Source organism: Rhizobium sp. FKL33, from assembly GCF_005222915.1.
Lineage (GTDB): Bacteria > Pseudomonadota > Alphaproteobacteria > Rhizobiales > Rhizobiaceae > Rhizobium_E.
This window is the reverse complement of record NZ_STFX01000018.1, coordinates 113,651-206,852: the sequence shown is the minus strand read 5'-3', so window position 1 is coordinate 206,852 and position 93,202 is coordinate 113,651. Positions and strand designations below refer to the sequence as shown.

Here is a 93,202-nt window from a genome sequence, read left to right as displayed (position 1 = left end):
AAACACCTCCAATCAGAAGGGAATCATGAAAACCGGAAATCTCAAAATCCCAACGATTCACGTTTTCGGTACGATGCTTTAGTTCAAGGCGTCATGACCGAATAACGGCTGTAGTTTCACCAGAATGCTGAGCCCCAGCAGTGATGGGCCGGTGCGCCTTTGAGCGCGCAAAATTGATTGGGCGATCGGCATCGCGGATCCCAACGTGGCCAGCGGTCGATGACCGCGCTAACAGGCCGGATATATGACTTCACTGTACAGCGGAGAGTTGCGCGACTAAGGCCTTGCCAGCCGGGCCGTTCCACATAGGCGTCAGGGCCCTTATTTAACGTCGAAACACACGGCGCTCTTGCAATTGCTGATTTTATTCCCATCTCCAGGACAATGGCGGCTTTTGCACGGGCGCTGTCATTTTGCGGGCGGCACTCACCCGAGCCCCAAAAAAGGAGGACGGAATGTCTTCCGACCTCAAGCAGTATTTTTCCGAGATTTTTGACGCGGGCTTCATAAAGCAGGCGCTTGTTCAGGCGCTCATGCCCCACCAGGATCGCTTGTTCGCACCCGCGCGCCCGGCGCTGGCCCTGGCCGTGGTTCGACCCGCGCGGTGGCGCAGAGGCCCCGATGGATATCGGGGGGCGACATCATGGTGATCCGTTTTACGAAAGCCCCGCCTTCAGAAGAGCCGCAGGCCTCGCTTCCTCTGGAGCAGGGCGAGGGGCGGCCCTCTGCCGCCGGCCGGTCCTCAAGAGATCGAGATGGCAAGGGTAAGCCGCGCATTGACGACAAGGCCGAAAAGGCGCCCGCGCTGGACCTGGCCGGATCCAAGCGGCATGCCGCCGCCGGGCAACCCGCGGCTCTCTCCCGATGGGAAGACGAAGGCGGCGGCCTGAAGGACCAGAGCGCTCCGGAAACAACCAAGGCGGACGCCGATGATCGCGACAACGGGTAATGTGGTGATCCTTGCGCAATTCCGTGCCGCCCAGGCGGAGAGCTGCGCCGACAAACAGGACGACGCCGGCGGGCCACTCCCGGTCGACGCCGATCACAAATGCCGGGTGCTTTTGTCTGCCGTCAGGCGAGCGCTATCTTCTCCGGCGACCCGGGCCTGAGGGCAGCAGGCGCTTGTCCCGCACAGGCCTCGACAATATTGCCCTAAGGATCGTCGCTCTTTCCGGCGATCCTCCGGTCGCCTGGTCAGAAAATCAGTCTGGAAGTGGAGAAACGCGCCATGCCGACCCATCGTTACGCCATCGGGCAAACTGTTCGTCTGCTGAAGACGCGGGGATTGTTTCCGGCTGCTGCCGCCACCTACACGGTGGCTGCTTCATTGCCGGCCTATCACAACAATCAGCAATACCGGCTGTGGAACGAGGAGCTCAACCAGAACCGCGTCGCCATGGAACGCGATCTCGAGTCGGTCTGACCAATCCGGATCCGACGCCGAGCCGCCTGCGTCCTGCGGCGATGCCGTCGAGGATGACCGGAGAAGGCGGGCCGCCCGGACACCGGTCGGCTGTCAGGTCAAGTCGGGGATGACCGAGACAGCGGCGGCGGGGCGTGCTCATCTGGCGACAAGGCCTGTTTCTCGAGTAGGGCTAGCAGCGCCTCCCGCTCCGGGCTGAACGGACTGATGTCGAGAAAAAACGTCGACGGGCGTGCGTGTTTCGTGTCCGCCGGAGGAAGGGTTCGCCTGGTGAAGCACATGGGCTTTTTCTGCCGTGGAGCCCTGGATGAGAAACCACCGGTCGCCATTCGAACTGGCTGAGAATTCCCGCATATCGTCGCGCCTCAAATGTGCTGGTTTGCTTCCTCCGTTCTCCGCGCCATTGTGCCGGGGAATGCCCCAGAGGCGGGCTTCTTGGACGGTGAAGCCAGCGGAGAACGGGAGGCGGTAGGCCATCATGGATAAAATGACCCACGATGTACAATGAAAAATTGAATCCATTGGTTCCAAGCATCCTGAAATAGAATTTGCTTGCCAAGCATCCCCAGCCGGCGCATGCTGGCGCCAACGGCGAACTCAGCCGGAGCGACATCATGGGAATGCGGTTCCTCTTGACGGAGCCGCCTTCCTCGACGGAGCCTCTCGACTCCGTGTTTGGACTCATAGGGCGGTTCGTTGCGCAGGGACAAGTCGCGTCGGTGTCTCCGACAATCGATGCCGCCGATAAACGCCGGTGACGCTCTTCTCGATCGGGACGCCCGGACGGCGGCGATGTTTTCGTCCGGAAACAGAGTCCTCTTATCATAGCCGGGCCGGGCCTGGCTTCCCACGCAGACCTGAAGAACCGACATGCAGAGCAGGAAAACCGAATCGGTGGTCACCTTTCGCCACTTGTTTTCGATCGGCGCCAGCGTCTCGGATCAGCCGGCCGGCTCCTACCAGGTGACAAAGGAAGAGGAACTCATCGAGGGCCTGTCCTTCGCCGCCTATCACGTCGCGTCTCTGGTGATCGAGGTGCCGGCGATCGAGGCCCGCAGCGTCAACAAGCAGCGCCTGTCCATCACGGTCGATGACCTCGCGGCTGCGCTGGAACGCGACGCCGCATTTGGCGAAGAAGATCGCCTCGTCGCCCGGAGCGCCGCCGAAGCGGGCAAAACAAAGCACCCGAACCGAGCCGATGATTGAGTCTGAGCGTCCGGCCAACCCTATGATCACGCTTCTCCCTATGGCTGCAGTCGCCTGACAGGCGGACGAAAAGGATCTTCTATGACCAGTCACGTTACCGACCAGCTGTGGGATGCGCAGTTTTTGCGGCGGGCGATCGATGCTGCGGAGGTGGCTCTTTGGTCTTGGAACGTCGAGACTGATCTGTTCAACATGGATCGCCTTGCTTTCGCGATATGGGGAATCCCCAACAATTCCACCGTCACTTTCGAGGATCTCTCCGCAAAAATACATCCATCCGACCGCAACAGGGTGCGCGCCGCTTTCGCGGCCACCCGCGCCCATATTGGCGCCTATGAAATCGACTTCCGTATTCTGATGGGCGATGCAGTTCGCTGGGTGTCCGCGCGCGGCCAGGGAAACGACATCGGCAGGATCAATGACACCGTCATGGGCATCTTTCTGGACGTGACTGGACGCAAGCAGGCTGAAGAAGGCAACGAATTGCTTGCCGGCGAGATGAGCCATCGGGTGAAGAACCTGCTTGCCATCGCCAACAGCCTCACCCTGATCACATCGCGCACGACCGCGACCACGATCGACATGGCGCGCGAACTCACGCAAAGGCTTACCGCTCTCGGTCGCGCTCACGATTTGGTCCGGCCTCTTCCTGGACATGAAGGCAAAGCCGCCCTGCTTGGCGATCTGCTCACCATCCTCCTTGCGCCCTATGACGACAACGGTACTTTCGAAGGACGCATCAGGGTGGCGGTGCCGCGAACAAGCGTGGGCGAAAGCACGGCCACGATATTGGCGCTCATCGTTCACGAGTTGGCGACGAATTCCTTGAAACACGGCGCCCTGTCGACCTTGACGGGCACGTTGGATATTTCAGGCAGCGACGCGGAGACACATCTTTCGGTCGCCTGGCTGGAACGCGGCGGCCCGCCGGTGACGCCGCCGAAGGAGACGGAGGGTTTCGGGAACACCATGGTGAGACGCGCCATTCAGAGCCAGCTGGGTGGCTCGATCGAATATGACTGGTCGACGGAAGGCGTCGCCGTGCGGCTTGTTCTCGAGAAATCGCATCTCGCCCAGTTAAGGGGGCTGATCATCAGCCTTGCTTATCAGCCGCGACGTATCTGCGGGACATCCGCTACCGTCGCCGTGTTGGAACCGGCGATCACAGTCGCCGGCGTCAGGCTCAATCGCGTCGTGATGCTTCCTTGACGTTCGATCGACCAAGAAATCGAACGGCGACAGTCGTCAGCGCATCAGGCCTGCCGCCCGCAAGGCGTCGGTAATGACCTTGTTGACGCTCTGCCTGCCGGCGGCTTTTGCGCCCTCCAGCGGGCTCTGGCTCATATTGGCCATCATGCCGGCGACGCGCCCCTTGAGCGTTTCCGTGGCGGATGGTTGCGCGCCATGCTTTGCTGCCGAGCCTTCGGCATCGGCGACATCCTGATCATCGGCGAGACCCCAGCTGCGTGCGATGCGCGCCGTCGACGAGATTCCGGTGTCGAGCATATAGGGGCCGCTGCTTCCGAGAGGCGTCTTGGCGCTCGCCGAAATCGGCACGCCATGCCCCATCCCTGCGACCATGTAGAGTTCGACGACTTCGGCCCCGTCGTCGCTGCGCCAGACCTTGCGCGTAAATCCCTGGCCGGTTTCGACAGTGTCCGCGATCTCGCCGAGGCCATGGGCGCCGCTCCATTGATCGACGATCTGCATGGCGTTGACCGGCCGGACGATCTGGTCATGCGTTCCATGCCAGACGGAAATCTTCGGCCGGGCCGCCGCCCCGGGAGATGCGTTGACAAGGGCGGACCGCAAGTGATGTGGATCGGGCGCATTGCGGCCCTGCATTCGCTGGAACGCCTGATCGACGCTGCCGGCGACGCCATAGGGCAGGCTCCCGATCATCGCGCCGCCATTGAAGAGTTCCGGATATGTCGCCAACATGACAAGCGCCATGGCGCCGCCGGCGGAGAGGCCGGTGATGTAAGCACGCTCCTCGTCGAGGCCATGTGAGGTGACGACATGGCCGACCATTTCGCGGATCGACAGGGCTTCGCCGGAATCGCGCCTTGCGTCGCCGGGTTGGAACCAGTTGAAGCACAGATTGCCGTTGTTGGAACGCTGCTGTTCGGGGAAGAGCACCGCAAAGCCGTTCTTTTCAGCGAGCTGTGTCCAGCCCGAACCGTGATCATAACCGGCCGCGTCCTGGGTGCATCCATGTAGAACCACGACCAGCGCCGTCTTGGGCGCCAGGATCGACGGGAGGTAAAGCCAGGATTTGAGGTTGCCGGGGTTCACGCCGAAGCCGGTCAGTTCGATCAATGGGCGGGAGTTCTGGTGGTCGGTCACATTCGTTCTCCACTGCCCGTGATGGGCATGAACACTTCATATGGGGACGAATGCTGCAGTGCACAAATTTTTTCGGACGGAAACCGTCTCCGACGCGCCTTCAAATCCTGCTGCCGGCGTCTATGCCGGAGGACTGTCAGAAGAATCAAAAACTAAAGGTTGACAAATCGACTATGTCTGTCTATTTATAGTTTTATCGATATTTGCTTGCTGAGCTTTGTTTTCCGCGCGATTGACGCCGCGTCTTGATCGAACCTTCCTTTCAAAAATCGCTATCACCATCCGCAGCGTCTCGGCGCTGTGGTCGTTCAATATGCTATGAAAGGGTTCATCATGACCACTGGCACAGTAAAATGGTTCAATTCCACCAAGGGCTTCGGCTTCATTCAGCCTGACAATGGCGGCCCGGACGCCTTCGTTCACATCTCGGCCGTCGAACGCGCCGGAATGCGTGATATCGTCGAAGGCCAGAAAATTGGCTACGACATGGAGCGGGACATGAAGTCCGGCAAGATGTCGGCCTGCAACCTGCAGGCAGCCTGACCGTATCTCTGTTGCGCTTTGACCACGGATGTACTGGCACGGCGCGACGACATACAGATCAAGGCCAGGCAATTTGCCTGGCCTTTTTTCCTTCATGCGCAACGCTGTCGGGCTGGCGCGCCGGACCGGATCGATGTTAGGTCCCCAAAATCGACACGAGTCTCCCGCGCGCTGAGTGGCGCGAGAGCAAAGACAGGTATTTCGATGACGTTACAAGTGCCGCCGCCTGAGCCCGATCAAGCCGCCGAGGCGATGGTCTGGATGAAAATCCTCGCGGCCTACCGCCAACCTCGGATGAGCCGCAGCGTCATGGAGCTTTTCGTCACCGTCGCGCCCTTCATCGCATTCACGGCCATCGCCTATGTCAGCATGGCTTATGGCGTCTGGATCGGTCTGCTCGCGATCCTGCCGGCCAGCGCATTTCTCCTGCGTCTGTTCATGATCCAGCATGATTGCGGCCATGGCTCGTTTTTCGCCAACCGACGCCTGGATGACTGGACGGGGCGCTTGATCGGCATTGTCACCATGACGCCCTATGACTACTGGCGAAACGCGCATGCCAAACATCATGCCACCGCCGGCAATCTCGACCAGCGCGGCATCGGCGACATCACCACCCTGACCATCGACGAATACCGCGCTCTTTCACCGACGAAACGTCTTGGCTATCGTCTGTACCGGAATCCGCTGGTGATGTTCGGCATCGGACCGGCCTGGCTTTTCATCTTCAAGCAGCGCCTGCCCTTCGGCATGATGCGGGCAGGGGCCATGCCCTGGCTTTCGACCATGCTCACGAATCTGGCCATCTTGACCCTTCTCGGTCTGCTGCTGTGGACCTTCGGCGTCGGGACCATGTTGCTGATTCAAACGCCGATGATCATTCTTGCAGGCGCCGCCGGCGTCTGGCTTTTCTATGTCCAGCACCAGTTCGAGGACACGCACTGGGCGGAGGGCGACGATTGGAGATTTCCGGAAGCGGCGCTGCATGGAGCGTCTCACTATGATCTGCCGCCGATGCTGCAATGGCTGACCGGCAATATCGGCATTCATCATGTCCATCATCTGTCGAGCCGGATTCCCTATTATCGGCTGCCTGAGGTCTTGCGGGACCATCCGCGACTGGCCGGCATAGGCCGCATAACCTTGATGCAAAGCCTGAGTTGCGTGCGGCTCGTGCTTTGGGATGACGCGCGCCGGAAACTCGTCTCCTTCCGCGAGGCTGCAGTCTGACAGCTTTAGCCTGCAACGGCTGTTCCGCATCGGATGACGGTTTCGTGTCGCATTCCTCGAATTCGCCATGACATCCGTCTTCTCGGGAGCGTCCTGAGCGCTCCCCAGCCGGTTGATGTCCCGGTCTGCGGAGACACGGCCGACTTGCGCCTGCTCCGGCGGTCAAAAACTGATTCCGTCGATGATGATGTCCGCCCACGGCTGCGGTCTGCCGCCAGCAATATGCTCTCAGACCTCAAATCTTGGTGATTGCTACTTTTAAAAGAATCGTGGCGTCTCCATGTGTGTAATAGTTGCAGCTCGTCTTTAGGGCGCTGCATTCGAGGATTGAGAGTCCTCGCCCCAACAAAGGAGGACGCTATGTCTTCCAGTCTCCACACAGGCGAATTTAGTCCTTCCGATGTAAAGCCAGGCAGCGGGACTTCTGGTATTGGGATCTTCAGTCATTCCGAGCGGTCAAATATTGCCCCCGACGCTTCCGCTGTCGCCGGATTCAAATTTCTCCATCTTGCAACGCCGAAGATGCGGTCGCGCATCCTGCTTCGAAAACAGGGATCCGGCGGCTCGAAACCCGCAGCCGTGAACATCCGAAGGATTGAAGCGGCGAGACTTTGGGCGGACGAGGGGGACCGTTGATGTCTCTTTCATTTCCCAATTCCGCCCGAAGCTATGATGAAGCCCATTCGCGCGTCCGGTTTCTCGGTCATGACGGGATGTTCGAGGTGCGGTTCTACGTGCTCGCGGAAGTGCTCGTGGGCGAGCATCCGGCGCGGACGCTGGGCGAAAGCGATTATCTCGCCTTTTTCGATGCGCTGCGCTCGAAGATACTCGATGCCGCCCGGCGCGCTTACGGATCCAAGCCCGACAGAAACATCACCCTCGCCAGGGGTCACTTCGCCTGACGGCGCAACATGGGTTGCGCCGCGATGGCGCAGCGCGAATTCATCCTGACAACAAGGAGAATTGCAGTGACCACAGTTACCACGACCAAAGAAACCATCTTCCAGCGTTTCGACAACTATCAACCCTCAAAATCGATCCTCCTATGGGCCTGCGGCATGACGGCGGTCGCGACAATGGTCATCGGGTTTGGCTGGGGAGGCTGGGTGACGGGAGGCAGCGCGCTCAAGACAGCGACGGCTGCCGGCGAACTGGCGAATATCGAACTCGCATCGGCCATCTGTGTCGACCGTTTCAGGACCGCGCCGGATTCTGCGGCGAAACTGGTGGAATTGAAGGCTCTGTCCGACAGTTACAAGAAGCGGCAATTCATCGAAGCCGGCGGATGGGCGTTGATGCCGGGGCAGAGCTCGGTCAACGGCCGCATCGCCGAAAGCTGCAACGCTGCGCTGTCGGCATGAACCGACAGGCTCAGACCCCGACCACAGGAGCTCAAATCGTGATCCACTCCAAGAAGCAGGCCGTCGTCGACGCCACACGCGCCAGGGCCGGAAGCAACCCCTTCGATCAGGTTCGCGACGCGGCGGCAAAACAGCGAAACATGCCCTCGATGAAGGCATTGTGTCCGCAGGCGACGAAGGCGGACGACGTTCCCCATTCGTAGCAATCAGGCGCTGCGCATCGCTTTGGGGCGGTAAATTTCGCCACGGCGCCCGCTACAGCGGGAGCCGTAGCGGATCGCGACCATGCATTTTAAAGCGCGTTCATTCGCGCTGAAGTCGCTCGCGTCGGTGCGGACACGTCCGCCCCGACGCGATGATGAAGAAAGTCCATCGCTCCAGGTGATGGCCAAAGATCCAACGGATGGAAGAACAACAATGAACATCCATCTGAATCGCGCCGCAGCCTCCCCCGACATCAAAAAAGTAGTGTCTGGGGACGCGCAGGCGCCGATACGCAGCGATTTTCAGACGCCTTCGGAGCTGGCCGCGCTCGGCCACAGGCTCGCCGCCGAAAAATCCGCCCAGCTCCACGGTTTTGGAGGGCTGCTGTATGCGCGGCGCACGATCCGTCCGCTGCGGCGCAGGCTCGAGGAACGCCTGGCGAGCTTCGATGTAACGCTGCAATCGCGTCTGCACGAGCCGCAGCTTGCGTCGGTGCGCTCGATCAGCCTGTCGATCGTGGCCAGCGACGTGCAAGCCTGCGCCGGGGATCTCGATCATGAAATCGCCGGCGAATCCTCGGGCCTGTTGGTCGAATGGGCGGATCGGCTGCATGCCAATTGCGAAGCGCATTTCGCCGATGCGTTGGTTGACCGGTCCCGATATCGCGATCTGCAGGCGCGGCTCACCTCGCTCGGCGAACGCGCCCGCAGCCTTGCCTTCGAGATGGACTTCGGCTTCCTGTTCAACCGCGAACGACGGCTGCTGTCGATCGGTTATAATGGCGCGGACAACATTCTCGACGAATCCTGCTACGATCTGCTAGCGTCGGAAGCCCGGCTCACCAGCCTGTTCGCCATCGCCAAAGGCGACATTCCCAGCGAGCATTGGTTCCGGCTCGGCCGGCCGGTGTCGATCGTGCGGGGCCAGGCCTGCTTGGTGTCATGGTCCGGCTCGATGTTTGAATATCTCATGCCGCCGCTCGTGGTGCATGAACGCCAGGGCGGCATTCTCAACCAGTCCGACAATCTGTCGATCGATCGCCAGATCGCCTATGGCAAATCACTGGGTCTGCCCTGGGGCGTATCGGAATCCGCCTTCAACGCCCGCGACCGCGAACTGAATTACCAATACCACAACTTCGGCGTCCCGGGTCTTGGGCTCAAGCGCGAGCTTGGCAGCAATGTCGTCATTTCCCCCTATGCCAGCGTGCTGGCTAGCCAGTTCAAGCCGCGCGACGCGGTCGTCAATCTGGGACGGCTCGCCTCGATCGGGGCTCTTGGGGTCTATGGCTATTATGATGCCGTGGATTTCACCGAAGCCCGCTTGCCGGAGGGCCAGAGCTCGGTGGTCGTGCGCAATTACATGGCGCATCATCAGGGCATGTCCATCGCCGCCATCGGCAATGTGGTGCTGAACGGGCGGTTGCGCGACCGTTTCCACAGCGATCCCGTCATCGAAACCGCCGAACTCTTGCTGCAGGAGCGGGCGCCGCGCGAAATCGTGCCGGTGCGCACGCCGGATGAAAGCGAACCCGTGGTGGCCGCCGCCGCCGAGCAGGCGGGGGTCAAATACCGTCTGATCGACAATCCCCTCGGCGCCAAGCGCTCCGTGGCGGTGATCTCGAACGGCCATTATTCCCTGATGGTGACGGCGACCGGGTCGGGTTATTCACGCTGGAACGGGCTCGACGTCACCCGCTGGCGGGCCGATCCGACCGTCGACGACTGGGGCTCGTACATCTTTCTTCGGGATGTCGGCAGCGGCGACTGGTGGTCGGCGACACCAGCTCCCCGCGCCTTTCCGGGCGAGACCGCAAACGCGGTCTTCTCGGACGAAAAGGCCGAGTTCCACAAGACGGCGGGCATGATCGAATCCAAGCTCGAATGCCTGGTGGCGACGGAGATCGACGCGGAGGGCCGCCGTCTGACCATCGTGAACCACGGCGCCTATGAGCGGCTGATCGAAGTCACCTCCTATGGCGAACTGGTTCTGTCTTCGGCCGACAGCGATGCGGCGCATCCGGTCTTCTCCAAAATGTTCGTCAAGACGGAGATCGGTGACAGCGGCGACGTCATCTACGCCTCGCGCAACAAGCGTAATCTCGACGAGCCCGACATCCATGTCGCTCATCTCGTCGGAGGTTCGAGCGCGCGCGGGCCGGTCGAGGCGGAAACGGACCGGCGCGCATTCATTGGTCGCGGCCGCGATCTCGCCACCGCCCGGGCCTTCGACAAGAACGCCAAGCTCGAAGGCCATGACGGCTTCACGCTCGATCCCATCTTCTCGCTGCGCCGCACCGTCCGGCTGAAGCCGGGGAAGAAAGCGAGCGTGGTGTTCTGGACCTTTGTCGCCCCGAGCCGCGCGGAGCTTGAGACCCGGGTCGCACGCTACCGGCATGCGGAGAATTTCGACAATGAGGCGGCGCTATCCTGGACCCGCAGCCAGGTGCAGTTCCGACATCTCGATTCATCCAACAGCGAGGCGCTGCTCTTCCAGCGCATCGCCTCCTTCCTCATCTATCCCGACACGCGCCTTCGCCAGGTGCAAACGCCCGGAAACGTGGTGAAGGCGACACAGGCGGCGTTGTGGCCCCTGGCCATTTCGGGAGATTTTCCGATCTTTGCGCTGCGCATCGACAATGAGGCGGACCTGCCGATCGTGCAGAAATCCTTCCGCATGCAGGAATATCTCCGCTCGCGCGGCGTGATCGCCGATCTGGTGATCATCAACGAGCGCACGGCCTCCTATGCCCAGGATATGCAGCACGCCATCGACTTCATGTGTGAGAACGCCCGCCGGCGCGGCCTTTCGTCCGGCCCGGCCCAGCATATCTTCTTGGTGCGCAAGGACCTGATGGATCAACGCGCCTATGACGCGCTGATCAGCGCCGGCCGCATCGTCCTGCACACCCGAAACGGCGCGATTTCCGAGCAGATCGAGCGGCTCGAGCGCTTGTCTGACAGCGAGACGGAAACGTCATCGCCGGCTCCCTGGCGGAGACGGGGCCGGATTGCGCCCGCGGGTCCAGTCGCGGACAAGACCGTGTCCGGCGACGATCTGTCCATGTGGAACGGCTATGGCGGCTTTGATCGCGAGGGCCGTGATTATGTCATCCGGCTCAATGGCGGCGCGACGACGCCGCAGCCCTGGATCAACGTGATCTCCAATGGCGCCTTCGGCTTTCACATCGCCGCGGAAGGCGCGGGCTTTACCTGGAGCGCCAATTCGCGCGACTACCAGCTGACCCCCTGGAGCAACGACGCCGTCGTCAACCGGCCATCCGAAGCCTTCTACATCCGGGATCTCAGTTCCGACCGGATGTTCTCCCCCTTTGCCGCCATCGGGCGCAATCCGGATGATATCCACGAGGTCCGCCATGGACCGGGCCGGTCGAGCTTCAGGGTGGAGACCGACGGGCTCGATATCGTCATGACGCAGATCGTGGCGGAGAGCGATCCCGCCAAACTGATGCGGCTCAGCATCGCCAATCATGGCGGGCATGCCCGAACGCTCCGCGTCTACGCCTATGCGGAATGGGTGCTGGGCAACAATCGCGCCCGCACCGCGCCCTATATCAGGACCTGGCATGAAGAGAGCCTCAACGCGTTGATGGCGCAGAAACCGTTTTCGGTGGAAAGTTCGGCGCGGACATCGTTTTTCGTCGCCAGCCGCCCGCTTCAGTCTTTCACCAGCGCCCGGGCCGAATTTCTGGGCGATGACACAAACGCCCTTGCGCCATCGGCTGTGAGCCGGCGCCTGACGCTCTCCAACACGCTCGAGACGGCGGGAGATCCCTGCGCGGCGCTGGCGGTCGATCTGGTCGTCCAACCCGGAGAGACGGTCGATACCTTGTTTCTTCTCGGCGATGTCGAGAGTGAATCGATGGCTGGGTCGCTCATCGAAAGACTGATCCATGCAGGATTTGCCGCGGAGCAGGACAAGACCGATCGTCAGTGGGACGGGTTTCTCGGCGCGCTCCAGGTCTCGACGCCGGACGAGGCGTTCGACCGGATGGTCAACACCTGGCTGCCCTACCAGAATCTCGCTTGCCGGATCCGCGCCCGCAGCGCCTTCTATCAGGCCTCTGGGGCATTCGGCTTCCGCGACCAGTTGCAGGACACGCTGGCGCTGATGTTGCAGGACCCGAGCCTTGCCCGCGCGCAGATCCTCAACGCCGCCAGCCGACAGTTCCCCCAGGGCGACGTGCAGCATTGGTGGTTGCCGAGAACCGGGGCGGGCGTGCGCACACTGATCTCCGACGATGTGGTCAGGCTTGCCTATGCGACGGCCCATTATGTGGCGGTGACCGGAGACGCAGGCGTGCTGGATGAGGAGCTCGCTTTTCTCGATGGCCCTGATCTCGGCGAGAGGCACGAAAGCTTCTTCCAGCCCGATATCTCGGAAGAACGCTCCAGCCTTTATGATCACTGCGCACGCGCGCTCGATCTGGCCATCACGAGAACCGGAGCCCATGGCCTGCCGCTGATCCTCGGCGGCGACTGGAATGACGGCATGAACCGCGTCGGCATAGCAGGCAAGGGCGAGAGCGTCTGGCTCGGCTGGTTCCTGATCAAGGCGCTGGACGCGATGAGCGCCTTCGCCGAGACGCGGGGCGACCAGCCGCATGCGGACGCATGGCGGGCGCATCGCAGCGCGCTCAAGGCGGCCATTGAGGACGATGGCTGGGATGGCGACTGGTACAGGCGCAGCTATTTCGATGACGGCTCGCCGCTGGGTTCGGCGACCAGCGACGAATACCGGATCGATTCGATCGCCCAGTCCTGGGGCGTCCTGTCCGGCGGCGCTGATCCAGTCCGGTCGGCGCGCGCCATGGACAGTGTCGTCAACAGGCTGATCGATCCCCAAGCGGGCCTTATCCGGCTGTTTACGCCTCCCTTCGAGCATTCCGACGAGGATCCCGGCTACATCAAGTCCTATCCGCCGGGCGTCCGCGAAAATGGCGGCCAATACACCCACGCCGCCATCTGGGTGGCCTATGCTCTCGCGGAGATGGGGCGATCCGATGACGCCTATCGGGTGTTTTCCATGCTCAACCCCATCAATCACGCCCTCACCCGCGAACAGGTGGAGATCTACCGCGTCGAGCCCTATGTGGTGGCGGCCGATGTATATGGCGAAGGCGACAAGACCGGACGGGGCGGCTGGACATGGTATACGGGCTCGGCCGGCTGGCTATACCGAACCGCCGTCGAAGCCATTCTCGGCATCCGGCGCGAAGGCGATCGGCTGCGGATCATCCCTTCGCTGCCCGCCGCCTGGCCTGGCTATTCCGCGCGATTGGTGCAGGACGGTAGGGTTTTTTGAAATATCGGTTTTCCGCGACGAAGTTGGTGCGATCAGGGTTGAAGTGAATGGGAAGGAGGCGGATAAATGGACATGGATGATTTAGGCCGCTGTTTTTACCGCGCTTCAGTTGAATATGGGAGTACCCGCTGGACAGGCGACAACGACCGCCCCAATATGGCCAACGGCGGCGCAAAGCCGACATAGAAACTGACAATAGCGGCATGAATTCCACAGGTCGACCCGGTCAAATACGCGCGGTCTGTCCAAGGACTGAGTTTACGATTGGGAGATCGTGACATGCAGGACAAATTTGTCGATATCGACGGGATAGGGATCCGCTATCGCGACGCCGGGGGCGACGGCAGGCCCGTGTTGTTCATTCACGGCATCGCGGGCTCCCTCGAAATGTGGCGCCGGCAACTCGGCCAGTTCGATCCGTCGATCCGCACGATCGCTCTCGATCTGCCGGGGCATGGTCTCTCAGATATTGCGCCGGAACCGCAGGACGCGGATGTTTTTGCACGCTTCGTGTGGCGTTTCGTCAATGCGCTGGAAATCGACACGATCACGATTGTTGGCAATTCGCTTGGAGGAGCGATCGGATTGCGCATGGCCGGCATGTTCCCCGCGAGAGTGACGGGACTGATGCTGGCGAATGCCGCGACGCTTGGGCGGGATGTGTTTTTTGCTTTCAGGCTGATGACCCTGCCGCTTCTTGGAGAACTGCTGAACCGTCCCGGCCAGGTTGCGGTCGAACAGCAGTTGAGGGCGCTCTTTCACGATCCAGGCGTGGTGACGCCTGAGATCCGCGAGGTTGTCACGCGCAATGTGCAAAAGCCGGGCGCAGGTGCTGCCTTTTTGACCACTCTGCGCCGCATGACCGGCTTGCGGGGACAGAAAGCCTCGTTTGTCGAGACGTCCCATAGATTGCTGCGTGACTTGCGACTGCCCTGCATCATCCTGCATGGGCGCCAGGACACCGTGTTGCCAGTGCAGCAGGCGCTTGACGCAGCCAAGCTTGTCCCTGCGGCATCCCTCGTCATTTTGGAGGAGTGTGGACACACGCCGCAGATCGAAAAGCCGGACGCCTTCAATCAAATGGTGCTCCAGTTGCTGGAGATGCAAGCGGGGACCGGCATGCCGGCCTGACGACGTAGTCGACAGACGCCGTGTGAGCAGCAGGAATGAGATGTATCGAGAGCTCGGTCAGGCATTCATGCCGGCGCGCCGCTTTCCCTGTGCCTGGCGGCGCGGTTGGTCGGCAGCAAGCCTCGGGATCCTCAAGGTTCGATCGTCGACGCGTGGCATTAGGCAGCGCCTCTCAGCTTGCGGGCGCGGAGGGCGCGGAAGCTGAACAGGAACAGAGCGAAGATGGTCACCAGGAACGGGATAGAGACGACCGCCTCCGCCGGTATCCAGTCGAAGATGCCGGGCATGACGATGGACAGGGCTTCGAACACACCGAACAGCAGCGCCGCGAGCATGGCCCCGACCGGGTGCCGTGCGCCGAGAAGCACCGCTCCGAGCGCGATGAAGCCGCGCCCGGCCGTCATGTCGCGCGTGAAGCCGATGTAATTGAACATCGCTAGTTGGGCGCCGCCAAGGCCTGCGAATGCGCCGGAGGCGACCAGCGCCCAGACCCGCACCTTGTCGACGGCGATCCCCGCAGCCTGCGGCGAAGCCGGATATTCACCAACCGCGCGCAACCACAGGCCTTGCGGCATGTGATAGAGAAAGAACCACAATCCCCCCACGGACAGGATCGCGAGCCAGCTCAACAGTGAATGTCCCGACAAAAGCCCGCTCAGGAACGAGCCGATGACGGGGATGGCCGATAAAAACGTGAGGTCGAGGGTCGGTATGGCCTTGGAAGCGAGATTGATCGATGTTCCCTTGTCGCCGCCGGTGGCCAGCGACAGAGCGAAGACTGTGCCGCCGGCCGCCAGGATGTTGATCGCGAAACCGGCAAGGATGATGTCGGCTTTCATTTTCAGGTGGAAGAAGGCAATGACGCCCCCGAAAAGCGAGCCGATCAACACGGCTGCCCCGACCGCCACATACCAGGGCGCATAGACCGAGACGACCACCGCTGTCAGTGCGGCGATCAGCATCATGCCTTCGAGTGCGACGTTCAGCGCGCCGGAGAGATCCGAAATCAGCCCCCCAAGGGTCGCAAACAACAGCGGCGTCGACGCCCGGATGATCGTCACGAAGAAGGCATAGGAAAAGACGGCGGTGAGAAGGTCTGTCATGCCTTGGCTCCTCCGGCCTTTGCCGTCGCCCTGCTTTTGAGGCGCGCCAGCCATGTCTTGCCGCCGAGCGAGAAAGAGGATGCGACGAGAAGGATGATGATCGCCTGGACCACGGAGATCACTTCAGTCGGCACATCGGTGCGGATGCCCATGATCAACGCGCCCTGACGCAAATAGCCGTAAAAAATCGCCACGATCGGCACCGCCAGCGGCCGGGATTTGGCGACGATGGCGATAAGGATGCCTTCAAAGGCGAGATTGCCTTCGAAAAGCACAGTCAGTTTCCCATAGGACTGGCCCTGCACGAACATGGCGCCGAGGAGGCCGCCCAACGCGCCCGACGCCGTCATGGCGGACACCATGATGAAGGTCGCCTTGATGCCGGCATAATCGGCGAAACGGGCATTGTGGCCCACCAGGCGCAGTTTCAGGCCCCAAGTCGTGCGATAAAGCGCAAACCAGGTGGCGGCTGTGGCGACGAGCGCCAGGATGAGGCCGAGATCGACACGGGTCCTGGCGATCAGCGCCGGAAAGACCGAGCCGTCAGGGAAATCGGCCGTCGAAAGAAGCCCGGGTCCTGCCACCAGAGGCCCGCGCGCCAGATAAGTCACGAGATTGATGGCGATATAGTTCAACATGAGCGACGAAACGATTTCGTTGGCGCCGAGCTTGGCCTTGGCGTAGCCGGGAATGAAACCGTACATCGCCCCGCCGATCATGGCGGCGACGACGGCGAGCGGCATGCCCGCCCAAGTCGATCCGACGGGAGACAGGGCGACGAGCGCCGCAAACAGGCCGCCGATATAGACCTGGCCTTGAACGCCCATGGCGAATTGCCGCGCCTGGAAGACCAGACTGAAGGCGAGACCCGTCACCGTCAGTTTGGCGATGTCGTCGACCCAGAGGCCGATGGTGCGTTTCGACGTCAAGGGTCCACTGAGCAGGGTTCCGAACGTCTCGACGGGCGTGGTCGATGTGGCCGCGACGATCAAGAAGGCGATGACAAGCGCGATGCCGAGCGCGGTCAGCGCCCTCAGCGTTTCGCGGACGAGAGTTTTCGATATGGTCGCGTTTCGTCCGGTCATAGCGAGCCCGCCTTGATGTCGGCCGCACTCTGGCGCTCGAGCCCCAGCATGAAACTTCCGAGCATGGTGGATGTCACATCTTCATTGTTGTCGAGCGCTGCAACGATCTCGCCGTGATAGAACACCAGGAAGCGGTCCGACAGCGCCATCAATTCGGACAGATCGGCTGAACTGAGCAGCACGCCGGCGCCATGATCGCGCGCCTCGGTGATGGTTTTCCAGATGAATTGGGTGGCGCCGAGATCGACCCCTCGTGTCGGTTGAGACACCAGAAGCGCCTTGGGCTGATCCAGCAATTCGCGCGCCACCACGACCTTCTGCATATTGCCGCCCGACAATGTGCCGGCGGCGGCGTCGGGGCCTGCGGCCCGGATCGCGAATTTCTCGATCAAAGCGCGGGCGTTTTTGTCGATCGCCTTGAGATTGAGCACACCATGGCGAGAATAGTTGGGATCGTCGAGACGGGTTGCGACCATGTTTTCGCCGAGCGAGGCGCCGACCGCCAGACCCTCTGCGATACGATCCTGAGGGATGTGGGCAAGGCCCGCGGCCCGCCGCGCCTTGATCGACAGGTCGAGGATGTTCTCTTCTTCGATCAGCACCGAGCCGGTCTCGGCAGGGCGGAGGCCTGCGATGGCCTCCATCAATTCCTGTTGGCCGTTGCCCTCGATGCCGACCAGGCCAACGATTTCTCCCGCACGCAGCCGGAAATCGATATTCTTGCAGGCCGGCTTGCCATTCTCCTTGGTCACGGTCACGCCGGCGACTTCCAGAACCGTCTTCTGTTTGGTGGTCACCGCGCGATCGACCTTGAGCGCGACGTCGCGCCCGACGAGCAGGGTGGCCAGTTCCTTTTCGGTCACGTCCTTCGTTTTCACCTGCGCCACTGTTCGGCCCGCCCGCATCACCGTGATGCGGTCTGAAATTTCGAGCACTTCCGGCAGTTTGTGGGCGATGAAGATGACTGTGCGCCCCTGCGCCACCAGCGAGCGGACTGCGGCGAAAAGCTCTTCCACTTCCTGCGGAGCGAGAACGGCCGTCGGCTCGTCCAGGATCAGAATGCGGGCGTCGCGATAAAGCGCCTTCAGAATTTCGACGCGCTGCTGCTGTCCGACGGGGATCGAGCCGACGGGGGGAAGGGGATCGACGGCAAGACGGAATTTCTCAGACAGCGCTCGGACATCCGCAATGGCCCGCTTTCGATCGAAACGAAGGCCGCGCTTGGGTTCGGAGCCCATGACGACATTCTCATAGACCGAAAAGGAGGGCACCAGCGAGAAATGCTGAAACACCATGCCGACGCCCGCAGCGATCGCCGCGTTCGGATTGGGAAACACGACCGGCCTGCCTTCGATCATCAGGCTGCCCCGGTCCGGCTGTTCGATACCGAAGAGGATCTTCATGAGGGTCGATTTGCCGGCGCCGTTTTCGCCGACCACCGCATGCACCTCGCCCGGCAGGATGGTCAGGTCGACATCCTGATTGGCGACGGTTCCGCCCGGATAGGTCTTGTAGATCCCGCGCGCTTCGAGCAAGGCTGTCATGAGTGTGAATTTCCTCGGATGACGAAGACGGCCGGCGCCCGGACTGGGGCGCCGGGTGACCTTCCGGTCACTTCATCGTGGTCTCGACCTTGATTTCGCCGGAGACGATCTTCTTTTCGAGTGCGTCGACTTCACTGCGGACATCGGCGGGCACCAGTTTTTCATAATAGGCGTTCTTGGATATTCCGACCGCGCCGTCCTGGAGGCCGAGAAGCTCCATCGTGCCGTATTTGGCCTTTCCAGCGATGGTTTGTTCCAGCGCCATGTAGAGCGATTGGCCCACCTTCTTCTCGACCGAGGTGAAGATCACATCGGCCTGGGCCGGGTCGGTTGCGGCAAAGATCTCCGCCTGGTCGCTGTCCACGCCGACGCCCAGCTTCTTGGCGTCGCGAACGGCCTGCAGCGCGCCGATGCCTGTGGAGCCGGCGATCGGGAAGATCACGTCCGCTCCCTGACCCAGCTGCGCGAGCGCAAGTTCCTTGCCCTTGGCGGGATCGGAGAAGGTGTTGGCGACGGCGCGCAGGATCTTGACGTCGGGCTTTGCGGCCTTTGCGCCCTGTTCGAAGCCGACAGCGAAATCAGTTACCGTCTTGAAATCCATACCGAGGATTTCACCGAGCGTTCCGGTCGTCGAGACCTTGGCCGCTGCATAGCCCGCGAGATAGCCGGCGGTGGAGGTCAGATACTGGATGCCCAGCACGTTCGAGCAGCAGCCGGTCGAGAAATCTGGAGAATCGTCGAAAACGATGAACTTCTTTTCCGGATAATCCTTGGCCATTTCGGCCACGAAACCGGTCATTTCGAAGGTGCCGGCGATCAGCACGTCATAATCGGAATCCGCAGCATCGGCGAGAGCCGGCTGCCAACGGTCCTTCTGATAGCCCGCTTCGATGATCTTCACCGTCACCGGCAGCTTCTCCTCGGCGAGCTTCATTCCCGCGGCGGCGGAATCGAAGAAGCTCTTGTCGCCGAGCGCGCCGTGCAGGACCAGAGCAACCTTGAGCGGATGGTCCTTGGTGTATTCCTCTGCCTGGGCTGACGCGGCGAGCGAGCCGGAGAAAGCTGCGAAGACGATCGCAGCCGCTGAGGTTTTCAGGAATGTCATGCGTTTCATGTCGTTCTCCTTCTGGGGCTTTATGCCTTTAAACTGGGCGCGATGGATTGCCGATAAAGCGTCGTCAACCGCTCCTTGTCGACGCACTCCACAATCCTCACGCCGGCGGCGCGATCACGGGCGGCGGGATCGATGATGGTCATGCCGCGCGCGGGGCCTCTGGCGAGTTCGACTTCGACCGCCGCCATGAAACTCGATGTGACGGCGTCGGCGTCGATGGCGACGGCGGCGGCAAGCGGGTCGACGAAAAACATCCGGTCGCCGCGGCCTCGCCGCATGGCGTTCGCGCGCAGATGTGTCGCCAGCGCAACGGAAAGTTTTGCGGCGCCGTCGTCTGCCGACGCCGTATGCAGTTCGTCCACCTCATCGCCGGCGAGGAAATGAGCGAGGCAGCTTTCCCAGGGAACAAGCGTGATCGCGAGACCGGACGAGAACACGATCTCCGCCGCCTCCGGATCGGCGTAGATGTTGAATTCCGCAGCGGGCGTCACGTTGCCGCGACCCTCGCGCGTGGCTCCCATGATCGTCACCTGACCGAGGCCGCCGACGATCGCGGGGTCAAGGCGCAAGGCGAGCGCGAGGTTGGTAAGCGGCCCAAGCATCAGAAGGTCGATCCTGTCTCCGGACGCCCCGGCGTCGACAAGATGGCGGCGCAGAAAATCCACGGCGTTTTCGGGAGCCGGCCGGGATTGTCTCGGCGGTCTCGGCGCGCCGCCCAGTCCATCGTCCCCGTGAACGTCCTGAGCATTGACCGGTTGGCCGATCAGGGGGCCGACCGCGCCTTTATGGACCGGAGCGTCGCATCCGACTGTGGCGAGCACTGCGAGGACATTGTCGGTGGCGACATCCAGCGGCACATTGCCGAACACGGTCGTGACCGCGAAGGGCAACCGACCGGCGCCGGCGAGCATCATCAGCGCTTGCGCGTCGTCAACGCCGCCATCGGTATCGACGATGAGACGGGGGGCGCTCATGCTGCGGTCCTCTGCGCGGCGACGCGGCTCCAGAAGGCGTCGTAGGCGGAGCCGTAGGCCGCGCGGATCTCCTTGTAGGATCGTCGCGTCAATCGCCGTTCGGCCACGAGCCTCTCGCCGCCGACCCAGACATCGCACACATCACGACCGCTGCCCGAGTAGACAAGCAATGCCGCGACATCGGGGCAGTCGGAATAACCGGGTGAATCGATATCGATCGAGATGAGATCGGCCGCTTTTCCAACTTCCAGAGAGCCGATCTCATGGTCGAGGCCAAGAGCGCGCGCGCCGTCGATCGTCGCCATGCGGATCAATTCCCGGCTGGAGATCACCTGGGCTACGCCTTCGCGATGACCGGCGAGCAAGCCGGCCGTCCGCATTTCCGCGATCATGTCGTAGGAATTATTGGCGGCGACATTGTCCGTGCCCAGGGTTACGACGACACCGGCTTCTCTCAGAGATTTGACGGGGCATATGCCCTTGCGGCCCGAGCGAAGTGAAGCGCTCGCGCAATGGGCGACGGATGCCTGCGGCGCCCGTGCAAAAACGGCGATGTCATCGTCAGATAGGTCGAGGCAGTGCGCGGCGTGGACGCGTGCGGCGAAAAATCCGTCCCGCTCAAGCGCCGCCGTCGCAGTCAGGCCATAACGCGCCAGCGTCTCCGCATTGTCCTCCGGACCGGCCGCCATATGCAGATGCAGTCCGACGCCATGCCGGAGAGCGACATCGACTTCCACCTTCAGGAGGTCTTCCGAATTGTCGACGAAGGGCGCATGCGGGCCGAGCCACGGAATGATCCGCCCGTCCGCCGAACGCTGGTATTCCAGAAACGCGATCGCTTTTGCGAGTTCGTCGCGTCCCTTCTCGACATCGCCCAATTGGACGATGCCATAGGCGACGACCGCACGCATGCCGGAATTCGCCGCGGCTGCGGCGATCTCATCGGCAAAAAAATACTGGTCGCAGAATGTCGTTGTGCCTGACATCAACATTTCAGCGCAGGAAAGATCGACCGCGGGGGCGACGTCTTCCGGCTTCATCGCCAGTTCTGGCTCGCGAATGGCGTTATACCAGCCGTCCATCGTCAGCAGACTCTGTCCTTCCGCCCGGCCGCGAAACAGGATCATGGCGGCATGCGTGTGCGCATTGACGAGACCCGGCATGACGAGCCGTCCCTGGCAGTCGATCACCTCGTCGAAGAGTCCCGCGTCTGGGCAGGCGCTATGGGGACCAACCCCTGATATCCGGCCATCTCTGATGCTGATCCACCCGCGATCCAGAATTGTGTCTTGAGGATCGACAGTGAGGATGGTCGCGCCGAAAAGCAGGGTGGACGCCATGATGAGATGCCGGTAAACCGATTTACAACACAATTACATCCGTACTAGACTATATGTGAAGCGCCGGAGTCAATCTGCCAAATGGCTTTGTTGCACACAATATTTGCGATCAATTTGAGAGGTTAAAATTTGTGCATGTGCGAATTCATCTGCTTGTCGGGCGGCGGGCGTCCCTTGTCGGCGAAACGCCGCGCCGCCTATGCGGCTGAGCGTCTGCGGAGGGCAGTCGGATGATCGGATCGGACGGCGGTTTTCCAGAAGATCTTTTCATCAACGGCGCCGATGAGGTCCGCATTCGGCGGCGACTGACGCTCACTGCCCTCGGGAAACACCCTGCCGACTGCGTCCTGCGCGTCGGGCGCTTACTGGATGTTCATGGCCGCGAATGGCTGGAAGACCATGAAATCGTGATGAGCGGCCGGCGCATCGCCTATGTTGGCCCCTCCGGTACATGGCGCGGGGAGACTGCCTGCCGCATCGATGAACGCGGCCTGTCGGCGGTTCCTGGCTTTGGCGAAGTCCACAAGCACATAGAAAGCTCCCACCTCACTCCCGAATATGAAGCGGCCATGGTCCTGCCTCACGGCAATACCTGGACCTGCGAAGCGAGCCACGAGTTTTCCAATGTCGACGGCGCCAACAATCTCGAATTCTGGATGACGGCCCGTCGCCACGGCTCTCCGCTGAAGATCTTCCCCCTTCCAGGCTCGGCGACGCCGCCGACGGCCTACGAATGGGGCGGGGGCTATTACGGACATGGCGAACAGTCTGGCTTCATGGCGTCGTCGCTGATGGTGGCGGGACTGGACGAGGTCATGGATTGGCCGTCGGTCTGGAACCCGGACAACCCGTCGCACGATCGGATCTGGGGCATGATACAGGCGACGTTCGAACAGCGCGGCGTCATCGAAGGACATGCGGCCGGCATGCGCGATCCGGTGGAGATCAGCGCTTTCGCCGCCGCGGGCATGGCGTCCGACCACGAGGCCTGGACATCGCAGGAAGTCCTCGACAAATTGCGCCGGGGTCTGTTCATCGAACTCCGACCGCATTCGCTTCCCGAGGTCATCCGGGATCTCATCGGGCGCGGTCAGGCCGATTGGTCGCAATTCGCCTTCTGCACCGATGATCGATCCTGTTCGGATACGCTCCGGCTGGGAGCGACCGACTACAATGTCCGCCTGGCGATCGAGAATGGCCTTGCGCCTGAAATCGCGATCCAGTGCGTGACCATCAATCCGGCGCGTCATATGCGGCTGACGCCCTGGGTGGGATCGATCGCCCCCGGCCGCTGCGCCGACATCGTGCTGCTCGACGATGTTCCCAGCCTTTCAATCCGCAAAGTCTGGGCCGATGGACGCCTTGTTGCCGATGAAGGGGGCTATGTCGGCGAGACGCCCGAAATCGCCTGGCCGACCTGGGCGACGCGCACGGTCCGCATCGAAAGGCGGATGAAGGCCGATGATTTTGCTATCCGCGCAGCGCCGGGCCGAGAAACGATGAACGCTGCGCTCTTGCGGCCTTTTCACTGGCATGACGATTTCATCACCATGGAACTGCCGGTGGAAAACGGGATGGTGCAGCGAGACAGCGCCCGGAACGTCACCAAGTTCGCGATTGTCGATCGCTTCTCCGGCGAAGGCCGAACCGCCAGTATGTTCTGGCTAGGGACGGGGCCTTCCACGCCCGACTGCGCGCTCGCGTGCTCGATGGGGCACGACAAACACAACATCTGGGTTGTCGGCTCTTCGGACGCCGCAATGGCGCAAGCAGTCAACGCCCTGATCGATAATCAGGGCGGCTGGGCGCTGGTGGACCGGGGACGGCTCGCCGCGACGGTGCGTTACGAGGTCGGAGGCCTGATGACGCAGCGTCCGCCTGAAGAGTTGCATACCGAGATGGAAGCGCTCTATCAGGCCGCCAGGGCGATCGACTGGATGTATGAACCGACCTATTCGCCGCGGTGGGGACCCGGCTTTCCCGAAAGGCTCGCCTTCGCCACGCTCACCTGCGCGCCCTGGCGCTGGGTGCTCGTGGCGCCCGGCCCCCTGGCGCCCGAAGGGTTTGTCAATGTCCGCACAGGAGAGACGCATCCCATCGTATGGTGATGGGGTAGGGGAGGAGGACCATGGCGAAGCCGCCGTCACTGCAGGATGTCGCGCGAACCGCCGGTCTGTCGCCGGCGACGGTATCCCGTTATCTCAACGGATCGCTGTCTCTGCCGCCCGAAACCGCTGGGCGCATCGATCATGCGATCGAAACGCTGAACTATCAGCCGAACCCGCATGCCCGCAGCCTGAGCCGGGGGCGTTCGGATACGATCGGGCTGCTTGTTCCCGAGATCGACAATCCCTTCTTCGCCCGGCTCGCTGCGGCGGTTGAACGCGAAGCGAGCGCGGCGGGCCTGTCGTTGATGCTTTACTCGAGCCTCAACCGGAAGGAACGCGAGCTGCATTATCTCGAGCGTCTTCGTCGGAATTTCGTTGATGGATTGATCTTCGCGACCAATCACGTCGATGACGGCGAACTCACGGCGGCCATCGGACGATCCAGCAATGTGGTGTTGGTGGATGAGGACATCGATGGCGTCGACGCTCCCAAGGTGTTTTCCGACAATGTCGCCGGCGGACGGCTGGCGGCCCGCAACATGACGAGCGCCGGCCATCGCAATCTCGCCTTCATCGGCGGGCCCGAAGGCATCATGAGTTCGCGTGAGCGCCTTGCCGGATTTCGTGAGGAGGCCGCGATGGCCGGAGCAGAGGTGACGGTCGCTCTTTTTGGCGCCTATTCGATCCATCATGGCCGCGACGCACTTCGGCAATTGCTCGATTGGCATCCCGATGTGACGGGTGTCTTTGTCGCGAGCGACGAGCTTCTGTTCGGCGCGCTCGAAACCTTGCGTGACCGGAAAATTCCGATGGGCGGCGGCCTCTCTTTGGTGACGTTTGACGACGCCGGGCCGCTGGCCTTTCTTGATCCGCCGGTCACCGCGATCCGGCAGGACGTCGCCGGACTGGCGCGAGAGGCCGTATCGGCCTTGCGCGGCCGGATTGCCGGGATCGAGGACCCTCCGGTCGCGCGGGTGCCGGTCGAACTGGTGGAGCGGAGATCGGTCTCCCCGCTCGTCTGATGCTCACCGGCCGGACAGCCAGCCCGCCAGACTGCTCCAGAAGGCGGCATAATGGTCCCATCCGGTAAACTCCGGGGATCCCCAATGCGGCGAGCAATCCGACGCGAAGGCGGCCGTCCGGCCGCGTCCATGCTGGCCGAGCGTCAGGAATGGATCAGCGCCCACGGTCAGAAGAACCTCCGATCCCTCCTTGGCGATCAGACGCTGATAGCCGAGAAAATGTGGCCAATCGCGCGGCAGATCAGCGGTGACGGGATGGGCGGCGGCGATTGACGGGTTGACGCCTTCAGGGCATTCGACCCGGTCGTCATGGCCGAGCATCCGCACCGGCAGGACATCGGCCAGCACCGTGTTGTGATAGCAGGCATTGCCGCCAAACCCCGAAAAGCTCATGAAGCCGCCGATCATCAACAGGCCGCCGCCCGAAGCGACGTAATCCGCTATGGTCTTCAGCGCACTCGGTCGGCGCTGCGACCTGAGCAGTGTGTCGGGATGCAGAAGAAACGTATCGGCGCCGATATCCGAAAGGATCACGACATCATAGTCGGAAAGGCGCTCTTGGGTGATCGGAAAGCGCTCGGGGACGAGATGGTTGGGCATATAGTCGACCTGATGTCCCGACCGCTCCAGAGCCGAGATCAGCGGTTTTCCGCCTTCCTCATAGGCTCCGGTCGTGTAAAGCGAAAAGCCCTTGAGATGAAGGCCGAGCGAGGTCCAGGATTCTCCCGCGAGCAGGATCTTCAACGCCATTGTTTTTTCCTCCCTTTTTTCACCAGACGATGGGATGTGTTTGTCCCGTCTGGACGTTCACGAAGCCCTGCGGGGCCTTGTCATGTGGCGCGACGAGCACCCAGCGCCAGGGCGCGCAGGTCAGGGTCGCAAAGATCAGATGCTCGGGAAATCCCGGCTTCCAGTTCTTGTTGACCGAAGGTTCGTACATCCAGTTCAATTGCTCTGCGGTCTCGATGAACCGCTGCATATCCGCGTCGAGCGCTTCGGCCGGACGGGCGGTCATCAGACCGCCGATTTCGAACACCACCTCGGCGATGATGTCGCCCTTATGCGCGAGAACCCAGCCTCCGCCATTCTCGGACAGGCGGTTGACGGCAAGCGCCATGGCCGCGTCGGATGAGCCGATCGTCCAGACATTGTGGGAGTCATGCGCCACCGAGCAGGCAAGAGCCGTGTCGGGATCTGCGGGCCCGCAGCCTATCCAGAACATCGAAGCCATGTTCGCTTCGCCCGAGTAGCGATCGATGATCGAGAATTTTGTGATCTTGCGCGACGCGTCCCTTTCGACGGCGCCGTCCTTCACCGGCAGTTCGAAAGTGAGGAACTCCTGGTTCCAGTGGAAGGGCCGAAGAACGGCCGCGTTCATGTGGGTCCGGTCCGGTTCGGCGGCGACCTTGAAATCGTCTTCCGTCAGGGCTCGACCGATATGGATCGTGTCCCTGGCCCAGTCCGGCCAGTCGATCGCGGAAATTTCGCCGCAATAGGCGCCGTTGTCGGCGACAAGCCGGCCGTCGGCGAAGACCTTGGCGATGGACACCCGTTCGACATCGTCGAGCAGGACGATATCGGCATACCGTCCCGGCGTGATCGATCCGACCCAGGCGTCGATGCGCATATGGCGCGCCGGATGCAGGGTCACGCATTGATAGGCGATTTCGGGCTGCACGCCGTGTTCGATCGCGTGACGGATATTGTAGTCGCTCGCGCCCAGCCGCAAAGTGTCGGTGGCGCTGCGGTCGTCCGTGGTGAAGGCGATGTTCGACCAGTCGGTCAAGCCTCCTTCAAGCAGGCCCGGCAGGACTTCCGGATAGTTGAAGGGCCTGATTTCGATGAAAACGCCGCGATTGAGCTTGGCCCAGGCTTCTTCGAGGGTCCAGACTTCGTGATCGGACGTCAGACCCGCCGCGGCATAGGCGCTGGCGTCATGCGGCTCGAACAGCCCCGACCCGTGGCCTTCCACCACGCCCCTGTTTTCGATGGTCGCCCTGATCATGCCCCAAAGCCGGTCGTAGGACGGGTTTTCGGGATTCCAGACTGCGGGCCAATCCATCACTTCGTCGAGGCTGACGACGGAGAGATCGTTCTTGAGGAAAAGGCTTTGCTCCTCATAGCCATAGTAACCACCGGATGTTTCCCATCCGCTCGGCGGAACGGCGGAGCCGGGCTGAATGAAGATCTTGTGACGGCATCCCGCGCGTCGGGCGCGCTGCCAGAATTCCGTATTGCGGCCGCCATTGACATTGGCGAATTCATGACTGGCCTCACAGGTCCATGTATTGCCGCGCGGCAGCACCATCGCCGCCTCGTATTCCGGGGTCAGATGCGAGCTTTCGATATGCTTGTGGACCTCGCCGAAGCCAGGAACAGCGGACAAATCCGGAAATTCGAGCCGCTCCCTGACCTCGCCGCGAAAAGTCCCCGCAGGGCCAACAAACGCGATGCGTCGGTTCTTGATGACAATTTCCTGATCGGTGGCCCATAGCCGCGAATGGACATTGAGCAGGCGTCCCACCCGGATAGCCAAATCGGCAGGTCTCTTGCCGAGCGCGGTGAGCGTGAGATCCTGACGAATGGCGATGTCATCGGCGGCGTTCAGGATAAGGTCTTCAGGAAGCCTCATGGTAAAATCCCCTGCTTTTTGCAGGGCAGCATAAGCCGGCAAACGGCTTTGTAAAGCGGTTTATTAGATCCTTTCTTCAGGCCTGTTGAACACAGATGCAGTTTATTTTGCGGGCTGCACAGGGCCATTCTTTCCGTTGACGATGCCGACGGGTGGAACAGGGATTTGCCAGGAGTTTTGGAAAGCTATCTTCGGAGGAGTTACGAATGGAGAGACCTCGCCGCTGTCTGACATCTCGCATTCCGATGGCGCCGTGATGGAATCGAAATCGCCTTCAACCCCACACATTCTTGTGCAAGTCTTTGGCTTCGTCGATCAACATCGGGCCTATCACCTCGACGCGCCGCTGTCCCGCCGCGAACACCACCTGGCAGGGTAGATCCAGTGTCGGATTTTCCGGATGGTTGCCGGTGATGTCTTTCAACTGGCTTTCGCTCAATCCGTAGACGACGCGACCAATTCCGGCCCAATAGGCGGCGCCCGCGCACATGGCGCAGGGTTCGGCCGAGGTGTACATGGTGCAATCGCGCAGAAACGCCGGCGAATAGCTTTGCGAGGCCCGGGTCATCAACACGCGTTCGGCATGCCCCGTCATGTCGCGGGTCGGCTGATAGGCGTTTTCCTGCTCCATTAGCACCGTGCCGTCGGGTCCCACCAGGATCGCGCCGAAGGGGTGATTGCCGCATTCCAGCGCCCGCCGCGCCACCTGAAAGCTCCGCCGGAGAAAATGCTCGTGGTCGAGTGCCGGTGATGCCGTCATTGCGCTGCCCCTTATGATTGCGTCGCAAGGTGCGCGATGAAAAAATGAATGACAAGCGTCGATTTTCGATTCTATCGTTCGAAAAAACGCAACGCTGGCCATGATGAAATGCAACTGATCTCCGCCTCAGCCGTCCTTCTCGACGCCGTCGCGCGCGCCGGCTCTTTCCGTCGCGCGGCCGAAAAACTCAACATGTCGGCCTCCGCCATCAACCGGCAGATCCTCAACCTGGAAGAGGATGTCGGACTGCCCCTGCTCGAGCGATTGCCGCGTGGGGTGAGGCCGACTGCGGCAGGCGAGCGGTTGCTCGCCGATATCCGGCGATGGCGTCGCGAGCAGGAGATTGCGGCCGGCCAGTTGCGCGATCTCAAGGGGCAGCGACGCGGCTCGATCTCGATCGGTGCGATGGAATGTTTCGCCGCGGCCTTCCTGCCCGACGCGATCAAGGCGCTGCAGACGGAAATGCCGCTTGTCGAAACCGACGTGGTCATCGGCGGCGGCGATGATCTCCTGCGCCGCCTCACGGCGAAAGAGATCGACATGGCGCTGATTTTCAACCCGCCGACCCGGCTTCAGGCCGATGTCGTCTATAGTCTCAAGGCGAGGCCCGGGCTGGTGATGGCGGCCAACCATCCGCTGGCGACAAGTCGCGCTCCCCGGCTGGCCGACTGCCTGCGTCACGGCTTCATCCTCCCCGACCGCTCGATCGGCATCCGCAAATTCATTGAAATCGCCTTTCAGGAGGCGCATGTCGATCTGGCGGCAGCGGTGACCACCAATTCGATCACGCTGATGAAATCGATGCTGCGGATTGGCCAGAGCGTCGCGATACTCTCCATTTTCGATGTCCATTCCGAGGTGGCCCGCGGTGAGCTCGCATTTCTGCCAATCGAAGACCGGAAGCTCGAAGAGGAGACTTTGGTGATCGCCGTCCCCTCCAATCGTCGTTCACCGCCGGCCGCGCAGGCGATGATCGACATTATCAAGGCGGCGCTCCAGTCGATCCAACTGGCGCGCCCGCCGATGGACACAATTCGCTAGCGTTGCAAAAATTCGTACGCTTCATGCGGAAAACACTTCTTGTGCAGTCGTGAAGCTGGTGGAAGTCTGACGCCTGTCCATAAGGCGAACCGGCATGACCTCCATCGACTTCCTCTCTCTGCCCAAGGCTGAGATCCACATTCATCTCGAAGGATGCTTCGGGACGGAAACGATCGTGGAATTGGCGCGGGAAAACGGCGTTGAGCTGCCGCGGCCCGAGGACCGCCTGCTCGATTTCACCGGCCTCGCCGATTTCCTGGAATTTCTCGACTTCATCTGCGGGCTTTCCCGGAGCCGCGACCAGCTCGCCAAATCCGCCTATGCCTTTGCCGGGCGAATGGCCGCTGCGGGCGTCGGCTATGCCGATCTGATCGTCAATCCGACCCATTGGTCAGGCTGGAAAGGCAATCTCGCGGGGCTGATCGACGGGCTTGACGCCGGTCTGTCTGCGGCTGAAGAGGATGGTCTGCCGAAGGTGGGCCTCTGCATCTCGCTGCTCCGGCAGCAGACGTCTTCCGAAGCGATCGAGGTGGTCGAGGAGCTGCTGCGGCTCAGGCATCCGCGCGTTGTCGCGCTTTCGGTCGACGGCAATGAAGCGGCGGCCGGACGCACAGGGCCAAAATTTGCCGAGGCGTTCCAGCTTGCCGGTCGCGGCGGGCTCAAGCGCACCGCCCATGCCGGGGAATCGAGCGGCGCCGAGGGCGTGCGGGATGCGATTTTTCTGCTCGGCGCCGATCGCATCGACCATGGCGTCCGCGCGATCGAGGACGAGGAGCTTGTCGGCATCCTCGCCGACCGCCAGATCGCGCTCGGCGTCTGCCCGACCTCGAATCTGACGCTCGGTCTCTACAAGGAACTCGGCGAACATCCGATCGACCGGCTGCGTCGCGCCGGCGTGCCGGTGTCGGTCAACACCGACGACCCTGCGCTGCTGCGGCTCGACCTGCCGAGCGAATATGCCCGCACGGCCGAAACCTTCGGCTGGGACCGGGAGACGGTGCGCAGCGTCGCCGCAACGTCCATCAAGGCCTCGTTTGCGCCGGATGAGCTGAAGTCGAAACTGCTCGGAGACCTCGCTGCATAGTGACCGGTCTCGTTTTCGCGCTCACGATCGCCGTCGCCGCCTCGGCTCCGGGCCAGGAGATCGATATCGCCGCCTGGGCGAAGGATTTGCCGAACCAGTTCGTTGTCCTCGGTTCGAAAGTAGAGCCAACCTATGTCGCCGCTGTTGAAATCCGCCGGGATGGCGACACCCTCTCGATTGTCGGCGGCGCTCCCGCCTGGATGGAGCGGTCGCGGGAGACGATAGAGGTCGATATGTCGGGCGACATGCGGCACCTGGTCTGCCCGCCCGGCATGACCTGCCAAGGCGCTCCGCGCCCGGCCGGGTTCTTGTCGACCGCCGCGCTTCTCTCGGCGTCTCGTCGAGGCGCGCTCTCCGGCTCGACCCGCGTCGAGACCTATGGCGGGCGTAACGTGATCTGCCTGCCCGCCGAAACGCTCGGCGTCGAAAAACCAATCCTCGATCCCTGCTTCGATCTCGCAAGCGGCGCGGCCATCGCGCAGAAGAACCGCTTCAGCGGCAGGTTCGACGGCCCCAGCCTAGACCCCGTCACACTCCGCGTCCTCCCAGACACCATAAAGGAAAACTCGCCATGAACATGCTTCGCCGCCTCGGCCTTGCGGCCGTCCTTCTCGCCTCCGCCGTCACCGGCGCCTATGCCGCGCCGCTCAAGGTCGCGCTTCTGGTGCCCGGTCACGCCAATGACGGCTCGTTCAATCAGGTCGCCCGGGAAGCGGCGGAGAAGCTCGCCAAGGACGGCGAGATCACCTTCGAACTCCGCGAGGAAATGGCCGATCCCTCGAAATCCGAGCCGGTGATCCGTCAATATGCGGCGTCGGGCTATGACTTGATCATCGGCCACGGCATCGAACTGTCGGAGCCGATCCTGAAGATCGCGCCTGACTTTCCGAAGGTGCATTTCGCGGCCTCCGGCGGCCCCGATCTTGCCGGTCGCCTGCTCGCCAATGTCGACGGCTGGACCTATGATTTCGGCCAGCAGGGCTATCTCGGCGGCTTAATCGCCGGCAAGCTCGGCGGCGTCTCCACCTTCGGCGTGGTCGGCGGCCCGGAACTCGCTTTCGTGAAGGCCTCCCATAACGGCTTCAAGACCGGTCTCAAGGAAGGAAAGCCGGACGCCAAGATTATCGAAGCCTATACCGGCTCCTTCGACGACGCGCAGAAAGCGGCCGAAGTCACCCGCGGCATGGTCGCCCAGGGCGCGAAGCTCGTCTGGACCTCCGGCGACGGCATCGGCAACGGAGTGGCGGCAGCCGCAGCCCAGGAAGGCGCGCTGACCATCGGGGTGACAGGCGAAGCCGGCGGGTTTGCCGCCAAGGTGAATATCGCCTCGGTCGTCCTCGACATGCATCCGACCTACAAGGCCTATGTCGACGACATCAAGGCCGGCAGCTTCGGCAAGAAATTCTTCGTATCCGGCATCGGCAACATGGGACTGGTGGTGACCAAGGTCAACGCTCTCGGCGAAAGCCTGCCAGCCGATCTCGACAGCCAGGTCGAGGCGCTGATCGCCGATCTCGCCTCGGGCAAGAAGACCCTGCCGAACTTCTTCGAATAAGGTCGATCACGCGTGCCGCAGGCCCTCATTTCGCTGTCGGGCGTCAACAAGAGCTTCGGAAAACTCCGGGCTCTTGAAGATGCATCCATTGCCCTGCAAGCCGGGGAAGTGACGGCGATCGTCGGCGAAAACGGTGCTGGCAAATCGACGCTCGCCAAGATCATCGCCGGGATACTGCCGATGGATGCAGGCGCTTTCAATCTCGATGGCGTGGCCGTGACCAACTGGTCCCGCCGTCGCGCCATCGAGGCCGGTATCGGCTTCGTGCCGCAGTCGCTCTCCTTCCTCAAAAGCCTGTCCATCACCGAAAACCATCTTCTGGCGAAGGCGGGCCTGCGGCTCGATCGCAAGACGACCAGGGCCGAGCTTGCGGAGGCGGCCCGGTTGATGGATATGTCGCCGGATTTCGACGAGCCGGTCGGACGTCTCAGTCTCGCCGAGCGTCAGATGGGCGAGATCATCGCGGCGCTTGCCGATGGGGCGCGCGTCTTGTTGCTCGATGAACCCACCTCGGCGCTTGGTCCCTTGGAAATCGACAGGCTCGTCGCCGCCATCCGCCGCCTCGCCGCCTCGGGGACCTCGATTGGTCTCGTGACCCATCGCATTACCGAAGTGTTGCGCGGCGCGGATCGGATCACCGTGCTCAGGGCGGGCAAAGTGGTGCTTGATGGTGACGTTGGCGGTTTGGCCGGCGAGGACATCGCCCGCCTGATGGTGGGGGATCGCGACCGTTCTGCAAAAGAAAAGACGACCAGCGGCAGCACGTGGACCCGGCTGCAGGTCTCGGACCTGTGCGTCGGGGAGGGGGACGCGGGCATGCTGGACGATGTGTCCTTTTCCGTGAAACAGGGAGAGATCCTCGCGATTGCCGGCGTGGCGGGGGCGAGCCAACCGGCGCTGGCCGAGGCCCTCTCCGGCCTGCGATCGATGCGCGGTTCGGTTTTGGTCGACGGCGTCGATGTGAGTGGCGATGCGGCGCGCGCCGCAGAGGCGGGTCTCGCCTTCATTCCGGAAAATCGCGCCGATGGCGTCGCGGGCGATCTGACCATCGCCGAAAACGCCAGCCTGTTCGCGATGGCTGGGAAAGCGTTCCAGCGCTTCGGTGCGAGACGAAGGGCTGCGGAGCGCGCGCGCGGCGTGGAGATCATCGAGGCCTTCGACGTCCGTCCGCCCAATCCCGAAGCGCGCGCAAGCGGCCTTTCTGGCGGCAACCAGCAGAAGCTGCTGGTCGGCCGCGAGCTGGCGCAAAAGCCCGGGGTCATCGTTGCGCATGGTCCGACGCAGGGCCTGGATCTCGCCGCGAGCGCGACAATTCGCGGTGCGCTGACGCAGGCGGCCGCGGATGGCGCCGCCGTCGTGGTGCTGTCGGCCGATCTCGATGAACTGCTTGAAATAGGACACCGCCTCGTCGTCCTGACGCATGGGCGGCTGGTTGCTAAATTCGATCTTTCCGGCCCGGTGGACATGACCGCCATCGGCCGGGCCATGGCGGGACTGCCCGCACAGGAGACGCCTGCATGACCGACAAGATCACCTATCCCGCCACAGGCGCCGCTTGGGCGCCCAGCGTTGAAGAACTGATGCGCATGCGTTTCGTCGCTGCCGGCCGACAAAAGCCGGACCGCATCATTCGCGGCGGCAAGGTGCTGGCTCTGCATATCGGCGAGATCCTGGAGCGCGACGTGGTGATCTCGGGGCGCCATATCGCGGCGGTGACGCCGGTCGGTTATTTCGATTGCGACGAGATCATCGACGCGACCGGCTATTTCGTCGCCCCGACCTTCATCGATGTGCATCTGCATATCGAATACACCAAGCTCGTTCCCGGCGAACTCGCCCGTCTCTCGGTGCCGCGCGGCACGACGACGGTGCTCGCCGACGCCAACTGCATCGCCAATGTGCTGGGCGAGGACGGGCTCGATTTCATGGGGACGACCACCACGCCGCTCCGCATCCTGCGCCAGGTGTCGCACAAGGTGCCGCAGGCCCCGGAACTTGAGCTCGGCGGCGCGCATCTGACCACCGAGCAGATCGCCTATCGCGTCCAGCGACCGGACGCCGCCACGCTCGGGGAATCCAATCCCTTCAATCTCGACGAATCCTCGGCGCGCAAGCAGGTCGCGGCGATCGCTGCCGGCAAGCGCATCACCGGTCACACCGCGCTTCTGGAAAACGAGCCGCTCTGGGCCTATCTCGCCGGCGGCATCTCCGACGATCACAATGCGCACAAGACCAAGGATGTGATCGAGAGGCTGCGGCTGGGTGCGATGCTGACGGTGATGGCCGGCAGCATGAACGACAACACGCCCGAAGTCTTCGCCGACATTCCTGCGCTCAAGGATGGTCTGCACCACATTTCCTTCTGCGCCGACGACAAGCTGGTGGAGGATCTCGACCGGCAGGGTCATATCGATCATCAAGTCCGCAAAGCGATCGAATGCGGCGTCGAGCCGTTGAAGGCCTGGCGCATGGCGACGCTGAACGCCGCCTCCTATTACCGGATCGACCACCTCGTCGGCTCCATCACGCCCAACAAGCTCGCCGATCTGCAACTCGTGGCCGACCTCGCCGAGGCGCGGCCAACCGTTGTGATGGTGGACGGCAAAGTGGTGGCGCGCGACGGCAAACCGCTGTTCGAGAACACCGATCCGGTGCCGCCTTTCACTCGCGACACCATCCATCTGCATCCGGATATCAACGCCGGTTTCTTCACGACAGAAGCTGCAGGCTCCAAAGCCTGGGTTCAGGCGATGGAAATGTATGACGGCTATTTCAAACGCGCCTTCCATGCCGAACTCGACGTGGTCGACGGCAGGCTTGTCTGCGACACCGAGCGCGATGTGCTGAAGGTCGCCATCGTCGATCGCCACCACGCCACCGATAATGTCGGCGTCGGCTTCGTCAAGGGTTTCGGCCTCAAACGCGGCGCCATCGCCGCCACGACCAATTGCGAGAACCAGAACCTCGTCATGGTCGGGGTGACCGATGAAGACCTCGCCTTCGCCGCTCATGCCATCAAGGCGATCGGCGGCGGCTATGTCGTGGTCGCCGACGGCAAGATTTTGAGCGCCGTGCCTTTGCCCGTGGCCGGCTGCATGAGCGACCAGCCATGGGAAACTGTGCGCGACCTTTCTCTGCTCTGCGATCAGGCGGCGCAGTCGATCGGCTGCACGATGCATGCGCCTTTCCTGATCATGTCCTTCATCGGTCTCGTCGGCGTGCCGGATCTCGGCCTCACCGAGCGCGGACTGGTGGAGACCAAGACGCAGAGCTTCACCGATCTCGTGCTCGGCCTGAAGGGCGGTCTCGTCTGTTGCCGCTGCCCGAGCCACGCCCATGACGTTCACAAGATGATGGATCCCGGCCGCTTCGAGGCCGTGGCGATTCCAGGAGAATGACCATGACCGCCAAACTTCCGCCCCTTCTCGGCGCCGCCTTTCCTCCCGCCGGGTTGTCATCCGAAGAGACCGAGGCGCTGTTGGCGCTCGTCCATGCCGCGGAGACCGAAATTGCCCCGCACGCCGTGGAAAATGACCGCATCGGCCGCTATCCGACCCTGTCCATCGCCGCACTGAAGCGCAGCGGCTTCCTAAAGAACGTGCTGCCGAAAGAGCTCGGCGGATTGGGACTGTCGCACCGCGCCTCGATGGAGGCGCAGTTGCGGCTCGCTCTCGCGGATTCCTCTGTCGCGCAGCTCTATAAAGTGCATGACGAGATCGTCAGGGAAATCCTGACCTATTGCCCGCCGGACTTGAAGCCGAGGCTTGCCCGCGCTCTCGTCGAGGACCAGGCGATCATCGGCCTCGCTGTGGCGGAGTCGGGCCGCAAGGTCGATGATCCCCTGACCACGACCGCCATACCCCGGGGAGATGGCGGCTTCACCGTTACGGGCAAGAAGATCTACACCACCGCCGCCGCCGAAGCCGATTACATCGCCACCTGGGCCTATAATCCAGAGGCCGCCGGCATTGCGGAGAACCCGCTGGCCGGCATGCAGCTCAATCTGATCCCGCCCACGACGCCGGGCGTCACCATCCATCGCGACTGGGATCCGATCGGCCAGCGGGCCACGGATTCCGGCACGATCACCTTCGACCAGGTGAAGTCCGATCCCGACTGGAACGCCACGATCCCCGGCCAGTTCTCGCCGCCGCACGCCTCGCTGCGCTATCAGGTCGGCTTCTGCGCGATCATGATCGGCTCTGCCATTGCTGCCTTGCGCGAGGCGGCGGGCTTCGTGCCGACGAAGAGCCGGCCCTGGCCTTCCGCCGGCGTCGACAACGCTGCTGACGATCCGCTGACACGGCTGAAAGCCGGCGATCTCGTCGCCGATCTCGTGGCGGCCTACACGTTGATGCAGAGCGCGGCGGATCTATTGGACGCCTATGAACGCGGCGATGTCGACCGCACGGAACTCGCCATTCCCGTCTATGCCGCCAAGGTGACGGCGCACAAGGCGTCGCTCGCCGCTGCCTCCGAGATCTATACGTTGATGGGCACGCGTTCGGTGGCGCGCAGCAATGGTTTCGATCGCCATTGGCGCAATATCCGGGTGTTGTCGTTGCATGATCCGGTTGCCTGGAAACAGGCCGAGATCGGCCGACATGTGCTGACGGGCTCGCAGCCGGAACCGGGGCTCTATCAGTGAAGGCGATCAAGGGCGCGTTCGGCTCGGAGCAGGTGTTGCGGATCTTGGGCGTCGTCGGGGCGCTGATGGCCTTGACGTCAGCCCTGGTGTTCGCGGCCGGCGCAGAACCCGTCACAGCGCTCAAAGCGCTGGTCTATGGAGCTTTCGGCGAAACCTATCTTCTGGCGGAGACGCTGGTGACGGCTATTCCGCTGGCGCTGGTGGGACTGAGCGTCGCGCCTGCGTTGCGCGCCGGGATCTTCACCATTGGCAGCCAGGGACAACTGGTCATGGGCGCAGCGCTGTCGACCGCGCTGCTGCAAGCCGCAGCCGGCGGGTCGCCCATCGTGCTCCTGGCGCTCGGCTGTCTCGGCGGCATAGCGGGCGGGGTGCTCTTCGCCCTGATCCCGGCTTTGCTGCGGCTGCGCTTTTCCGTCAACGAGATCCTGTCGACGCTGCTGCTGAATTACATCGCCGGTTTCGGTCTGCTCTGGATCCTGAAAGGACCGCTGGCCGCCGCAGCCCAGACCGCGACGCCGCGCAGCAATCCGTTGCCGGACGTGGCGCTCATTCCGACTTTGATCGACGGCACAAGGCTGCATTGGGGCCTCGTTCTCGTTCCGATCCTGGCTGTGGCGCTCTGGTGGTGGGGCCGGTCCCGCTCCGGTCTGGTCTATCGCCTTTTCTCCACCCATGCCAAACTGGCTGCGCGGCTGGGACTTTCCTCGTCGCGCGCGACGCTGACGGTCTTTATTGTCGCGGGCGGCGGCGCGGGCCTTGCAGGCTGGGCGCAGGTCGCAGGCGTCACACATACGCTCTATCCGAGCGTGGACGGCGGTCTGGGCTTTTCCGGCATCCTCGTGGCGATTCTCGGCGGGCTCAATCCTCTGGGTATTCTTGCGGCTGCCCTCGGCTTTGCCGCCTTGTCGACAGGCGCGCAGGGCATGCAGATGGGAACCTCGGTTCCCGCCACCATCGCGGTCGTAGTGGAGGGGCTGACTTTGTTGATCGTAGCGCTCGCTTTCCGGCGCAAAACGGGAGGCGTCTGAGATGGATTGGTCCGATCCGGTCTTCTGGGAAATCGTGCTCGGAGGCATGCTCAGGCTGGCGACGCCGTTGTTTATTGCGGCGCTTGGAGAGATGATCACCGAAAAAGCCGGCGCCATCAATCTCGGTATCGACGGCGTCATGACTGCCGGCGCCTTCGCCGCGCTGGTCTTCGCCTATTTCGCCGGATGGGGCGCAGGCCTCGCCGGAGCCTGCCTTGTCGGCGCCATCTATGGTCTTCTGTTGGCGGTGTCGGTGATCCGTTTCAACGCCGACCAGATCGTCATCGGCATCGCGATCTCGCTGATTGGGGCAGGGCTCACATCCTATGTGTTCCAGCTCTGGCAACCCTCGGGGCAAACAGCGATCTTCGTGCCGCTGGTGCCGATGATCACAATTCCCGGACTGGTGGATATCCCATTTATCGGTTCGATCCTGTTTCGGCAGAACGCGCTAACTTACGCGATGATCCTGGTGCTGATCGTCGCCATCTATCTCCTCAACCGAACCCGCCTCGGCCTGATCCTGACGGCGGTCGGAGAAGACCGCGCGGCGGCGGAAATGCGCGGCGTCAATGTCGATCGCGTCCGCTACATCGCCATCACGCTTGGCGGCGCCTTCATGGGGCTTGCGGGCGCGGCGATCACGCTTGCCGTTCTCGGCTCTTATAATGATGGGCTGACCAATGGCCGCGGCTATATCGCCTTGGCGATCGTGATCGTCGGCCGCTGGACGCCGCTCGGGGCGCTGATCGGCGCATTGATCTTCGCCTTTTTCGACAGTCTCGGACTACGGGCGCAAGGCGGTCTCGCGGGACTGCCGACCGAAGCTTTTTCGGCTCTGCCTTATGTCATGACGATCGTCGTGCTGATGCTGGCGAACCGGCCGATCATTCGGCGTGCGTAAGCGCGGGTGCTTGCTGGTCTCTCCGGTTTGTCTACGCTGGGAACCACGGAGAAACCAAGACTTCGAAGCATCGGCTCAAGGTCTCGGCAGCCCGCGAAAAGGGCGGATCGTAGGCTGCGGCGCTTACCGTGATCGAACTGCGTCATCTGTCTATTGTATGATTGCAGCGCTTCCGTTGTCGGGGTTCATTGGAGCATTCAGTAGACTTGTCCTGCTGCCGGACCCATTACGGATTGATTGTGCTCGCGAAAATCGCTCAACAATCTGCCGGTTGCGTTGACGAGCAAGCCGACATCGCTGCCGATCCCCACAAAGCTAGCGCCGAGTTCGACGTATCGCCGCGCCAGCGATTGATCGGCAGTAAGTATCCCGGCCGCCTTGCCGAGCGACTGGATCCGAACCAGAGCCTCGGTCACCGCAGTCTGCACCTCGTCGGCGCCGGGTTTGCCGAGAAATCCCATGTCGGCTGCGAGATCGGCGGGGCCGATGAAGACGCCGTCGACGCCCTCGGTCGCCGTGATCGCGTCGAGATTGACGAGGCCGGCGCGGCTTTCGATCTGCAGAAGGAGACAGATTTCGTCATTGGCGGTCTGCAGATAATCCGGAATGCGGTTGAAAGCCGAGGCGCGAGCGAGTGATGCGCCGACGCCGCGGACGCCGTGGGGCGGATAGCGCACGGCGCGAACCATGGCTTCGGCCTGCTCTTTCGTTTCCACCATCGGCACGAGGATCGTTTGCGCCCCGATGTCGAGGATCTGCTTGATGAGCCAGGTTTCGCCGATGGGCGGCCGCACGATCGCATGGGCTGGATGCGGAGCCATGGCCTGTAGCTGCGCCATTAGCGTCGGAATGTCGTTCGGCGCATGTTCGGCATCGAGTAGCACCCAGTCGAAGCCGGCGCTGGCGCAGATTTCTGCCGTGATCGGGCTCGTCAGCGCTGCCCAGAGACCGATCTGCGTTCGGCCTTGCGCGAGGGCGGCCTTGAAGCTGTTCTTTGGCGCGGGCATTGGCCTATCCTATCTGAAATGGCAGCTGATCGTGCCGTAGGGACCGAAATCTCCGACGATCGTGTCGCCGTGGCGCGCTTCGACAGGACGAATGAACGAGCCGGCGAGCACGATCTGACCCGCTTCGATGCCGTCTCCATACTGGGCCAGGCGATTGGCCAGCCAGGCGACGCCCCGCGCAGGATGATTGAGGACGCCCGCGCCAAGTCCGGTCTCCTCGACCTCGGCATTGCGCGAGACGATCGCGCCCATCCAGCGCATGTCCAGCGCGTCGGGCCGCATCTGCCGACCGCCGATGACGATGCCGGCATTGGCGGCGTTGTCTGAGATCGTGTCGACGATCGTCCGCGTCTTCCTGGTGTCCGGGTCTACCCGCAGGATGCGGGTGTCGAGGATCTCGAGCGCCGGAGTGACATAGTCGGTGGCGTTGAGCACGTCGAACAGGGTGACCCCGGGGCCCTTGAGCGCCGTTTTCATCACAAATGCGATTTCGGCCTCGATACGCGGCTGAATGAAACGGTCTTCCGGAATGCTCGCGCCATCTTCGAAAGCCATGTCGTCGAGAAGAACGCCGGAATCCGGTATGTCGATGTTCAGCGCATATTGCATCGCCTTGGACGTCAACCCGATCTTCCATCCGATGACGCGACGGCCCGCGGCGATCTTCTGGCGAACCCAGGCGCCCTGAACCGCATAGGCGTCGTCCATGGTCATCTCGGGATGTCTGAGCGACAGCAGGCCCGTTTGCCGGCGGGTTCTTTCCGCCTCGTCGAGCGCCCGAGCCGCCGAGAGAATTTCATCTTGCGTCAACATGAGTCAGACCTCGTCGGCGATGGTGTTGCGCAAAAGACCGATGCCATCGGCCTCGACTTCCACGATGTCGCCGGGCTTCAGCCAGATCGGCGGATCGAAACGGGCTCCAGCTCCCGTCGGCGTTCCCGTCACGATCACATCGCCGGGCGCGAGCGTCGTGAAGGTCGAGATATAGGAGATGATCTTTCGGAACGAGAAGATCATTCTGCTGGTGCGATCCTGCTGCCGCACCTCGCCGTTGACGCGCGTCGTGAGCTGGATGTCGGCCAACTGGCTTTCGTCCGTATAGGGAACCAACCAAGGGCCGATCGAACCGCTGCGATCGAAATTCTTGCCCTGCGTGACGTTGAATTTGGCGTGACGCACCCAGTCGCGGATCGTGCCTTCGTTACAGAGCGACAGCGCCGCAATATGGTCGAGCGCATCGGCATCAGCGATACGGCGGCCGCTCTTGCCGACGACAATGACGATTTCGCCCTCATAGTCGAGCTGCGGGCTTTCCGGCGGCCGGATCAGCGGTTGATCATGGCCGGTAAAGGAGCGAGGGAAGCGAATGAAGAGCGAGGGGTTGGGCGGCGCTGCCTGCCCGTCCTTGTACTCTTCATTGCGATCGGGAAAATTGACGCCGACGCAGATCAGTTTTTCGGGGCAGGGAACCGGGATCTCGAAACGAAACTCGCCATGGTCGAGATCTGGCGGCAATGTTGCGCCCTCTTCGGCCAGTCGAGCGAGTGCTCCCGCCTCGATGACCTCGCGCAGGGTCCGCCATTCTGGATGGCGCGACGAAAGCACGACCAGGCCGTCGTTCTTGAGAAGACCATAGCCATGGCCATCGGGGGTGGAGAAGCTGACCAATCTCGCTGTCATGTTCTATCCTCGCGCATTCGCACGGTTGCTGCGCTGTTTCACCATCCGGTTTGGACACGCGCCCGTGGAGACGGGCGCGCGTCTTTGTTTCGACGGACCAACAGCTTATGGCGCGATGATCGGCTGCGCGCTGAGTTGGGACGCCACGGGTTCGGCGCCGGCGAACAGGCTTCCTTCCTCGAACCAGGATCGCGGAGCGGGAGCGCCCCAGAGCGTCTGCCGTTGCGGATCCTTGAGGTCCCATCTGATCGGCTCGAGATCGGGATCGACCGTCTGGTAGTCCGAGCAATAGATCTCGATGCGATGGCCGTCGGGGTCGCGGACATAGAGGAAGAAGGCGTTCGATATGCCATGTCTGCCCGGGCCGCGTTCGATATTGGGGAGCCAGCCCGTCGTCGACATCAGGTCGAGCAGGTCGATGATGTTGAGCGGCGTCGGCACCCAGAAGGCGGTGTGGTGAAGGCGCGGGCCGCGACCATTGGTGAAGGCGATGTCGTGGACGCCGCCCTTGCGATGCGTCCAGGCGGCCCACAGCCGACCGGTTTCCTCATCCGACGTGTATTCCGTCACCCGAAAACCGATCTCGTTGTAGAAGGCGACGCTCTCGTCGACATTGGGGGAGAAGCAATTGAAATGATCGATGCGCAGCGGCTTCACGCCCTTGTAGAGCGCATATTTCTGGTGGATCGGCGGCAGACGGTCCATCTTCGAATAGAATTCGAGCGGCGTGCCATGCGGATCGCGGGTGCGGAAGGTGCGAGCCTGATAGGGCCGCTCGACCCATTCGACGCCGAGGCCCTTGCCGTCGAAGAATTTGGCGGCCTTGTCGAGTTCGTCTTCGTCATAGACCTTGAAGCCGAGGTCACGGGCTTCCGCCTTGTCGGACTTGCGCAGCACGATGCAGTGGTGGCCGCGCTCTTCCATGGCGCGGAGATAGATCGCATCGGATGTCTCGTCGGTTACCTGCAGGCCGAGCGTGTCGACATAGAATGCGCGTGATTTGGCGAGATCGGTGACGCCGAACTCGACATGGCTCAGGCGCACGATGTTGAAAGGCGGATAGAGATTGGGGGTCGGCAATGCCATGGGTTCCTCCTCGAGTAAGATCAGCCGCCAAGCTTCTGGATGGCATGGGCGGTGTTGGCGAAAGCGATGTTCTTGGTTTCCATGTAGAAATCGAACGACCAGTCGCCGCCGTCGCGGCCGATGCCCGAATTCTTGACGCCGCCGAACGGCGTCGGCAGATGGCGGACATTTTCCGAATTCACCCAGATCATCCCGGCTTCGAGCGCATCGGTGAAACGGAAGGCGCGTGTCACGTCGCTGGTCCAGAGATAGCCGGTCAGGCCGTAATCGACATCATTGGCGAGCGCGAGCGCCTCAGCTTCGTCCCTGAAAGGGATGGCGGTCAGCACCGGTCCGAAAATCTCCTCCTGAGCGATCCGCATCCGGTTGTTGGCGTTGGTGAAAAGGGTCGGCGACACATAGCAGCCGCCGCCGGGACCGTCGTATTTCTCGCCGCCGGCGGCGACAGTTGCGCCTTCGCCCTTGCCGATGCCGATATAGTCCAGCACCTTCTTTTCATGAACCGGATGGATCAGCGGTCCGATCACGGTCGCCGGATCGAGCGGGTGGCCCACCTTGATGCGCTTGGCCTTCTCCGCCACCATGGCGGTGAACTTCTCATAGACGCTTTCCTCCACCAGAAGCCGGGAGGAAGATGTGCAGCGTTCGCCGTTGAGCGAATAGATCATGAACACGGCGGCGTCGGCGGCGCGTTCGAGATCGGCGTCTGCGAACACCACGACCGGGTTCTTGCCGCCGAGTTCGAAGTGCACGCGCTTCAGCGTATCTGCGCCCTGTTTCATAATCATCGAGCCTGTGCGGCTTTCGCCGACGAAGCCGATCGCCTTGATGTCCCGATGCTCGGTCAGTGCACGGCCGGCATCTTCGCCGAAACCGTTGACGAGGTTCCAGACGCCCTTGGGCAGGCCTGCCTCTTCAGCAATCTCGACGAGCAGCCTCGCCGTCAGCGGCGAAAATTCGGCCGGCTTGTGAACTATGGTGCACCCCGCCGCCAGCGCCGGCGCGATTTTCCAGGTCGACAGCATGAAAGGCGTGTTCCAGGGCGTGATGATGCCGACCGGACCGATGGGGACGCGGGTCGTCATGTTGATCTGGCCTGGGCCGCGCAGGGCCTTGCCATCGCGCGCTTCCGGCGCACGATCCGCGAAGAAGCGAAAATTCTCTGCGCCGCGAAGGGCTGCTTTCGCCATGAATTTCAGGGACTGGCCGGTGTCCATACATTCGACGAAGGCGATCTCTTCGGCGCGGGCGACAATGGCGTCAGCGATCTTGTGGAGAAGCTTCTTGCGGGCCGAACCATCCATCTGGGCCCAGGCCGGGAAGGCGGCCTTGGCGGCTTTCGCCGCCTTGTCGATATCTGCGGCCTTGCCGCGCGCAACGCGGGCCAGCGGCTTCAGATCGACGGGCGAGATCGTTTCGAAAGTCTCGCCGTCGGCAGCGGCGACATCCTCTCCGTCAATGCGGTTGAGCACGGTCCCGCCGAATTTGGCGATATAGGCTTGCGCCTTGGCAATGTTGTCATCGAGTTCAGACATGTCGTCTCCATCGGTCAGTCGAGCGATCCGCGGCTGGGCCAGGGCTCGCATAAGGTCAGGTTGGGGAGTCAGCTGGCTTGGGCGCGAAGGCGTGGATGAATGGCGTTTTTCTTCCAGCTCAGCGACGGGTCGATTTCGCGGACTTCAAGGGTCAGCGCAAAATGCGGTGTGGCGAATTGGGGGCCTAAAAATTCCGTGACGGCGGCGAAAATCGCATCTCCGGTCCGCTTGCGATCGTCTTCGCTTCGGCCCTTGCCCACGCGAAACGACATGTCGATAAAGCTGTTCGCTTCCAGCAGATCGGCGATCGCATAGGCTTCGCAGCGGATGGCGCGCACCCTGACCGCCCCCAGTTCGAACAGGCCCGTCTCAAGGATTTTCTGGTGGACCAGCCGGCACAAAGCCGCAAAGTCCACCACGCCATCGAGGTTGCTGGAATATTCCATCGAAAAATGGGGCATGGATCCTCCCGATCCCGTCTTGTAATTAACATGTTAACAAAATGGATGGCAGTGTCAAGCGCGTCCTCGCGCATTGGATGGCGTTTCGATTGCAAAATGGCCGGAAATGAAGGTAGAACCCGGCATGACCGAAAGCCCGACCCCAAAGATGCTTCAAGACGCTTTCCTGCCGCGCAACACCCGCCGATCTCTTCCGATTGCTTTGCTGCGCGCCCGGGAAGCGGTTATGAGCCATTTTCGACCGATGCTCAGCACCCATGACATCACCGAGCAGCAATGGCGCGTCATCCGCATCCTGGCCGAACAGGAGACGGTCGACGCCTCGGAGATGGCCGACAAGGCCTTCATTCTCGCGCCGAGCCTGACGCGGATCATCCGCTCGCTCGAAGAACGCGGGATCATCGCCAAGCTGAAGGACGAGAACGATGGACGCCGGGTGCTCTTGAAGATTACGCCTGCAGGGATGGCGATCATCAATGAGGTCGCGCCCGAAAGCCGCATGATCTACGACCGCCTCGAAAAGCATTTCGGACGCGAAAAGCTCGATCTTCTGCTCGATTTGCTCGATGAAGTGTCGACCTTCAACGAGGAGTCGTAATCGCGATCATGATGCATCGGACAGCTTCCGCGCATCCGCGACGTAGCGCGCCAGTCGTTCCTCGGCGTCCGGCAGGTCCGGGCGATCGCCGATCCAGCCTATGTAAGTCAGGCTGCGCAACAGCAGAAACAGCGGCAACTGCCGGAGATCGGCGTCGGTGAGGGCTCTTTCACTGCGATAGCCTTCGATGAGAGACGCCTCGATCAAAGCATAGTCCGGTTCCTGGCGGTTGCGCAGAAGGGTCGTTGCGATGTCGAATAGCCGCCATCCGAAGCCGCAATCGTCGAAGTCGATGAACGCGACGCCGGACGGACCGACAAAAATGTTTTCGCGCACGAGGTCGGCATGAACCAACCCGAAGTCGAGACCGTCACCGATCTCTGCGAGCCGCTTGCGCAGGGCGCCGCGCAAATCGGTGAGGAACTGTCGGTCAGGGTCCGCTAGTCCCGCGGCATCCCAGAAGCGACCCCAGACGGGACATTCGCCCAGCAGGCCGTCGGAATCCCACGACAGACGGGAAAATGTTTCAGGCCACCGCCATCGGTCGGCAATCGCGTGCATCCGCGCCATCTCGGCGCCGACGGCGAAAAAGATCCGCTGGAGTTCATCGCGGTTGTGGGCGAGCGGACGTCCTGTTGCGCCCAACGGCGCGCCATCCATCCAATCGATGAGGTCCGCGAACTGACCGGCCTGATCGAGCGAGATCAGCAGCCGTCCGTCGGCGGCGGCGATAGGCTCCGGCGTCGCGAGGCCATGGCGACGCAGGTCTTCCATCCACTGCAATTCCGACAGAAGCGCGTCTTCGGCGTGGTATCCCGGCCGATGAAGCCGGAGCGCGGCCCTGGCGCCATTGGCGAGACGAACTTCGAACACCGCATTCTCGCGATGTTTCAGAAGCCGCGGCGCCTGTTCCGGCAGGCTCCAGGCGGCCATGGCCTCGACGGCGCGGGCATGGAGGTCTTCCAGCAAAGCACTCACGATCAGAGACCTGCCAGCACGTCGTCGAGCGTCTGCAACATCAGGTCCGCATCGTCACGGCTGAAGGGCATCGGCGGACGGATTTTGGTGGCGTTCTGGTGAATGCCCAGCTTGCCCATCAACACGCCGCGTTGGCGCATTTCGTTGATGACCGTCGTGGCGAGGTTGGTCGCGGGTTCCTTCGTCGATTGGTCCAGCACCAGTTCCGCGCCGAAGAACAGTCCGCTGCCGCGCACATTGCCGATGAGATCATGCTTGGCTGCCAGCCGCGCCAGCCCATCGCGCGCATACTGACCCACGACGCGGGCGTTTTCCATCAGCTTTTCGTCCGCCAGCACGTCGAGAACCGCTGACGCTGCGGCGCAGGAGACCGGGTTGCCTCCGAATGTGTTGAAATAGCGGAACGCCTTGCGGAATGCGTTCAGCGTATCGGCTCCCGCCACCACGCCGCCGATTGGGTGGCCGTTGCCCATCGGTTTGCCGAGCGTGACGACATCCGGAACGACGCCGGCTCTCTGATGACCCCACATATGGGTTCCGGTGCGGCCGAAGCCGGGCTGAACCTCGTCACAGATCAGCAATCCCCCGGCCTTCCGCACGATGTCGGCCACCTTTTTCAGGAAGCCGTCCGGCAATTCCGGGAAGCCCTCATTGGCGAAGAACGGGTCGATGATGAGCGCCGAGAATCCATGCGGAGAGGCCTGCAGGGACGCGATCGCGTCTTCGATCGCCTGCGCCCAGGCATTGGTGAAGGCTTCGCCGGGCGCGCCGCCCAGGGGACGATACCCATCCGGCGCCGGGACATGCCGGACATGGCCGCCATAGCCGCCGACCGGCGGCATGCGGGTTGAAAGCTGCGACACGGCGGCGGTGTTGCCATGATATGTGTGATCGGTGGCGATCACACCGGCTTTGCCTGTCACCGCATGCGCCATGCGCAGCGCGATGTCGTTCGCCTCCGATCCCGTGCAGGTCAGGATGGCGGTGTCCAGGCTTTTGTCGAAGGTCGCCGTCAGCCTGTCGACATAATCGAGAATGCCTTCATGCAGATACCGCGTATGTGTGTTGAGCGTCGATGCCTGCCGGCAAATGGCGTCGACCACATGCGGGTGACAATGGCCGACATGCGGGACATTGTTGTAGCAGTCGAGATAGCGCCTGCCATCGGCGTCCCAGACCCACACGCCCTCACCCTTCACCAGATGCACGGGGTCGAGATAGAATGTCGACATGTTTTTGCCGAGCAAACGCTCGCGGCGGGCGAGAAGCGTGGCGTTGCCGCTCATGTTACTTGCCCTCCGCTGCGGCAAGGCCGGCGTCCAGCGCCGAGACGATCCGCGACACGTCGCCCGCCGTGATGACGAGCGGCGGCGAGATGATCACGTTGTAGCCGGAGGTTCGGATCATCACGCCGTGCTGATAGGCTGTGTCGAAGACCTTCTGAACGACGTCCTTGGAGGCTCCCGCCTTCGTTTTTCGGTCGGAAACGAGCTCCAAAGCGCACATCAGGCCGCGGCCGCGGACATCGCCGACCAGTTCGTGTTTCTCCATCAGGGCCTGAAGGCCAGCCAAGAGTTCAGCCCCTCGAGCCGCGGCGTTGGCGGCGACATTCAGGCGGCTGGTTTCCTTCAACGTGGCGAGCGCCGCCGCCGCGCCGACCGGATGACCGGAATAGGTGTAGCCATGGCCGATCGAACCGATCGCGCCCTTCGAGTTTTCGAACGCGCTCGCGATTTTGTCGGCGATCATCACCGCGCCAAAGGGAAAATAGCCGTTGGTGATGGCTTTGGCGGTGCAGATGAAGTCCGGCTTGACGCCCCAGCCGCGCGAGCCGGTCCATGCTCCCGTCCGACCAAAGGCGGTGATCACCTCGTCGGCGATTAACAGAATGCCGTGACGATCGCAGATGCTGCGCATCAGCGGCATGAAGGTTTCGTGGGGGACGATGACGCCGCCGGAGCCCAGCACCGGCTCCATGATCAACGCCGCAATCGTATCGGCGCCCTGAAATGCAATCTCGTCTTCGAATTGACGGGCGATCGCCTGGGCAATCTCGGCGGGATCGGTGGTGTTGAACGGATTTCGGTAGGCATAGGGGGCAGCGAGATGGAAGACACCCGGCAAGAGGGGTTCATAGTTTCGGCGGAAATTGGCGTTGCCATTCACCGACGCGCCGCCGAAATGGGTGCCGTGATAACCCTTTTTCAGCGCCACAAATTTGGTCCGTTCCGGCTGGCCGGTAATCTTGTGGTATTGGCGGGCGAGACGAAGGGCCGTTTCCACCGAATCCGAGCCGCCTGATGTGAAGAAGGCGCGCGTCAGCCCGTCTTCCTCGAACCATTCCGCCAGTTCATAGGACAATTCGATCGCCTTGTCCGTGGATGTGCCGCGAAAGGCGGAATAATAGGGCAGGGCGTCGAGCTGATCGCGGATCGCCTGCTTCACCGGCTCGCAGGAATAGCCGAGATTGACATTCCAGAGGCCGCCGACGGCGTCCAGCAGCGTCTTGCCGTCGACATCGGTGACTTCGACGCCGCTCGCGGCCTGAACAATATGCGGCGGGTTGGCCTGCATGTCAGCGGGATGCGCCATCGGATGCCAGAGATGGCGGGCATTGTTCTCGGTCAGAAAATTGGTCTCGCGCATGATGTCCTCACTTGGTCGATTGTGTTTGCAGGCCGAGCATCTGAAGGGCGCGGCGATAACTCTCGGCAGGGTGGGTGACGTCGAAATGCACATGGGGCAAACCGATGGCGACCGCTCCCTCGATGTTCTTCAACTGATCGTCGACGAACACGCAGTCCTGCCTCTCCAGGCCGAGTTCGGCCAGTACGAGCTCGTAGGCCCGAGGGTCGGGCTTGAGGATCCGGGTGTAGGTCGCATCGACAATCACGTCGAAAAGCTCGATCAGGGGAAAGCGCTTGCGAAATTCCGCGCCGTAGAAGAGATCGAGTTCATTGGAGAGAATGGCGAGCTTCATTCCGGCAGCGCGGGCGGCCAGGATCGCCTCGCGCGCCTCCGGTCGCAACACCAGTTCCGGCTCCGCCCCACGCGCCCGCTGCACGAATGTCTGCATGTCGGTCCAGGTTTCGCCGACGAGCGCCCCCACCTCCGCGGTCCGCGTCGTCCAATAGTCTCGTTCGGTGATCTCGCGCGCCTGCATGCGCATCCACAACGGATCCGACGAAACGTCGAATGGACCACGCCAGGTCAGCGATCCCGGCGCGAGCCCGAGGGCGCGCTCGGTCACGTCATGGGTTTCGAAAAGCGTCCGGGTGACGACGCCTCCGAAATCCAGGATCAAAGCCTTTTTGCTGTCATTCGTCGTCATGGGCGTCCCTTTTCGACCAGTCCCTGCGACGCCCAGGCGTCCAGGATTTCCAGAGCCTTCGCGGCGAATTCCGCCGAGTTGATGTGAGCGTCGATTTCCTCGTACCGGGCATTGCTTGGGATGGCCCGCCGCATGGCGTCGATGAAGGCGTCCAGCGCTTCGGGATCGTGAAGCGGCTCGCCCTCCTGATCCCATTCCTGGACGCCCCCGAGCGGCAGGATGAACGCGACAGGCGATGCCGAGGCTCGGATTTTCTCTCCGATGACGCCGGCTATTTCTCGCCGGCCTTGGGGATCGGTCGTGATCGACGCGATCAGCCTGTTATGGGCATGGAACGGGCGTTCGGCGAAACGCTCCAGTCGGGGTCCCCAGGCTTGGAAATCCACCATGTCGATCGCGCCCGGCGCGATGATCTGTGGAATGCCGGCTCGACCGGCGTTTTCCATCCGGTCGGGGCCCGACGTTACGACGGTGCCATTGTGGTGGTTCGAGACTTCCTGAATGCAGAAGTCGAAGACGGCGGCAAACCCCTTTTGGGCCGCGATCGCCTCGAAGGCGCGCCCGCCCATGCCGGTGGCGTGAAAGACCGCCACGTCGTAGCCGCGTCGCTCGAGTTCGGGCTTCAGATGTTTCATATATTTGAGGCAGGATGAGCCGAGAGACGTCATGCCGATTAGCGGCCGATCGGCATTTGGCCGCGTCCCGTGACGCGCGGCGCCCACCACCGCGCCGCAGGCTTGAGAGAGCACCGAGCTGCAGATGCCATTCAGTCCGTAAAGACCCCCGGCCCACAGGATCATCATCAGATCCGGCGCGATCCGCTCCGGCGGCAGAAGATGCGAATAAGCGATGGTGGAGACGACGAATTTCGGGATTCCGAGCGGAAGGGAGGAGGCGACATCCAGCGCGAGATCGGTCCCCATCGAGCCGCCGAGCGCGATCATTCCCTCGATCCGGCCTTCGTCATACAGCGCTCTGACGAGACTGCACGCTCCCTTCGCCATGAGCGCCATCGAACTGTTTTCGTCGCCGCTGTCGATGATGTCCTGGATCGTGACGCCGGCGGCGGCGGCGACATCTCGCCTCGAAAAATCCGGCGTGTAGGGCGGATCCCCAAGCACGCTGACATCAATCAGCAGGGCCTGACCGCCGGCTTTGGCGATCGTTTCGGCCATGAAAATCAGTTCTTCGCTTTTGGTGTCGCCTGTGCCGATCACCGCTATTCGGGGTTTATGCTCCCTCTGGCTCATCCAGGTCCTCTCCCTCGTTGCGGCGTCCCCTGTTCCTTATGGTCGACGCCGAAAAATGCTTCTGAAATTCGCGAGGCCGCGGCGGCTGCGGACAATCCGTGCCTGCGGATCGTGGCTACGTCGGTGCGCACCAGGGGCGCGGCGACCGTAATGCAGCCGATCGGACGAGATCCCGGAGCGGCGATCGCGGCGGAGGCGCTGATGACGCCTGCCTCCATGCCCTGACGATTGACGGAATATCCGTCGATCCGCGTCTGCACGACTGCCTGGCGAAATGCAGCGCCGTCGGTGGTCGTGTGGTCGGTGAAGGCGGGCATCGGGCCAATTGCAGCTCTCTCGACATCCTTGTCGGGGCAGGCCGCGATGAAGGCGAGGCCGGACGCTGTGGCGTGAAACGGCAGCAGGGTTCCGACGGCGATGAAGACGCGATGGGCCTTGGTCGAATCCTCGACATGCACCGTGGAAAGCCGACCGCCTGAGAATTCCGACAAATGAACCGTCTCGCCGCTCTCTTCCATCAGTTGGCGGACGAAGGGGATCGCGGTCTTCAGGAATGGAAAGCGCGCTTCACGAATGCGACCGAGACGAACCGGCGCCGAGCCGAGGCGGTATTTGCGGCTCTCGGCGAGTTGCTCGACAAAGCCGTGCCTTTCCAACTCGACGAGGAAGCGGCGCGCCGTGGCCTTGTCCAGCCCGCAAGCGGCGGCAATCTCGGTGAGTCCGACATCTCTATCCATGAGCGACAGCGTATCCAGCAATGTCAGCGCTTTACTGATCGTTCCCATTTTTTCCTCGTTTGCCGTGCCTTCCAAGCCCGGACCGTGTGGTTTCACACCTGTCAAGCACGCCCCGAGGAGCGTCGAGATACTTAACATGCGAAATAACTTGACAGGTGATGTGACATTTTGCAAGTCTATATTTGAAGCAATGGTTCAATATATGAACCATCTCACGCCCTTGCGCAGAAGACAACAAAAACACGCCGCAGGGATGGAACTGGAGGGTCGACGCCATGGAGCGCCGACGAGATCGCAACGCCAAAGGGGAGCTTTCGCGATATGAGCAATGCATCCATTCAAACGAGCGCGGATAATCGTCTGCGCAAAAACAGTCTCGGCGTCGCCGCCGTAACATTCCTGGTGGTCTCCGCCGCCGCCCCATTGACCGCGGTCGCTGGCGGGGTTCCCCTGGCCATGCTGCTCGGCAACGGAGTCGGCATTCCGCTGACCTTCCTGCTGGTCACCGTCATTCTGATCATGTTCGCCATCGGCTATGTCGCGATGGCCCGGCACATCCGCAACGCCGGCGCTTTCTACGCCTATACCGCGCAAGGCCTCGGCGGCCTCATGGGCGGCGCTGCGGCGATGATCGCCATCCTCGCCTACAACGCCATGCAGATCGGCGTATTCGGCCTGTTCGGCGCGGCAACCTCCGGCCTTTTCGCCGGCTGGGGACTGGATTTGCCTTGGTGGGTCTGGACCTATATCGGCATCGCCGCCGTGGCCGTGTTCGGCTACCGTCGCGTCGATCTCTCGGCCAAGGTGCTGACGATCCTCGTCATCCTCGAATATCTCGTCGTTCTGATCATCGACGCCGCCATCCTGCTGAGCGGCGGGGATAGCGGTCTTTCCATGGCTCCGTTTACGCCGGAGGCCTTCATGAGCGGCGTGCCGGCCATCGGCATTCTGTTCTGCTTCGCCGCTTTCATCGGCTTCGAGGCGACGACAATCTACAGCGAAGAAGCCCGCGAGCCGCAAAGGACCGTGCCGCGCGCCACCTATATCTCCGTGCTGATCATCGGCCTGTTTTACATGTTGACCTCCTGGCTGATGGTCAATGGGACTGGAGTCGACAAGCTGACGACGGAGTTGCAGAGCCTTCAGGATCCGACCACGTTCCTGTTTATCCTGGCGGATCGCTATGTCGGCCATGGAATTGGATCTGTCATGGGCGTGCTTCTGGTCACCAGCCTGTTTGCGGGCGTGCTGGCTTTTCACAACGGCGTGGCGCGCTACATCTATGTGGCCGGCCGAGAAGGGCTGTTGCCGAGAAGCGTGGGCGTGACGCATCCGAAGTTTCAGAGCCCGCATGTCGGCTCCGTCATTCAGACGATCATCGCTATTCTGGTTGTGGCGCTTTTCGCTCTGACCGGCCAGGATCCCGTGTTGGCGTTGTTCTCCTGGCTGACCAATGTCGGGACCCTGGCGATCATCCTGCTGATGGCTTTCACCGCCTTCTCGATCCTGTTGTTCTTCATCCGCAAGCCGGAACTCGAAAACAATGTAATCGTCACCAAGGCGTTGCCGGTGATCACTGGCGTGGTCCTGCTCGGTTTGGTCTACAAGATCTCCGTGGATTTCGGCGCTATTGCAGGAGCCGGCGGCGCTCTCGCGGTGCTTCTTCCCGGGTTGGTGGTGATCGCCGCGGTCATCGGACTTCTCGCCGCAGCGCGACTGAAGTTCGTCGATCCCGCCGCCTATGCCCGGCTGGGCGCGGGCCAGGAAAACTGATCGCCGAGCGGCGAGATGACGGCAGGCGCGCTGCCTGCCGTCCGTCTGAATGAGGAGTGAGCCATGCAAGACAAAATCGACACCCTCCGCAATGCGGAAGTCGCGCCGCAGTCGCTGTTCATCGGCGGCCACTGGATCCCGGCGGAGAGCGGCCAGACCATCGATGTCGTTTCGCCGATCGACGGCCGGCTGTTGACGACGCTCGCAGACGCCGCCCCGGGGGATGTCGATCGCGCGGTCCGGGCCGCGCGCGCGTCTTTCGACAAGGGAAGCTGGTCCAAGGCGTCTCCTCAGGAGCGCAAGAAAGTGCTGCTCAAGATCGCCGATCTGATCGACACGCATGCGCTGGAACTGGCCGTGCTCGGCGTGAGGGACAACGGCACCGAGATCAGCATGGCGCTGAAGGCGGAGCCCGCAAGCGCCGCCGGCACCTTCCGGTATTATGCGGAAGCCATCGACAAGATCTACGGTGAAATCGCCCCGACCGCCAGCAATGTCCTCGGCCTCATCCATCGCGAGCCGGTCGGCGTCGTCGCGGCGATCGTGCCCTGGAATTTTCCGATGATGATCGGGGCCTGGAAGATCGCTCCGGCGCTGGCGGCGGGAAATTCCGTGGTGCTCAAGCCGGCGGAAGGGGCGTCGTTGACGCTCCTGCGTCTCGCCGCTCTTTGCGCCGAGGCCGGCCTGCCCGACGGCGTTCTCAGTGTCGTCACGGGGCGGGGAGCGGTGACGGGTGAGGCGCTGGGCCTGCATATGGATATCGACGTTCTCGCCTTCACTGGTTCCGGTCCGGTTGGCAGGCGGCTGCTCGAATATTCGGCCCGATCCAATCTCAAACGCGTCTATCTCGAACTGGGCGGTAAATCGCCCAACATCGTGTTTGCCGATGCGCCGGATCTCGATCAGGCTGCGAAAGTCTCTGCTTATGGAATTTTCCGCAATTCCGGGCAAGTCTGCGTCGCCGGATCAAGACTGCTGGTGGAGAAAAGCATTCACGAGGAATTCGCCGAAAAGGTTGCGGCCATCGCCGCATCGATGAAGCTCGGCGACCCCCTCGATCTCAAGACGGAAGCCGGGGCGATTTCGAGCAAAGCCCAACTCATGAAGGATCTCGGCTATGCTGAGCAGGCGCTCGCCGAAGGGGCGCATTTACGGACAGGCGGCAAACGGATTCTGGAGGAAACCGGCGGTTACTTCATGCAGCCCACCGTTTTCGACCTGTCGCCATCGATGACGCTTGCCCGGGAAGAAGTGTTCGGCCCCATCCTCTCGATCATCCCCTTCGACGGCGAAGATGAAGCGCTGCGGATCGCCAACGCCACCGATTACGGATTGGCGTCAGCCGTCTGGACATCGAACCTGTCGCGCGCGCATCGGATGGTGCGAGGCGTCAAGGCCGGCGTCGTCCATGTCAACACCTATGGAGGCAGCGATAACTCCGTGCCGTTGGGAGGCGTCAAGCAATCCGGCAATGGTCATGACAAGTCACTGCATGCATTCGACAAATATATCGATCTGAAGACGGCCTGGATACAACTGTGACGCCGTAACAAAGGACGAGCATTTCTCTCTGGATAGGAGCGCCCCGCCTCGATCATGAGGCGGGGCGCTTTCATAGTCACCCGCCGAAGCTGCCGACCTGCGACGGCACCCGCACGTAATTGCGATCGAAATACAGCAACGCCTCGCCGTCGGGTCGCGACCGGATGCCGATGACCTGACCGATGAAGATATTGTGCGTTCCGACCAGTTTCGCCTCGACCAGCCTGCAGTCGAACGACACCATCGCATCCGCGAGCGCCTGGCTGCCCGAGGGCATGTCGACCCAGTGGGCGGCGGCGTAGCGGGCGGACATGTCCGCCTGCTTGCCCGCGAAATAGCCGGCGAGTTCCTGATGGTCATTGGCGAGCACATTGACGCAAAAGCGGCGGTTCTCCAGGAAGAGGCCGGATTGCGCCGACTTGCCGTTCATGCAGACCAGCAGCGTCGGCGGCTCGTCGGTGACGCTGCACATGGCGGTGGCGGTGAAGCCGCCGCGCCCCGCCGGACCATTGGTGGTGATCACGTTGACCGGGGCGCAGACCCGGGACATCGCGTCGCGAAAGTCGGTTTTCGAAACCGTATCCTCCATGGTCTTTCTCCTCATCCCTGGGTGAGAGGGTTGAGCCAGGTGTCGCCGGTCCAGCCGTTTTCGTCGTAGTCGGCCATGCAGGCGTCCACCAGGGCTTCCATTTCACGAAGACGTCCGCCGCGTTCGGCGCCCTTCAGCACCTGAAGACGGACTTCTTCCGGCGCGCCGGCATAGTTAAGTTCATAGAGCGCGTGGCGGCCGCCGAATTCTGTGCCGGTCGCGTCCCAGAGGAGCTTCATGATCTTGATGCGCTCGATATGGCCCATGTTGTCGGAGCCGCGCACATATTGCGCCAGATAGCGGTCGATCTCTGGATTGGCGAAATCCTTGGCCGAGGAGGGCAGGTAGATCAGCCCAGAGGCGACCGTGCGGCGGACGATGTCGATGACCTTCGGATAGGCCTCCGACATGAAGGTGCGATAGCACAACGCAGCTTCGAGATTGGGAAGGACAGCGCCGTTCGCCCAGGGGATCGGATTGTGCGCCATGGCGTTGGAGAAGGTCCAGAACTGGTGCCGGATCGCGATGACCTCGCCCAGCATCGCCTGATTGCCTCGGAAGGCATCGCCGCCGGTGGCGCGCAACGCCTTGGCCAGCAGGCCGGCGATGAAGTCCAGCTTCACGGCCAGACGCGTGCAGCCCTGGAAGCAATAACCGTGCATGAACCCCGACGCCGGATGGAAGGAGAGGATCTTGGCGGCGTCGCGCAGAACCAGCACGTCTTCCCAGGGGATGAACACATTGTCGAGAACGAGAATGGCGTCATTCTCGTCAAAGCGCGAAGACAGCGGATAGTCGAAAGGCGTGCCGACGGTGTTCGCGGTCTGCTCGTAGGAGACGCGGCAAAACATCTTGATGCCCGGCGCATTCATCGGCACGATGAACATGACCGAGAGCGACGGATCTTCCGTAACGGTTGCCGAACTCTGGGCGAGAAAATTGTAATGCGTCAGCGCCGAGGATGTGGCGACGACCTTCGCGCCTGAGACATAGATGCCAGCGTCGGTTTCCTTGGTGATGTGAACGAAGACATCCTTGACGGCGTCTGCCGGCTTGTGGCGATCGATCGGCGGATTGACGATCGCGTGGTTCATGAACAGAACCGATTCCTGCGCCCGTTTGTGCCAGGCGAGCGCATTGTCCTTGAACTGGCCGTACCAGTCGGCATTGGCGCCGAGCGTGTTCATCAACGCCGCCTTGTAGTCGGCGGTCCGGCCCATCCAGCCATAGGACATCCGCGCCCAATCGGCGATGGCCCCCTGCTGGGCGACCAGTTCCTCCGACGATTTCGCGACACGGAAATATTTGTGGGTGTAACCGCCATTGCCGGTGTCGGTCGGAGACGTCAGTCTCGCCTTGGTTTTTTCGGCATGGAGCGCGTCATACATGCGGGCGATGGAGCGGGCGGAATTGCGCATGGAAGGGTGCGACGTCACGTCGGCGACCCGTTCGCCATTGACATAGACCTCTCGGCCGTCCCGCAGGGAGGCGAGATATTCCTCGCCGGTGAAGGGGCGCGTGGTCTCCGCTCGGTAATCCTCGGGCAACATACCTGGTCGACGGGTCTGAATATTCATGGAACTCCTCCTTTGACGTTGATCAAGATTTTAGTGCTTGCGCTCCCCTCTCTCCATGCACAGAATGGCAAAATCACTTGCACTTTTTCCGGCGTTGCGATGACCGAAGCCGTTCCATCCTTTTTTGTCTATGGGGAACCTGACCGTCCGCTCGATGTCGGTTTTCTGCATGTCGAGACGGTGATGGCGCGAAGAAATGTCCATCTTGGGGAGGTTTCGGCGCATCGTCATGCGCGAATGGCGCAGATCACCTTCTGGACGAGTGGGCACGGCGCCTATTTCATCGAGGATCGGCGGTTGGATTTTTTGGCGCCGACGGTCAGTTTCGTCCCGAGCGGCGTGGTCCACGGCTTCAGCGTGGAGCCGGCGACCAGCGACGCCATCGTTCTGTCCATCGCCGATAGCGCTCTCGTTCCGATGAGACGCCAGACGATCCTGCCCCTTGATGCGCCCCTGCTCATCACCGATCGAAGCGACGACGAGGGTTGGCGGCGGCTTTCACAGGTCATGGATCAGATTGCGTCCGAGTATCGCGACAACAGGCCGGGGGCGGACCAGATCCTGCTTGCGCTCACGGCGGTGGCCTTGACGGAAATCGCCCGGCTCCGACCTGACCAGACTGTTGATGGCCCTTCCGAAAGCGGATTGCTTGCCTCTGAATTTCGGCGTCTGGTCGATCTCCATTTTCGCGACAACTGGCCGGTCGACCGATATGTTTCCACGCTCGGGACAACGCCGCATCTCCTGGGCCGCGCCTGCGAACAGAGTTTCGGCAAGAGCGTGAAGGCCTTCATCAACGAACGACGCCTTCTCGAAGCAAAACGCCTGCTTCAATTCACGATCCGACCGCTCGAAGACATCGCCTATGAAATCGGCTTCAAGGATGCGGCCTATTTTTCACGCTTTTTCAAGTTGAAGGCCGGCATGTCACCGAGCGAGTGGCGCGCCGATCACAGCGGCGCCGCCTCTCGTTGAAAAATCTGGCTCTTCGTGTCTATTGGGCCAGATAGGCGCGATGCAGGATCTCGGGTTCGTTGATCAATGTCTCTGGCGGGCCGAGAAAGGTGATTTTGCCCCGCGACATGACGCTGGCTTCGCTTGCGACCTTCAATGCGATATGGGTGAACTGTTCGATCAAGAGAACGCCGGCGCCGCCTTCGGCCAGTCTGACGAGGACGCCCATGAGCCGCTTGACGATCAGAGGCGACAGGCCGAGTGACATTTCGTCCGCCAGAATGAATTTTGGCCGGGCGACGAGGGCCTGGCCGAGCGCCAACATCTGCTGCTGGCCGCCCGACATCGATCCGGCCAACTGAGCCTTGCGCTCGGCCAGTTCCGGGAAAATGTCGAACACGTCCTCGACCGCGCTCTCGGCGTCGATACGGCTGTGCACGAAGCCGGCGGCCCTGAGATTGTCGAGAACGCTGAGACCGGAAAGCACGCGATGGCCCTCGGGAACCGCGGCGAGGCCGGCGGCGCGGATCGTCTCCGGCGGCTGGCCCGCCATCGATCTGCCATCAATGTCGATAGCGCCGCTTTCGATCGGCAATACGCCCGCCAGCGCCAGGACCAGCGTGCTCTTGCCCGCTCCGTTGGGACCGAGGAGAGCGGTGATGCGGCCGCTCTGCAAGGTGAGCGAGAAATCATCGACCGCCCGTTTGTTGCCTCGCCTGACATTTAGATTGTGTATGGCTATGCGGCTCATGCCACCTCCTCGGCGCCGAGATAGACAGCGCGCACGCGGGGATCATTGAGGACGTCCCGGGTCGGACCAGACGTCACCAGCGATCCGAAATCCAGCACCATGGTGGATTGGCACACGGCTTGGATCAGATCGACGTCATGGTCGATCAGCAAGGTCACGGCGCCGTTATACGCGTGGATGTCGAGGATGATCTGGCGAAGCCTGTCGACTTCGATCTGACTCAATCCCGCTCCCGGTTCATCCAGCATCAACACTTTCGGCCGACCCGTCACGCAGCGCGCAATTTCCGTCATGCGCCGCTCGAACGCGTTGAGACCGCTCGCGCGGGCCTTGCGAATGGATGCAAGGCCACAGAAGTCGAGCGCGCCGGCCAACTGACGCTCGCGCTCGGCTGCGGACAGGCCGAGGCTGTCGAGCATGACGGCGACATTGTTCTCAACCGTCAGCTCGTCGACGACCTGCTCCTTCTGGAAGGACCGACGGAGGCCCCATCGGCTGCGTCGGTGCGGCGACATCGGCAGGATCTCGGTGTCGAAGGCCCTGATGGACCCGCTGGCGGGCGTGATGAAACCCGAGAGGACATTGAGAAAGGTGGTCTTGCCGGCCCCGTTGGGGCCGATGATCCCGACAACCGGATCGTTGAGCTCCACTGTGACCCGGTTGAGCGCTCGAACGCCGCCGAAACTCACCGTGATATCGCGAATGGAAATCATCTCGAAGCTCCCCATCCCTTTGTCCAGCGCGTCGAAAGCCCAGCGATCTGACCGGCGATGCCCTGCGGTGCGGTGATCAGCGCGTGAATGAGCGCCGCGCCGAAAATGATATAGGCGGCGTCGCCGTTGACGCCGAGATCGTTGAGCAAAGCGGGCATGAACCGATAAAGCAGCGCGGCGATCACGGCCCCGTACCAATGCCATGCTCCTCCGACCACCGTCAGGGCGAAAATCATGACGGATTCCGCCGGCGGAAAGGAACGGGCGTCGAGAAGCTGGAGATTGCCGGCGAGCAGACCGCCGGCGACGCCGGCCAGAAAACCCGACAAGCCGAAGCCCCAGATCTTGTAGGCGGTCACATTGACGCCAGCGGACATGGCGACCGCTTCGCTGCGCCGGATCAGCGACCAGGCTCGCCCCGGCCTCGAATGTTCATGCAGATAGATCAGGCCGAAACCGAGAGCGACGACGATCACGCAATACCGAAAATAGGCTGCGTCGGTTTGGGCGACCCATGGTCGGGGCATGTAGGACACGGATTTGACAGCGAAACCCAGAAATCCCGGCCCGCCATTCGGAAATTGCAGCACATTGATGAGAATTCCGAAGCCGCCGGCCGCCATCAAGGTGACGAGCGCAAGATAGAGCCCGCGCATCTTGAGAGCGGGATAGGCGAAGATCATGCCCGTCAGCGCAGCAAACAGCCCCCCGACAAAGATGTTCAGCTCGAACGGAAGACCGACGCCATAAGCGAGGCGAAGGGCGACCCAACCGCCGCATCCCATGAAGGCGACCTGGGCCAGCGACACCTGGCCGAGCTTGCGGTAGAGAAGACCGATGCTGGCTGCGGTGAGCGTGTAGATCACCACCGACGTCATCACCTTGAGCCACAGGGCGCCGGCAACGGATGGGAGCAGGAAAGCGGCGAAAATCAACCCAAGCGGCGCCCAGGCGCGGGGCAGGGGCTTACGGTCCCGCTTCCCGATGGTCGAGGCGACGTCGGATGTGGGTAGGGATCGGGCTGTCTGCATCAGTCGGCTCCTGCGAATGTCAGCCTGCGGCCGCGCTGCAGCCACAACAGCGCCAGAATGGCCACGATGAACGGCGAGGCGATGCGGAACGGGGCGAGCGGCTTGTAAAGCGTCAAAAAGCTTTCGATCACGCCGATCGCGAGCCCGGCGAAAAATGTCGTGCGGATGGAGGTCAGCCGGCCGACGACGGTCGTGGCGATGATGGGGATGACGATGAAGGTCAGGACCGCCGGGTCAAGCCGCACGAGATCGCCGAACAGCATGCCCGTAATCCCCGCCATCAGGCCGGAAAAGCCCCAGGCGATGGTCTCGACCTTGCGGATCGGCGTACCAAGCACGGCCGCCTGCTGGCGATCATCGGCAAGCACCCGCATCATCAGTCCGAGCCGCGTGCGGGCGAGGAACAATCCCATGCCGGCCGTCATGACAATGCCGGCGACCAGAGCCAGAAGGCGCGTGCCGGTCATTCTCAGTCCGAGGAAATTGATCGCCACGCCGTCGAGAGCGAGCGTCAGCTTGCGCGGATTGACCACCCAGAGCAGGTTCATCACGCCGAGAATGGCGATGCCGAAGCCGAGGGTCGCGATGGCCTTGACGACCGGCTCGCGATGGGCGAGCCCCGGCGCCACCAGCGCGCCGTAGCCGGCCGACAGAAAGACGCCGACCGCAAGGCAGGCGACCCAGGCCAAGGGCTCCGGATAACCCCATTGCAGGATCTGCCAGGCGCACATGGCGCCGAGGCCGCCAATCGCGCCATAGGCGAAGTTCAAGACGCCGGTCGCCCGATTGAGCAGCACGAGCCCGACCCCGCCGAGGGCGTAGAGTGCGCCCACGGCAAGGCCGGACACCAGGAAGAGGCCATAGGCGCCCATCGCTTCATCCGTTCATCAGTTGCTGGAAATTCCGAGCTCTTTTTCCTGGGCGCGGATCGGATCGAGATAGGCGCTGTCGACATCAGTGCAGCCGCCCACCTGCTTGAAACCGCCGTCGATCATCTGCATCATCACGTTTGCGTGGTTCGGCATGTGGCGATCGCCGGGGCCCACATAGTAGGGGCCGCAGAGAAGATCGGATTTCTCGTTCTTGATGGCGCGGATCGCTTCGGTGACGGAATTTCGATCGATCTTGGCCGGGTCGAGTTTCAGCATGGCGTCGACGAAGAAACGGGCCGATAGGTAGCCGGACTGGCTGAACGTGTCGCGCGGATCGCTCGCTTGGCCGTATTTGTCCATGATCTCGCGCCAGTTGGTCGCATCAGGCCCCGTGCCGTCGATCGGCGTGAGTTCGGCGTTGATGTACATCTTTCCCGACCAGGCGTCGCCGAGCAGAGCCGGCACATCCTTGTCGTAAAGCGGGGTCGACGAAATCCATTTGTATTGATCCTGCGTCCCAGATTCCATCACCACCTGCAGGAAGGCGGCAGCCATGCCCGCAGGCAGATTGACCAGTATGGTGTCGGCTCCGGACGCGACGGCCTCGAGATAGGCGGAATTCATGTCGGCCGCGCCGGGATCGATCAGCACGCTCGAACCGGTCAGGTTCTTGGACTGCATGTATTTTTCGGTCCAGCCGCAGGAATAGCGCCCGACGGTGGGAATGGTCAGGCCAATGCAGACGACATTCTTGGACTCGAGATTGGCGACCGCCCATTGCGCCGCGCCGATGCTCGATGGCAGCGGTCCCTGGTTGGTCGACACGATGTTCTTCGATTCAAAGCATTCCGCGACCGCGCAACCGGACGCCATGGACATCACGTTTTCATCTTCATAGAGCTTGGCGTTGACGCCCATTTCCACGAAAGACGCGCTGCCGACGAGGGCGACCACGTTCTTGTCCTTGACGAGTTTGGCGGCAACCTGTCCCGCGACCTCTGGGTTCCATTGGTCATCTTCGACCAGATAGTCGATCGGGCGGCCATTGACGCCGCCATTGGCGTTGACGCAGTCGAAATAGGCCTGGGCGGCTTTTGCGGATGACGAGAAATCGTCCGGCCCGGTTTGGCCCACGACGGCGCCGACCTGGATCGGCGCGCCCTCGGCCTTCTTGCCGTTGTTGAGACCGCAACTCGGGGCGGCCATCGCGCTTGCGCCGCCGGCCAGGACAATCGCCGCGGAAGCGGCGAGCAGATAGGTTGTTCTTTTCATGTGGTTCTCCTCCATTTGTTATCTGTCGCCCTGTGATGGGCGACCGGCCGCCTCCAATCAGCCGGTCGGTCTCGGCGAGACGATCACGCCGGGATGGACTTGCCGGTGATGAAGGACGCCGCTCGGGCCGCGATCATCATTGCGGGCGCATTGGTGTTGCCGGACACCAGTGTCGGCATGACCGAGGCGTCGCTCACGCGCAGCCCGTCGACGCCATGGACTTTCAGATCCGGTCCGACCACGGCCATACGGTCGTCGGCCCGTCCCATCTTGGCGGTGCCGGATGGGTGGAACACGGTCTTGGCCGTTTGGCGGATGTAACTTCTCAGCGCCTCCGGATCTTTCTCGACGCCGGGTTTGGGCAACACCCGGCGCTTGACGAGCCGAGCCAAAGACGGCGCTTCCAGTATTCGAATGGCCAATTCGACGCCGCGCACTAGTGTTTCGACATCCTGCGGATCAGACAGCGAGTTGGCGTTGAAAAGCGCGCCGTCGCGAGGATCGGCGGATCTCAATTTCACCGTGCCGCGCGAGCGCGGTCTCAGGAAGCAGGGTCCGACCGACAACCCATGGCCCGGCTCAGGTTCGCGATCTGCGAAACCAACGAGCACCGGCAGGACATGGAACTGGATGTCGGGTTGCCCAGTGCCGGCGGTATCGACGAAGCCGCCGCTTTCCACGACATTCGAGCTGAGAAGGCCCCGATGCGTCATGATATAGCGGATCATGTGGAGGGCGGCGCGCAAGCCCTTGTCCTCGCCCAGGATGGAAATGGGATCGCGCGTCTCGCCCTGGACGGGCACTTCCAGGTGATCCTGGAAATTTGCGCCGACGCCCGGTAGGTCCGCGACGACGGGAATGCCGAAGCCGTCCAGATGTTCAGCGTCGCCGATCCCTGACAATTGCAGGATTTTCGGGGTGGCGATCGCTCCTGCCGCGAGCACGATTTCTCTCGACGCGCCGATCTTGCGACCGTCGAGCAATTCCACGCCGGTCGCGCGTTTGCCGGTGAACAGAATGCGGCCGACTTTCGTCTCGGTCATGATCTTGAGGTTGGACCGCTTTTCGGCCTCCCGCAAAAATGCCTGAGCGGACGACCAGCGACGGCCGTTGCGCGTGGTGCTCTGGTAGAAGCCGACGCCGTCCTGAACCGCGCCGTTGAAATCGGCGTTGAACGGAATTCCAGCCTCCGTGGCCGCCTTCACAAAGGCCTCGTTGAGGGGGTGGCGATGACGAGGATCGGAAACCGAAAGGGTTCCGGAGCGCCCGTGGTAGCGGTCGGAAATCCGCTGATTGTTCTCGAGCGAACGAAAGGCGGGCAGCACATCCTCATAGGACCAGCCCTTGCAGCCCATCTGCGACCAGGTGTCGTAATCGTTGCGATGACCACGGATATAGATCATCGCATTGACGGAACTGCCGCCGCCGAGAACATTGCCCTGCGGCACGATCGAGGGTCTGCCGTTGAGGCCCTTTTCCGGCTCCGACATATAGGGATGAATGTCGACGCCTTTTTGCAGAACCCTGAAGAAAGTCGCGGGGATATGGATGAACGGGTCCTTGTCGGCGCGACCGGATTCGATCAGCAGCACCGAGTGAGCCGGATTTTCTGACAGGCGGTTGGCCAGAACGCAGCCGGAGGAACCGCCGCCGATGATGATGAAGTCGAAGGTTTCCATGGTCAGCTCAGCACGGTCTGGATGGTGGTGAATTCCTTGAGGCCTTCGGCGCCGAACTCCACGCCGATGCCCGAATTCTTGACGCCGCCGAACGGCGCATTGGGCTGGATGGCTCCATGCTTGTTGATCCACACCGAACCACATTCCAGTTTGAGCGCGTAGCGGCGCGCCAGATCGGGATCGGACGACCACACCGAGCCGCCGAGGCCCGCCGGATTGCGGTTGGCGCGCTCGATCACCTCGTCGATATCGGTATAGCGGATGATCGGCAGGGCAGGGCCGAACTGCTCCTCGTCGACAAGGCGCATCCCGTCCGACACATCGGCCACCAGCGTGATCGGATAGAAATAGCCGGCGCGATCCATCGGTTGACCGCCGGTCAGGATGCGGCCTCCATTGGCGCGGGCGTCGTCGACGAGTTCGCGGACCTTGTTGAACTGCATCTCGTTCTGAACGGGCCCGAGAATGCTCGATTCCTCCATTCCGTCGCCGACGGGGATGTTGACGGCATAGGCCGCCAGCGCCTGGCAGACGTCGTCATAGATGCTGTCGTGAACATAGAGCCGCTTCAACGCGGCGCAGGTCTGGCCGTTGTTGATGAAGGCCCCCCAGAAGAGACCCTCGGCGATCCCTTTGGGATCGACATCGGGGAGGACGATGCCGGCATCGTTGCCGCCGAGTTCCAGCGTCAGCCTTTTCAGGGTCTCGACAGCCGACGCCATGATTTTCTTGCCGGTCTCGGTGGAGCCGGTGAAGGTCATCTTCGCCACCGTCGGGTGCGCGGAAAGCTTCGCGCCGATCCCGTTGTCGCCCGTAACGACATTGACCACGCCCGGCGGCAGAACGGTGTTGATGATCTCGACGAGCCGGATGGTGGATAACGGCGTCATCGGCGACGGCTTGATCACCACCGTGTTGCCGGCGCGGATCGCCGGCGCGATATGCCAGCAGGCGATCATCACCGGCCAGTTCCACGGCGTGATCGAACCGACGACGCCGATCGGTTTGCGATGGAGCTCGACGCGGCCTTGATTGTCGTCCTGAAGGATCTCCACAGGGAGCTGCAGTTCCGCCGTATGGCGCGTCCAGGCCACCGCGCCGCCGATTTCGAACCGCGAACCCAAACCGTTCATCGGTTTGCCCTGTTCGAGGGTCAGCAAGTGGGCCAGCTGCTCGGCGTGCGCGTTGATCGCATCGGCCATTGCGCGGCAGGCCGCGATGCGCTCCTCTTCCGATGTCTGGCTCCAGCTCCTGAAAGCGGCGGCGGCGGCATCGACAGCTTGGTCAAGCTGCTCCGGCGTCGCCAGCGGCATCATCCCGACAATGTCGCCATTTGCCGGATTGCGAATGGGCGCATGGTTTTCCGTCGGCACGCTTTCGCCGCCGATGATCAGACTGTAGTCCATCTCTTTATCCTCCCGAGCGTCGCTTCGGCGGCGACGCTGACCTTACGGGAGGACTATCGGATTTGACGCTGGATCTGTCTTGGAAGATTGCGCGCGCCGTCTTGGAGAAAAACGCAGGTGCAACGCACAAAAATCCCTGTCAGCTCGACTTGTCCGAACCCTGTTTGAGGCAGTCGGTCGGCGCGCAGTGAAACAGTTCCTTGAAGCTGCGGTTGAAGTAGGAAATATCGTTGAAGCCGGCGGAATAGGCCACATCCGCGATTGTTGCGTTGCCGCGGTGATCCTTGATCTGTTCGATTTTCTGTTTCGCCAGCTTGAGGCGCTTGTCCCGGATGATCGTGGTGCAGGTGACCCCGAGCCCCTGAAAGTCCTGTTGCAGCGTGCGGATCGAGACGCCGATGCGTGTCGCAAGCCATTTGGCCGAGAGATTGGCGTCGGTCAGATGGCGATCGATCAGGATATCGACCATCTGCAGCCGACGGCCGGCGCTCTCGTTGATAAGGTGGGGCAGAGTTTCGGCGTCCGAGACGAATGCCTGCCGCGTGGCGCTGAAGATCAGGTCCTTGAGTTGGGCCGAGTTCGCATCGTTTTCCGGCGTCGACATGATCTTGGCGATCAGCGCGCGCAACATGATGGCCATGGGATCGAAACCCTGCAGCTTGCGGGCGACGTCGAAATTCGTGCGCTTCTCGGAATACATGATCTGTCGCGGCAGATGCATGGAAAGATGATTGCTGAACACGCCACCGAAGTGAAAGGTGGTCGGTTTGGTCGAGTCCACCAGAATGCAGTCTCCGACATCGAGCGTGTTGTGGTGGCCGAAGTGATCGACGCCGCAAGAGCCTTCGAGTTGAACGATCAGGAACAGATGTTCGCTGCTGTCGCGCTTGATGTCGTCCCAGTCGCGATGGACACGGTCGAGATCGTTCGAGACATGCGCGAACTGCATGCCGCAGACATCAATTCCACGCGCCGCGCCGCGCACGGTTTTGCCCTTGTCCAGAGGACGGGGATTGAAGCTTCCGCATATCGATTGCAGATCGTCCGCCCACTGATCATATGGCAGGACTTTCCAATCCGCCGGCATGAGACTCCGACTATCCAACAGCTCCATTTCCGCCTCCCAACAGAAAAAGCCCGCCCGCGACGCCTCCATGTCGCAGGAACTTAACATATTCAATATCTGGTCTCGCGGGCTGATGGTCAAGGGCTCAGTGCAGACAGAAGGTTCTTGGCCTGAGCGTCATGGAGATGTCGAGTTTTGCGCTTTCTTCAAAGCAGAGCATGCGCATGAAGGAGTTCGGCCATGCCGCCATCGGCATTGTCTGCATGGGACACGCGCGGATCTGCGCCAGGTTGTTTTTTCGTGCTCGCAAGGTCGTGGTGCGAACAGACGATTCAAAACGCCATTGCCGAGACGCTGATGCGCCACTGGCAAAAATAGCCACCACTCTCGCCGGCAGAGATTCTCGCCGGCAGCTTAGGCGCGTCCCCTCAGAGGTCAAACATGCTTCGCGAATGGCGTCTCCATCTCGATCCCGTAGCCTCCCGGCAAGGTCTTGGCGCTGGCGCCCTACTGGCTGTTAAGGAACTTCAGAAGATAGAGGTTGAATTCCTCGGCAGATTCCACATTCACAATGTGGCGGCCAGGCAGCGTGACATGCCTGCCATTACGAACAGACGATGCGATGAACTCGAGATCGGCCGGCGTGCAGACGGCGTCACCTGCGCCAGAAATGGCGAGAACCGGGTTGTCGATCCGCTGCAATTCTTCGCGCAGATCCGCGCGCGCCAGAGCCGCGCAGCATCCGAGATAGCCATCGACGGATGTGGCGGTCAGCATGTCGAGCACCGTTCCCACGGTCTCCGCTTCAGCCCTCTGGAAATGTGGAGAAAACCATCGATCCGCCGTGGCGTCTCTCAACGCGCCAAGACCATTGCGTTGCACCGCATCGGCTCTGGCGAGCCAGCTTTCGCTCGTGCCGATCCTGGCGGCGCTCGCCGAGATCACCAGTCTGTCGATGCGCTCGCCGGCGTTGACGCTGAGCCATTGCCCGGTCAGCCCGCCGATGGAAAGACCGCAGAAATCGGTCCTCTCGATCTGCAGTCGATCCAGAAGAGCCAGCACGTCGCGACCGAGATCACCGAGATCATACGGTGGGGCAGGGGTGCTCGAGAGCCCGTGCCCGCGTCGATCATATCGCAGGATGCGATGGCTCGTGGAAAGCTCTTCCACCTGCTGATCCCACATATGCAGATCCGTTCCAAGGGAGTTGCAGAAGGTGAGCCAGGGCTTGTCCGTCTCATCTCCATCGATCCGGTAATGCAGACTGTGGCTCGGGAGGTCTATTACGTCCATCACTCGATCTTTTGTTTGACGTTGCCGCCGCCCGCTGCGGACGCCTTGCGGCGACCGCTTTACGAGCAGGCCGAGTTTCAGTTCAAGAAGGGAGCGTCTTGCTGGTGTAAGACGCTCCTTTCCAAGTCATGCGGCGGCCAGTTGCCCTGTGTTCGCCCGCCGCGCGTTGCTGACGGCGAACACCAGCATGGCGAGGGTCGAGATCACGGCCGGAACCGCGAAGATCAGGAAGTTCTGTTGCAAGGGCAGTTGCTGGGCAAGCAGGACGCCGCCCAGAGTCGGTCCGACGATTGCACCGATGCGGCCGACACCCGACGCCCAGCCAAGCCCGGTCGACCGGGTGGACAGGTTGTAGAGCTGTGCGACGCTTGCATAGAGCAGGATCTGCGTGCCGATGGTGGTCGCGCCTGCAACGAAGACCAGCCCGAACAGGATGAGCGACGGCGGATTATAGCCGATCAACGCGATGGAGATGGAAGCGCCTGCGAAGAAGAAGACCACCACTTTTGGCAGTCCGAACCGGTCGCCCAGGCGACCGCCGGCGATGGCGCCCGCCATGCCGCCGAAGTTGAGAGAGAACAGGCTGAGCAGGCTTGCCTTTTCGGCGTAGCCGGCTTCCTGGAGAACCTTCGGCAGCCAGGACGACAGCAGATAGACCAGCAGCAGGCAGCAGAAGAAGGAGACCCAGAGCATCAGTGTCCGCAGGGTGCGATCATGGCGGAATAGCTCCAGAACCGATGCCGAAGCGCCCTTGGTCTCCGAGAAAACGAGCTTGTCCTCCTCCCGCAGCCCGCTGGATGTGGCAAGCTCGGCGAAGATCCGCTTTGCCTTCGCCTGTTCTCCCTGGCGGATCAGGAAGCCGAGCGATTCCGGCAGTCGCCAGATCATGACTGGCAGCAGAATGAGCGGTATTGCGGCGACGAAGAACATCGGCTGCCAGCCGAACTGCGGAATGATCGCGATGCCGAGACCGGCGGCAACCATGCCTCCGACGGAGTAGCCGGAGAACATCAGGGCCACCATCGTGCCGCGCAGGCGCTTCGGCGCATATTCGTTCATTAGCGCCACGGCGTTGGGCATCAGACCGCCGCAACCCAGGCCCGCCAGAAACCGGAAGACCTTGAACTGGTCCGGCGTCGAGGCGAAGCCCGTCAGAAGCGTCGCGGAGGTGAATATTGCAAAACTGATGATGATGCCCTTCTTCCGACCGATTTTGTCGGCGAGTTGGCCGAGACTCAGCGCGCCGAACATCATCCCGAACAGAGCCCAGGCCTGGAGCGCCCCGGCCTGCGGTTTGCTGAGGCCCCATTCGGCGATCAGAGTCGGAAGAACGGCGCCTGCAACGAAGACATCGTATCCGTCCACGATCAGAAGCAAGGCGCAGAGCGCCACGACCATCCATTGAAAGCGACCGAAACCATGATTGTCGATCGCGTCGTTCACATCGATTGTGCGCATTGAAATCCTCCCTTTTGCGCGTCAACTGCCGTTCCGGCAGCGCACCGACGCGGCCGAAGGACACTCATGCCGTCAATTTCAGCGTCTTCCCTAGCCCAGGTCGCCTCCCGCGACCGGGACGATGCTGCCCGTGATGTAGGACGCTTCGTCCGATGCCAGGAAGAGAATGGGGGCCACCTGTTCCTCGATCGTGGCGTAGCGCTTCATGAAACTGGACTGCTTGACCTGCTCCACCACGTCCCGCATCCAGCTCTTTTCCTGCGGCGTGTCGCCTGCCGCATTGCGCGGGATCCTGCGGGGCGGGGCATCGGTCCCACCGGGCGCTGTGGCGACGACGCGGATGTTGCGTTCGCCGAGCTCCATGGCGAGCGATTGCGTGATCGCATTAACGCCGCCCTTGGCTGCCGAATAGGGCACTCGGTGAATGCCGCGCGTGGCGTTTGAAGACACGTTGACGATCGTCCCGCCGCCACGCGCAAACAGATGCGGCAACACTGCATGACAGCAGTAAAGCGTGGGGGAGAGCGAGCGGCGGATTTCGGCATCGATCTGGTCGGGTTCGAAGTCCGCGAAGGGGCGCATCCGGATGGCGCCTCCGACATTGTTGATCAGGATATCCACGCCGCCGAACCGATCTGCGGCAAAGCGCATGGCGGCCTCTGCGCCGGCATAGGTTTCGAGATCAGCGCTGAAGGCAGCCGCCCTGTCGCTTTTGGCCTCTGCCGCGACTTCGGCGATGAAATCGGCGCGATCGACGAAGAGAACGCTTCCGCCCTCCTTAACTGCCCGTAGGGCTACCTGCTTTCCGATGCCCTGCGCGGCGCCCGTGACGACCAGCACCTTGCCGGAAAAGCGTTTGCTGAAGACACGCCTGCTCATGCGCTTTCCTTCAACGCGACGTTCGGGGTGAATTTCTCGTAGAAGAAGTTTTGCGGCTTGATGCGATGGCTGTCGAAATAGTGCCGAACGGCGTCCACCATCGGGGGCGGGCCGCAGAGATAGGCGTCGAAGGGCCCTGTCGCCAACATGTCTTCCGGCATGTGCTGCGTCACCCAGCCTTTACGGGGATGGGTGGAGTTTTCCTCCGCGACGACGGTGGAGAAAGTCAGGTTCGGCAAGCGTGCCGCATAGGCCTCGATCTGATCGACCAGAACGAGATCGAGATCCCGGGTCACGCCATAGATCAGATGGATCTTCTGTTGCGATCCATGCCGCGCCAGCACTTCCAGCATCGAGAGGAAGGGGGCCAGGCCCGTGCCGCCCGCCAGGAAAAGCAGCGGTCGATCGTCATTGCGCAAATAGAAGCTGCCCAACGGCCCGGTCAGGTTCAAGGAGCGACCGACAGCAGCAGTCTGCAGCCAGCCGCTCATGACGCCGCCGGGGATTTTCTTGATCAGGAAACCGATCCGCCGATCGCCGGGCGCGGTGCTGAAGGAATAGGACCGGCTCTGGCCGCTGCCGGGGACGTCGATGTTGACATATTGTCCTGGCAAAAAATCAGGCGCCGGAATTGTGGAATCGACATCCAGATGCAGCACGATCGCGGCGTCGTTGTGCGCTTCGACACTGGAAACCGTCGCCGCAAATTTCTGCTGCCCGGTCTTGCAGACCCTGGATGAGGTCGGCACGGACAGGACGCAATCGCTGGAGGGGATCATCTGACAGGTCAGGACCTTGCCGGCGGAGGCCTCATCCTCGCTCAGCGCATCTTCGATGTAATCGCTGCCGAGATCATAGGCGCCGCTTTCCGCTTGGCATTTGCAGGTGCCGCATACGCCGTCGGAACAGTCCATCGGCAGATTGATCTTGTTGCGGAATGCCGCATCAAGGACCTTCTCCCCGGCTTTGCATTCGATGAAACGGGTAACGCCGTCCTCGAAATTGAGCGCAATCCTGTAGCTGGACATCAACCTTCCTCCTCATTGTGTTTTTGCCCTGCGAACAGCAGACCTGTTGGGGTGTATTCCCAGGCGGTCAGGGCTTCATGACATCGGGAACTGGCCCGCAACGGCCAGCCCGATGCGCTTGTCAGACGTGATAGACGTCGATCACCTGCCGGATGTAGTCGTTCTTCAGGACGATCTTTTTCCTGGCGATCTGCATGCCGCCGCCGCTATCGCGCAGCGTGACGAAGATAGTTCCAAAGAACTGATCCGTGACCTTGTAGCGATGGTTGAGGGTGTGGAAGTTGTAGCGGACATCCACCTCATCGCCGCGCTCGCCCAGGATTTCCACATTGACGACGCTGTGGCTCGTGCGGGGTTCCGGCGTCGAGGCGCCTGACCGCTCGGTCTTGATGCGGAAGACGCGGTCTTCCAGACCGTCGCGGTTCGGGTAATAGATCAGCGATATCTGCGAATGCGGATCTTCGGTGATCTGGTCATCGTCGTCCCAGGCCGGCATCCAGTAGTCTACATCGGTGGCATAGCATGTCAGCCAGTCGTCCCACTGACGGTCGTCCAGCAGGCGCGCCTCGCGATACAGGAAGGCGCAGATCTTGTCATAGGCGATGCTCATGCGCCGGCTCCCCTTGTTTCAGCGGAAAGCGCATTGCGCATGACCTTGGCCCAATATTCATGCTGCCGAACAAACAGCCCCTCATCTTCGGAGCGTTCGCCTGACAGCAGCGGATTGAGACCCATGCGCCTGGCGTTTTCATCGGGACCGTCGATCCAGAGCGGCGCGCCGCGTGACAGGTCGTTCCACAGGGCGGAGATGCCCGCATAACCGGACTGGCAGGCGCGGAACTCTTCCAGATCGTCGGAGGTGCCCATACCGGACACGTTGAAGAAGTCCTCGTATTGGCGGATGCGCAGCGCCCGATCCTCGGCGCTTTCGCCTTTCGGCGCAAAACAGAAGATGCTGACTTCCGTCTTGTCGACGCTGATCGGGCGGGTGACGCGAATCTGCGTGCTGAACTGGTCCATCAGGAAGACATTCGGATAGAGGCAGAGGTTGCGCGTCTGGTTGACGATGAACTCGGCGCGGGCCTCGCCCAGCCGCGCGGCGATTGCATCCTTCTGCTTGAAGACCGGACGAACCTCCGGGTTCATGGTTTTCGTCCAGAGCAGAATATGCCCGTTGTCGAAGCCATAGACGCCGGCAACCGAGCGGCTCCAGCTATTGGCGTCGACGGCCTTGGTGCCTTCTTCCTTGCGCCGGCCCATGGTGGCGGCATAGTTCCAGTGGACGGAGCTGACATGGTAACCGTCGCAACCATTCTCCATCTGGAGCTTCCAGTTGCCGTCATAGATGTAGGAGGAATTGCCGCGCAGCACTTCCAGTCCATTGGGTGCCTGGTCGACGATCTGGTCGATGATCACCTTGGTCTCGCCGAGATAATCCTCCAGCGGCGCGACGTCTTCCTTCAGGCTTCCGAACAGAAAGCCGCGATAGTTTTCGAAGCGGGCGACGCGGGTCAGATCGTGGGAGCCGTTCTTGGCGAACTGTTCCGGATATTGCGTCGTCTTCTCGTCTTTCACCTTCAGCAGTTTGCCGGTGTTGGAGAAGGTCCAGCCGTGGAACGGGCAGGTGAAGCTACCCTTGTTGCCATGCTTGCGGCGGCAGAGCATGGCGCCGCGATGGGCGCAGGCGTTGATGACCGCATTCAGCGCGCCGGTCTTGTCGCGCGTGATGACGATCGGCTGGCGGCCGATATAGGTGGTGTAGTAGTCGTTGGTCTCCGGGATCTGGCTTTCATGCGCCAGATACACCCAGTTGCTTTCGAAGATGTGCTTCATCTCCAGGTCGAACAGGTCTTCATTCGTGAAGATGTCGCGGCGACAACGGAAAACGCCAGCATCCTTGTCGTCCTGAACGGCGGTGGCCAAGAGATCGTCGAGATCACGGACCTTATCGATAATCGCGGACATGAGTTACCTCCCACGAAGAGCGCGATTGGCGCCGCAGCTCTCGTCCCAAATATCTGTGTTGAAGGTGGGGGAGGGCAGCCTTTGTCGGGCCGCCCTTTTTGCTATCAGGCGGCAGCGCGCTGGCGCTGTTCGTTCACCTGATTGTCGACGCCGTCGATCAGAGCTGTCAGGCGAATGTCGAACACGATTTCCGCAAAGGGGTGATCGAGGCCGTTCGCCCTGATGCTGGCTTCATCTGTCCGCTCTATCACCGGCGGAACAAGGCCGTCACGCGTTGCATAGGCGAAATCGTCGTTGATCAGCGGGTCGCCTTCGATATTGATCTGCGTCGTCAGCTTGCGATGCTCGTCATGGCTGATGAAGAAGTGGATATGCGCCGGGCGCTGACCGTGACGGCCAAGGGCCGACAGACACTTCTCCGTCGGGCTGCCCGGAGGCACGCCGTAACCGTTCGGAACGATGCTCCGAAACTTGTAGCGGCCATTATCGTCGGTGATGATCGTCCGGCGCATGTTGAACGGCGCCTGCTTGCCGGTCGGATCGAAATGCGAATAGAAGCCGCGGGTATCGCAGTGCCAGACCTCCACCTTGGCGCCGGGAAGCGGCTTGCCATCGGAACCGTAGACCGTTCCGTGCATGATGAGCGTGTGGCCGTTTTCGTCCTGGCCATCGTCGAGGCGAGCGAAGCCGATGGATTCCGGAGCGCCGGCCACATAAAGGGGCCCTTCGATGGTGCGGGGCGTCGGATTGTCGATCCCCAGGGCCGCATCGATCGCATCGAGACGCTCATCGAGGAAATGATCCAGGCCCAGGCCGGGTGAAATGAGGCCCGCCTGCGTCGTCGCGCCGATTTCATTGAGCCAGGCGATGCCGGTCCAATACTCGTCAGGCGTGATGTTCAGGTCGTCGATGGCCTTGAACAAGTCCGACATGATACGATGCACGATCTGCTTGACGCGGGGATTGCCGCGATCGTTGTCCAGGCCGCTCAAGACCTTCAGAAAGTCCTGGATATCATCGCGTTCGAAAATTTTGACAGTCATGTCATGTCCTCCTCACATGTTGGTATTCACGCCCGGCTCGGCGCCGGGCATTGCTTCAAATGTCGTTGTCCCGGATGGCGGAGGGGTGCCGCAGCAACGGCATCACTTCGATATCCATGAATTTGAAAAGCGGCAGGCCAGAGAGCAGCTTGTGCAGCTCGTCGTTGTCGGCGACATCGAAAATGCTGATGTTCGCGTATTGCCCGGCAATCCGCCATATGTGACGCCATTTGCCGCTGCTCTGCAGGTCTTGAGAGTAGGCCTTTTCCTCCGCAAGGATCCTGGTTGTCTCCTCAGCCGAGAGATCCCTGGGCAATCTGACGTCCATTCTGACGTGAAAAAGCATGGCGTATGTCCTCAGTTTCCGCGATTGAGCCCGTTGCGGGCGAAGAAAGCGACACGATCGTCATCGAGTTCGATCCCGAGGCCCGGTCCATTGGGGACCGTCAGTTCGAAGTCGCTGTAGACGAGCGGTTCGCGCAGAATTTCTTCGGTCAACAGCAGCGGGCCGAATAGCTCAGTGCCCCATTCCAAATTCGGGAAGGTGGAAAACACCTGTGCAGAGGCAATGGTGCCGATAGGGCCTTCCAGCATGGTGCCGCCGTAGAGACCGATGCCAGCGGCATCGGCAATCGCCGCCACACGCAAGGCGTTGAACAGACCGCCGCTCTGTTCGAGTTTGACGGCAAAGACATCGGCGCCGTGAACCTTGGCGACCTCGAAGGCGGATTCGGGGCCGGTCAGAGATTCGTCCGCCATCAGCGCGATCGGGAACCGTCGCACCAGCCTTGCCAGCGCCGAAGTCGACGAGACCGGTTGCTCGACCAATTCACATCCCGCAGCAGCCAATGCGGCCATTCCGTAAGCGGCCTGTGTCTCGCTCCAGGCCATGTTCACGTCGACGCGCACAGCGCCGCGATCGCCGAGCGCCCGTTTAATCGCCGCAACATGGGCGATGTCGTCATGCAGATTGCGAAGACCGATCTTGAGTTTGAAGATCCGGTGGCGACGGCTGTCGAGCATCTGTTCGGCTTCGGCGATGTCCTTCGACGTATCGCCGGACGCCAGCGTCCAGGCGACCGGAAGACGATCACGACACCGTCCGCCGATCAATTCGCTGACCGGTAGGCCCAACCGTTTGCCTTGCGCATCCATAAGGGCGGTTTCGACGGCGGATTTCGCAAAGCGGTTTTCCTTGACCATCTTCGCAAGCCGACCCATCAGAGCTTGAATCCGGGTGGCGTCCTGTCCGACCAGGACCGGCCGAAAATACGTGTCGATGGCGAGCTTCATGCTTTCGGGGCTCTCGCCGCCATAGGCCAGCCCGCCGATCGTCGCGCCTTCACCAATGCCGATGACGCCGTCACTGCAATGGATTTTGACGAGCATCAGGGTCTGGCCGGTCATCGTGGCCACCGACAGTTTGTGCGGCCGGATCGTCGGCAGGTCGAGGATGACGGTTTCGATCCGCTCCACAATGGCGGGTGAAATCGATACCGGCGTGATGGATTTGAAGGTCGTGTTCATGCCAAGGACAATGCAGCCCGCCGGGCTTTGCGTCCAACACCATTTGCGTTTACTGTCATACCAAGAAGGTATCAAGTGCGTCGCAAGCGACTGGGTGTGATCGATGTTGCGCCGCAATATACCTGTTTGGTTATGATTTGAAGTAGAGTTTGCCGCATGGATCTTCGCCAGCTACGCTATTTCGTCGCCGTTGCCCGGGAGCGCAATTTCACACGCGCGGCGCAGATGCTCCACATCGCCCAGCCGCCCCTCAGCCGGCAGATCCAGTTGCTGGAAGAGGAGCTGGGCGTGACGTTGATCGTGCGCAAAAGCCGGCCCGTGAGACTGACGGACGCTGGCCGCGTCTTTTACGAGCAGGCGCTGCAGGTTCTCGGTCGCGTTGATCAGATGCGCGATGCAACGCGCCGTGTGGGTCTGAACCAGAACAGCGTTCTCTCGATCGGCTTCGTCGCGTCGACGCTCTATGGCGGGCTGCCGTCTCTGGTGCGAAAACTCCGCCAGCATGCGCCGGAACTCGATATTCAACTCCTCGAGCTTTTTTCAATGCAGCAGATCGCCGCCTTGAAGGAGGGGCGCATTGATATCGGTTTCGGGCGCGTGCGGCACAGAGATCCCAATGTGATCGGCACCGTTCTCAGAGAAGAACGGTTGGTCATTGCGGCGCCGCAGGCGGCGCGGCTCGCACAGGACAGTGGACCTGTCTCAATTCGACGCCTGGAAGGTGAACGCTTGATCGTTTATCCGAAAGAACCGCGCCCAAGTTATGCCGATCAGGTTCTCAACCTGCTGAACAATCATGAAGTGCGCCCTGCGGATGTACAGGAAGTTCGTGAAATTCAGACGGCGCTGGGCCTCGTCGCCGCGGAAGCGGGCGTGTGTGTCATTCCAGCCTCCGCACGCCAGACGCGGTCAGACGTGCACTATCGCTTGATCGAGGAAAAAGACGCGACCTCGCCGGTGATCCTCAATCATCGCGTCGGCGACAATTCGGCTCACATTGATCTGGTCAAGCGATTGATCCGCGAAATGTACGCTGAAAATCCGCCCTGGCTGGATTTCGCCAATAACTTCCTGCCGAAACTTTGATGGGATCATGGGACTAGCTGCGGGCGCCGGTGCAGGGCTATCGAGGGATGTCTCGTGGTTGCCTCCGCGGTTTGTTTCGATAATCAAAATGCAGTCAAAATTCCTTTAAAGATGCAATCTTTATACAGAATTTGACGAGATCAAGGGCCGTCTTTTGGTCGAGAATTGGATGACCTAATTGGGCTGCCCGTGATTGTCGCGCCCGTCGCATATTCTCTATTTTTCTTATTAATTTGAGCGTCATGGCTGACGTTTTGGCGATGCGTGATGGTCTCCATCATGCGCGTCATTTTGATAGCTTTATATGCAGTCATATATGCGATATGTGTCCTAACAATGTATGGATTTATGCGATCAATGGAGTTTGCGTTATGGACGGCAACTATCCACCCATTCCGCCTTTTCGAACCGGTGTGCGCGGCAGATGCCCCCGATGCGGTGAGGGGCATATGTTCGATGGCTTTCTGACGCTGAAGAAATCCTGTGAAGCCTGCGGGCTCGATTACTCGTTTGCGGACCCCGCTGATGGACCGGCATTCTTCGTGATCTGCTTCGCATGCGTGCCAAGCGTGTTTCTCGGCGTGTGGCTGGAAGTGCAGTTTCATGCGGAGATCTGGGTTCATGCCCTTGTGACCCTGCCCTCCCTGCTTGCCACCTGTATCCTGCCGCTGAGGCCGATCAAGGGTTGGCTGGTGGCCAGCCAATTCTATTTCAAGGCTGCGGAAGGGCGTCTGGTCCGCAGTGGGGAGGCAAACACTCCAGCCAAACCGATCGGACCGCAAGGCCAATGAAACGCCCCGCTTTTCAAGAAGCGGACAACAGAAATGAGAGTATGAAAATGTGGGATTGGTTCCCCTGGATTTTCTTCCCCTTCAAATTCGCGGTGTTGGGGATTGGCATGTTTTACGCCATCAAATGGCACCATGATCAGGAGAAAAAGTAAGCGCGAAGGTTCAGGGACGCGCGCGACCAAGTTCGGAAATGCCGGCGACGTTCGTTGTCCCTGGATATGCTGCTGACGGGTCAGCGCCGAAAGAACGAAGTCGGGAGAGGGAGGCCGACGATGGCAACCCGCTCCTGCTTGTTCTCCCTTTGATCCGACCCCTTCAGTTCCCGCAATTTGAACGGCTTGAAGGGATCACGTCATGATCACGCGGCGTTCTACGCGGTCGCGAGACGCTCGATGTTTTCAAGCCCGCCCTGGAATACGGCCTGAACCAGACCGAAAGTCTGATCGTTTTCCTCGGCGGTCGCCTCGCTGCCTTTCGGATGTTCGAACTCACCCTCCCAGTGCACGATCGAACCTCCCTTGCCGTTGTCCGTGACGCGCATCTCGCCGACATAGTGCTTCAGCGGCAGATCGGTCTTGATGATGCGATAGGTGAACCACATCTCCGTTTCGCTATAGTCCAGAAGTTCGCTGATAACGAAACCACCGCCCTTGATCTGGAACTCGCGAACGGCCAAAGGTTCTCCGTCTTTGCCGACGAGCAGGACGGTGTTCTCGGTCGCCGGATGCCATGCATGGATCTTGCTGAAGGTTTTAAAGATGTTCCAAGCCTTCAAGGGTGAAGCGCCCAGTTCGAGATCTGTCGAGATTTTCATTACTGTTCCCTCTTTTAATTCACATGGTTTTCGATGTCCGGAGTGATGCCGGCAGGTGGATCGCCCATCTGCCGATGGCTGCTCCGGTCAGCCGATCAGTATGTCAGCCATCCGCTCTCCGATGATCACCGTGGACGCCATGGTGTTGCCGGTCGACACGCGAGGCATGACGGAGGCGTCCGCGATGGACAGCCGGTCGATTCCGTAGACCGATAGGGATCCGTCGACCACGGACATCGAATCCCTGCCCATCTTGCAGGTGCAGCTTTCGTGGAAATAGGTGCCCGCTGCATTGCGCGCGAAGTCCTTCAGGGCGTCTCCCTTCAATGGACCCGGCATCACCTCGCGCTTGGCAAAATCGCGCAGAGCTTCGGAGTTTCCGATCTCGCGGCACAAATCGATGCAATGCACCAGCGCCTTCAGGTCGGCCTCCTCCTTCAGGAATCCACCGTCGATGACAACGGGAGCGGAAGGATCCGCTCCCGTCAAACGCACCTGACCCCGCGATTTGGGACGAACGAGACCCGGCGCGATGGACCAGGAATTGTTCGGGACAGAGAAAGCGGGCCCGTGCACTTCAGAGGCATAGGGAACTTCGATCTGGAAGGGTTGCAGATCGGGCGTGTCGAGAGACGAATCCGACTTCCAGAAGAAGGTCGCCTCGGCGGCGCTGTTCTTGGGAGGGAGAACTGTCTCGTATTCCCAGACACAGCCTGCGGCCAGAATGTGATCCTGGAAATTCTGTCCGACGCCCGGCAGATCATGGACGACCTTGACGCCAACCTCCTTCAGGTGGGCGGCAGGCCCGATGCCGGACTGCATCAGAATTTTCGGCGTGTTGATGGCGCCGGCGGACAGAACCACGCGCCTGTTTGCCTGAACGGTATGAAGCTCTCCATCCTTCTCGAATGTCACGCCCGTGACCGTGGAGCCGCTGAGTTCAAGACGATGCATGACGGCGCCCGTCAGCAGGGTGATGTTGGGTTTCTTCAAGACCTCCCACAGATAATCGGAGGGAAGATTGCGCCGCATGCCATCCTTGATGCGCACATTGGCGAGCGCCGCGCCGCCTTGACCTTCCATCATCTCCCCGTTCATATCGGCGAAAACAGGGATGCCGACGCTCTGACAGCCCTGAAGGAAAGCGGGTGCGATCGGGTTTGGGTCCCGGACGTCCGTCACGAACAAGCGTCCGCCGACGCCGCGGCGGCTGGTGTCCTGCACCCCTTGCCAATCCTCGATCCGCTTGTAGATTTCGAGAACGTTCCGATAGTTCCACGCATCGTCCCCGGTTTCTGACGCCCAGAAATCGAAGTCGTTCTTGTGGCCGCGCGCCCAGATCATGACGTTGATCGACGAGCCGCCGCCGATCACCTTGCCCATCGGAAGGATCAGCGAGCGACCATTGACGGAGGCGGAGGGCGTCGCGGAATAGCCCCAGTCGCGCTCCGAGCGAATGTTGGTCGGCCACATCAGCGGATTGAGAACCGCATCGAGTTGGTCCGTGCCGCCAGCTTCGAGGACGAGAACGCTTGCGCTCGTCTCGGCGGCCAGCCGCCCGGCGACGACGGCGCCGCCGGAACCGGAACCGACGACAATATAGTCGTAAGCACCCGCCAGCTTCCGAGCATTGTACCGCTGGGTAATGGCGGCGTCGCCCAACTCCTCCGCCCAGGCTTGAGCCGTGGCAAGCGCGGCGCCGCCTGCGACCGCCATGCGCAGAAAGTCACGTCGTCCGATGCGCCCATGCACGAGCGCGGATTGCAAAGTCATGAGTCTGTCGCCCTGTTCGAGCGGGTTCATGTCGATCTTCATTGTTTTTCCTCCCGGGAAGCCAAACATGTCCCTGGGCTCCTCTTCCCAGAGACATGAGAGATTAGAATGGAAGCGGATGCGCCTGACGCTGCGTTGAAATCCAGCGCTGAACCGTAAAGGCTTCAATGGCGCCCTTCGGTCCCCATTTTCCGCCGCCGCCGGACGCGCCGAGGCCGGAGAAGGGGCAATGCGGCTCGTCGTGCACGGTCGAGTCATTGACATGGACCATGCCGGCCTTGATGCGCTCCGCCAGCAACTCGCCACGCAGAACATTGCTGGTGATCACCGATGCGGAGAGACCGTAATGCGTGTCGTTGGCGAGGGCGACGGCTTCGTCTTCGGTGTCGAACGGCGTCACCGTCGTCACCGGTCCGAAGATCTCCTCGTTCCACACGCGCATGGACGAATTGACGTTCGTCAGCACCGTCGCGGTGTAGTAGGGGCCTTGCGCCGCGCCGCCGCAATGCGCCTTCGCGCCCTCTCGAACGGCTTCTTCCACCATCGTTTCTATCCGGCGAAGCTGTCGAGAATTGATGATCGGGCCGATGACGCATGTCTGTTCATCGGGGTTCGTCGGAACGAAGTTGATCGTCTTTGCGACCAGCCGCTTGACGAATTCGTCGATGATGCTGCGATGGACGAGCACCTTGTCGCAGGACATACAGATCTGGCCCTGATGCAGGAAAGAGCCGAAGAACGCCAGATCGACGGCGCGATCGAGGTCGGCGTCCTCGAGGACGATCATCGGATTTTTACCGCCGAGTTCCAGCACGATGGGCTTGAAGACATTGGCGCAAGCCGTGGACAAGGCCTGGCCGACCCGGGTGGAGCCGGTAAAGCTGATGACGGCGATGCGCTTGTCATTGACGAATTGGTCACCCACCATGGCGGCGCCATCGCGCGACGTCGTCACGACATTGAAGACGCCCGGCGGAAAACCGGCTTCCTCGAAGAGTTCGGCCAGCATCACGCCGCCGGCGATGGGGCTGTCTTCCGATGGCTTGAGAACCGCCGTGTTGCCGAGTGCGACGGCGTAGATGAAGCCTCGCATCGACAGATACAGCGGAAAATTCCAGGGACTGACCACACCGATCACTCCGGCTGGGGCGCGCATGGTCCGATTGATCTTGCCGGGCACCTGGCTCGGATAGATTTCCCCGATCTCCCGTGTCGTCAGGCCTGCGGCTTCCGCCAGAGCCAACGGGATGAGCGAGCATTCGAACATGGCCTTGCCGAAACCCGATCCGGTTTCTGCAACCAGCATGTCGGCGAATTCCTGCTGCCGAGCCGAAAAAAGAGCCGCGGCGCGGTGGAACAGGCCTGCACGAGCTGCCGGGGGCAAGGCCGCCCAGGCTGGCTGCGCGCGCGCCGCCGCCGCTATTGCGTCTTCAACATCCGCTGCGCTGGCATCGGGGACGTTTGCGACAATCGCTCCCGTGGTCGGATTCTCGGATGCGAAAACTGCGCCGCCCTGCGCCGCGCGCCAGGCGCCGTCGATGAACATCCTACGTGTTGCAGAGACGCCATCGTCTGTAATTGGCTTGATCAAGTCCAACATGCTTTCCTCCCTGATTGCATATCAGGGGATCTAAGCCTGTCTTGTTCTAGGAGACCATGAACAGGATTTGCAGGTTCTGGTACGCTGCTACCAGTCCAGCATATTGGGCGGCTGCTGGCGACGTTTGCGGTATTCCGCCGGACTTTCGCCGGTCGTCTTGCGAAATTCGCGGCTGAAATGGCTGGCGTCCGAGAAGCCGAGTTCGAAAGCGAGGGTTTCGATCGGGTCTTTGGATTGTCTCAGGCGGCGCTTGCCCTCCGTGATGCGCAGCTTGTTGGCGAAGCGCGCCGGCGTGGTGCCGAAAAACTTGCGGAACTGACGATGAAGCGAGGTTTCGGACAGCGCCGCGGCACGCGCGAGTTCCTCGCTGGAAAGATGGCGGCCGAGGTTTTCTCGGATCAGATGTGCGACGGCATGAATGCCAGAATCCTGGGCGGAATGGTCGAAGACGATCAGGTCGCTCGTGCGGGTCTGCATCAACCTCAGGATCGTCTCATCGATGCGCGCGTCGATGCGGAGATCCGAGAAGACGTCGCGATGACCCCGAAACAGGTCCATCAATGACGACAGTCCCAACTGCTGCGCCTCATGCCCTCTCAAGACCGAATGGGCGGACCAATCAAGCGCCGCCGCCGCAGAGTTCCCATGGCGTTTCATGCGTTCGTTCAAACGGCTCAGAACGCCTTCCAGCCGTCCGGTTTCAATTTCGAAACAGTCGCACTCGATCGGATTGTCACGCGTCGCCGCGCCGAGATCGATGTCGATTTCGAGACCGGGCGCGACATACATGACGTCGCCGGGAAAAAAGTCGAATTTCGGCGCTCCTTCGACGCTCATCACCTTAACGCCGCTCTTCAGCTCGCAGATGATCGGGTTGGCAAACCGGAATTTGACCCGAGCCGGCGTGTTGGTGAAATAACTCGCCGCCTCCGAATAGGCTGCATAATGCGCTGTGCGATACTCGATCAGCTTTTCAACGCGACCGAGAGCTCTGTAGCTCGCTGAGTTTGATTGCGCCTCCATCATCTCCTCCTCGATCTGATGGAATGTGGAAACACCGTCTTGCTTTCAGACCTAAAGCGCCTCCCTCCGCATCATAGCCACAGACAGCGCATCAGATCAACATGAGAAAAACGCACGGGATCCGACCTGGCCGCCGATTGCGCGCATAGAGCCTGAGACCGGGTACCGCATGGCGGTGCAGGAATAGGCTGGGTTTGCAGCGTAGGGCATTTGCCGATCGTCCGGCTTTTCCCATGGGAGGAATCTGGCTGAGCTCACATCTCGTAGGAACGCCAGGGCGTCAGTTTTCGGGGAGGATTTGCAAAACCTCGGGAGCTTAGCAGGCGCACCCAGCAGCATTTCAAAATCTCCATTGGTCTCTGGCTGACAACAGCAATCGTCGATGCTGATCGTTGCGCTTTGCTTCTGGAAAATGCGTCCGCCGGCGCCTTGCATTCGGAGTTAAAGAATGTTTAGGTAAGATGTCAGACCAATTTGAGAGTGATTTTGGAACGCATGGGGAAATCTGCAGACGAGGCCTTGATCACGCCGCTGCCCTCGATCGACCGGGTGATGCAGGTGGAGAAGGCTTTGTCCGATTTCGTCGAACGGGCGGGGCTCGCGACGGGCGATCGTTTGCCGACCGAGCGGGAAATGATGGTTGCGCTCAACGTCGGTCGATCGACCATTCGAGAGGTTCTTCGAAAATTCCAGGCGTTGGGCGTCATCGAAAGCCGCAAGGGCAGCGGCACCTATCTGTTGAAGCCGATATCGGCTGCAACGGTGCACATGCCGATCTCGATCGACGCTCAGGGCCTTCGCGATGCGCTGCTGATGACGCTTGAAGTGCGCAGGGGCATCGAAGTCGAAGCCTCGATGGCGGCGGCGCGGCGGCGAACAGAGGCCGATATCGCTACGATGGAAGCCAAGCTTAACGAGATGGAGCGGGTGCATTTGGCGGAAGGCACATCTGGAAAGGCCGACCTCGCCTTTCACCTTTCCATTTATGATTCAACTCACAACTCACTTTTCCGGCAGTTGCTGGAGCAGATGCGGGAGGGTTTCGAGCGTTTCTGGTCGAAACCCTTCGACCGACCGGATTTCGCCGCGCGATCCTTTCCGTTTCACCGCACGCTGTTCAACGCCATCGTAGCCGGCGACCCTGAAAGCGCGCGGGAAGAAACGCTCAAAATCCTGGCGATCGTCGAGGAAGATATCAAGGAAATGTCCCAATGAGCCAAGGCTCCGATCCATTCGATCTCGCATCGTTCGTCGTCGCCCATGACGAGCCTCACGCCTTCGACGCCGTCGTCCCGCCGATCGTGCAGACGTCGCTGTTCACCTTTTCGAGCTATGAGGAGATGCTCGCCACCTATCAGGGCGAAAAGGTCCGGCCTGTCTACACGCGCGGACTGAACCCGACCGTGCGCCTGTTTGAGGAAATGCTGGCCAAGCTGGAAGGCGCAGAGGACGCCCTTGGCTTCGCAAGCGGAATGGCTGCCATTTCAGCGTCGGTTCTGTCCTTCGTCGAACCCGGCGACCGCATCGTTGCCGTCCGGCATGTTTATCCGGACGCATTCCGTCTCTTCGGCTCTCTCCTCAAGCGCTTCAAGATAGAGGTGACCTATGTCGATGGGGGGGATGAGTCCGCCATCGACAAGGCGCTGCCGGGCGCCAAGCTTCTCTATCTCGAAAGCCCGACGAGTTGGGTCATGGAGGCGCATGACGTGGGCGCGCTGGCGCAGCTCGCCCGCCGCCATGGCGCGATTTCGGTCATCGACAATTCCTGGGCCAGTCCTGTTTTCCAGAACCCGCTGTCGCTCGGGGTGGACCTTGTGTTGCACTCTGCCTCGAAATATCTCGGCGGTCATAGCGACGTCGTCTCCGGCGTTGTCGCGGGCTCGAAGACCATGATCGACCGGTTGCGCGCGGAAGCCTATCCTTATCTCGGCGGCAAGATGTCGCCTTTCGACGCCTGGCTTCTGATACGCGGCCTGCGCACGCTGCCCTTGCGCATGAAGGCCCATGAAGCCTCGGCGCTGGAAATCGCCGCGCGATTGCAGGCGCTAGATGTCGTGGAAGCCATCTGCCACCCCGGCCTCGGCAATCGCCTGCCGCCGGGTCTCAAGGGAACCTCCGGCCTGTTTTCGTTCATCTTCAAGCCAGGGGTGAATGTCCGCGCCTTCGCCAATCACCTCAAGCTTTTCAAGCTCGGCGTGTCTTGGGGCGGACATGAAAGCCTGATCGTGCCGGGCGAAGTCGTGCTGGAGCAGAAGGCGCAACCGAATTCGGCGCGCGCCTTCGGCATCAGTGAACGTTCCGTGCGTCTCCATGTCGGCCTCGAGGGAACCGAGGCTCTGTGGAGCGATCTCGCATCGGCAATAGAGACGGCCACGAAAGCCGCCTGACCGATTCAATCTTCATCAAAACAACTGGGAGAAGTAAAATGAAGAAACTGATAGCTGCCGCAGTCTTTGCCGCTCTGATGGCGGGGACAGCTCTCGCCGACACTACGCTCAAGCTGGTCGAGGTCATCACCAGCCCTGAGCGAACGGAAACGCTGAAATCGCTGACGGCGAAATTCGAAGCCGCCAATCCCGGCGCGAAGGTGGAGATCATCTCGCTTCCCTGGAACGAGGCGTTCCAGAAATTCGCCACCATGGTCTCCGCCGGCGATGTGCCGGATGTGGTGGAAATGCCCGATACCTGGCTGTCGCTTTACGCAAACAACGGCATGCTCGAAAGCCTTGAACCCTATCTCGCCAAGTGGGAGCACACGGCCGGTCTCACGCCGCGCGCCCTGGAACTCGGCCGCGACGTCAAGAACACCGCCTATATGCTGCCTTACGGCTTCTATCTGCGCGCCATGTTCTACAACAAGAAGCTCTTGCAGGAAGCAGGCGTTACCGAGCCGCCTAAGACACTCGAAGAATTCGCCGAGGCGTCCAAGAAAGTGTCCGCTCTGCCTGGTAAATATGGCTATTGCCTACGCGGCGGGCCAGGCGGCCTGAACGGCTGGGTGATGTTCGGCGCCTCCATGGCGGGTTCGAACGAATTCTTCACGCCGGAAGGAAACTCGACCTTCGACAGCCCCGGCTGGGTGAAAGGCCTCACCTATGTGATCGATCTCTACAAGAACGGCTATGCGCCGAAGGACAGCGTGAACTGGGGCTTCAATGAAATTGTTGCGGGCTTCTATTCGGGAACCTGCGCTTTCCTCGATCAGGATCCCGATGCTTTGATCGCGATTGCGCAGCGCATGAAGGCCGAAGATTTCGGCGTCATGACCATGCCGAAGGGCCCGGATGGCAAGACCTTCCCCACGATCGGCTATGCCGGCTGGTCGATGATGGCGTCGTCTGAGAACAAGGATTTGTCCTGGAAGTTGATCGAAACGCTCGAAGGCCCCGAGGGCAACATCGCCTGGAACAAGAAGACCGGCGCGCTTCCGGTGCACCTGTCGGCGGAAAAGGATCCGTTCTACGCCAGCGAGCAGTTCAAGGGCTGGTTCAACGAACTGGCCGACAAGGACGCCGTGCCGACCAAGATGCCGACACACCTCGAGGAATTCGCCTTCTTCAAGGATTCGCTGGTCGTCAAGACGTCGCAGGAAGCGCTTCTCGGCGACATCACGCCCGAAGAACTCGCCAAGCAATGGGCTGACTACATGACCCAAGCGCAGCAGAAGTTTCTGTCTTCCAAATAAGCGGCGTCAACCTGCTGCCCGGAATACGTTCCGGGCAGTCCTGCCGCCTTGAGGCAGTGTTAGCCAGTCCGGGCGGGGGAGGGGCGCTTTGCGCCATCCGTCGTCTGCGCGCGAGGAGCGTTCAATGTCCCACTCTCAGTCCGCCAATCCGGCAGCGCTGCGCAAACCGCCGCTTCGGCGCTTTGCAGACGCGGCGGAACCATGGTTCTACAGCGCGCCAGTGCTGTTGCTGATCATCGCCGTCATGCTGGTTCCGCTGCTTCTGGGATTGTCCTACGCCTTCCGCGACATCCAACTGCTCAATCCCTTTTCCGGCGCTTTCGTCGGGTTAAAGCACTTCAAGGCGCTAGCGCAGGACGACGCGTTCTATAGGGCGTTGAGGAACACCCTCTGGTGGACCGGCGCTTCAGTCTTCCTGCAGTTCGCCTTCGGTCTTGTCTTGGCTTTGCTGCTGGACAAGCCTTTTCCTGGTCGGGGACTGGCGCAGGCGCTCGTGTTCCTGCCCTGGGCGGTGCCGACCTTCCTCGCCGGCCTCAACTGGGCATGGCTCTTCAATCCGGTCATCGGGCCGCTGCCGCACTGGATGGCGGCGCTCGGCATCCTTTCCGCACCCGACAATATTCTCGCCGATCCCCACCTCGCTATGTGGGGGCCGATCATCGCCAATGTCTGGTGGGGTATTCCCTTTTTCGCCATCACCTTGCTCGCGGCGCTCCAAGCCATTCCCCGCGACCTCTATGAGGCGGCCGCGATCGATGGCGCGAGCCCTTTTCAGCGGTTCATGTCGATCACGCTGCCATTTCTTGCCCCGACCATCGCCATCACCATCCTGCTCAGAACTGTTTGGATCGCCAATTTCGCCGATCTCATCATCGTCATGACCAATGGCGGTCCGGCTGACCGCACCCAGATCGTCGCCAGCTATATCTTCACCCAGGCTTTCCGACGGCTCGATTTCGGTTACGCCTCGGCGATCGCGCTCGTGCTCCTGGCGCTGCTGCTCGCTTATTCGATGCTGATCGTCGTCATTCGCCAGCGCATGATCGAGAAGGATTGATCCCGTGACCGGCAAAATTCTCCTGACAATCGCTCACCGCGCCGCGATCCTTGCCTTCATCCTGTTCGCGCTGTTTCCGCTTTTCTGGCTTCTCAAGGTCTCCGTGACGCCGAACGACCTTCTCTATAGTGAAGGGGTGCGGCTTTGGCCGTCGCACGCGACACTCGACCATTATCGATTCGTTATTGAAAACAGCGCCTTCCCGACCTTTTTCAAGAACAGCCTCATCGTTGCGGGTTCAACGTCGATTGCGGTGACCATACTGTCTTCCCTGGCGGGTTACGCTTTGTCGCGCTTCCGATTTCGCGGCAAATACGCCATTGTGGCGCTGATGCTGATCACCCAGATGTTTCCGCTGGTGATGCTGGTGGCGCCGATCTTCAAGATGTTGTCGCCGCTCGGCCTGACCAACAGCCTCACGGGTCTGGTGATCGTCTACACCGCCTTCAACGTGCCATTTGCGACTTTCCTGATGCAGTCCTTCTTCGACGGAATCCCCAAGGATCTTGAGGAAGCCGCCATGATCGACGGCGCCTCACGCTTCGTGGCGTTCCGGCAGATCATCCTTCCGCTGACATTGCCCGGCATCGCCGCAACGCTCGGTTTCGTCTTCACAGCGGCCTGGAGCGAATTGCTGTTCGCGCTGATGCTGATCTCCGGCAACACCAGCGCAACCTTTCCTGTCGGGCTCCTCACCTTCGTGTCGAAATTCTCCGTCGACTTCGGGCAGATGATGGCGGCAGGCGTTCTCGCCCTGATCCCCGCCTGCCTGTTCTTCCTGCTTATTCAACGCTATCTCGTGCAGGGCCTGACGGCCGGCGCTGTGAAAGGGTAATCCCATGGCTTCCATCGCGCTCAACCGGGTCGGTAAATCCTACGGCTCGCACGCCGTTCTGAACGAGGTCGATCTCGATATCCAGGACGGAGAGTTCGTCGTGCTCGTCGGCCCCTCGGGCTGCGGCAAGTCGACCTTGCTGCGCATGATTGCCGGCCTCGAAGAGATTACGTCGGGAACGCTCTCGATCGATGGGAGGCGGGTGAATGATCTCAAGCCCAGAGATCGCGACATCGCCATGGTCTTCCAGTCCTATGCGCTCTATCCGCATATGAGCGTCGCTGACAATATGAGCTATAGCTTGCGCCTGCGCCGCCGCTCAAAGGAGGTGATCGCCGCCGCCGTCAGCGCCGCGTCGAGCAAGCTTGGGCTAGATCCCTATTTAGAGCGCCGCCCGAAAGCCCTGTCCGGCGGCCAGCGCCAACGTGTGGCGATGGGACGCGCGATCGTGCGCAAGCCCAAGGCCTTTCTGTTCGACGAACCGCTTTCCAATCTCGACGCTCGACTGCGCGAGCAGATGCGCGCCGAAATCAAGAGAATGCATGCCGATCTCGGTGCAACATCCGTCTACGTGACCCATGACCAGATCGAAGCCATGACGCTTGCGTCGCGGATTGTCGCTATGAATGCGGGGTCGGTTCAGCAGATCGGGGCGCCGCTCGATCTCTATGATCGGCCCGCAAATCTGTTCGTTGCGGGTTTCATCGGTTCTCCCGGCATGAATTTCCTCGAAGGCCGTTGCGAACAGACGAGCGAAAACAGCATCGTCGTCTTGTCGAAGGGTTATCGGCTGCCGCTGTCGTCCCGCATTCCTTGTGCGGACGGAGAGACGGTTACGCTCGGCATCCGTCCAGAACATGTCCAGGTGTCGCCCAAGGACGGCGCCGTCGAGGCTGAGGTGGAATTGGTCGAGCCGACCGGCCTCGGCGTTATTCTTCATCTTGTGGTTCATGGCGAAAGCTTTAAACTGTTTTCCACTGACCGGGCGCTGTTGAACGCAGGAAAATCGCTGCAGATCGGCTTGCCGGAAGACCGGTTGCATGTCTTCGACCGAACCGGCGCGCGGATTTGAGCTGACGTCAGAAGATATTCATCCGCCGCATGAGGATCTGCCAGCGATCGAGCCGCAAGGCGCTGGCGTCGCTGTTTGTCCGGGCGACGGCGTCCACCAACACGTTGAGGATCAGGGTCAGCGCCACGGTGGATTCGATAAACAGCCCGGATCCGGAGGCGGCGAACATGGTGTGATCGGCGACATCATGCGCCCAATCGCAGAATTCGTCGCTGATAACGATCACCTTGATGCCGTTTTCCTTGGCGATCTGCGCTACTTTCAAGCCGTCATTGGCATAGGGCACCCCGTCGATCAGAATGAGAGCCAGCGGCTTCGGCCGGGAATCGCCGATGAAGGACAGCCACTCGCCGAGCATGTCGTCATGGGCCGAAAGAAAGCGGACATTGTCGCGCGCGAGAGCCAGGCGGCGTGAAAAATCCTCGGCCGTGCCGCGCAAGGCCTGAAAGCCGGTGACAAAGACCTGTTCCGCCATCGTCGCCGTCGCCACCAGATCCCGCCAGGGCGGGTTCTTGAATTCGACGAATAGCCTCTCGATCGACCGGATTTCGTTTTCGCGCACCTCCGCATAGATATCCGGCGTCTCAGGGCTCCGTGCGTCATCGGCGAGATGCCGCTCATTGACCGCCTCGACCTTCAGTTCGAGCTTCAACCCGGCGATGCCCTTATATCCCGCCCTGCGCAGAAACCGGCTTACCGAGATTTCGCTGACCGCCACCCTCTTTGCAATCGAACTGCCGCTTTCGAAGGGTATCTGGTCGATATGCGCGATGATGAAATGGGCGATCCTCGCCTCCGTCGCCGTCAGTTCGGGGATGAGGGATTGGAGTTTTCTGATGGTGGTCGCCGACATCCGAAACCCGTTTTACAGGAATGACAGACATCTAACTTAATAATGTTATTGACAGACGCAAGCCTCAAGAAGAGTATTTCCTGACGAATGAGCAATAAAAACATTAGCAATCGGGGAACTACAATGAAACGTCGAACCTTTATGAAATGCCTTGCGGCAGGAATTGGCGCGCCCTTCCTGCTCGAACAACTCACAGCGATCGCCGCCGCGGCGGACAAGAAAGTGCTGCGCATCGGCTATGCCGCGCCGGTGCAGACGCTGGACCCGATCAAGACGGTCTTTGCGCCCGACATCATCAGCCAGGGCATGATGTATGCCCGCCTTCTGAAAGCGAATGCCGACCAGAGCGAAGTCGGACCGGGTCTCGCCGAGAGCTGGACGATCTCCGACGACGGGAAGACCTACACGTTCAAACTGCGCGAAGGCCTGAAATTTTCCGATGGCAGCCCCCTGACGTCAGAGGATGTGGCGTTCAGCTACAACCGCATGCGTTTCCAGAAGGACACTGTCTATTCCGCGCCGTTCCAGCCGCTGACGACGATCGAGGCTGTCGACCCCCTCACGGTGAAATTCGGTCTCGACCGGCCGTTCCCGCCCTTCCTGAAGCTGTGCGAAATCTGGAACACCGGGATCGTTTCCAAGAAGGCCGTCAGCGCGATGGGCGACGAGGCCTTCGGAACCAGGCCGGAGGTCACGTCCGGGCCGTTCAAGTTCGTCGAATGGAAGACGGGCGACCGCGTCGTGATGGGGCGCAACGAACATTATTACCGGCAGGGCCTGCCGCATCTCGAAGGCATCGAGTTCATCTTCGTGCCGGATGTCAACACCGGCGTCTCGATGGTCCAGGCCGGCGAACTCGATGTCGGCATGGGCGTGCCCTTTGCGCGCATGAAGGAGTTGGAAGCCGCAGGCGTCACGATCGTGTCGGAGCCGTCCAGCGCCACCTATGATCTGCTGATCAATCATGAAAAAGCGCCTTTCGACAATCTGGCCTTCCGCCAGGCCATCAGCCATGGCATCGACCGCCAGCAGATCAACGACGCCGTCACGGCCGGCTATGGAACGGCGGCTGCCTCGATTTTCAGCCCCAAGCTCGACTTCTACGACACGGAGCTGAAGGTCATTGCCCGCGACGTCGACAAAGCCAAGGAGCTGCTCGCGAAATCCGGGGTGACGGACACGTCCTTCACGCTGCTGACCAATGCCGGAGCCACCGACGAAGACAAAACGGCGGTTCTCATTCAGGCTCAACTCGCCGAAATCGGCGTGAACGTGACCATCAACGCCATCGATCCTGGACAGGCCTGGACGCAGCTGGTGGCGGGCGACTATCAGGCGCAGCTCAACTGGTGGTACAACGAAACGACAGACCCGGACAACGCCGTGCGCTGGTGCGTCTGGGGAGCGGGAGCCAACAAGTCCTACTACACGCGCTACAACAACGAGGACGTGAACAGCCTGATCGACAAGGCTGCCGGCGAACCGGACCAGGCGAAGCGGGCCGACATGTATCGCAAGATCCAGAAGATCTGCGTGGATGAAGTGGCGCAAGTCGCGCTTTATCATCCGACATGGACGAGCGCCCGATCGGCGGCGGCCACAGGGCTCGTCTTCAATCTCGGTTCGCAATACGCGTCCATCGACGAAGCCGACCTCAAGAGCTAGCCCCGGTCTTCCCGCCGCGCAGGTAGATAGTCATGACGCGTTTCGCATTTCTCTTGCGAAGGCCGTTCGAGCTGATCCCGGTTTTGATCGGGATCAGCCTGATCAGCTTCGTATTGCTGCAACTGACGCCCGGCGATCCGGTGCGCCTCCTGCTGGGTCCAAAGGCGGGCGACGCCGCCATCGCCCTGGTGCGCGAGCGCTATGGGCTCGATAAGCCCGTGCTCGTTCAATATGTCTATTACATCAAGAATGTGCTGATGGGCGATTTCGGCCAGTCGATCAGCTATCGCACGGCGATCGGCCCGTTGCTGCTCGAAAGGATCGGTCCGACCGTCTTTATCATTGTCTATGGACTGACGCTTTCCGTGCTGTTGACGCTTGCTCTTGGCGTCTTGGCGGCGCGCAGCCAGGGCGGCTGGCTCGACCAGACCATCCGCATCATCTGCGTGGTCGGCGTCGGCGTGCCGTCCTATGTGGCGGGCCTGTTGCTCGTCCTGGTGTTTTCTCTGACCTTCAAGCTTTTCCCCGTGTCGGGCTATGCGGATGGCGTCTGGGCCAATCTCCATCATCTCTTTCTGCCGGCGTTGACCATCGCCATCTCGGTGACGCCGGTCCTGGCGCGAAACTTCAGGGCCACGCTGCTGCAGCAGATGAATGCCGGTTATGCGATCGCGGCTCTGTCTAAGGGCGTCTCGCCGAGAGCGGTGTTCTGGCGGCATGTGTTCTGGAACTCGCTTCTGCCCACGGTCAGCCTGTTCGGCGTCGTCGCATCCTTCCTGATCGGCGGCACAGTTGTGATCGAGAATGTCTTCAATATTCCCGGCCTCGGCCTTCTTCTGGTGCGCTCCGTGCTCAGCCGCGATTATCTCGTGGTCCAGGGCGTGACGATCGTCATGGCGCTCGGCATCGTCTTGTCGAACCTCGCCGTCGACATCCTCACAGCGCTGCTCGATCCGAGGATCAAGACATGAAAAGCACCGTCGTCTGGCTGCGTCGGGACGCGCCGCGCTCGCTGTTGGTCGGGATTGCGATCACGCTGTTCTGGATCGTCGCGGCGGCGTGCGCGCCGCTGATCACGTCCTTCGATCCGATCAAGATCGACGCCCTCAACGCCCTGCACCCGCCCAGCGGCGTGCATCTGCTCGGCGCGGATTCC

85 protein-coding genes (1 of these 85 only partly in view) are annotated in these 93,202 nt (G+C 61.5%); 38 read left to right on the top strand and 47 right to left on the bottom strand.

All coding sequences use genetic code 11. The annotated features are described in order from the left end of the window. Positions 1 to 455 precede the first annotated feature (455 nt). The 5 genes from E8Q41_RS11530 (at position 456) to E8Q41_RS11510 (ending at position 3,838) form a co-directional block, all read left to right on the top strand. Complete coding sequence (locus tag E8Q41_RS11530) at positions 456 to 650, top strand: hypothetical protein (protein WP_137155683.1); 195 nt, start codon at positions 456 to 458, stop codon at positions 648 to 650. Continuing rightward, positions 644 to 949, top strand: a complete 306-nt coding sequence (locus E8Q41_RS11525; RefSeq protein ID WP_137155682.1) for a hypothetical protein — start codon at positions 644 to 646, stop codon at positions 947 to 949. The genes E8Q41_RS11530 and E8Q41_RS11525 overlap by 7 nt, the downstream gene beginning before the upstream one ends. Before the next feature lie 279 nt (positions 950 to 1,228). After that, positions 1,229 to 1,423 (top strand): hypothetical protein, encoded by a 195-nt coding sequence (locus E8Q41_RS11520; protein ID WP_137155681.1) that lies wholly within the window; start codon positions 1,229 to 1,231, stop codon positions 1,421 to 1,423. Between the two features lie 870 nt (positions 1,424 to 2,293). Further along, positions 2,294 to 2,629 carry a hypothetical protein gene (locus E8Q41_RS11515; RefSeq protein WP_137155680.1) on the top strand — a complete coding sequence of 112 codons (336 nt, stop codon included), beginning with the start codon at positions 2,294 to 2,296 and terminating at the stop codon, positions 2,627 to 2,629. Positions 2,630 to 2,710: 81 nt separating this feature from the next. Then, complete coding sequence (locus E8Q41_RS11510; protein WP_137155679.1) at positions 2,711 to 3,838, top strand: sensor histidine kinase; 1,128 nt, start codon at positions 2,711 to 2,713, stop codon at positions 3,836 to 3,838. A gap of 36 nt (positions 3,839 to 3,874) precedes the next feature. Here E8Q41_RS11510 and E8Q41_RS11505 read toward each other — a convergent pair whose 3' ends face one another. Next, positions 3,875 to 4,975: a PHB depolymerase family esterase gene (locus tag E8Q41_RS11505; protein WP_137155678.1), complete on the bottom strand. Its 1,101-nt coding sequence runs from the start codon at positions 4,973 to 4,975 to the stop codon at positions 3,875 to 3,877. A 333-nt stretch (positions 4,976 to 5,308) separates the two neighbouring features. On the opposite strand from E8Q41_RS11505, the gene E8Q41_RS11500 reads away from it, so the two are divergent. The 7 genes from E8Q41_RS11500 (at position 5,309) to E8Q41_RS11475 (ending at position 14,769) form a co-directional block, all read left to right on the top strand. Then, the gene (locus E8Q41_RS11500; RefSeq protein WP_137155677.1) at positions 5,309 to 5,518 is read left to right on the top strand and encodes a cold-shock protein; all 210 of its coding nucleotides are present in this window, start codon (positions 5,309 to 5,311) and stop codon (positions 5,516 to 5,518) included. Between the two features lie 204 nt (positions 5,519 to 5,722). Next, entirely contained in the window at positions 5,723 to 6,748 is a 1,026-nt protein-coding gene (locus E8Q41_RS11495) for a fatty acid desaturase (protein WP_246660160.1), read from the top strand. A 635-nt stretch (positions 6,749 to 7,383) separates the two neighbouring features. Then, a complete protein-coding gene (locus E8Q41_RS11490) occupies positions 7,384 to 7,650 on the top strand; it encodes a DUF1488 domain-containing protein (RefSeq protein WP_137155676.1) in 267 nt (88 codons plus the stop codon). 66 nt (positions 7,651 to 7,716) lie between these two features. After that, positions 7,717 to 8,109, top strand: a complete 393-nt coding sequence (locus E8Q41_RS11485) for a hypothetical protein (protein ID WP_170976453.1) — start codon at positions 7,717 to 7,719, stop codon at positions 8,107 to 8,109. A 38-nt stretch (positions 8,110 to 8,147) separates the two neighbouring features. After that, on the top strand, positions 8,148 to 8,312 hold the full coding sequence (locus E8Q41_RS25540; protein ID WP_170976452.1) for a hypothetical protein: 165 nt from the start codon (positions 8,148 to 8,150) through the stop codon (positions 8,310 to 8,312). A gap of 214 nt (positions 8,313 to 8,526) precedes the next feature. Next, on the top strand, positions 8,527 to 13,638 hold the full coding sequence (locus E8Q41_RS11480; RefSeq protein ID WP_170976451.1) for a glucoamylase family protein: 5,112 nt from the start codon (positions 8,527 to 8,529) through the stop codon (positions 13,636 to 13,638). Positions 13,639 to 13,917: 279 nt separating this feature from the next. Beyond that, a complete protein-coding gene (locus E8Q41_RS11475) occupies positions 13,918 to 14,769 on the top strand; it encodes an alpha/beta fold hydrolase (protein ID WP_137155674.1) in 852 nt (283 codons plus the stop codon). Between the two features lie 158 nt (positions 14,770 to 14,927). Here the strand turns inward: E8Q41_RS11475 and E8Q41_RS11470 are convergent, their stop codons facing one another. From E8Q41_RS11470 to E8Q41_RS11445, 6 genes are all read right to left on the bottom strand, one after another. Beyond that, positions 14,928 to 15,872 (bottom strand): ABC transporter permease, encoded by a 945-nt coding sequence (locus E8Q41_RS11470; protein ID WP_137155673.1) that lies wholly within the window; start codon positions 15,870 to 15,872, stop codon positions 14,928 to 14,930. Continuing rightward, positions 15,869 to 16,957 (bottom strand): ABC transporter permease, encoded by a 1,089-nt coding sequence (locus tag E8Q41_RS11465; protein WP_137155672.1) that lies wholly within the window; start codon positions 16,955 to 16,957, stop codon positions 15,869 to 15,871. Before E8Q41_RS11465 ends, E8Q41_RS11470 begins: the two co-directional genes overlap by 4 nt. Beyond that, positions 16,954 to 18,501: an ABC transporter ATP-binding protein gene (locus E8Q41_RS11460; protein ID WP_137155671.1), complete on the bottom strand. Its 1,548-nt coding sequence runs from the start codon at positions 18,499 to 18,501 to the stop codon at positions 16,954 to 16,956. Before E8Q41_RS11460 ends, E8Q41_RS11465 begins: the two co-directional genes overlap by 4 nt. Positions 18,502 to 18,568: 67 nt before the next feature. Further along, positions 18,569 to 19,615, bottom strand: coding sequence for a BMP family ABC transporter substrate-binding protein (locus E8Q41_RS11455; protein WP_137155670.1), 1,047 nt, complete (start codon positions 19,613 to 19,615; stop codon positions 18,569 to 18,571). A gap of 20 nt (positions 19,616 to 19,635) precedes the next feature. Next, on the bottom strand, positions 19,636 to 20,589 hold the full coding sequence (locus tag E8Q41_RS11450) for a nucleoside hydrolase (protein ID WP_137155669.1): 954 nt from the start codon (positions 20,587 to 20,589) through the stop codon (positions 19,636 to 19,638). Further along, positions 20,586 to 21,929, bottom strand: coding sequence for an amidohydrolase (locus E8Q41_RS11445; RefSeq protein ID WP_137155668.1), 1,344 nt, complete (start codon positions 21,927 to 21,929; stop codon positions 20,586 to 20,588). Before E8Q41_RS11445 ends, E8Q41_RS11450 begins: the two co-directional genes overlap by 4 nt. A gap of 230 nt (positions 21,930 to 22,159) precedes the next feature. Here E8Q41_RS11445 and E8Q41_RS11440 point away from each other — a divergent pair, with 230 nt between their 5' ends. Together E8Q41_RS11440 and E8Q41_RS11435 are read left to right on the top strand one after the other, a co-directional pair. Then, positions 22,160 to 24,037 (top strand): adenine deaminase C-terminal domain-containing protein, encoded by a 1,878-nt coding sequence (locus tag E8Q41_RS11440; protein ID WP_137155667.1) that lies wholly within the window; start codon positions 22,160 to 22,162, stop codon positions 24,035 to 24,037. Positions 24,038 to 24,057: 20 nt separating this feature from the next. After that, entirely contained in the window at positions 24,058 to 25,059 is a 1,002-nt protein-coding gene (locus E8Q41_RS11435) for a LacI family DNA-binding transcriptional regulator (RefSeq protein WP_137155666.1), read from the top strand. A 3-nt stretch (positions 25,060 to 25,062) separates the two neighbouring features. Here the strand turns inward: E8Q41_RS11435 and E8Q41_RS11430 are convergent, their stop codons facing one another. From E8Q41_RS11430 to E8Q41_RS11420, 3 genes are all read right to left on the bottom strand, one after another. Beyond that, the gene (locus E8Q41_RS11430) at positions 25,063 to 25,809 is read right to left on the bottom strand and encodes a glutamine amidotransferase (protein WP_205910387.1); all 747 of its coding nucleotides are present in this window, start codon (positions 25,807 to 25,809) and stop codon (positions 25,063 to 25,065) included. 19 nt (positions 25,810 to 25,828) lie between these two features. After that, positions 25,829 to 27,691 (bottom strand): adenine deaminase C-terminal domain-containing protein, encoded by a 1,863-nt coding sequence (locus tag E8Q41_RS11425; RefSeq protein WP_137155665.1) that lies wholly within the window; start codon positions 27,689 to 27,691, stop codon positions 25,829 to 25,831. A 274-nt stretch (positions 27,692 to 27,965) separates the two neighbouring features. After that, positions 27,966 to 28,451, bottom strand: coding sequence for a nucleoside deaminase (locus tag E8Q41_RS11420; protein ID WP_137155664.1), 486 nt, complete (start codon positions 28,449 to 28,451; stop codon positions 27,966 to 27,968). A gap of 48 nt (positions 28,452 to 28,499) precedes the next feature. On the opposite strand from E8Q41_RS11420, the gene E8Q41_RS11415 reads away from it, so the two are divergent. From E8Q41_RS11415 to E8Q41_RS11375, 9 genes are all read left to right on the top strand, one after another. Next, positions 28,500 to 29,492: a LysR family transcriptional regulator gene (locus E8Q41_RS11415; RefSeq protein ID WP_137155663.1), complete on the top strand. Its 993-nt coding sequence runs from the start codon at positions 28,500 to 28,502 to the stop codon at positions 29,490 to 29,492. Between the two features lie 94 nt (positions 29,493 to 29,586). Continuing rightward, positions 29,587 to 30,576, top strand: coding sequence for an adenosine deaminase (gene add, locus E8Q41_RS11410; protein ID WP_137155662.1), 990 nt, complete (start codon positions 29,587 to 29,589; stop codon positions 30,574 to 30,576). Continuing rightward, entirely contained in the window at positions 30,576 to 31,151 is a 576-nt protein-coding gene (locus tag E8Q41_RS11405; protein ID WP_137155661.1) for a hypothetical protein, read from the top strand. The genes add and E8Q41_RS11405 overlap by 1 nt, the downstream gene beginning before the upstream one ends. After that, entirely contained in the window at positions 31,148 to 32,131 is a 984-nt protein-coding gene (locus E8Q41_RS11400; RefSeq protein WP_137155660.1) for a BMP family protein, read from the top strand. The genes E8Q41_RS11405 and E8Q41_RS11400 overlap by 4 nt, the downstream gene beginning before the upstream one ends. A gap of 12 nt (positions 32,132 to 32,143) precedes the next feature. After that, the gene (locus tag E8Q41_RS11395; RefSeq protein ID WP_137155659.1) at positions 32,144 to 33,652 is read left to right on the top strand and encodes an ATP-binding cassette domain-containing protein; all 1,509 of its coding nucleotides are present in this window, start codon (positions 32,144 to 32,146) and stop codon (positions 33,650 to 33,652) included. After that, entirely contained in the window at positions 33,649 to 35,529 is a 1,881-nt protein-coding gene (locus tag E8Q41_RS11390; protein ID WP_137155658.1) for an adenine deaminase C-terminal domain-containing protein, read from the top strand. Before E8Q41_RS11395 ends, E8Q41_RS11390 begins: the two co-directional genes overlap by 4 nt. Before the next feature lie 2 nt (positions 35,530 to 35,531). Beyond that, positions 35,532 to 36,779, top strand: coding sequence for an acyl-CoA dehydrogenase family protein (locus E8Q41_RS11385; RefSeq protein WP_170976450.1), 1,248 nt, complete (start codon positions 35,532 to 35,534; stop codon positions 36,777 to 36,779). Next, entirely contained in the window at positions 36,776 to 37,807 is a 1,032-nt protein-coding gene (locus E8Q41_RS11380; protein ID WP_137155656.1) for an ABC transporter permease, read from the top strand. The genes E8Q41_RS11385 and E8Q41_RS11380 overlap by 4 nt, the downstream gene beginning before the upstream one ends. A gap of 1 nt (position 37,808) precedes the next feature. Further along, positions 37,809 to 38,711, top strand: a complete 903-nt coding sequence (locus E8Q41_RS11375) for an ABC transporter permease (protein ID WP_137155655.1) — start codon at positions 37,809 to 37,811, stop codon at positions 38,709 to 38,711. Between the two features lie 197 nt (positions 38,712 to 38,908). On the opposite strand, the gene hpaI is transcribed toward E8Q41_RS11375, so the two are convergent. From hpaI to E8Q41_RS11345, 6 genes are all read right to left on the bottom strand, one after another. After that, on the bottom strand, positions 38,909 to 39,718 hold the full coding sequence (hpaI, locus tag E8Q41_RS11370; RefSeq protein ID WP_137155654.1) for a 4-hydroxy-2-oxoheptanedioate aldolase: 810 nt from the start codon (positions 39,716 to 39,718) through the stop codon (positions 38,909 to 38,911). 9 nt (positions 39,719 to 39,727) lie between these two features. After that, positions 39,728 to 40,531 carry a 2-oxo-hept-4-ene-1,7-dioate hydratase gene (gene hpaH / locus E8Q41_RS11365; RefSeq protein ID WP_137155653.1) on the bottom strand — a complete coding sequence of 268 codons (804 nt, stop codon included), beginning with the start codon at positions 40,529 to 40,531 and terminating at the stop codon, positions 39,728 to 39,730. Between the two features lie 3 nt (positions 40,532 to 40,534). Beyond that, a complete protein-coding gene (locus E8Q41_RS11360) occupies positions 40,535 to 41,398 on the bottom strand; it encodes a fumarylacetoacetate hydrolase family protein (protein WP_137155652.1) in 864 nt (287 codons plus the stop codon). 105 nt (positions 41,399 to 41,503) lie between these two features. Further along, entirely contained in the window at positions 41,504 to 42,484 is a 981-nt protein-coding gene (gene hpaD / locus E8Q41_RS11355) for a 3,4-dihydroxyphenylacetate 2,3-dioxygenase (RefSeq protein ID WP_137155651.1), read from the bottom strand. A 20-nt stretch (positions 42,485 to 42,504) separates the two neighbouring features. Beyond that, entirely contained in the window at positions 42,505 to 44,019 is a 1,515-nt protein-coding gene (gene hpaE, locus E8Q41_RS11350) for a 5-carboxymethyl-2-hydroxymuconate semialdehyde dehydrogenase (RefSeq protein ID WP_137155650.1), read from the bottom strand. A gap of 68 nt (positions 44,020 to 44,087) precedes the next feature. Further along, a complete protein-coding gene (locus tag E8Q41_RS11345; protein WP_137155649.1) occupies positions 44,088 to 44,480 on the bottom strand; it encodes a 5-carboxymethyl-2-hydroxymuconate Delta-isomerase in 393 nt (130 codons plus the stop codon). 124 nt (positions 44,481 to 44,604) lie between these two features. On the opposite strand from E8Q41_RS11345, the gene hpaR reads away from it, so the two are divergent. Continuing rightward, positions 44,605 to 45,078, top strand: a complete 474-nt coding sequence (gene hpaR, locus E8Q41_RS11340; RefSeq protein ID WP_246660162.1) for a homoprotocatechuate degradation operon regulator HpaR — start codon at positions 44,605 to 44,607, stop codon at positions 45,076 to 45,078. Positions 45,079 to 45,084: 6 nt separating this feature from the next. On the opposite strand, the gene E8Q41_RS11335 is transcribed toward hpaR, so the two are convergent. Genes E8Q41_RS11335 through E8Q41_RS11310 form a run of 6 tightly spaced genes read right to left on the bottom strand, consistent with a single transcriptional unit; the run spans position 45,085 to position 51,422 of the window. Then, complete coding sequence (locus E8Q41_RS11335; RefSeq protein WP_170976449.1) at positions 45,085 to 46,056, bottom strand: phosphotransferase; 972 nt, start codon at positions 46,054 to 46,056, stop codon at positions 45,085 to 45,087. A gap of 2 nt (positions 46,057 to 46,058) precedes the next feature. After that, positions 46,059 to 47,342 (bottom strand): aspartate aminotransferase family protein, encoded by a 1,284-nt coding sequence (locus tag E8Q41_RS11330; protein ID WP_137155647.1) that lies wholly within the window; start codon positions 47,340 to 47,342, stop codon positions 46,059 to 46,061. A 1-nt stretch (position 47,343) separates the two neighbouring features. Next, entirely contained in the window at positions 47,344 to 48,702 is a 1,359-nt protein-coding gene (locus E8Q41_RS11325; RefSeq protein WP_137155646.1) for an aspartate aminotransferase family protein, read from the bottom strand. A gap of 7 nt (positions 48,703 to 48,709) precedes the next feature. Beyond that, positions 48,710 to 49,387 carry an HAD-IA family hydrolase gene (locus E8Q41_RS11320; RefSeq protein WP_137155645.1) on the bottom strand — a complete coding sequence of 226 codons (678 nt, stop codon included), beginning with the start codon at positions 49,385 to 49,387 and terminating at the stop codon, positions 48,710 to 48,712. Continuing rightward, complete coding sequence (locus tag E8Q41_RS11315) at positions 49,384 to 50,637, bottom strand: Tm-1-like ATP-binding domain-containing protein (protein WP_137155644.1); 1,254 nt, start codon at positions 50,635 to 50,637, stop codon at positions 49,384 to 49,386. The genes E8Q41_RS11320 and E8Q41_RS11315 overlap by 4 nt, the downstream gene beginning before the upstream one ends. Then, entirely contained in the window at positions 50,634 to 51,422 is a 789-nt protein-coding gene (locus tag E8Q41_RS11310; protein WP_137155643.1) for an IclR family transcriptional regulator, read from the bottom strand. Before E8Q41_RS11310 ends, E8Q41_RS11315 begins: the two co-directional genes overlap by 4 nt. A 273-nt stretch (positions 51,423 to 51,695) precedes the next feature. Between E8Q41_RS11310 and E8Q41_RS11305 the strand changes: the two genes are divergently transcribed. Beyond that, positions 51,696 to 53,147, top strand: a complete 1,452-nt coding sequence (locus E8Q41_RS11305; RefSeq protein WP_137155642.1) for an APC family permease — start codon at positions 51,696 to 51,698, stop codon at positions 53,145 to 53,147. 63 nt (positions 53,148 to 53,210) lie between these two features. Further along, positions 53,211 to 54,689, top strand: a complete 1,479-nt coding sequence (locus tag E8Q41_RS11300; protein WP_137155641.1) for an aldehyde dehydrogenase — start codon at positions 53,211 to 53,213, stop codon at positions 54,687 to 54,689. Positions 54,690 to 54,765: 76 nt separating this feature from the next. Here the strand turns inward: E8Q41_RS11300 and E8Q41_RS11295 are convergent, their stop codons facing one another. Next, complete coding sequence (locus E8Q41_RS11295) at positions 54,766 to 55,278, bottom strand: flavin reductase (RefSeq protein WP_137155640.1); 513 nt, start codon at positions 55,276 to 55,278, stop codon at positions 54,766 to 54,768. Between the two features lie 11 nt (positions 55,279 to 55,289). Continuing rightward, positions 55,290 to 56,828, bottom strand: coding sequence for a 4-hydroxyphenylacetate 3-hydroxylase N-terminal domain-containing protein (locus E8Q41_RS11290; RefSeq protein WP_137155693.1), 1,539 nt, complete (start codon positions 56,826 to 56,828; stop codon positions 55,290 to 55,292). 126 nt (positions 56,829 to 56,954) lie between these two features. Here E8Q41_RS11290 and E8Q41_RS11285 point away from each other — a divergent pair, with 126 nt between their 5' ends. Next, entirely contained in the window at positions 56,955 to 57,830 is an 876-nt protein-coding gene (locus E8Q41_RS11285) for a helix-turn-helix domain-containing protein (protein ID WP_137155639.1), read from the top strand. Between the two features lie 19 nt (positions 57,831 to 57,849). Here E8Q41_RS11285 and E8Q41_RS11280 read toward each other — a convergent pair whose 3' ends face one another. The 18 genes from E8Q41_RS11280 to E8Q41_RS11195 form a co-directional block, all read right to left on the bottom strand. Then, on the bottom strand, positions 57,850 to 58,560 hold the full coding sequence (locus tag E8Q41_RS11280; RefSeq protein WP_137155638.1) for an ABC transporter ATP-binding protein: 711 nt from the start codon (positions 58,558 to 58,560) through the stop codon (positions 57,850 to 57,852). After that, on the bottom strand, positions 58,557 to 59,273 hold the full coding sequence (locus E8Q41_RS11275) for an ATP-binding cassette domain-containing protein (protein ID WP_137155637.1): 717 nt from the start codon (positions 59,271 to 59,273) through the stop codon (positions 58,557 to 58,559). The genes E8Q41_RS11280 and E8Q41_RS11275 overlap by 4 nt, the downstream gene beginning before the upstream one ends. Next, positions 59,270 to 60,304 (bottom strand): branched-chain amino acid ABC transporter permease, encoded by a 1,035-nt coding sequence (locus E8Q41_RS11270; protein WP_137155636.1) that lies wholly within the window; start codon positions 60,302 to 60,304, stop codon positions 59,270 to 59,272. The genes E8Q41_RS11275 and E8Q41_RS11270 overlap by 4 nt, the downstream gene beginning before the upstream one ends. Further along, positions 60,304 to 61,176, bottom strand: coding sequence for a branched-chain amino acid ABC transporter permease (locus E8Q41_RS11265; protein WP_137155635.1), 873 nt, complete (start codon positions 61,174 to 61,176; stop codon positions 60,304 to 60,306). Before E8Q41_RS11265 ends, E8Q41_RS11270 begins: the two co-directional genes overlap by 1 nt. 15 nt (positions 61,177 to 61,191) lie before the next feature. After that, entirely contained in the window at positions 61,192 to 62,448 is a 1,257-nt protein-coding gene (locus tag E8Q41_RS11260) for an ABC transporter substrate-binding protein (protein ID WP_170976448.1), read from the bottom strand. Between the two features lie 83 nt (positions 62,449 to 62,531). Further along, a complete protein-coding gene (locus tag E8Q41_RS11255) occupies positions 62,532 to 64,127 on the bottom strand; it encodes a GMC family oxidoreductase N-terminal domain-containing protein (RefSeq protein ID WP_137155633.1) in 1,596 nt (531 codons plus the stop codon). Between the two features lie 2 nt (positions 64,128 to 64,129). Continuing rightward, positions 64,130 to 65,533, bottom strand: coding sequence for an aldehyde dehydrogenase family protein (locus E8Q41_RS11250; RefSeq protein WP_137155632.1), 1,404 nt, complete (start codon positions 65,531 to 65,533; stop codon positions 64,130 to 64,132). Positions 65,534 to 65,672: 139 nt separating this feature from the next. Further along, positions 65,673 to 66,647 carry a helix-turn-helix domain-containing protein gene (locus E8Q41_RS11245; protein ID WP_137155631.1) on the bottom strand — a complete coding sequence of 325 codons (975 nt, stop codon included), beginning with the start codon at positions 66,645 to 66,647 and terminating at the stop codon, positions 65,673 to 65,675. Between the two features lie 97 nt (positions 66,648 to 66,744). Continuing rightward, on the bottom strand, positions 66,745 to 66,981 hold the full coding sequence (locus tag E8Q41_RS11240) for a hypothetical protein (protein ID WP_137155630.1): 237 nt from the start codon (positions 66,979 to 66,981) through the stop codon (positions 66,745 to 66,747). 125 nt (positions 66,982 to 67,106) lie between these two features. Beyond that, the gene (gene pcaD, locus E8Q41_RS11235; protein ID WP_137155629.1) at positions 67,107 to 67,892 is read right to left on the bottom strand and encodes a 3-oxoadipate enol-lactonase; all 786 of its coding nucleotides are present in this window, start codon (positions 67,890 to 67,892) and stop codon (positions 67,107 to 67,109) included. Between the two features lie 126 nt (positions 67,893 to 68,018). After that, positions 68,019 to 69,350 carry an MFS transporter gene (locus tag E8Q41_RS11230; RefSeq protein WP_137155628.1) on the bottom strand — a complete coding sequence of 444 codons (1,332 nt, stop codon included), beginning with the start codon at positions 69,348 to 69,350 and terminating at the stop codon, positions 68,019 to 68,021. Positions 69,351 to 69,440: 90 nt separating this feature from the next. Continuing rightward, a complete protein-coding gene (benD, locus tag E8Q41_RS11225) occupies positions 69,441 to 70,229 on the bottom strand; it encodes a benzoate diol dehydrogenase BenD (protein WP_137155627.1) in 789 nt (262 codons plus the stop codon). After that, positions 70,226 to 71,257: a benzoate 1,2-dioxygenase electron transfer component BenC gene (gene benC / locus E8Q41_RS11220; RefSeq protein ID WP_137155626.1), complete on the bottom strand. Its 1,032-nt coding sequence runs from the start codon at positions 71,255 to 71,257 to the stop codon at positions 70,226 to 70,228. The genes benD and benC overlap by 4 nt, the downstream gene beginning before the upstream one ends. Positions 71,258 to 71,378: 121 nt before the next feature. Then, positions 71,379 to 71,867, bottom strand: coding sequence for a benzoate 1,2-dioxygenase small subunit (gene benB, locus E8Q41_RS11215; RefSeq protein ID WP_137155625.1), 489 nt, complete (start codon positions 71,865 to 71,867; stop codon positions 71,379 to 71,381). Further along, complete coding sequence (locus tag E8Q41_RS11210; RefSeq protein WP_137155624.1) at positions 71,864 to 73,222, bottom strand: Rieske 2Fe-2S domain-containing protein; 1,359 nt, start codon at positions 73,220 to 73,222, stop codon at positions 71,864 to 71,866. The genes benB and E8Q41_RS11210 overlap by 4 nt, the downstream gene beginning before the upstream one ends. A gap of 104 nt (positions 73,223 to 73,326) precedes the next feature. Beyond that, a complete protein-coding gene (gene catA / locus E8Q41_RS11205; RefSeq protein WP_137155623.1) occupies positions 73,327 to 74,265 on the bottom strand; it encodes a catechol 1,2-dioxygenase in 939 nt (312 codons plus the stop codon). 55 nt (positions 74,266 to 74,320) lie between these two features. Next, positions 74,321 to 74,611 (bottom strand): muconolactone Delta-isomerase, encoded by a 291-nt coding sequence (gene catC, locus E8Q41_RS11200; RefSeq protein WP_137155622.1) that lies wholly within the window; start codon positions 74,609 to 74,611, stop codon positions 74,321 to 74,323. Positions 74,612 to 74,622: 11 nt separating this feature from the next. After that, entirely contained in the window at positions 74,623 to 75,792 is a 1,170-nt protein-coding gene (locus E8Q41_RS11195) for a muconate/chloromuconate family cycloisomerase (RefSeq protein WP_281405305.1), read from the bottom strand. Positions 75,793 to 75,948: 156 nt separating this feature from the next. Here E8Q41_RS11195 and E8Q41_RS11190 point away from each other — a divergent pair, with 156 nt between their 5' ends. After that, a complete protein-coding gene (locus tag E8Q41_RS11190) occupies positions 75,949 to 76,878 on the top strand; it encodes a LysR family transcriptional regulator (protein ID WP_137155621.1) in 930 nt (309 codons plus the stop codon). 371 nt (positions 76,879 to 77,249) lie between these two features. Continuing rightward, entirely contained in the window at positions 77,250 to 77,669 is a 420-nt protein-coding gene (locus E8Q41_RS11185) for a DUF983 domain-containing protein (RefSeq protein ID WP_137155620.1), read from the top strand. 370 nt (positions 77,670 to 78,039) lie between these two features. Here the strand turns inward: E8Q41_RS11185 and E8Q41_RS11175 are convergent, their stop codons facing one another. The 4 genes from E8Q41_RS11175 to E8Q41_RS11160 form a co-directional block, all read right to left on the bottom strand. Continuing rightward, complete coding sequence (locus E8Q41_RS11175; RefSeq protein ID WP_137155619.1) at positions 78,040 to 78,483, bottom strand: SRPBCC family protein; 444 nt, start codon at positions 78,481 to 78,483, stop codon at positions 78,040 to 78,042. 87 nt (positions 78,484 to 78,570) lie between these two features. Then, on the bottom strand, positions 78,571 to 80,298 hold the full coding sequence (locus tag E8Q41_RS11170) for a GMC family oxidoreductase N-terminal domain-containing protein (RefSeq protein WP_137155618.1): 1,728 nt from the start codon (positions 80,296 to 80,298) through the stop codon (positions 78,571 to 78,573). A 61-nt stretch (positions 80,299 to 80,359) separates the two neighbouring features. Then, the gene (locus E8Q41_RS11165; RefSeq protein WP_246660159.1) at positions 80,360 to 81,856 is read right to left on the bottom strand and encodes an aldehyde dehydrogenase family protein; all 1,497 of its coding nucleotides are present in this window, start codon (positions 81,854 to 81,856) and stop codon (positions 80,360 to 80,362) included. A gap of 87 nt (positions 81,857 to 81,943) precedes the next feature. Next, the gene (locus tag E8Q41_RS11160) at positions 81,944 to 82,879 is read right to left on the bottom strand and encodes an AraC family transcriptional regulator (RefSeq protein ID WP_170976447.1); all 936 of its coding nucleotides are present in this window, start codon (positions 82,877 to 82,879) and stop codon (positions 81,944 to 81,946) included. Positions 82,880 to 83,374: 495 nt separating this feature from the next. Between E8Q41_RS11160 and E8Q41_RS11155 the strand changes: the two genes are divergently transcribed. From E8Q41_RS11155 to ugpC, 6 genes are all read left to right on the top strand, one after another. Continuing rightward, positions 83,375 to 84,094 (top strand): FadR/GntR family transcriptional regulator, encoded by a 720-nt coding sequence (locus E8Q41_RS11155; RefSeq protein WP_137155616.1) that lies wholly within the window; start codon positions 83,375 to 83,377, stop codon positions 84,092 to 84,094. Continuing rightward, positions 84,091 to 85,266: a PLP-dependent transferase gene (locus E8Q41_RS11150; RefSeq protein WP_137155615.1), complete on the top strand. Its 1,176-nt coding sequence runs from the start codon at positions 84,091 to 84,093 to the stop codon at positions 85,264 to 85,266. The genes E8Q41_RS11155 and E8Q41_RS11150 overlap by 4 nt, the downstream gene beginning before the upstream one ends. Before the next feature lie 38 nt (positions 85,267 to 85,304). Then, the gene (locus E8Q41_RS11145) at positions 85,305 to 86,564 is read left to right on the top strand and encodes a sugar ABC transporter substrate-binding protein (RefSeq protein ID WP_137155614.1); all 1,260 of its coding nucleotides are present in this window, start codon (positions 85,305 to 85,307) and stop codon (positions 86,562 to 86,564) included. Positions 86,565 to 86,688: 124 nt separating this feature from the next. Continuing rightward, positions 86,689 to 87,621 (top strand): sugar ABC transporter permease, encoded by a 933-nt coding sequence (locus E8Q41_RS11140; RefSeq protein WP_137155613.1) that lies wholly within the window; start codon positions 86,689 to 86,691, stop codon positions 87,619 to 87,621. A gap of 4 nt (positions 87,622 to 87,625) precedes the next feature. Beyond that, entirely contained in the window at positions 87,626 to 88,456 is an 831-nt protein-coding gene (locus E8Q41_RS11135; RefSeq protein WP_137155612.1) for a carbohydrate ABC transporter permease, read from the top strand. Positions 88,457 to 88,460: 4 nt separating this feature from the next. Beyond that, on the top strand, positions 88,461 to 89,528 hold the full coding sequence (gene ugpC / locus E8Q41_RS11130) for a sn-glycerol-3-phosphate ABC transporter ATP-binding protein UgpC (protein ID WP_137155611.1): 1,068 nt from the start codon (positions 88,461 to 88,463) through the stop codon (positions 89,526 to 89,528). Between the two features lie 7 nt (positions 89,529 to 89,535). Here the strand turns inward: ugpC and E8Q41_RS11125 are convergent, their stop codons facing one another. Further along, a complete protein-coding gene (locus E8Q41_RS11125) occupies positions 89,536 to 90,381 on the bottom strand; it encodes a MurR/RpiR family transcriptional regulator (RefSeq protein ID WP_137155610.1) in 846 nt (281 codons plus the stop codon). Positions 90,382 to 90,504: 123 nt separating this feature from the next. Here E8Q41_RS11125 and E8Q41_RS11120 point away from each other — a divergent pair, with 123 nt between their 5' ends. The 3 genes in view from E8Q41_RS11120 to E8Q41_RS11110 are tightly spaced (at most 32 nt apart) and all read left to right on the top strand, a layout consistent with a single transcriptional unit that may run on beyond the window. Then, the gene (locus E8Q41_RS11120) at positions 90,505 to 92,046 is read left to right on the top strand and encodes an ABC transporter substrate-binding protein (protein ID WP_170976446.1); all 1,542 of its coding nucleotides are present in this window, start codon (positions 90,505 to 90,507) and stop codon (positions 92,044 to 92,046) included. Between the two features lie 32 nt (positions 92,047 to 92,078). Further along, the gene (locus E8Q41_RS11115) at positions 92,079 to 93,017 is read left to right on the top strand and encodes an ABC transporter permease (protein WP_137155608.1); all 939 of its coding nucleotides are present in this window, start codon (positions 92,079 to 92,081) and stop codon (positions 93,015 to 93,017) included. Next, on the top strand, positions 93,014 to 93,202 hold the beginning of the coding sequence (locus E8Q41_RS11110) for an ABC transporter permease (RefSeq protein WP_137155607.1). Its footprint extends 642 nt past the window's final position; only the first 189 of its 831 coding nucleotides appear in the window; the start codon lies at positions 93,014 to 93,016; its stop codon lies off the right edge, out of view. Before E8Q41_RS11115 ends, E8Q41_RS11110 begins: the two co-directional genes overlap by 4 nt.

Coding starts and splice junctions, on each gene's coding strand:
- E8Q41_RS11530 (WP_137155683.1), top strand. CDS start 456: ATGTCTTCCGACCTCAAGCAGTATTTTTCCGAGATTTTTGACGCGGGC.
- E8Q41_RS11525 (WP_137155682.1), top strand. CDS start 644: ATGGTGATCCGTTTTACGAAAGCCCCGCCTTCAGAAGAGCCGCAGGCC.
- E8Q41_RS11520 (WP_137155681.1), top strand. CDS start 1,229: ATGCCGACCCATCGTTACGCCATCGGGCAAACTGTTCGTCTGCTGAAG.
- E8Q41_RS11515 (WP_137155680.1), top strand. CDS start 2,294: ATGCAGAGCAGGAAAACCGAATCGGTGGTCACCTTTCGCCACTTGTTT.
- E8Q41_RS11510 (WP_137155679.1), top strand. CDS start 2,711: ATGACCAGTCACGTTACCGACCAGCTGTGGGATGCGCAGTTTTTGCGG.
- E8Q41_RS11500 (WP_137155677.1), top strand. CDS start 5,309: ATGACCACTGGCACAGTAAAATGGTTCAATTCCACCAAGGGCTTCGGC.
- E8Q41_RS11495 (WP_246660160.1), top strand. CDS start 5,723: ATGACGTTACAAGTGCCGCCGCCTGAGCCCGATCAAGCCGCCGAGGCG.
- E8Q41_RS11490 (WP_137155676.1), top strand. CDS start 7,384: ATGTCTCTTTCATTTCCCAATTCCGCCCGAAGCTATGATGAAGCCCAT.
- E8Q41_RS11480 (WP_170976451.1), top strand. CDS start 8,527: ATGAACATCCATCTGAATCGCGCCGCAGCCTCCCCCGACATCAAAAAA.
- E8Q41_RS11475 (WP_137155674.1), top strand. CDS start 13,918: ATGCAGGACAAATTTGTCGATATCGACGGGATAGGGATCCGCTATCGC.
- E8Q41_RS11470 (WP_137155673.1), bottom strand. CDS start 15,872: ATGACAGACCTTCTCACCGCCGTCTTTTCCTATGCCTTCTTCGTGACG.
- E8Q41_RS11465 (WP_137155672.1), bottom strand. CDS start 16,957: ATGACCGGACGAAACGCGACCATATCGAAAACTCTCGTCCGCGAAACG.
- E8Q41_RS11460 (WP_137155671.1), bottom strand. CDS start 18,501: ATGACAGCCTTGCTCGAAGCGCGCGGGATCTACAAGACCTATCCGGGC.
- E8Q41_RS11455 (WP_137155670.1), bottom strand. CDS start 19,615: ATGAAACGCATGACATTCCTGAAAACCTCAGCGGCTGCGATCGTCTTC.
- E8Q41_RS11450 (WP_137155669.1), bottom strand. CDS start 20,589: ATGAGCGCCCCCCGTCTCATCGTCGATACCGATGGCGGCGTTGACGAC.
- E8Q41_RS11445 (WP_137155668.1), bottom strand. CDS start 21,929: ATGGCGTCCACCCTGCTTTTCGGCGCGACCATCCTCACTGTCGATCCT.
- E8Q41_RS11440 (WP_137155667.1), top strand. CDS start 22,160: ATGATCGGATCGGACGGCGGTTTTCCAGAAGATCTTTTCATCAACGGC.
- E8Q41_RS11435 (WP_137155666.1), top strand. CDS start 24,058: ATGGCGAAGCCGCCGTCACTGCAGGATGTCGCGCGAACCGCCGGTCTG.
- E8Q41_RS11430 (WP_205910387.1), bottom strand. CDS start 25,809: ATGGCGTTGAAGATCCTGCTCGCGGGAGAATCCTGGACCTCGCTCGGC.
- E8Q41_RS11425 (WP_137155665.1), bottom strand. CDS start 27,691: ATGAGGCTTCCTGAAGACCTTATCCTGAACGCCGCCGATGACATCGCC.
- E8Q41_RS11420 (WP_137155664.1), bottom strand. CDS start 28,451: ATGACGGCATCACCGGCACTCGACCACGAGCATTTTCTCCGGCGGAGC.
- E8Q41_RS11415 (WP_137155663.1), top strand. CDS start 28,500: ATGACAAGCGTCGATTTTCGATTCTATCGTTCGAAAAAACGCAACGCT.
- add (WP_137155662.1), top strand. CDS start 29,587: ATGACCTCCATCGACTTCCTCTCTCTGCCCAAGGCTGAGATCCACATT.
- E8Q41_RS11400 (WP_137155660.1), top strand. CDS start 31,148: ATGAACATGCTTCGCCGCCTCGGCCTTGCGGCCGTCCTTCTCGCCTCC.
- E8Q41_RS11390 (WP_137155658.1), top strand. CDS start 33,649: ATGACCGACAAGATCACCTATCCCGCCACAGGCGCCGCTTGGGCGCCC.
- E8Q41_RS11385 (WP_170976450.1), top strand. CDS start 35,532: ATGACCGCCAAACTTCCGCCCCTTCTCGGCGCCGCCTTTCCTCCCGCC.
- E8Q41_RS11375 (WP_137155655.1), top strand. CDS start 37,809: ATGGATTGGTCCGATCCGGTCTTCTGGGAAATCGTGCTCGGAGGCATG.
- hpaI (WP_137155654.1), bottom strand. CDS start 39,718: ATGCCCGCGCCAAAGAACAGCTTCAAGGCCGCCCTCGCGCAAGGCCGA.
- hpaH (WP_137155653.1), bottom strand. CDS start 40,531: ATGTTGACGCAAGATGAAATTCTCTCGGCGGCTCGGGCGCTCGACGAG.
- E8Q41_RS11360 (WP_137155652.1), bottom strand. CDS start 41,398: ATGACAGCGAGATTGGTCAGCTTCTCCACCCCCGATGGCCATGGCTAT.
- hpaD (WP_137155651.1), bottom strand. CDS start 42,484: ATGGCATTGCCGACCCCCAATCTCTATCCGCCTTTCAACATCGTGCGC.
- hpaE (WP_137155650.1), bottom strand. CDS start 44,019: ATGTCTGAACTCGATGACAACATTGCCAAGGCGCAAGCCTATATCGCC.
- E8Q41_RS11345 (WP_137155649.1), bottom strand. CDS start 44,480: ATGCCCCATTTTTCGATGGAATATTCCAGCAACCTCGATGGCGTGGTG.
- hpaR (WP_246660162.1), top strand. CDS start 44,605: ATGACCGAAAGCCCGACCCCAAAGATGCTTCAAGACGCTTTCCTGCCG.
- E8Q41_RS11330 (WP_137155647.1), bottom strand. CDS start 47,342: ATGAGCGGCAACGCCACGCTTCTCGCCCGCCGCGAGCGTTTGCTCGGC.
- E8Q41_RS11325 (WP_137155646.1), bottom strand. CDS start 48,702: ATGCGCGAGACCAATTTTCTGACCGAGAACAATGCCCGCCATCTCTGG.
- E8Q41_RS11320 (WP_137155645.1), bottom strand. CDS start 49,387: ATGACGACGAATGACAGCAAAAAGGCTTTGATCCTGGATTTCGGAGGC.
- E8Q41_RS11315 (WP_137155644.1), bottom strand. CDS start 50,637: ATGAGCCAGAGGGAGCATAAACCCCGAATAGCGGTGATCGGCACAGGC.
- E8Q41_RS11310 (WP_137155643.1), bottom strand. CDS start 51,422: ATGGGAACGATCAGTAAAGCGCTGACATTGCTGGATACGCTGTCGCTC.
- E8Q41_RS11305 (WP_137155642.1), top strand. CDS start 51,696: ATGAGCAATGCATCCATTCAAACGAGCGCGGATAATCGTCTGCGCAAA.
- E8Q41_RS11300 (WP_137155641.1), top strand. CDS start 53,211: ATGCAAGACAAAATCGACACCCTCCGCAATGCGGAAGTCGCGCCGCAG.
- E8Q41_RS11295 (WP_137155640.1), bottom strand. CDS start 55,278: ATGGAGGATACGGTTTCGAAAACCGACTTTCGCGACGCGATGTCCCGG.
- E8Q41_RS11290 (WP_137155693.1), bottom strand. CDS start 56,828: ATGTTGCCCGAGGATTACCGAGCGGAGACCACGCGCCCCTTCACCGGC.
- E8Q41_RS11285 (WP_137155639.1), top strand. CDS start 56,955: ATGACCGAAGCCGTTCCATCCTTTTTTGTCTATGGGGAACCTGACCGT.
- E8Q41_RS11280 (WP_137155638.1), bottom strand. CDS start 58,560: ATGAGCCGCATAGCCATACACAATCTAAATGTCAGGCGAGGCAACAAA.
- E8Q41_RS11275 (WP_137155637.1), bottom strand. CDS start 59,273: ATGATTTCCATTCGCGATATCACGGTGAGTTTCGGCGGCGTTCGAGCG.
- E8Q41_RS11270 (WP_137155636.1), bottom strand. CDS start 60,304: ATGCAGACAGCCCGATCCCTACCCACATCCGACGTCGCCTCGACCATC.
- E8Q41_RS11265 (WP_137155635.1), bottom strand. CDS start 61,176: ATGGGCGCCTATGGCCTCTTCCTGGTGTCCGGCCTTGCCGTGGGCGCA.
- E8Q41_RS11260 (WP_170976448.1), bottom strand. CDS start 62,448: ATGAAAAGAACAACCTATCTGCTCGCCGCTTCCGCGGCGATTGTCCTG.
- E8Q41_RS11255 (WP_137155633.1), bottom strand. CDS start 64,127: ATGGAAACCTTCGACTTCATCATCATCGGCGGCGGTTCCTCCGGCTGC.
- E8Q41_RS11250 (WP_137155632.1), bottom strand. CDS start 65,533: ATGGACTACAGTCTGATCATCGGCGGCGAAAGCGTGCCGACGGAAAAC.
- E8Q41_RS11245 (WP_137155631.1), bottom strand. CDS start 66,647: ATGGAGCTGTTGGATAGTCGGAGTCTCATGCCGGCGGATTGGAAAGTC.
- pcaD (WP_137155629.1), bottom strand. CDS start 67,892: ATGGACGTAATAGACCTCCCGAGCCACAGTCTGCATTACCGGATCGAT.
- E8Q41_RS11230 (WP_137155628.1), bottom strand. CDS start 69,350: ATGCGCACAATCGATGTGAACGACGCGATCGACAATCATGGTTTCGGT.
- benD (WP_137155627.1), bottom strand. CDS start 70,229: ATGAGCAGGCGTGTCTTCAGCAAACGCTTTTCCGGCAAGGTGCTGGTC.
- benC (WP_137155626.1), bottom strand. CDS start 71,257: ATGTCCAGCTACAGGATTGCGCTCAATTTCGAGGACGGCGTTACCCGT.
- benB (WP_137155625.1), bottom strand. CDS start 71,867: ATGAGCATCGCCTATGACAAGATCTGCGCCTTCCTGTATCGCGAGGCG.
- E8Q41_RS11210 (WP_137155624.1), bottom strand. CDS start 73,222: ATGTCCGCGATTATCGATAAGGTCCGTGATCTCGACGATCTCTTGGCC.
- catA (WP_137155623.1), bottom strand. CDS start 74,265: ATGACTGTCAAAATTTTCGAACGCGATGATATCCAGGACTTTCTGAAG.
- catC (WP_137155622.1), bottom strand. CDS start 74,611: ATGCTTTTTCACGTCAGAATGGACGTCAGATTGCCCAGGGATCTCTCG.
- E8Q41_RS11195 (WP_281405305.1), bottom strand. CDS start 75,792: ATGAACACGACCTTCAAATCCATCACGCCGGTATCGATTTCACCCGCC.
- E8Q41_RS11190 (WP_137155621.1), top strand. CDS start 75,949: ATGGATCTTCGCCAGCTACGCTATTTCGTCGCCGTTGCCCGGGAGCGC.
- E8Q41_RS11185 (WP_137155620.1), top strand. CDS start 77,250: ATGGACGGCAACTATCCACCCATTCCGCCTTTTCGAACCGGTGTGCGC.
- E8Q41_RS11175 (WP_137155619.1), bottom strand. CDS start 78,483: ATGAAAATCTCGACAGATCTCGAACTGGGCGCTTCACCCTTGAAGGCT.
- E8Q41_RS11170 (WP_137155618.1), bottom strand. CDS start 80,298: ATGAAGATCGACATGAACCCGCTCGAACAGGGCGACAGACTCATGACT.
- E8Q41_RS11165 (WP_246660159.1), bottom strand. CDS start 81,856: ATGTTGGACTTGATCAAGCCAATTACAGACGATGGCGTCTCTGCAACA.
- E8Q41_RS11160 (WP_170976447.1), bottom strand. CDS start 82,879: ATGGAGGCGCAATCAAACTCAGCGAGCTACAGAGCTCTCGGTCGCGTT.
- E8Q41_RS11155 (WP_137155616.1), top strand. CDS start 83,375: ATGGGGAAATCTGCAGACGAGGCCTTGATCACGCCGCTGCCCTCGATC.
- E8Q41_RS11150 (WP_137155615.1), top strand. CDS start 84,091: ATGAGCCAAGGCTCCGATCCATTCGATCTCGCATCGTTCGTCGTCGCC.
- E8Q41_RS11145 (WP_137155614.1), top strand. CDS start 85,305: ATGAAGAAACTGATAGCTGCCGCAGTCTTTGCCGCTCTGATGGCGGGG.
- E8Q41_RS11140 (WP_137155613.1), top strand. CDS start 86,689: ATGTCCCACTCTCAGTCCGCCAATCCGGCAGCGCTGCGCAAACCGCCG.
- ugpC (WP_137155611.1), top strand. CDS start 88,461: ATGGCTTCCATCGCGCTCAACCGGGTCGGTAAATCCTACGGCTCGCAC.
- E8Q41_RS11125 (WP_137155610.1), bottom strand. CDS start 90,381: ATGTCGGCGACCACCATCAGAAAACTCCAATCCCTCATCCCCGAACTG.
- E8Q41_RS11120 (WP_170976446.1), top strand. CDS start 90,505: ATGAAACGTCGAACCTTTATGAAATGCCTTGCGGCAGGAATTGGCGCG.
- E8Q41_RS11115 (WP_137155608.1), top strand. CDS start 92,079: ATGACGCGTTTCGCATTTCTCTTGCGAAGGCCGTTCGAGCTGATCCCG.